This window comes from Streptomyces sp. NPDC028308 (assembly GCF_055565855.1).
In genome coordinates, this window is the sequence record NZ_JBVHTO010000010.1 from 112,824 (window position 1) to 226,931 (window position 114,108).

Sequence of the window (114,108 nt, forward strand, 5' to 3'; positions counted from 1 at the left end):
AGCCGCGCGGCGGCCCGGTCGATCGACTCGACCCGGTTGTGGATGTAGAAGACCTGTCCCTCGCGCAGCAGTTCGCGGCGGACGGCCGCACCGATCTGCTTCTCCTCGTACGGCCCGACGAAGGTCAGCACCGGGTGGCGCTCCTCCGGCGGGGTGGTGATCGTCGACATCTCGCGGATGCCCGTGACGGCCATTTCGAGCGTACGGGGAATGGGGGTGGCCGACATCGTCAGGACGTCGACGTTGGCGCGGAGCTTCTTCAGCTGCTCCTTGTGCTCCACGCCGAAGCGCTGCTCCTCGTCCACGATGACCAGGCCCAGGTCCTTGAACTTGGTCTCGGAGGAGAACAGCCGGTGGGTGCCGATCACGATGTCCACCGAACCGTCGCGCAGACCCTCCAGGACGGCCTTCGCCTCGCTGTCCGTCTGGAAGCGGGACAGGGCGCGCACGTTCACCGGGAACTGCGCGTACCGCTCCGAGAACGTCCCGAAGTGCTGCTGGACGAGGAGTGTCGTCGGGACGAGCACGGCGACCTGCTTGCCGTCCTGCACCGCCTTGAACGCGGCCCGCACGGCGATCTCCGTCTTGCCGTACCCCACGTCGCCGCAGATCAGGCGGTCCATCGGGACCGTCTTCTCCATGTCCTCCTTGACCTCGGCGATGGTGGTCAGCTGGTCCGGGGTCTCCGCGTACGGGAAGGCGTCCTCCAGCTCGCGCTGCCAGGGGGTGTCCGGGCCGAACGCGTGCCCGGGGGCGGCCATGCGGGCCGAGTACAGCTTGATCAGGTCGGCCGCGATCTCCTTGACCGCCTTCTTGGCGCGCGCCTTGGTCTTCGTCCAGTCGGCGCCGCCCAGCCGGTGCAGCGTGGGCGCCTCCCCGCCGACGTACTTGGTGATCTGCTCCAGCTGGTCGGTGGGGATGTAGAGCCGGTCGCCGGGCTGGCCGCGCTTGGCGGGCGCGTACTCCACGACCAGGTACTCGCGGGTCGCGCCCTGGACGGTGCGCTGCACCATCTCGATGTACCGGCCCACGCCGTGCTGCTCGTGGACGATGTAGTCGCCCGCCTCCAGGGTGAGCGGGTCGATCGTCTTGCGGCGGCGGGCCGGCATGCGCGCGCCGTCCTTGGTCGCTGTCCGCTGCCCGGACAGGTCCGTCTCCGTCAGGACGGCGAGCTTGAGCCGCGGGTCCACGAAGCCCTGGTCGATCGAGCCGCAGGAGACGTGGACGAGGGAGGGGCTGATGTCGGTGAGGTCGCTGTCGAGGCGGGCCGCGATGCCCTCGCCGCCGAGGACCTCGACGGTGCGGGCGGCCGGGCCGTGGCCCTCGGTGAGGAAGACCGTGCGCCAGCCGTCCGAGATCCAGCCCTTGGTGTCGGCGAGGGCGCGCGCGGTGTCGCCGCGGTAGCTCTCGGGGGCGTGCATGCCGAGCTTGAGGGTGGCCGCGTCGAGCTCCTCGTCGGCGGCGAAGGGGCTCACCGACCACCACATCATGCCCAGCTCGCGGGCGCGCTCGCGGACGTCCGCGATGGACCACAGCGAGGCGGCGTCGACGTCGATGGGTGCCTCGCCGCCGCCTGCGGTCGCCGCCCAGGACGCCTGGAGGAACTCCTGCGACGTCGCCACTAGGTCCGAGGCCCGCGTCCGCACCCGCTCCGGGTCGCACACGACGGCCATCGAGCCCTGCGGCAGCACGTCGAGCAGCAGCTCCATGTCGTCCACCAGGACCGGCGCCAGGGACTCCATGCCCTCGACGGCGATGCCCTCGGCGATCTTGCCGAGCAGTTCGTCCAGCTCGGGGTGCTCCTGGGCGAGGGCGGCGGCGCGCTGACGTACGTCGTCGGTGAGCAGCAGCTCGCGGCAGGGCGGGGCCCACAGGCCGTGGTCGGCGACCTCCAGGGACCGCTGGTCGGCGACCTTGAAGTAGCGGATCTCCTCGATGTCGTCGCCCCAGAACTCCACGCGCAGCGGGTGTTCCTCGGTGGGCGGGAAGACGTCCAGGATGCCGCCGCGGACCGCGAACTCGCCGCGCTTCTCGACGAGCTCGACCCGGGAGTACGCGGCCGCGGCGAGCGCCTCGACGACGCGGCCGAGGTCGGCGCTCTCGCCGGTGCGCAGGGCGACGGGCTCCAGGTCGCCGAGGCCCTTGACCTGCGGCTGGAGCACCGAGCGGATGGGGGCGACGACGACGGAGACCGGGCCGGTCTCGGGGTCGTCCTGCCTCGGGTGCGAGAGACGGCGCAGGACGGCCAGGCGGCGGCCGACGGTGTCGCTGCGGGGGGACAGCCGCTCGTGCGGCAGCGTCTCCCAGGAGGGGTACTCCACGACGCCGTCGGGCGGCAGCAGGGAGCGCAGCGCGGCGGCCAGGTCCTCCGCCTCGCGGCCGGTCGCCGTCACCGCGAGCACGGGGCGGCCTGTCTCGCGGGCCAGGGCGGCCACCGCGAAGGGGCGGGCCGCGGAGGGTCCGACCAGGTCGACGTGCATGCGGTTTCCGTCGGCGGCGGCCTTCACCGCTTCCGCGAGGGCGGCGTCCTTGACGACGGCGTCGAGCAGACCGTGCAGGCTCATGAAGGGCAATCCCGTCCGGGGGTGGGCAACGCGAAGCGCCCGGCGCGAGGTCTGGCCGGGGGCCTCCAGCGTACGTCGGTGCGGCCGGCGGTGCCGTGCCTGTGGATGACGGCCCCGGCCCTGGCGTCCCGGGCCGGGGCCCCTCTTGGGGGTGTCCGTCCCGCCGGGGGTCCCCGTCCCGTGGTGGGTCTCCGGCCCGCGAGAGTCCCCGTGCCGCCGGGGGCTCCGTCCCGTGGTGGGTTGTCCGTCCCACGGTGGGGGCTGATGTCCCTGGGGGCTGCGCCCCCAGACCCCCCGTCGCGCTGCGCGCTCGTCCTCAAACGCCGGACGGGCTGAAATTCTCCCCCGTGCTCGACGGCGGACCGGCTGGAATGGCCTCGTGCTCGATGCCGGACCGGCTGGAATGTCCCCTCTGGCACCCGCTCGCCCGTCCTCAGACGCCGGACCGGCTGAAATTCTCCCCCTCGACAACGAAAGCGGCCCGGCCCGGTCCCGGGGAGCCGTGGCTCTCCGGGACCGGGCCGGGCCTGTCCCCCGTGACCCCCGTCCGCGGGGGCTACTCGGTGGCGATGGCGTTGAGGACGTTCATGCGGCCCGCGCGGAACGCCGGGACGAGGGCGGCGAAGAGGCCCACGAAGGCGGATCCGACGAAGACGCCGATGATCGTCGGCCAGGGGATGTCGAGGACGTTGAGGCCCTCCAGGGCGAGGAGCTTCTGTGCCGTGGCGCCCCAGCCCATGCCGAGGCCGAGGCCGAGGAGGGCTCCGAAGAGGGCGATGACGACGGACTCCAGGCGGATCATGCGGCGCAGCTGGCGGCGGGAGAGGCCGATGGCGCGCATCAGGCCGATCTCCCTGGTCCGCTCGACCACCGACAGGGCCAGCGTGTTCACGACGCCGAGGACCGCCACGATGATCGCCAGGGCGAGCAGGCCGTAGACCATGTTGAGGAGCTGGCCGATCTGGTCCTTCAGTTCCTGCTTGTAGTCGGTCTGGTCGCGGACCTGGTACTGCGGGTAGTCGTGCAGCGCCTTCTTCAGCGCCGCGTACGCCTGCGTCTCCTGGCCCTTCTCGGCCTCGGCGAACATGATCGAGTTGGGCGGGACCTGGTCGGCCGGGAGGTACTTCTCCATCGTGTCGATGCTGATGTAGCGCACGCCCTTGTCGAGGACGCCTTCGTCGTCCGTGATGGCCGCGACCTGGAGCTTCGCGGTCCGGCCGCCCTTGAAGGCGACGGTGAAGGTGTCGCCGACGTGCACGCCGTGCTTCTTCGCGTAGTCGGAGCCGACCGACATGGCGTCCTTGCCGTAGGCGGCGGATAGTTCGCCGGCCGTCACGGGGCGGCGCAGGTCCTGGGCGTACGTCGGGTCGGCCGCCGTCACCTGCGAGGTGTCGGTGGTGCCGTCGGGAGCGGTGAGGGTGGCGTTCACCTCCTTGTAGCGGGTGACGTGGGCCAGGCCGGGGCTGTTCCGCATGGCCTTCTCGGCCTGCGGGACGATCCGCTGGTTGCCCTGGACGATGAAGTCCGCGCCGACCGACTTGTCCAGCTCGCTGGTGGCGGAGGCGACCATCGAGGAGCCGACGACCGAGAGGCAGGCGACCAGGGCGAGGCCGATCATCAGGGCCGCGCCGGTGGCGCCGGTGCGGCGCGGGTTGCGCAGGGCGTTGCGTTCGGCGAGCCGGCCCACCGAGCCGAAGGGCCGCAGCAGCACGGCGCTGAGCACCCGTACGACGCCGCCGGTGAGCAGCGGGCCGATGATGACGAAGCCGATCAGGGACAGCACCACGCCGGCGCCCAGCATGAGCGAGCCGTCCTTCGCCTTGTCGGCGCCCGCCGCGGCGAACAGGGCGAAGACGCCCGCGCCCGTCAGGAGGAGCCCGATCAGGCCGCGCACCAGGCCGGCCCTGCCGTCGGCCGGCGTGCCGGCGTCGCGCAGCGCGGCCATCGGGGAGATCTTGCCGGCGCGGCGGGCCGGCAGGTAGGCGGCGAGGACGGTGACGACCACGCCCAGGACGACTCCGGCGATGGGGGTGGCCGCCTTGACAGTCAGGTCGTCGGTGGAGAGGTTCATGCCGGCCGCCGACATGAGCTTCATCAGGCCGATCGCGATGCCGACGCCCGCTCCGACGCCGAGGACCGAGCCGACCACGCCGAGCAGCAGCGCCTCGACCAGTACGGAGCGGTTGACCTGCTTGCGGGAGGAGCCGATGGCCCGCATCAGGCCGATCTCGCGGGTGCGCTGGGCGACCAGCATGGAGAAGGTGTTGATGATCAGGAAGATGCCCACCAGGAACGCGATCCCGGCGAAGCCGAGCATGGCGTACTTGATGACGTTCATGAACTCGCCGACGTCCTTGCGGTTCTCGTCGGCGTTCTCCTTGGCGGTCTGCAGCTTGTAGGTGCCGTCCAGGGTCTTGGCGACGTTCGCCTTGAGCCGCGTGTCGCTGACGCCGGGGGCGGCGGTGACCAGGACGTGGGTGAACCGGCCGGTGGCGCCGAGGAGTTCGCGCTGGGCGGTGGCGGTGTCGAAGTAGACGACCGTGGCGCCGGGGTTGGTCACCTTGAAGGCGGCGATGCCGCTGATCCTGGCCCGGAAGTCACCGGCGACGGAGATCGTGCGCAGTTCGTCGCCGAGCTTCAGGTGGTGCTTGTCGGCGGTGTCGGCGTCGACCATCACCTCGGTGGGGCCGCGGGGCGCGTGTCCGGAGGCGATCTCCATGGACCTGAGGTCGTTCTTCGTCCAGTTGCCGGCGATCGTCGGGGCGCCGCTGTCGGAGCCCATGTTCTCGTTGTCCTTGTCGACGACGGTCACGTTCATCGAACTGACCGCGCCCTCGGCCGACTTGGCTCCGTCGGCGCCGGCCGCCTGCCGTACGGCGGACGCGGGCAGCGACTCGGGCTTGCCGTTCTGCGGGGTGTCGTCGCTCTTGGCCTCCTTCGGTGAGACCGTGACGTCGGACGCGGTGGTCGCGAAGAGCTTGTCGAACGTCGTGTTCATGGTGTCGGTGAACACGAGCGTGCCGCAGACGAACGCCACGGACAGCAGGACGGCGACGGCCGACAGGGCCATGCGTCCCTTGTGCGCGAGGAAGTTGCGCATCGAGGTCTTGACGACGGTCATGACGTCCGTCCCCGGGCGTCGAAGTCCTTCATGCGGTCCAGCACGGCTTCGGCGGTGGGCCGGTGCATCTCGTCGACGATGCGCCCGTCGGCCAGGTACAGCACGCGGTCCGCGTACGAGGCCGCCACCGGGTCGTGCGTGACCATCACGATGGTCTGGCCGAGCTCGTCGACGGAGCGGCGCAGGAAGCCGAGGACCTCGGCGCCCGCACGGGAGTCGAGGTTTCCGGTGGGCTCGTCACCGAAGATGATCTCGGGCCGGGCGGCAAGGGCACGGGCCACCGCGACGCGCTGCTGCTGGCCGCCGGAGAGCTGGGTGGGCCGGTGCTTGAGGCGGTCGCCGAGGCCGACGGTCTCGACGACCTGGCTCAGCCACGCCTGGTCGGGCTTGCGGCCCGCGATGTCCATCGGCAGCGTGATGTTCTCTATGGCGTTCAGCGTCGGCAGCAGGTTGAACGCCTGGAAGATGAAGCCGATCCGGTCCCGGCGCAGCTGGGTGAGCTTCTTGTCCTTGAGGCCGGTGATCTCGGTCTCGTCCAGGAAGATCTGCCCGGAGGTGACGGTGTCGAGTCCGGCGAGGCAGTGCATCAGCGTCGACTTGCCGGACCCCGAGGGGCCCATGATCGCGGTGAAACGGCCCCGCGCGATGTCGACGTCGATGTGGTCGAGAGCGACGACGCGGGTCTCCCCGGAGCCGTACGCCTTGACGACCTGCCGCGCCCGGGCGGCAACGGCCGTACGCCCTCCAGTGCCCCCGTGCCTGGGAATGGTCACAGCCGTTGTCACGGTAAGTCTCCTATGTCGGTCGGCGGTTGAGCATGGCGGTGCCGCGCGTCGTCGGCGGTACTGCCGGGCGGGTCCCGGTGCTGCCCGGGTTCCGGTCGCTCGGTACGTCGTTCAGTCTGGTGGCCGCAGGGGGTCCGGCGCGCTGGTGCCCAGCGCACTCTTCACCTGGGGAAAACCCCACCCCCGCAGGTGCGGTCCGCAGGACCCGGGCGGGCAGCGGACCGCTCCGCAGCGGCGTAAAGCCAGGTTAAGGACCGCCGGGTGCCCCTCTCGTCCTCCGGCGGTACGAACCCTCCCCGAGCCGTAGTACGGAGGTCCCCCTAGGGGCTCTCCACCCTCCGGTGGAGTCCTTCTCGGGGTCGTCTCCACCTCCGGGCCCTACCGGCGTCCACCCTCCCGCCGCGGGGCGGCCGGATGAGAAGGTGTCGGGGGCCGATAGATGCAGGGGGAAGGAATCCAGTGGGCCAGGGGGAGACGGACACACCGGCCGCGCGGGTCGGCGCACCGGCGGACGGACCGGCGGAGGCCCGCCGGCGGCGGGCGGTGGTCGCCGCTCTCATGCTCGCCATGGCGCTCGCGGCGCTCGACTCCACCATCGTCTCGACCGCCGTGCCCCAGATCGTCGGCGACCTCGGCGGCTTCTCCGTCTTCTCGTGGCTGTTCTCGGGCTACCTGCTGGCGGTCACCGTCACCCTGCCGGTGTACGGCAAGCTCTCCGACACCTTCGGCCGCAAGCCGGTGCTGGTCGCGGGCGCCGTCCTGTTCATCACCGGCTCCCTGCTCTGCGCCGCCGCGTGGAACATGGCCGCGCTCATCGCGTTCCGCGTCGTGCAGGGGCTCGGCGGCGGCGCGCTCCAGGGCACCGTCCAGACGCTCGCCGCCGACCTGTACCCGCTGAAGGAGCGCCCGAAGATCCAGGCCAGGCTGTCCACGGTGTGGGCGACGTCGGCGGTCGCGGGCCCCGCGCTGGGCGGGCTCCTCGCGGCGTACGCGGACTGGCGCTGGATCTTCCTGATCAACCTGCCGATCGGCGCGCTCGCCCTGTGGCTGATCGTCCGTCACCTCCACGAGCCCGAGCGCGTCGCCCGCCGGGAGCGGCCGCGGATCGACTGGGCGGGCGCGCTCGCCGTCTTCGCCTGCGGCGGCGTCCTGCTGACGGCGCTGGTGCAGGGCGGGGTCGCGTGGGCGTGGCTGTCGGCGCCGTCCCTTGCCCTGTTCGGCACGGGACTGGCCCTCGTCGCGGTCGTGGTCCTGGTGGAGCGGCGGGCGGCCGAGCCGATCATCCCGGGCTGGGTGTGGCGGCGGCGGACCATCGCCGCGGTCAACCTGGCGCTCGGCGCGCTCGGGCTGCTCATGGTCGCGCCGACCGTGTTCCTGCCGACGTACGCGCAGGCGGTGCTCGGTCTGGCGCCGGTCGCCGCCGGTTTCGTGCTGTCGGTGTGGACGTTGAGCTGGCCGGTGTCGGCGGCGCTCAGCCAGCACGTGTACCGGCGGATCGGCTTCCGCGACACGGCGATGCTCGGGATCGGCGTCGCCGCGCTCCTGCTGCTCGCGTTCCCCTTCCTCCCCTACCCGGGCGAACCGTGGCAGCCGGCTCTGCTGATGCTGCTCCTCGGCGGCGCGCTCGGCCTCTTCCAGCTCCCGCTGATCATCGGGGTCCAGTCCACCGTCGGCTGGGAGGAGCGCGGCACGGCCACCGCCTCCGTGCTGTTCTGCCGCCAGAGCGGGCAGACGGTCGGCGCGGCCCTGTTCGGCGCGGTCGCCAATGGGGTCCTCGCGGCCCGCCTCGGCGGGGCGGGCGACCTCGACTCGGTGACCCGCGCGCTGGACTCCGGTCACGCCGACGGCCACCTGAGCAGGGCGGTCGCCGCCGCCGTGCACGCCGTCTACCTGGGCGCGGCCGGTGCGGCGGCCCTCGCCTTCGTGGTCCTGCTCGTGCTGGCGCCGCGCCGGTTCCCCGTACTGGAGAACCAGGGGAGCTGACCGCGGGACGGTCCGCGGGCGGACGCCGGACGGTGGGGTTAACGCGGGTAACACCGCAGGTCACCGAAGTAAGCGCGTACCGACCACTCAGTTTGCGGAAAGTGCCGCGCGCGCCGGATACCTGCGAGTAGCGTGCCTCGCTCACCCCCCGCTCCCTGCGGTCCGCGAGGACCCGAGCCACGCAAGGAGAAACGGGATGCCAGACGCGTTCTCGTCCCCCGAGTACCAACCGAACCAGCAGTTCCCGTACAACTCCTCACCCTCGTACGCCACCTACCCCTGGGAGCCGCCGCCCGCCCCGCCCGCGCGGACACGCCGGCCGCGCCACCACGCGCTGGGGCAGCACAGCGACATCCGCCTGCTGCGCAGCGCCTACCGCTGGCAGCGCCGCGTGGCCACCCTCACCGCGCTCGGCTACTTCGTGCTGTTCCTCCTGCTCTCCGCGTTCGTCCCCTCCCTCATGACACGGAGCGTCTCCGGCGGCCTGTCCGTCGGTCTGCTGCTGGGAGTGCTGCAAGTCCCGGTCACCTGCCTGGCGATCGCGGTGTACGAGTACACGGCCCGGCGGCGCGTCGACCCGATCGCCGACCGGATCCGCAGACAGTCCGCGCTGGACGTCAGACGGGAGGAGTCGCGGTGACCGGGTTCAGCAGTTCCGCGCAGGCCATGTCCCTGGTGGCCTTCACCGCCGTCGCCACCATCACGCTGCTGCTGTGCGTGATGACGGGCCCCGACCGCGACGACATCGACGAGTTCTACACCGGCTACGGGTCGCTCTCCCCCATGCGCAACGGCCTCGCCATCGCCGGGGACTACATCTCCGCGGCGACCGTCCTCGGCACCGGCGGCGTCATCGCGCTCGCCGGGTACGACGGTGTCGTCCTCGCCCTGAGCACCGCCCTGTCCCTGATGCTGCTGATGTTCCTGCTGGCCGAACCGCTGCGCAACGCGGGCCGGTTCACCATGGGCGACGCCTTCGCGCGGCGCATGCCCGGACGCGCGGTCCGCATCACCGCGTGCGTCGCGACCATCGCCGCGCTGCTCCCGCTGATGCTGGTCCAACTGGCGGGCACCGGAGACCTGCTGGCGTTCCTCCTCGGGTTCTCCAGCGACTCCCTGAAGACCGGCTGCGTGATCGGGCTCGGGGTGCTGATGATCAGCTACGCGGCGATCGGCGGCATGAAGGGCACCGCCCTCATCCAGATCATGAAGATCGTGATGCTGCTGGGCTCCGGAATCGTGGTCGCCGTCCTCATCATGGGCCGCTTCGACTGGAGTCCGGGCGCCCTGCTGGACGCCGCCGCCCAGGGCAGCGGCGCGGGACCGGCCTTCCTGCGGTCGGGACTGCAGTTCGCGGGCGGACCCAGCCCCCGCCTGGACATGATCAGCGCGGAGCTGACCGTCGTCCTCGGCGGTGCCTGCCTGCCCCACATCACCATGCGCATGTACACCGCCAACAGCGCCCGCCAGGTGCGCCGTTCACTGTCCTGGGCGGTGCCGTCGGTGGCCCTGTTCGTGCTCGTCATCTCGGTCGTCGGGTTCGGCGCGACGGCGCTGATCGGACGCGAGGTGATCGCGGGCGCCGACCCGCAGGGCAACACGGCCTATCTGCTGGGCGCCCGGGCCGCGTTCGGGGCGAGCGTCTCGACTGCGGAGACCCTGCTGTTCACGACGGTCACCACCGCGCTGTTCCTGACGGTGCTCGCCTCCGTCGCCGGGATGATCCTGGCCTGCGCCAACTCCCTCGCGCACGACGTGTTCGCGGCGCGCGTGCAGGAGATGAGCCCGCGCCGCGAGATGACCGTCGCCCGGCTCTCCGCGCTCGCGGTCGGCGCCCCCGCGATCCTGCTCGCCACCCTCGTCCAGCACCACAGCCTGCAGCCGCTGGTCACCCTGTCGTTCTGCCTGGGTGCGTCCGCCATAGCGCCCGCGCTGGTCTACAGCCTCTTCTGGCGCCGCTACACCCGCGCGGGCCTGATGTGCACCCTCATCGGCGGCACGCTCACCGTCCTCGTGCTGATGACCGGCACCAACCTGGTCTCCGGCTCGCCCGCCTCCGCCTTCCCCGAGGCCGACTTCAACTGGTTCCCGTTCACCACGACCGGCATCCTCTCCATCCCGCTGGGCTTCGCCTACGGCTGGCTGGGGACGGTGGTCTCCGGACGCCGCAAGGCGGAACAGCAGCGCCGGCAGTACGAGGCGGTGGAGGGCTGGATCCTGGCGGGAGCCGTCCGCCGCACCGACTGAAGCGGGCGGACCGCGGCACCACGGGCGCCGGCCGGGGGATCACTCGACCGGCGCCCGCCCCGTCAGCGCCATCAGCTTGCCGCGCACGTGGTCCATGTGGGCGCGCACCTCGTCCCAGCGCTCGCCGTGCTCCCGCAGCACCCGCTCGGTCTCCCGCGCGACGCCGTCCGCCCGCAGCCGGGCGTCCGCGAGCACCTCCGACGCCCGCTTCCCGGCCGCCTCCTCGGTGAGCCGCACCGACGCCTCGGCCTGCGCCAATTCCCGCCCGGCCGCCGCCAGTGCGGCCTCGGCCCGGGCCGTCAGCTCCTCGTGGTGCGCGTCGAGTTCCGCCGCCCGCTCCGCGGCCGCCCGCTCGGCCTCCTCCCAGCGCGCCGCCTGCTCCTTCTCCTGGTCGGCGAGCAGCGCCTCGGTGCGCCGCCGCACCTCACGCAGCACCGCCAGCACCTCACCGCGGCCCTCCTTGACCGCCCGCCGCGCCGCGATCCGCACGCCGTCCGCCTCGGCACGGGCCGCCGTCAGCCGCTCGCCCACCCGCTCGTCGGTCTCGGCACGCACCGCCTCCGCGTACGCCTCGGCGTCCTCGCGCAGCCGCCGGCCCGCCTCCCGCGCCTCCTCCAGGGCCAGCCGCGCCCGCCGGCGGGCGTCCTCGCGCACCGCGTCGGCCTCCTCCACGGCCAGCGCGAACAGCCGCCGGGCGCTCTCGCCGAGACTCTCGTACGTCTGCGGGGCGAGGCCCGCGACCACCTCGCGCAGGTCCTCGGCGTCCTCTTCCATGTCATTGGCCAGCACGGTCAGCCGGGCGGCCCGCTCCCAGGCGGCGTCGCGGTCCCGCGAGAGCGCCTCGGTGAACGCGTCGACCTGCTCGGGACGGTAACCACGCCGTACGGCCACGAAGCCGTGCGGCGACACCGGAGCGCTGCTCATCCTGTAACCCCTCTCCGCCGTACACACACGAAATACGGAATGATTTCGCGCATATCTTGATGGATCGCGCGGAAGTGTTCATAACGCGACACTCCGCCCAGTCCATCCGGTCACGGCGCACAACAAAAGGGGCGAACCCGGTCATACGACCGAATCCGCCCCTCGGGTACGGAACCCCGCGCTCAGCGGCTCACAGCAGCCCGTCCCACATCTGCTCCAGCAGCACCGACCACCAGCTCTCCGGCGACCCCAGCGCCGCCGGGTCCAGAGCGGCCAGCTGCGCCTGGAAGTCCACCGTCCAGCGGCCCGCCTGCTCCTGGTTGAGACCGAACCGCAGCCGCCACATCCGGCCCAGCAGCGCCAGACAGCGCGCGAACTCCGGCAGCCCCGTGTTCACGAACTGCGGCGGCACCGACCCGCCACCGGGAGCCGCCTCCACCGGCACGGCCACGATGTTCGCCGTCCCGTACTGGACACAGACCGCCCGGCCGAAGTCACTGCCCATCACCAGATACGAACCCGCGTCCGGAGACGGCTGCACACCCCGCTCCTGCGCCAGCTCGGCGAGCGTCGGCACCGGACGGCCCGGCTGCGCCTGCGCCCAGAAGAACGGCCCCATGTCGACCGGCAGCCCGGCCACCACCAGGGTGTGCGCCACGATCGGCGGCACGCCCTGCCGGGAGACCGCCGCCTGGTCGAAGCGGAAGACACCCGGTCCGAACGCCGCCGCCAGCTCGTGCGCGATGCCCTCCGGCGGGAGCGGCGGCGCCGGATGCACCGGCGGGATCGGCGCCCGCACCGGCGCCGGCCGCGCCGGACCGTCCGCCACCTGATGCAACTCGCCCTGGTGCGCGAGCAGTTGATGCATCCCCTGCTGTCGGCTCGCGTGGTCCGTGCCGTACGGGGCGATGCTGGTGATCCGCGCCTGCGGCCAGGTCTCCCGGATCATCCGCGCGCAGTACGCGCCCGGCAGCTCGCAGGACTCCAGCTCCGTGTGCAGCTCCAGCACCTGCTGCGGCGGCACGTTCATCGCGCGCAGCTCGTGCAGGATCTGCCACTCCGGGTGCGGGGTGCCCGGCGCGGACCGCCGGATCAGCTGCTGCTCGGACCCGTCCTGGGCCCGGTAGCGCAGCACCGCCTGGTAGCCGGGGCCCACGGTCGGCAGTCCGCCCTGCGGATACCCGTACGCCGGGGGCTGCTGGCCGGGCACCGGCTGACCCGGCATCGGCTGCGGAGCGCCCGGAGGCATGCCGGGGGCCTGCGGCGGCGGAGGCGCACCCGGGCCGCCGACCGCCGGACCCGCCAGCACGGTCTGCGCGTGATGGACCGCGCCCGGAGCACCGGGCGCGGCCGGAGCACCCGGAACGCCGGGCGGCTGCGGGGCACCGGGCTGGTGCGGGCCGCCGACCGCGGGGCCGGCCAGCATCGTCGCCGCGTGATGGGCGTCGCCCGCAGGCGTACCGCCCGGCTGGTTCGGCGCCCCCGGAGGCTGCGGGGCGCCGGGACCGGACGGTGCGCCCGGAGGCTGCGGAGCGCCCGGGCCGCCGACCGCGGGGCCCGCCAGCATCGTCGCCGCGTGATCGGGACCGCCCGCGGGCGTACCGCCCGGCTGGTTCGGCGCCCCCGGAGCACCCGGGGCGCCCGGCCCGTCCGGGCCCAGCTGCGAGACGAGCTGCGTCGGCACGTAACCGCCCGCCGGAGCGCCCGGAGCACCGGGAGCCGGCGGAGGCGTCGGCCGCGCACCCGGCACACCCGGCGCACCCGGCGGCGGAGGCGTGGCCGCGCCACCGCCCCGGCCGGCCCGCGCCGGAGGCTGCGCCTTGCTGGTCGCCGCGTCCGCGATGTCACCCGCGTTCGGCGGCAGCGGACGCCCGGCGGACGCCGGACCCGCCGGCGGCTGCGGCGCGTGCGGCATCCCGGGAACCCCCGGGACGGGCGCCCCGTGCGGCGGCGTACCGGGAACAGCCGTCCCCGGAGCCGGCGTACCCGGACCACCGGAGGCCGCTCCTTGAGGCGGCGTGCCCGGAACACCCGGGCCCTGCGGGGCGCCCGGAACCGGGCCGGGCCCCTGCGGATAGCCGTACGACGGCGCACCCGGCGGCGGCGTGTCCTGCGGACCCGCCGCGGGCCGCGCACCCGGACCCTGCGGCCCAGAACCCGCGGGATCGTCCAGCGCCGGCGCCACCGTCGTCCGCGGAAGCATGCTGCCGCCAGACATCAGAGCCGTCTTGGCGTCCGGCGTCACACCCGGCGGCGGCGTCGCCGCGTCGTCGAAATCACTCAGCGGCGGCGCGAACACCGTCACCGGCAACGGCACCGAACGGTCCTCGCCCGCATCGCCGTTGGTGTCCGTCCCCGCCCACGGCGTCGCCCCCGCGGGCGCACCCGGCACCCGGTCCCGCGGCGGCGCGTCCTCGGCGTCGTCGGCCTCCGCCGCCGCCGGCCACGGCGTCGCACCCCCCGGAACACCCGGAACACCCGCACCCGCGGACCCCGCGTCACTGGCAGGCCCGTTCCCCGACGGACCCCCCGACGACGCGTCCGCGACCACCGGACGCGACCCCGCCCCGTCCGACGCACCCGCCCGACGGTCCGGAATCCCCATCCTGTCCGCCGCCTCCTGGAGCCACTCCGGAGGGCTCAACAAGAACGACGTCTGATTCAGATCGACCCGCTGCGCCGGCGCCGCGACCGGCTGCTCCGCCGCGTCCGCGACCCCGTACTCCTCCTCGTACCGGCGGATGACCTCACCCACCGGCAGACCCGGCCACAACGTCGCCTCACCGCTGTCCCGCGCGATGACCAGCCGCTGCGCACCACCGTCCGAACGCGGACCGTCCACACGGTCCTCCGCCCACACCACGAACCCGAGATCGAACTCCCGCACCCGCACCTCCCGGTGCTGGTACGCGGCCACGTCCCCGTTGATCCACTCCTCAGCGCGCTCCTGCGCCTGCGCGAAGGTCACCATCGGACGCTCACTCCCCCACCGAAGACACGGGCACGGCGTACGCGAAGCCACCGTCCACCATCAGGTTCGCCACCGTCTCCAGCTCCGGCGGATTGCCCGCGAGCCGCGACAGGAACTCGTCGAAGTCGTCACCGCACGGCAGCAGCAGCCGCTCCACCCGCTCGGCCGGCGGCCACGCGTCCTGATCCCGCGCGTCGTCGTACGCGCAGAACCAGACCGACCCGATCCGGTCGCCCTTCACCTTCACCGCCAGCAGACCGCCCTGCACGAAACCGACGCACAGATAGTCCTTGGTCAGATGGTCACGCAGACACTTGTTGATGTACACCAGGTCATTGACCGCCGCCTCGTCCCGCACCGTGAACAACGGCTGGTCCACCAGCAGCCCCAACTCCGCGTCCAGCGCGGCACCCACCGGCGCACACCCGCCCGCCGCCTTCAGGAACGACCGATAGGCACCCGGCAGCCGGTACCCCAGATCCTCCTCGACGCCCAGCACCTGCTGCTCCGTCACCGCCACCGACGCCTTCGGCAACCCGAAATGCGCAGGCCGCGTCTCCTGAAGCGGACGCGTCCCCCGCTTCTCCTGGTCCACCGCCGCCGTCGCCAGCCCACCGTGATGCCGCAACAACGCCTTCACCTCGACCGGAACCAGCTCAAGCCGCCGCGTCCCCGGCACGTGATGCCACGTCCAGCCGTGCGGCGTCGCCACCGACGGAATCGTGTCCCACAGGTCGTGCCCCGTCGCGGCCAGCGCGGCGTTCGCCGACACGTAGTCCGTCAACCGCAACTCGTCCACCCCGAAACCCTCCGGAGGCTCCGCGATCTCCGCGGCGGCACGCGCGTACGGCGAGAAATCCGGATAGCCGTGCTCGTCCACCCGTACCCCCTTGGGGTGACGCGCGGCCCGGACCGGATCCGGGAAATGCACGACCTGTCCGGCGTACGCCGCGTTCGGCGGCGCGGCTTGGCCCCCGGCCTGGCGGCCGGGAGGTGCCCCCAGCCCGAGCCGACCTGTCGTCATGACGATTGCCCCCTGCGGCGTTCTACGTACGGCTGTATGGATCCCGGATGTCGACAGCCTATGCGGTACGACGACACCGGTCACCGGGCCTCCGGATCCGTGACCAGCCGTCACAACGCAGTGACCGTGCGCCGAAGCCCGGGCGTGTCGCACCGCCCCAGCTTCCCCACCAGCCACGGCGTTTGGCAGTCTGTGTCCGCACCGGGCGGCGGTCACAACAGCGGCCGCCACCGCGGGACGGGAGGGGACGGCAACCATGAACGCGACGCAGACGGGCACGTCCGGCGACCCACGAGTCGGCTGGAGCAGCACCGACACACCCCACACCCCCACACTCCTCCACCGCCGCGACGGCATACTCCCCACCGTCGCCGCCGCCCTCTCCGTCCGCGGCGCCACCCTCACCGGCACCGCCGCCCGCGGCGACCAGCCACCCGCCCTGCACCACCTCGTCCAGGACTTCCTCGACACCCTCACCAGCGGCCAGCGCGACCGCTTCACCGGACGCTGCGCCGAGGCCATCCTCATCTCCCGGCACATCGCGACCGCCGACGCCGCCCGCAGCAAACGCGCCGCACGCCGGCCCATGACCAACGGCGAGGCCCGAAAAGCCCTCAAGCACGCCAAACTCACCGCCCGCCGCATCCGCGAGGACGGCGACCCCCTGCACGGCAGCTTCGCCGCCCCGTGCCGCTCCTGCACCGCGCTCAGCGACCACTTCGGCGTCCGCATCATCGACCCGACCGCGCAGGACGACTGACCCCCACCCCCCGCACCACGGCGACCACGCCGGTCCACGACACTCGACGAACGAAGGGCAGATGCACGCCGACCGCACCTCCACCACACGCTTCTCCGTACCCGTCGACGCCGCGCTGCGGGACGCGGGCTGGCAGCCGGGACGCTGGGACATAAAGCAGGCCGAATACTGGGCCGACACCCTGCGCGGACACGCCTCACCCGCCGGACACCGGCACACCGTCTTCCCCGCCGCCGTCGAAGCCTGGGCCGAATTCGGCGCCCTGCACATCACCCCGCAGGGACCCGGACGACGCGTCGCCCCCGCCGCCCTCCACCTCGACCCCCTGCACGGCCTCCACATGGCCCGCACCCTCGGCGACCTCGGCCGCGCCCTCGACACCGAGGTCTGCCCCCTCGGCGAGGAGACCGACACCGGCGCCGCCCTCGCCATCGACAGCGAAGGCCGCGTCTACACCCTCGACCACACCGGCGACTGGTACCTGGGCCACGACATCGACCAGGCCCTCACCACACTCCTCACCGGCCTCGAACCGGTACGCCTCACCGCCGCCTGAACCGGCCCCGGGCGCCCGACCCCGGGCGCCCCCAGGACACCTTCAGGCCGCCGGCAACACCGCCGACACCCGGTAACCCCCCGCGTCCGTCGGCCCCGACACGAACACACCCCCCAGCGCCGTCACCCGCTCCTTCATCCCCACCAGACCGTTCCCGCCACTCGGCAACCGCGCCGCCGCCGCCGAACCCGGCTCCGGCGGCGGCTCGTTCTCCACCTGCATCGCGATCTCCGACGAACGATGCGCCAGACGCACATACGTCTTCGCCCCCGCCGCGTGCTTGTGCACGTTCGTCAACGCCTCCTGCACCACCCGGTACGCCGTCTGCTCCACCTCCGGCGCATACGACCGCACCTCCCCCTCCACCGACAGATCCACGACCATCCCCGCCGCCGCCGACTGACCCACCAACTCGTCCAGCTCCGCCAGACACGGCCCGTCCGCCGCCTCGTCCACCGCCCGCGACGCCGCCTCCGCCGCCGCAACCCCCACCGCCACCAACGGCACCACCGGACGCTGCCCCACCCGGGAATCCGACTCCCCCGACCGCAGCACCCCCAACATCTCCCGCAACTCCGTCAACGCCTGCCGGCCCATGTCCCCCACCAGCGCGGCATTGCGCACCGCCTTCTCCGGATCCTTGCGCGCCACCGCCTGCAACGCCGCCGCGTGCACCACCATCAACGACACCCGGTGCGCCACCACGTCATGCATCTCACGCGCGATCCGCGTCCGCTCCTCGCCCCGCGCCCACTCCGCACGCTCCTCCGCGCGCTCCGCCAGCAACTGCAGCTCCCGCTCCAGCGAATCCGCCCGCTCCCGCAGACTCTCCATCAGCCGGCGCCGCGCCCCCACATACAGGCCCAGCAACAGCGGAGGCGCCGTCAGCCCCAGCGACGTCGTGATCGACAGGAACGGCACGAACCAGTCCCCCGTCGTCAGATCACCCCGCACCACGTCCTGGCTCGCCCGCACGAACGTCACGATCAACGTCCCCACCAACGACATCCCCGCCAGCGCCCCGATGATCCGCCTCGGCAGCTCCGACGCCGCGAGCGTGTACAGCCCCACGACCCCCATCAGGAAACCCATCTGCGCCGGCGTGATCGCGATCGCGACCAGCACCACCGCGATCGGCCACCTCCGCCGCAGCACCAGCGCCGAACCGGCCACAAGACCGAACACGACACCCACCGCGACCGGCAGCCCCGCGTCCCGCGCGAAGGGCACACCCTCCGCCGCGCACTCGATCGCCGACGCCAGCGCCAGACCCACGTCCAGCACCGCACTGCGCCACTTCGCCCACCACCACGGCCCTCTCCCGGCCGCGGTGTGGTCTTCCCCCGTCGTGGTCATGCCTCCAGCCTACGGGCGCACCCCGCCCGTTTTCCGGTGAGTTTCCGCGACCGACCCCCACCACACGCCGCAATCGAACAGAAGCGAAACCTGCCGGTATCCCTCGAACTACTGAATCGCACATTGTTCGCCCCCGGACCCTCACATTCCGCCCGAAGCCTGTGCCCATGGCATACGCACACGGCAAATACACCGACTTCGAAGCACTACGGGAACGAGCGGTGACGCTGCGCCGGGAGGGACTCAGCCGCCGGCAGATCCGCGACCGGCTCCTCGTGGACAACAACGACATCCTCAACCGGCTCCTGGACGGCGAGCCCGCGCCCGAGTGGACGAAGCGCCCCAACGCCAAGGACGACCTCCGCGCCCGGGCCCGAGAGCTGCGCCTCCGGGGCTGGACCTACGACCGCATCCAGCTGGAGCTCGGCTGCTCCAAGAGCTCGATCTCGCTCTGGGTGCGCGATCTGCCGAAGCCGGAGCGCCGGGACCCGGCCGAACAGGCGAGGCTCGCCGCCCGCAAGCGGTGGGAGCACGAACTGGCGGTACGGGACGAGGAGCGCCAGCGGGTGAAGGCGGCCGCCGCCGCGGAGGTCGGCAGCCTGTCGGACCGCGAGCTGTTCCTGCTGGGCGTGGGCCTGTACTGGGCGGAGGGGGCGAAGGACAAGTCGTACGACCGCCGCGAGAAGGTCGTCTTCGTCAACAGCGACCCGGGGATGATCGAGGTCTTCCTCCGCTGGCTGGACCTGCTGGGAGTGGACCGGGACCGCCTCCGCTTCTCCGTCATGATCCACGAGAGAGCGGACGTCGCCGGCGCCGAACGCCACTGGGCGGACCTGGTCGGGGCCGAGGACTCCGCCTTCTACAAGACGACACTCAAGAAGCACAACCCCAAGACGGTCCGCAAGAACGTCGGTGAGGCGTACCACGGTTGCCTGGCGATTTCCGTACGCCGGAGCGCGGACCTCTACCGTCGCATCGAAGGGGCTTGGTACGGCATAGTGTTGTCCGCGCGCAACGCCGGTCAGCCGAATCGGACATAACGCGCAGACCATCCCGGGTCGTCTAATGGCAGGACAAATGGTTTTGGTCCATTGAATGAGGGTTCGATTCCTTCCCCGGGAGCCGAGCACGAGCGGGCCCTGACAGGCATGTCGGGGCCCGCTCCCATGTCGTCCCCGAAACGCCCCGGTATCCTGCGGATGTCCACCCCGCCATCCGTAGCCGAAGGGCATCCCCGTGAGCGCCAACCGCCCGGCAGCCGTCGTCGTCCTTGCAGCGGGTGAGGGCACCCGTATGAAGTCGGCCACACCGAAGGTCCTGCACGAACTCTGTGGCCGTTCGCTGGTGGGCCATGTGCTCGCCGCAGCGCGTGAGTTGGACCCCGAGAACCTGGTCGTCGTGGTGGGTCACGCCCGCGAGCAGGTCACCGCGCACCTCTCCGAGACCGATCCGGGCGTGCGGACGGCGGTGCAGGCCGAGCAGAACGGGACCGGGCACGCGGTCCGGATGGCGCTGGAGGAGCTGGGCGGCCCGGTCGACGGGACCGTGGTGGTGGTCTGCGGGGACACGCCGCTGCTGACGGGCGCGACCCTGGAGCGGCTGGCGGCGACGCACGCCGAGGACGGCAACGCGGTGACGGTGCTGACGGCCGAGGTCCCGGACGCGACGGGCTACGGCCGCATCGTGCGGGACGGCGCGAGCGGCGCGGTGACGGCGATCGTGGAGCACAAGGACGCGACGGAGTCGCAGCGCGCGGTCCGGGAGATCAATTCCGGGGTGTTCGCGTTCGACGGGCAGTTGCTGGCGGACGCGCTGGGGAAGGTGCGTACGGACAACAGCCAGGGCGAGGAGTACCTGACGGATGTGCTCGGGATCCTGCGGGAGGCGGGTCACCGGGTGGGGGCGTCGGTGGCTGCGGACCACCGGGAGATCGCCGGCATCAACAACCGGGTGCAGCTGGCGCAGGCGCGTCGGACGCTGAACGACCGTCTGCTGGAGCGGGCGATGCTGGCGGGTGTGACGGTGGTGGATCCGGCGTCGACGTGGGTGGACGTGTCGGTGACGTTCGAGCGGGACGCGGTGGTGCTGCCGGGGACGCTGCTGCTGGGGGCGACGCATCTGGGTGAGGGTGCCGAGGTGGGTCCGAACACGCGGCTGAAGGACACGGTGGTGGGCGCCGGGGCCCGGGTGGACAACACGGTGGCGGACGGCGCGGAGGTGGGTCCGCAGGCGAGTGTGGGTCCGTTCGCGTATCTGCGTCCGGGTACGCGTCTGGGGCTGAAGTCCAAGGTGGGTACGTACGTGGAGACGAAGAACGCGACGATCGGTGAGGGGACGAAGGTGCCGCATCTGTCGTATGTGGGTGATGCGACGATCGGTGAGTACTCCAACATCGGTGCGGCCAGCGTGTTCGTGAACTACGACGGGCAGGCGAAGCATCACACGACGGTGGGCTCGCACTGCCGGACGGGTTCGGACAACATGTTTGTGGCTCCTGTCACGATCGGGGACGGCGCGTACACCGCGGCGGGCTCGGTGATCACGAAGGATGTGCCGCCCGGTTCGCTGGCCGTGGCCCGTGGCCAGCAGCGGAATATCGAGGGTTGGGTGGCTCGTAAGCGTCCGGGGAGCGCGGCCGCGAAGGCGGCGGAGGTGGCTTCCCGGGAGCCGGACGGCGAGGGCTGACCGGAAACCGGCACGTCGGACACGGCGTACCGTGATAAGTGCTCTACCCGCACCCCCCAGCTGAGATCACTTCTCAACGCCCAGCTGAGACACCTCTGAGGAGACAGTGCTGTGACCGGGATCAAGACGACCGGCGAGAAGAAGATGATGTTCTTCTCCGGCCGCGCCCACCCCGAGCTTGCCGAGGAGGTCGCCCACAAGCTGGGTGTCGGGGTCGTCCCGACGAAGGCCTTCGACTTCGCGAACGGTGAGATCTACATCCGTTATCAGGAGTCGGCTCGTGGTGCCGACTGCTTCCTGATGCAGAGCCACACGGCTCCGATCAACAAGTGGATCATGGAGCAGTTGATCATGATCGACGCTCTGAAGCGGGCCTCCGCGCGGAGCATCACGGTGATCGTGCCGTTCTACGGTTACGCGCGGCAGGACAAGAAGCACCGTGGGCGTGAACCGATCTCGGCGCGCCTGATCGCGGATCTGATGAAGACGGCGGGTGCGCACCGGATTCTGACGGTGGACCTGCACACGGACCAGATCCAGGGCTTCTTCGACGGTCCGGTGGACCATCTGTTCGCGCTGCCGATCCTGGCGGACTACGTGGGTGCGAAGGTCGACCGCAGCAAGCTGACGGTCGTCTCCCCGGACGCGGGCCGGGTGCGGGTCGCGGACCGCTGGTGCGACCGGCTGGACGCGCCGCTGGCGATCGTGCACAAGCGCCGTGACAAGGACGTCGCCAATCAGGTCACCGTGCACGAGGTGGTGGGTGACGTGAAGGGCCGAGTGTGTGTCCTGGTCGACGACATGATCGACACGGGCGGCACGATCTGTGCGGCGGCGGACGCGTTGTTCGCGCACGGTGCGGAGGACGTCATCGTGACGGCGACGCACGGTGTGCTGTCGGGTCCGGCGGCGGACCGGCTGAAGAACTCGAAGGTGAGCGAGTTCGTGTTCACGGACACGCTGCCGACGCCGGGTGAGCTGGAGCTGGACAAGATCACGGTGCTGTCGATCGCGCCGACGATCGCGAACGCGGTGCGTGAGGTGTTCGAGGACGGTTCGGTGACGAGCCTGTTCGAGGAGCAGTGAGCCGTCCGCGGGCTTGCTGAAGATCGATTTCTGGTACGGCCTTCCCGCCGAGTAAGCTGTCACAGTTGCTCGGCGAGGGAGGCCGTACCGCTTTGTGCGTACGGCTGTCCGTTATCGACGCGCTCTTCGTAGCAGGCCGTTCGTGGCCGGGTGACCACTTTCCCCACGTTCTACGAGGAGTGACATGTCCGAGGTCAAGATCGCCGCTGAGTCGCGCACGGAGTTCGGCAAGGGTGCCGCGCGCCGTATCCGTCGTGACAGCAAGGTTCCCGGTGTCGTCTACGGCCACGGTGCCGAGCCGGTCCACGTGACGCTGCCGGGTCACGAGCTGCTGCTCGCCCTGCGGACCCCGAACGTCCTGCTCTCGCTGGAGCTCGACGGCAAGTCGCAGCTGGCGATCCCGAAGGCCGTGCAGCGTGACGCGATCAAGGGCTTCCTGGAGCACGTCGACCTGCTGCTCGTCCGCAGTGGCGAGAAGGTCACGGTCGAGGTCTACGTGCACACCGAGGGCGAGCTGGCCCCGGGCGCGTACCTGCTCGAGCACGTGCTGAGCACGCTGACGGTCGAGGCCGAGGCGACGCACATCCCCGAGTCGGTCACCGTGTCCATCGAGGGTCTGGAGGCCGGTGCCGCCATCCTCGCGAAGGACATCCCGCTGCCGTCGGGCACGAAGCTCGCCATCGACGAGGACGCGGTCGTCCTCCAGGTGCTGGCCGCGCAGGCGGAGGAGGCTTCCGCCGAGTCCGAGGGTGGCGACGAGGCCGCCGAGGCCTGATCCCCTCGATCTGCTCGAATGTCAGCCGCCGCTCCGTTCCGGGGCGGCGGCTGGTGTGTATCTAGGACACATGGGAGACACGGACGTGACGACCGACGCCAATGCGCCCTGGCTGATCGTGGGGCTCGGCAATCCGGGGCCCGAGTACGCGATGAACCGGCACAACGTGGGCTTCATGGTGGCCGATCTGCTGGCGGAGCGGGTGGGCGGGAAGTTCAAGCGGGCGGGCAAGGCGCAGGCGCAGGTGATCGAGGGGCGGATCGGTCCGCCGGGGCCGGCGAACCGCCGGGTGATCCTGGCGAAGCCGATGTCGTACATGAACCTGTCCGGTGGTCCGGTGAACGCGCTGCGGGACTTCTACAAGGTGCCGGTGGGTCATGTGGTGGCGGTGCATGACGAGTTGGACATCGATTTCGGTGTGCTGCGGTTGAAGCTGGGGGGCGGCGACAACGGGCACAACGGGCTGAAGTCGATGACGAAGGTGATGGGTCCGGACTATCACCGGGTGCGGTTCGGGATCGGGCGTCCGCCGGGGCGGATGCAGGTGGCGGATTTCGTGCTGAAGGACTTCTCGTCGGCGGAGCGCAAGGAGCTGGGGTACTTCGTGGACCGTGCGGCGGACGCGGCGGAGGCTCTGGTGATCGAGGGGCTGGAGCGGGCGCAGAGCACGTACAACTCGTGAGCGGATGGGCGGGCCGGTCGATGTAGGGGGACAAGGGGCGACTTGTCGCCCGGGGCGGTTGACCGGGTGCAGTGCCATGGCCAAGGATCGCCGCCATGCGTTCCAAGGCCTCTTCCAGTCGATGCGCGTACGCGGCGCTGCGGTTCGGGCGGCTCGCGGTGATGGGCGCGGTCGCGGCGCTGATCCTGGTCGCGGGGGTGTGGGGTTCCTGGGGTACGGCGCAGCACGTGATGCTGACCAAGGGGCGTGAGCAGGGGACGATGCGGGTGACGTCCTGTGCGGACGACGCCTGTTGGGGGCCGTACCGGCCGGAGTCGGTGGGCTCGCGGGCGCGGTCGCGGGTGGTGATCGAGCAGCCGGTGGCGGTGGAGAAGGGGCGGACGTACTCGGTCGCGGTGAAGCCGGGCAGTGGTCATGTGGTGCGTACGGGTCCCGCGGGGCTGTTGTACGCGTGGGTGCCGTTGGCGGGTGCGCTGTTGCTGGCGTCGGTGGTGGTGGCGGGGGGTCTGCGGCTGACCCGGGCGGCGTGGCTGATGGCGGGCGCGGGGGTCACGTTCCTGACGGCGACGTTCCTGGTGCTCTGAAGTCTTCTGCCGGGGGCGGATGTTCTCCGTGTTCCCCGATCGTTATCCGTGCCTTCGTGGGCGATCGGGGGCGCATGGGGCACGGGGGACGTTGCGTCTCTTGACGGGCGGCCGTGGCGGCTGGATGCTGAGCCGCCCCCTCCACATCTTCTGTCGCTCCTCCCGAAGATGGACTGCCCATGCGTACCCTCATCCGTGCCGGCGCTGTCGTCGCCGGTTTCTCCGCCGCGCTACTGAGCGCGCCCGCCGCCCACGCCACTCCGCACACCGCTCCCGGTGACAACGGCACCGTCAAGATCCATGACGCCGTCACCGGTGAGGAGCTCCGCAGGAACGAGCCGCACGTGTGCGCGTTCTACCTGGACGCCTTCGGTTTCGACGGGGTGCAGGAGGTGGACTGGCACATCGAGGCCTGGGCGCCGACCGCCGGCGTCAAGGGCGAGACGGTGAAGTCCGGTGAGCTGACCCTGGACGCCGAGGGTCACGGCCGCAGTGACGACGTGAAGCTGCCCGACGGGCACTACAAGCTGTTCTGGACCTTCGAGGGGGAGAAGGGCGCCGCGAAGCACAAGGTGTTCTGGTCGGACTGCGAGGACGAGGCGGGTGGCGGCGGCACTCCGTCCGCGTCCACGTCGCCGTCCGCCTCCGCTTCGGCGTCGCCGTCGGGGTCGACGAGCGCGTCTCCGTCGGCGCCCGCGTCGCAGACGTCGTCGGCTCCGGCGGAGGGTGCTTCGCCGTCCTCGTCGCCGTCCGCGCAGGGTGGCGGTGACCTCGCGGAGACGGGCAGCGGTGCGCCGGTGGGCGCGCTGTCGGCGGCGGCCGCGGCGCTGGTCGCGGCGGGCGGCTACCTGGTGTTCCGTCGTCGGGCGAACCGCGGCTGAGCCTGCGGCGCCGTGACATGGGGGTGGCCCCCGTCCTCGTGGGTGCGAGGGCGGGGGCCACGTCCGTGCGGGGGTGCGGTCAGCCGGTGTTGCGCAGGCCGGCCGCGACGCCGTTGACGGTGAGGAGCAGTGCCCGGGAGAGCAGCGGGTCGGGTTCGGCGCCCGCTGCCGCCTCGTCGCGCTGGCGCTTGAGGAGGGCGACCTGGAGGTAGGAGATCGGGTCGAGGTAGGCGTCGCGGATGGCGAAGGTCTGCTGGAGCACCGGGTGGGTGTCGAGCAGCTGTTCGCCGCCGGTGATGCGCAGCACCTCGCGGACGGTGAGTTCGTGTTCGGCCTTGATGGTGTCGAAGACGTGCTTGAGCTCGTCGGGGACGAGGGTGTCGACGTAGTGGCCGGCGATCCGCAGGTCCGTCTTGGCCAGCGTCATCTCGACGTTGGAGAGGAAGTTGCGGAAGAAGTGCCACTGTTCGTGCATCTCGTCGAGGACGCTGTCGAGGCCGGTCTCGCGCAGGGCCTTGAGGCCGGAGCCGACGCCGAACCAGCCGGGGACGATCTGCCGGGACTGGGTCCAGCCGAACACCCACGGGATGGCGCGCAGGCCGTCGAGGGAGACGCCCGAGCCGGGGCGCCGCGAGGGCCGCGAGCCGAGGTGCAGGTCGGCGAGCTGGTCCACGGGGGTCGAGGCGAGGAAGTACGTCGGCAGGTCGGGGTCCTCGACGAGCTCGCGGTAAGCGGCGTGGGCGGCGTCGGAGACGACGTCCATGGCGGCGTCCCAGCGGGCGAGGGCCTCGTCGGACTGGCGGGGGGCGGTGTGCAGGGCGGACGCCTGGAGGGTGGCGGCGACGGTCAGTTCGAGGTTCTCGCGGGCCAGTGACGGCACGAGGTACTTGTCGGAGATGACCTCGCCCTGTTCGGTGACCTTGATCTCGCCTTCGAGGGTGCCCCAGGGCTGGGCGAGGATCGCGTCGTGCGAGGGGCCGCCGCCGCGGCCGACGGTGCCGCCGCGGCCGTGGAAGAGGCGCAGGCGTACGCCGTAGCGGTGGGCGACGTCGCGCAGGCGGCGCTGGGCGCGGTGGATCTCCCACTGGGAGGTGGTGATGCCGCCGAACTTGGAGGAGTCGGAGTAGCCGAGCATGACCTCCTGGACGTCTCCGCGCAGCGCCACGAGGCGGCGGTAGGAGGGGTCGGAGAGCATGTCCTCGAGGATGGTGTCCGCGGCCTTGAGCTCGTCGGTTGTCTCCAGGAGCGGGACGATGCCGATCTTGGCCCAGCCGGCGTGCAGGTCGAGGAGTCCGGCCTCGCGGGCGAGGACGGCGGCGGCGAAGACGTCGTCGGCGCCCTGGCACATGGAGATGATGTAGGACTCGATGACCTCGGGTCCGAAGACCTCCAGGGCCCGCTTGACGGTCTGGAAGACGCCGAGGGTCTTCTCGCCGGCGGCGTCGACGGGGGCGGGGCTGGGGGCGAGGGGGCGGCGGGAGCGCAGTTCCTTGGCGAGGAGCTTGCCGCGGTAGTCGCGGGGCATGTCGGCGTAGCGCCAGGACTCCTCGCCGAGCCGGTCGAAGAGCTGGCCGAGGGCGTGGTGGTGGGCGTCGGCGTGTTCGCGGACGTCCATGGTGGCGAGCTGGAGGCCGAAGGCGGCGAGGGTGCGGATGGTGCGGTTCATCCGGCCGTCGGCGAAGAGGGCGCCGCGGTGTTCGCGCAGGGAGGTCTGGATGAGGGTGAGGTCGGCGAGCAGTTCGCCGGTGCCGAGGTAGTCGCGGCCTTCCTCGTGGGGGGTGCCCTTGGCGAGCCGGGTCTTGGTGTTCTCCAGCTTCTGGCGGATGCAGGTGGCCTTGAGCCGGTAGGGCTCCTCGGCGTTGAGCCGCTTGTAGCGGGGGCTGATCTCGGGCAGCCGCTCCAGGTCGGTGCGCAGGGAGGTGAGCAGTTCCTCGGTGGCGCCCGTGTATCTGATGGAGTTGGACAGGAAGCCGCGGAGCTCGTCGATGGTCTCCAGGGCGTCGTTGATGCCGTGTTCGTGCTGGAGGATCAGGACGTCCCAGGTGACCTGGGGGGTGACGTTGGGGTTGCCGTCGCGGTCGCCGCCGATCCAGGTGCCGAAGGTGAGGGGGCGGGTGTCGTCGGGCAGGACGACGCCGACGCGCTCCAGTTCGGCGGTGAGGTCCTCGAGGACGTCGCCGACGGCGCCGGCGTGCAGTTCGTCGAGGTAGTAGATGGCGTTGCGGGCCTCGTCGGCGGGCTCGGGGCGGACGACGCGCAGTTCGTCGGTCTGCCACACGAGGTCGATGTTCTCGGCGAGCCGGGTGTCGTGGCGGCGCCGGTCGGACTCGATGACGGGGGTCTCCAGCAGGGCCGCGATGCGGCGCAGCTTGTTCAGTACGGAGCGGCGGGCGGCCTCGGTGGGGTGCGCGGTGAAGACCGGTCGGACGTTGAGGTTCCGAACGGTGTCGCGCAGGTGTTCGGGGTCGGCGTCCTTGAGGCGGTCCGCGGTGCGGGCGAGGAGGCCGCCCTCGGCGGCGCGCCGGGCGCGCAGCTCGCGGCCGCGGTGCACCTGCTCGGTGACGTTCGCCAGGTGGAAGTACGTGGAGAAGGCGCGGACCAGCTTGGCGGCGGTCTCCAGTTCCGTGCCGCGGAGCAGCTCGGCGGCGGCCTCGCCGTCCTCGCGGGTCAGGCGGCGGACCTTCTCGACCAGTTCCAGCAGCTCGGGGCCCTCCTGCCGGACGAGGGTCTCGCCCAGCAGGTCGCCCAGTCGGCGGATGTCGGCGCGCAGCTCGGTGCTGGTCGTCATGGTCTGATCGTCGGCACTGCTCACAGGTGCGGCTCCTTGCAGTGTTGAAGCTCGTCTGAAGCTCGTCTGGAGGGGAACCCGGGTGACGACCGCGCGGCGGGGTGCCGCTTAGGGACGTGGCATCCGGGAAGAAATCAGAACGGACCGCGCTGTCCGACCGACTCCAAGGATAGGTGTCCATGCGGACGCGCAGACTCTCGGGCTCGTGCCGTCTGCCTTCGCGCTGCCATACTTACGATGCCGTAGGTTACGGAACCGTAGGGACGCCCGTCGCCTCCAGGGATGTCTTCCGGATCCCTACCCGCGGCATCTCTCTCAACCCCAAACCCTCGACCCCACAAGGGGACGCCCATGACCGCAAGCTCCGATGTGATCGAAGACGCTCCGCAGGCGGACGACGACGGCACGCTCCCTCCGGCCACGCTGGGGGGTGAACAGAAGCGTTCGGTGGAACAGCTGGCGCTGCTGCTGTTCATCGTCTTCCCCTTCATCGCCCTGCTGGCGGCCGTGCCGCTGGCCTGGGGCTGGGGGGTGAGCTGGCTGGACCTCGGCCTGCTGGTGTTCTTCTACTACCTGGGGTGCCACGGCATCACGATCGGTTTCCACCGGTACTTCACGCACGGTTCCTTCAAGGCCAAGCGGCCGCTGCGGATCGCGCTGGCGATCGCCGGCTCGATGGCGGTCGAGGGGCCCGTGGTGCGCTGGGTGGCCGACCACCGCAAGCACCACAAGTTCTCGGACGCGGAGGGCGACCCGCATTCGCCGTGGCGTTTCGGTGAGACCCTGCCCGCGCTGATGAAGGGCCTGTGGTGGGCGCACATCGGCTGGATGTTCGACGAGGAGCGCACCTCCCAGGAGAAGTACGCCCCGGACCTGATCAAGGACCCGGCCATCCGGGCGATCTCGCGCCAGTTCATCGCGTGGACGGCGCTGTCGCTGGCGCTGCCGGCGCTGATCGGCGGTCTGGCGACGATGTCCTGGTGGGGCGCGTTCACGGGCTTCTTCTGGGGTTCACTCGTGCGGGTGGCGCTGCTGCACCACGTGACGTGGTCGATCAACTCGATCTGCCACGCGGTGGGCAAGCGGCCCTTCAAGTCGCGTGACCGTTCGGGCAACGTGTGGTGGCTGGCCGTGCTGTCGTGCGGCGAGTCCTGGCACAACCTGCACCACGCCGACCCGACGTCGGCGCGGCACGGGGTGGAGCGCGGCCAGCTGGACTCCTCGGCCCGGATCATCCGCTGGTTCGAGCAGCTGGGCTGGGCCTACGACGTGCGCTGGCCGTCACGCTCGCGTATCGATTCCCGCCGGAACACGGACGGGACGGGCTCCCGCCGCAAGCCGGAGACCGCCGACGCGGCATGATGGACGGCGTGGCGACCGACTCCAGCACATCCGGCAACGACAAGCAGCGGCGTCCTCGCCGGACCCGTATGACCGGTGCTGAAAGACGCCAGCAGCTTCTCGAGATCGGTCGCACGCTGTTCGCCGCCAAGGGTTTCGAGGCCACGTCGGTGGAGGAGATCGCGGCCAAGGCCGGGGTCTCCAAGCCGGTGGTGTACGAGCACTTCGGCGGCAAGGAGGGCCTGTACGCGGTGGTGGTGGACCGGGAGATGCGCCGGCTGCTGGACATGGTGACCAGTTCGCTGACGGCCGGGCATCCCCGTGAGCTGTGCGAGCAGGCCGCGTTCGCGCTCCTGGACTACATCGAGGAGTACACGGACGGTTTCCGGATCCTGGTCCGCGACTCCCCCATCCCGCAGTCGACGGGTTCCTTCGCGTCCCTCATCTCGGACATCGCCACGCAGGTGGAGGACATCCTGGGCCGCGAGTTCAAGAGCCGCGGCTTCGATCCGAAGCTGGCGCCGCTGTACGCGCAGGCCCTCGTCGGCATGGTCGCGCTGACCGGTCAGTGGTGGCTGGACGTGCGGCGGCCGAAGAAGGCCGAGGTCGCCGCCCACCTGGTGAACCTGGCCTGGCACGGGCTGGACGGCCTGGAGGCCAAGCCGCGCCTCATCGGCCACCGCAAGGCGTAGGCCGCGTCCGCGAAGCCCCTCCGGACACGGCCTGGGCCGGCGGTGCGGGTTCCAGGAACTCCAGCCGGTTGCCGGCCGGGTCCTCGGAGTAGAAGCGGTGGTGGCCCGGGAGCCCGTCGTCCCAGGTGACGGGCGCGCCGTGCGCCGCGAGGCGGTCCGCGTACGTCTGGATGCCGCGCACCCCGAGCCCCGGGTGCGCCTTCCTCGCCGCCCGGAAGTCCTCCTCGATCCCCAGGTGCAGCCGCACCGCGCCCGCCGCGAACCAGCAGCCCCCTCGGTCGGCGAGCGCGGGCGGCTTGGGGACCTCGGTCATGCCGAGGACGCCCACGTAGTACGCGCGCAGGGCGTCCTCGGAGCCGGCCGGGGCGGCGAGCTGGACGTGGTCGACGTGAGTCAGCACCGGATCAGCCCGCCTTCCGGGCGACGGCGAAGACACGGCGGAACGGGAACACCGTGCCGTGCTCGCCCGCCGGGTACGCCGTGCGCAGGGCCGCCCGGTACTCCTCCACGAACGCGTCCGCGTCCGGCCCGAGCTCGGTGAGCACGGGCCGCAGACCGGTCCCCTTCACCCAGTCCAGCACCGGGTCCTCGCCCCGGAGGAGGTGCAGGTACGTCGTCTCCCAGACGTCGGCGTCGCAGCCGAGGGCGGTGAGGCGGTCGAGGTAGCCGGCCGGGGTGAGGATCGCGCCGTCGTGGCGCAGTGTCCCGCCCAGGCGTTCGCGCCAGCGCGGGGAGGTGGCGATCTCGCGCATCAGCCGGTGGCTGGGCGAGTCGAAGTTGCCGGGGACCTGGAAGGCGAGGGTGCCGCCGGGGGCGAGCGCGTCCACCCAGGCCGGGAAGGACGCCGGGTGCCCGGGGACCCACTGCAGCGTGGCGTTGCTGATGATCAGGTCGTACGGCTCGGCGGGCGTCCAGGTCCGGGCGTCGGCGGCGGCGAAGTCGAGGTGGCCGCCGCCCGGGGTGGGGCCCTCGTGGTCGGCGCGGGCGCGCTCCAGCATCTGCGGCGAGTTGTCGTAGCCGGTGATGTGGGCGGTGGGCCAGCGGGCGGCGAGCAGGGTGGTGACGTTGCCGGGGCCGCAGCCGAGGTCGGCGATGCGGGCGGGCCGGCCGGGGAGGTCCGGGACGCGGGCGAGGAGGTCGGCGAAGGGGCGGGCGCGGTGGTCCGCGTGGCGCAGGTACTGGCTGGGGTCCCAGAGGGGGGCGGCGGCGGGCATGACGGGGGCCTCCTTGAGGTGTCGTCCGGCCGGTCGGATCCCGTGCGGGTCCGGTGCGGTGGCGTCCTGGACGGGCGGTCGGGACGATGGGTCCGGGGCGGTCGCGTGGGCGGCGGTGTCGGGCAGCGGGGCGTGTCCCGGACGGTCCGGCCTTGCGTGAAGGCGCGGCTCCGGGCGGTCTCCACCCTCACACCGGAAGTATCTTGACGTCAAGAGACTTCACGTCGACACAACCACTACACTGATCGTCATGGAGGACGAGGTCGATCGGCTGGTCGCAGCGTGGCGCCGGGAGCGCCCTGACCTCGACGTGGAACCGCTCGAGGTGCTCAGCCGGGTGAGCAGACTGGCCCGGCACCTGGACCGCGCGCGCCGCCTGGCGTTCTCCGAGCACAGCCTGGAGCCCTGGGAGTTCGACGTCCTGACGTCGCTGCGCCGCGCGGGCGCCCCCTATCAGCTCTCCCCCGGCCAGCTGCTGACGCAGACCCTGGTGACCTCGGGCACGATGACGAACCGTATCGACCGGCTCGCCAAGAAGGGCCTGGTGGAGCGGCTGCCCGACCCCAGCGACCGCCGGGGCGTGCTGGTGCGGCTCACCGAGGAGGGCCAGGACCGCGCCGACCAGGCGCTCGCCGGACTCCTCGCCCAGGAGCGGGCGATCCTGGCGGAGCTCAGCCGGGCCCAGCGCGGTGAACTGGCCGCGCTGCTACGCCAGTTGACCGCCCCGTTCGACAACATCCCCGGCTAGGTCGACCGGGCCCACCCCGGCCCGCCGGGCGAGCGCGACCGCCGCGAGCGTGGAGTGCACCCCGAGCTTGCCCAGGACGTTCTGCATGTGCGTGCGCACGGTGTGCGGCGACAGGAACAGCCGCTCGGCGACGGCCTTGCGCCCCAGTCCGGCGACCATGCACCGCAGCACCTCGCGCTCCCTCGGCGTGAGGGACTCCACCAGGCGCTCGCTCTCGGTGCGGTGCTTACGGGCGGCCGTCAGCTCCCGCAGCACGCCCGTGAGCAGGGCGGGCGGCAGATGCGTCTCGTCGCGCAGGACACCCCGTATGACGGTCAGCAGCCGGGACAGCGAACAGTCCTTGGCGACCCAGCCCGAGGCGCCGGCCTGCAGGGCGAGGGCCGCGCGGCGCGGGTCGTCCTTCTCGGCGAGCACCACCGTACGGACGTGGGGCTGGCCGGAGCGGACCCCGGCGACGAGCGAGATGCCGTCGACCAGCCCGTCCTCGTTGCTCTCCTGCACGGGAACAGCCGGGCGCATGCCCGGGACGTTGCCGCCCAGGTCCGCGTCGACGAGCAGGACGTCGAATCTGCGCCCTTCCGCGGCCCCCCGCTCCAGGCAGCGCAGCGCGGCGGGGCCACTGCCCGCCGCGGACACGTCGACGTCGGGCTCGGCGGCCAGGGCCGCGGCGAGAGACTCGGCGAAGATGCGGTGGTCGTCGACGACCAGGACTCGGATGCGAACCACTGAAACCCCCACTGTCGGAGGACGACCTGCGCAGGTACGACGCCCGGGAACGACCCCGGACCCCCGGGGCCCGGGGTGGGGCGCCGCAGCCGCACGGCCGCCGCCGTGCTGGAACTGCTACCCCCACTCCGGGCGTCGTACCCGGCTGTCTCGCCCCCTGATAGCACCGGCCCCCACCGGTGCTGTTCATCAGGGTAGGGCTGGGAGCGGGGAGGGGAAGGCAATTTGCAGAACTGGTTGGCCAGCGCGTTTATGGTGAGCCGTATGTTTCGTCTTGAGACAGAAGTGGACAGGGAACGGCGGGATCTGCTGCGCCGGCGGCTGCGGGAGGCCAACACGCAGGCCTCGCCGGTGCTGCGCTCCCTGCGGGGGACCCCCGGTGAGCGGGAGGTTCCGCTCCACGTCTGGGCTCTGGACGACGCCGGAGCGCTCGCGGGCGGACTCGTCGGGCACGCCTGGGCGACCTGGCTGCACGTCACGTATCTGTGGGTCGACGGCCGGCACCGGGGGGCGGGGCTCGGGAGCCGGCTGCTCGCGCGGGCCGAGCGGGCCGCGCGCGACGACCACGGCTGCCGCAGCGCCCGGCTGGAGACCTGGGACTTCCAGGCCCCCGACTTCTACCGCAAGCAGGGCTACGAGGTGGTGTGCGTGATCCCCGGCTATCCACCGGGGATCACGGAGTACACGCTCACCAAGCGGCTGACCCGCTGAGGGTCCCGCCGCCTCCGCGCCCCCCCTTGCCGAGGGGCTCAGCTCACCCGGTGGGCGCCCGCCGCCGGGACCGCCGGGAACACCCGGGGGGCGGTGTGACCGGCCGCGGCGAACGCCTCCGTCACCGCCTTGGTGACGGTGTCGACGTCGGCGGACTCCACCAGGACGACCGCCGAGCCGCCGAAGCCGCCGCCCGTCATCCGCGCCCCGAGCGCCCCCGCCGCGTTGGCGGAGGACACCACGAGATCCAGCTCCGGGCAGGAGATGCGCAGGTCGTCGCGGAGGGAGACGTGCCCCTCGGTGAGGACGGGCCCGATGGCGCGCACGTCACCCGCGTCCAGCAGCCCGATGACCCGCTCGACCCGGTGGTCGTCGGAGACGACGTGCCGGACGTAGCGGCGCACCCGCTCGTCGGACAGCCGCTCCAGCGCCGCGTCCAGGTCCTCGTACGCGACGTCGCGCAGGTGGGAGACGCCGAGCTGCCGCGCGCCCTCCTCGCATCCCTCGCGCCGCTCCGCGTAGGCGCCGTCGCCGAGGGCGTGCTTGACGCGGCTGTCGACGACGAGCAGTTCGAGTCCCTGGGCCGCGAGGTCGAAGGGGACCTGACGGATCGACAGATCACGGCAGTCGAGGTGCAGGGCGTGCCCCTCGGTGCAGCACGCCGACGCCGTCTGGTCCATGATCCCGCAGGGCACGCCGACGAAGTCGTTCTCCGCGCGCTGCGCCAGCCGGGCCAGTTCGGGCCGGGTGAGGCCGAGTTCGTACAGGTCGTTCAGGGCCAGGGCCGTCACGACCTCCAGGGCCGCGGAGGAGGACAGGCCCGCGCCGGTCGGCACGGTGGAGGCGAGATGCAGGTCGGCGCCGGTCACCGCGTGGCCGGCGGCGCGCAGCGCCCACACCACGCCGGCCGGGTACGCGGCCCAGCCGGTGTCGGTGAGCGGCTCCAGCGTGTCGACGTGCAGTTCGACGACGGGTCCCCGGACGTCGGCCGAGTGCAGCCGCAGGACGCCGTCCTCGCGACGGGAGACCGCCGCCACCGCGGTGTGCGGCAGGGCGAGCGGCATCACGAACCCCTCGTTGAAGTCCGTGTACTCGCCGATCAGGTTGACCCGGCCGGGGGCCGCCCAGACGCCCTCCGGCGCGGCCCCGTACAGCTCCTGGAATCCTTCGCGAACCCCCACCTGCTACTCCTCAGTCCCTGTTCTGTGCGAACGCCCACGCGTCCGCGACGATCCCCGCGAGATCCGCGCGGGACGGGTTCCAGCCGAGCCGCTCGCGCGCGGTGGCGGCCGAGGCGACCAGGACGGCCGGGTCGCCGGCGCGGCGCGGGGCCACCACCTCGGGGATCGGGTGGCCGGTGACCTGCCGGACGGTCTCGATGACCTCGCGGACGGAGAAGCCGTTGCCGTTGCCGAGGTTGCAGATGAGGTGCTCGCCGGGGCGGGCCGCGGCCAGCGCGAGCAGGTGCGCCTCGGCGAGGTCGGCGACGTGGATGTAGTCGCGGACGCAGGTGCCGTCCGGGGTCGGGTAGTCGTCGCCGTAGACCGAGATGGCGTCGCGGCGGCCCTGGGCGACCTGGAGCACCAGCGGGATGAGGTGCGACTCGGGGTCGTGCCTCTCGCCGCAGTCGCCGTAGGCGCCCGCCACGTTGAAGTAGCGCAGGGAGACCGCGCCGAGTCCGTGGGCCGCCGCCTCGCCGCTGATCATGTGGTCGACGGCGAGCTTGGAGGCGCCGTAGGGGTTGGTCGGGGCGGTCGGCGCGCTCTCGACGATCGGGGTGACCTCGGGCTCGCCGTAGGTGGCGGCGGTGGAGGAGAAGACGAGCTTGCGCACGCCCGCGGAGCGCATCGCGGCGAGCAGCGCCATGGTGCCGCCGACGTTGTTGTCCCAGTACTTCTCGGGCTTGACGACGGACTCGCCGACCTGGGAGAAGGCGGCGAAGTGCAGGACGGCGTCGTAGGAGGAGTCCAGCCATTTGGTGGCGTCGCGGATGTCGCCCTCGATGAAGGCGGCGCCGGCGGGGACGCCCTCGCGGAAGCCGGTGGAGAGGTTGTCGAGGACGGTGACCTCGTGGCCCGCCTCCAGCAGATGCCGGGCGACCACGCTGCCGACATAGCCCGCGCCGCCGGTGACCAGGTACTTCCCACTCATGAACTCGCTACCTCTCGCAGTCGCTGAGCCGCGGTCTCCGGCGGCACGTCGTTGATGAACACGCTCATGCCGGACTCGGAACCCGCGAGAAACTTCAGCTTGCCGGAAGTGCGGCGAATGGTGAAAAGCTCGAGGTGGAGGGCGAAGTCGTCGCGGCTGACGCCCTCGAACTCCTCCAGTGTGCCGAACGGCGCCTGGTGCCAGGCGGCGATGTACGGCGTCGGAGGCTCGCCCTCGCCCTCCTTCTTCCCGTCCCGCGCGTCGAAGATCCGGTCGAAGCGCCTCAAGAGTTCCAGATAGACCTGGGGGAACTCTGTGCGTGCGCCGTCCTCCAGGCCGAGCAGGTCGGGCACCCGCCGCTTGGGGTAGAGGTGCACCTCGTAGGGCCAGTGCGCGGCGTACGGCACGAAGGCGATCCAGTGCTCGGTCTCCAGGACGATCCGGGTGCCGTCGGCGCGTTCCCGGGCGACGACCTCGTCGAAGAGGTTGGCGCCGTCGGTGGCCTGCTTGTGGGCGGCCAGCGAGCGCAGCATCAGCGCGGTGCGCGGGGTGGTGAAGGGGTAGGCGTAGATCTGGCCGTGGGGGTGGCCGAGGGTCACGCCGATCTCGGCGCCGCGGTTCTCGAAGCAGAAGACCTGTTCCACGGAGGGGAGATGGGACAGCTCGGCGGTGCGGTCGGTCCACGCCTCCAGGACCAGGCCGGCCTGCTCCTCGGTGAGGTCGGCGAAGGACGCGTCGTGGTCGGAGGTGAAGCAGACGACCTCGCAGCGGCCGGAGTCGCCGGCCAGCGACGGGAAGCGGTTCTCGAAGACCACGACGTCGTAGGAGGAGTCGGGGATCTCGCTGAGCCGGTCGCCCTGGGAGGGGCACAGGGGGCATTCGTCGGCCGGGGGGTGGTAGGTGCGGCCCTGGCGGTGCGAGGCGATCGCGACGGCGTCGCCGAGCAGCGGGTCGCGGCGGATCTCCGAGGTGGTGACGGTGGGGTCGAGCGGGCGCCGGTCGACGGCGTCGCGCACCGAGTCGTCCCGCGAGTCGTAGTAGACGAGCTCCCGGCCGTCCGCCAGCCGGGTCGAGGTCTTCTTCACTGCCGGACTCCCCTGTCCCACCCATCAAACAGAACCGAACACAACAAACCACAAGTCCCCACGGACGTCAACATCACAATCAAACAAAGAACATCAACCGAAGTGTTCAAATTCTGAACGCGGAGGCGTAGGTTCCGGTCGGATACGTTCACGCAACGAAGCGAGTTCCCCTATGCAGTCCCCCACATATCTGCCCGGAAGCACCTATCTCGCAGAAGGGCTCCGGCTCCCCACGAACGGGCTCGACTACGCGATCCTGGCGATCTACTTCGTCGTGGTGCTGGGCATCGGCTTCGCCGCGCGCCGCTCGGTGAAGACGAGCCTCGACTTCTTCCTGTCCGGGCGTTCGCTGCCGGCCTGGGTCACGGGCCTCGCGTTCGTCGCGGCCAACCTGGGCGCCACCGAGATCCTCGGCATGGCGGCGACCGGCGCACAGTACGGCGTGGCCGTCGTCCACTGGTACTGGATCGGTGCCATCCCGGCCATGGTCTTCCTGGGCCTGGTGATGATGCCGTTCTACTACGGCTCCAAGGTCCGCTCCGTACCGGAGTTCCTGCTCCAGCGTTTCGACAGGTCCGCACATCTGCTCAGCTCGGTCCTGTTCGCCTTCGCCGCGGTGCTCATCGCGGGCGTCAACCTGTACGCGCTGGCGATCGTCGTCGAGGCGCTGCTGGGCTGGCCGCAGTGGGTCGCGATCGTCGTCGCCGGCTTCTTCGTCCTCGCGTACATCACCTTCGGCGGCCTGTCCTCGGCGATCTACAACGAGGTCCTGCAGTTCTTCGTGATCCTCGCCGCGCTCATCCCGCTGTCCGTCCTCGGCCTGAAGAAGGTCGGCGGCTGGGACGGCCTGAGCGACTCGCTCACCAAGAGCCACGGTGACAACTTCCTCTCCGCCTGGGGCGGTACGGGCATCGGCGACGCCAACCCGCTCGGCGCGAACTGGCTGACGATCGTCCTCGGCCTCGGCTTCGTGCTGTCCTTCGGCTACTGGACGACCAACTTCGCCGAGGTCCAGCGCGCGCTGTCCGCCAAGAATCTCTCCGCCGCCCAGCGCACCCCGCTGATCGCCGCGTTCCCGAAGATCTTCATCGTCTTCCTGGTGATGATCCCGGGCCTGGTCGCCGCCGTCCTCGTCCCGAAGATCGGCACCGGCGGCTCGGACCTCCAGTACAACGACGCGATCCCGTACCTGATGCAGGAGCTGCTGCCCAACGGCGTGCTCGGCATCGCGGTGACCGGTCTGCTCGCCGCGTTCATGGCGGGCATGGCGGCGAACGTCTCGTCCTTCAACACCGTGTTCACCACCGACATCTGGCAGCGGTACGTGGTCAAGGACCGCGAGGACGGCTACTACGTGAAGTTCGGCCGGCTGATCACCGCGATCGGTGTGCTGGCCTCGGTCGGCACGGCGTTCATCGCCTCCAGCTTCTCCAACATCATGAGCTACCTCCAGACGCTCTTCTCCTTCTTCAACGTGCCGATGTTCGTGGTCTTCATCATCGGCATGTTCTGGAAGCGCGCCTCGGTGAAGTCCGGTGTCTGGGGCCTGGTCGCGGGCACCACGGCCGCGATGGTCAACTACTTCTGGATCTACAAGCAGGGCATCATCTCCATCCCCAGCGACCAGGGCGCCAACTTCGTGTCGGCCATCGTCGGCTTCGTCGCGGGCGCGGTCGTCATGGTCGTCGTCACCCTGTTCACCGCCCCGAAGCCGGAGGCCGAACTGGCCGGACTGGTCTACGGGACGACCTCCCCGGGTCTCGCCGAGCCGCCCGCCAAGGGCGACGACGCCTGGTACCGCAGGCCGGCCCTGCTCGGCTGGGGCGCGATCGCACTCGCCGCGCTGTGCTACGTCCCGTACTCCTTCTGACCCGATCGGAGGCACTGACCATGTCCGACCTGCAACGCGAAGTCTCCGAGCTGGAGAGCAAGTCCGCGACCGCCGCCCGTCTCTTCGACATCCGGCGCATCATCGGCGGCCTGTTCGTCGTCTACGGCGTGATCGTCACGATCGCCGGCATCAACCCGTCCGACGCCGACCTGGAGAAGGCCCAGGACGTCAACATCAACCTGTGGACGGGCCTCGCGATGCTCGCCCTCGGGCTGTTCTTCCTGGTGTGGCTGAAGCTGCGCCCCATCGCCCCGCCCACCCCGGACGAGACCGGGGCGCAGGACGAGAGCGCCTGACGCCACGCACGGGGTCGCGCCCGATCCGCCCTCGCGGGGCCGGAGTTCACTCCGGCCCCGCACCCGTCTCCGTCGGGGGGTGCGGCACCGGGCCGGCCCGGTCGAGCAGCCCGGTGCGCGCGGCGAGCGCCGCCGCCTCCAGCCGCGAGCCCACCCCCAGCTTCATCAGCACCCGCTGGACATGGGTGCGCGCGGTGCTCGGCGCGATCCCCATGCCGGCCGCGATCAGCCGCGTGTCCTCGCCGTCGGCCACCCGCACCAGCACCTCCACCTCGCGCGGGGTGAGCATCTGCAGCAGCCGCTGGCCCTCGTCGTCGGGCTGCGCCGCCGGGTTGAGCAGCTCACCGAAGGCGCCCTGGAGCAACTGCGGGGCCACGGCGGCCTCTCCGGCCCGGGCCTTCATGATGGCGCGCTCGACGCCCTCTATCCGCTCGTCGTGCCGGACGTACCCGGAGGCACCGGCCGCGAACGCGGCGGCGATCCCGCGCGGGTTGGGCACCGGCCCGAGGACCAGCACCGCCACCTGCGGACGCTCGCGCTTGATCTTCACCACCGGGTCGAAGATCCCCGGCTCCGCCGGCGCCGCCGTGCCGATCAGGCACACCTCGGGCGCCCGCGCGATCACCAGCTCCGCGGCTCCCGCGGCCGGTGCGGCGGCGGCGAGCACCCGGTGCCCGCGCAGTTTCAGCGCCGAGGCCAGCGCCTCGGCGAGCAGCCGGTGGTCGTCGACCACCATGAGCCGAACTCCCATCGAGCAACCCCCCAGTCCCCCTGAGCATCCCCACTGGTTCCCCGTGGTAGGAGCCCCCCGGCTCTCCATCCCCCGGAAGCTACACGCTTGTTCGACGTTGCGCTTCCCCTACCGGAGAGAAGTGACCCGGAATACCGAAATCCCTCCCCTTCGCGAATGATGCGCGGTAATGCGCACGGCCCCGCCCCTGAGCAGGGGCGGGGCCGTCGGCCGGGCCGCGGTGCCGCGTGCGGCACCGGATACCGGCCGGTACTACTCGGCGCCGAACCCGAGGGCCGTGTACTCCTTCTCGTCCTTCGAGTACGGCTTGCTGACCAGGTCCTTGCCCATGAACAGCCGGCCGCCGGAGTAGAGCAGCTCGCAGGAGTCCGGAACCATACCGCTGATCGCGTCCAGGACGGTCTCGGAGGCCGGCGTCTCCAGAAGCTTCGTCTGCTTCAGCGACTTGCCGTCCACGGAGACGACCTGGGCGCCCTTGTTGTACGGCCCGTCCTTGTACGCGATGACGTTGGCGCCGTCCATCCGGATCGGGAAGATCGTGTAGCCGTCGCCCGCGTCGATCCGGTCACCGGTGGTCTTACCGGTGGCCAACGAGAACGAGATGATCTCGTTGGTCCGGCTGTACTCGCCGGTGCCCTCGTGCTCCTTGGTCGGCACGTACAGCTTGTCGTTGCCGACCGCGATGCTCTTGCAGTCGTTCACCTTGCCGACGTCGCAGTCGTGCTCGTACTTGCCGTCCGCCAGCGTGATCTTGGTGCGCAGCTTGCCGTTCTCGTCGAGCGAGAAGGCGTCCGTGACACCGGAGGCGGTGATGTCGCCGGAGTCCACGCCGAAGACCACCGGCTTGGTGGAGATCACCTTCGCGTTGTCGATGCCGGCCGGGAGCTTGTAGCTCCACTTGACGCTGCCGCTCTTCGGGTCGAGCAGCTGCACCTGGTACTTCTCGTTGCCGTAGTCACCGCACTTGCGGACCGCGACGAGCTGCTCGCCGCCCGCGTAGCCGACGTCCTCGCAGGTGCCGACCTTCGGCTGCCACAGGACCTTGCCGCTCTTGGCGTCGAAAGCGGCACCGCCGGAGAATCCACCGCCCACGGCGACGGTGTCGCCGCTGATGGTGATCTCACGGAAGGCGACCTTGGTGCCGCTGATGGCGACCGTGCCGGTCCACAGCTTCTTGCCGCTGTCCACGTCGAAGGCGACGACCTGCGTGCACGGTCGGCGGTCGTTCTTGTTCTTGCGCGGGGCCTCCTCGGTCACCACGGCGGCGACACCGGCCTCGGACATCTCGCGGGAGCCCGCGCAGGTCTGCCCGGGCAGGTCGAGGGTCCACTTCTCGGAGCCGCTGTCGGGCTCGTAACCGACGATCTTGTTGACGCCGGACTTGGCGTACACCGCGTCCGTCAGCCAGGAGCCGGCCACGCTGTCGATCTGGCTGTCCTCCTTGACCTCCGGCGCGGGCACCTGGAAGAGGACCTTCGCGGCCGGGTCGGACGGCGCCTTCTCCTTGGCGCCGCCGCCACCGGTGGTGCCGGAGCCGCCCTTGTCGTCCTTGCCGCCGGAGCCGCCGCCGGTTCCCGCGGAGGTGTCCTTGCTGTTGTCGTCCTTGCCGGAGGAGGACGAGTACCAGACGCCGCCGCCGATGATGAGGCCGATGACGACGACCGCCGCGACGATGATCAGCAACTGCGGGCTGACCTTGCGGCCGCCGCCGCCCTGCGGCACCTGCGGCTGCATCGGGTGGGTCTGCGGCTGCGGATAGCCGTACGGCGAGGGGGGCTGCTGCCCCGGGTAGCCGTAGCCGGGCTGGGCCGGCGGGGTCTGCGGATAGCCGTAACCCGGACCCTGCGGGGGCGGCGGAGGCGTGCCCTGCGGCGGGGCTGGCGGGGGCGTCTGCGGCGGCTGGGGGGTCTGCGGGTAGCCGTAGCCCGGACCCTGCGGCTGCTGGGGCGCGCCGAAGCCGCCGGGCGGCGGGCTCTGCGGGGCACCGAAGCCGCCGGGCGGCGGGTCCTGCGGTGCGCCGAAACCTCCCCCGGGCGGGGGCTGGTTGGGCGGTGGCGGTGGCGGCGGCTGGCTCATGACGTCTCTACCTCGGGGTGTTCGGGATGCGAAGGGCGCGCGGGGCGCACGGGGGCGGCGGGGAGGATCGTTCTGCGCGGGCCGACGGTCACTTGCCGTAGGCCAGCATCAGCTTCTCCTTCGACTCGTCGTTGCCCGTCAGCCGGGTCGTGGAGAGGTAGAAGCGCCCGTCCACGTAGTCGAGTGCCTTCGAGTAGAAGCCGTTCTCGACGTCCGCGGCGCCCTGCGGGTTCTGGAGCAGCACGGTCGTCTTGTGGGAGCTGCCGCCGGTCGGGACGGACACGATGCGCCCTCCCGCGTCGTACGACGGCTCGACGTACGCGACGAGGTCGCCGCCGTCGAGCTTCAGCGGCAGCATCGTCTGGTCCGTGGGCGACTTGACGCGCCACTTCTCCTTGCCGCTCTCCAGGCTGATCGCGACGATCTCGTTCGGGCCGCTCTTCACCTCGGTGGGCAGGTAGAGGGTGTTGGCGTCGGCCGCGACACCGGTGCAGCCCTGGAGGTCACGGTTGAGGATGGCCCAGCCGCACTCCGGCGCGAACGACTCGTCGACGTCGACCTGCGAGCGGATCGTCCCGTTGTTCTTCAGCGTGGAGATGTTCCACTGCTTCTTGTCCTTGTTGGTCAGGTAGAGGACGACGGGCTCGACGGAGTACGTCCGGGCGACCTGCCATCCCTTGGTGACCTTCTGCGTCCACCTGACCTTGCCCGTGGCCGGGTCCAGCTCCTGCACCTCGTCGTGCTGGTTGGAGGTACTGGCGCCGCAGGAGGAGACCGAGATCAGCTTGCTGCCGCCGGCGAACGCGGTCGGGAAGCAGGCCGTGCCGTACTTCTCCTTGTCCCACAGCTTCTTGCCGGAGGACACGTCGTAGGCGGTGCCGGACTGCGAGCGGCCGACCATCAACGTGTCGCCGGACAGGGTCAGTTCGACCGACAGGGCGCTGTCGAAGAGACCGCCGTCGGCGACCTTCCCGGTCCAGCCCTTCTTGCCGGTGGTGAGGTCGACCTGCTGGAGCTGGTTGCACTTGGCGCTGTCGCTCGCGCCGCTCTTGTACGCGACGACGATCTTGTCGTCCGACGTCTTCTGCGGGGTGGCCGCGCAGATCTTCTGCGGGAACGTGATCTCCCAGGCGGGCTTGCCGTCGCCGACGCCGTACGCGAAGAGCTGCTTGTAGGCCGCCTTCACCGCCGACTTGTCGGTGATCCACATGCCGGGGGCGTCCGCGCCGGAACCGGGGGCGTCGGGCGCCTCCTTGTACCAGAGGACCTTCGAATCGCCGTCCTGGCGGCCCTCGTTGAGGTTGTCCGGGTCCTCGCCGCCGTCGCCGCTGCCGTCGCCCTCGTTGACCGGGGCGGACTGGGTGGGCTTGTCGTCCTGGCTCTTCTTCGCGACGGGCTTCTTGTCGTCGCCGTCGTCGCCGGAGACGGCCAGCACGGTGCCGCCCACGACGAGGAGCGCGGCGACCGCGGCACCGATGATCACCGCGGGCCTGCCCTTGAAGGGGTTCCGCGAGCCGCCGCCGGGCGGCGGGGGCACCGGGCCGCCGGGGAACTGCGCCTGCGGGTAGCCGTGACCGGGCTGCGGCGGCTGCCCGTAGGGACCCGGCTGCGCGTACGGTCCTGGCTGCTGCGGCTGCCCGTACGGGCCCGGCTGCTGGGGCTGTCCGTAGGGACCGGTCTGCGGCGGCTGGCCGTAGGGGCCGGGCTGCTGCGGCGGGGTGTACGGGCCCGGCTGGGCGTACGGGCCGGGCTGCTGCGGGTAGCCGTAGCCGGGCTGCGGTGCCTGCGGAGGTCCGCCGGCCGGCGGGGCGGGCGGGGCCTGGGGCGGCTGCGCCGGCGGCGGGGGTGTCGCTCCCTGCCGCGGGTCCTGCGGCGCCCCGAAGGCGATCTGGGTCGGCTGGTCGTGCGGTGCTCCCGAGCCGCCCTTGGGCGGCTCGTTGGGCGGCTGAGTCATCAGCGCTCCCCCTCTTCACTGATTTTTAGCCACCCGCGGTCGCGCACTGGAGTGGTTCTCAGACTGTCTTCAGACGGCCCTTTCTATCACTGCGCAGCCCTCGAACAAGGGGCCGGTCCATCCCCTGTTCCCAAGGGAGGACCGGCCCGTGATGCCCTCGTTACGCGCCTTCACGCGCTCTTCACCCCGCCCGGCGGAGTGCTACGCGTCCTCGGCGAGCTCCAGCCAGCGCAGTTCGAGTTCCTCGCGCTCACCGGCCAACTCCCGCAGCTCCGCGTCCAGTCCGGCGACCTTCGAGAAGTCCGTGGCGTTCTCGGCGATCCGGGCGTGCAGCTTGGTCTCCTTGTCGGAGATCTTGTCCAACTGCCGCTCGATCTTCTGCAGTTCCTTCTTCGCGGCGCGGGCGTCCGCGGACGAGGCGGACCTGGCCGGGGCCGGGGCGGCGGCGAGGACGGCGGCCGCGGCGGCCTCCTCCATGGCGTGGCGCCGCTCCAGGTACTCGTCGATGCCGCGCGGCAGCATCCGCAGCGTGGCGTCGCCCAGCAGCGCGTACACCTTGTCGGTGGTCCGCTCGATGAAGAACCGGTCGTGGGAGATCACGACCATCGACCCGGGCCAGCCGTCGAGGACGTCCTCCAGCTGCGTGAGCGTCTCGATGTCCAGGTCGTTGGTGGGCTCGTCGAGAAACAGGACGTTGGGCTCGTCCATCAGCAGCCGCAGCAGCTGGAGCCGGCGCCGCTCACCGCCGGACAGGTCGCCGACGGGCGTCCACTGCTTCTCCTTGCTGAAGCCGAACGTCTCGCAGAGCTGCCCCGCCGTCATCTCCCGGCCCTTGCCGAGGTCGACCCGGTCGCGCACCGCCTGCACGGCCTGCAGCACCCGCCAGGTGGGGTCGAGTTCTGCGACCTCCTGCGACAGGTAGGCGAGCTTGACGGTCTTGCCCGTGGCGATCCGGCCGGCCGCGGGCTGCTTCTCGCCGTCGCTGCGGGCGGCCTCGGCCATGGCCCGCAGGAGGGAGGTCTTGCCCGCGCCGTTCACCCCGACCAGGCCGATCCGGTCACCCGGACCGAGCTGCCAGGTCAGGTGCTTGAGCAGCAGCTTGGGCCCCGCCTGGACGGTCACGTCCTTCAGGTCGAAGACGGTCTTGCCGAGCCGCGAGGAGGCGAACTTCATCAGCTCGCTGGTGTCCCGCGGCGGCGGCACGTCCGCGATCAGCTCGTTCGCGGCCTCGACCCGGAAGCGCGGCTTGGACGTACGGGCCGGGGCGCCCCGGCGCAGCCACGCCAGCTCCTTGCGCACCAGGTTCTGGCGCTTGGTCTCCTCGGTGGCGGCGATGCGCTCGCGCTCGGCCCGCGCGAAGACGTAGTCGGAGTAGCCGCCCTCGTACTCGTAGACGGCGCCCTTCTGCACGTCCCACATGCGGGTGGCGACCTGGTCGAGGAACCACCGGTCGTGGGTGACGCACACCAGCGCCGAGCGACGCTCGCGCAGGTGCTTCGCCAGCCAGGCGATGCCCTCCACGTCGAGGTGGTTGGTGGGCTCGTCCAGGATGATCAGGTCCTGCTCCTCGATGAGCAGCTTGGCCAGCGCGATGCGCCGCCGCTCGCCGCCGGAGAGCGGGCCGATCACGGTGTCGAGGCCCTGCGGGAAGCCGGGCAGGTCCAGGCCGCCGAAGAGGCCGGTGAGCACGTCGCGGATCTTGGCGTTGCCCGCCCACTCGTGGTCGGCCATGTCCCGGATGACCTCGTGCCGGACGGTCGCCGCGGGGTCGAGGGAGTCGTGCTGGGTGAGCACCCCGAGGTGCAGGCCGCCGGAGTGCGTGACCCGGCCGGTGTCCGCCTCCTCCAGCTTGGCGAGCAGCCGGATCAGGGTGGTCTTGCCGTCGCCGTTGCGGCCGACCACGCCGATCCTGTCCCCTTCGGACACGCCGAGGGAGACTCCGTCGAGCAGGGCACGGGTTCCGTACACCTTGCTGACGGACTCGACATTGACCAGATTGACGGCCATTTCTCTCCTGACAAGGGGGACGATCGACCCTCAAGGGTAGTCCGGGCCCGTCGTCGCCCGGGCCGCGGTCTCAGAGCAGGGTGGCGCCGGGTGCGGGGCCCTCGGTGACGCGCGCGGTCCGGCAGGTGCCCGAGGCGAGCAGCGCGTCCGCGATCTCCCGGGCGGATGCGGCGTCCCGGGCGAGGAAGGCGGTCGTCGGCCCCGACCCGGAGACCAGCGCGGCGAGGGAGCCCGCGGTGCGTCCGGCGTCCAGGGTGTCCGCGAGCGCCGGGAACAGGGAGAGCGCGGCCGGCTGGAGGTCGTTGGAGACGGCTGCCGCGAGGGCCGCCGGGTCGCCCTTGGCCAGGGCGTCGAGGAGGTCCTGGGAGGCGGCGGGCCCGGGAACCGTGACGTGCGCGGTGAGCCGGTCGAACTCCCGGTACACGGCGGGCGTGGAGAGCCCGCCCTCGGCGACGGCGAAGACCCAGTGGAAGGTCCCGCCGACGTCCAGTGTCCGCAGCCGCTCGCCCCGGCCGGTGCCGAGGGCCGCCCCGCCCACCAGGCTGAACGGCACGTCGCTGCCCAACTCGGCGCAGATGTCGAGCAGTTCCTCGCGCGGGGCGCCGGTGCCCCACAGCGCGTCGCAGGCCAGGAGCGCGCCGGCGGCGTCCGCGCTGCCGCCCGCCATGCCGCCCGCGACGGGGATGTCCTTGGCGATGTGGAGGTGGACGCCGGCCGTGCGCCCGTACCGTCCGGCGAGCGCGAGGGCCGCGCGGGCCGCCAGGTTGGTGGCGTCCAGGGGCACCTGCGCGGCGTCCGGGCCGGAGCAGGTGACGCGCAGCTCGTCGGCGGGGGTGGCCGTCACCTCGTCGTACAGCCCGACCGCCAGGAAGACGTTGGCCAGGTCGTGGAAGCCGTCGGGGCGGGCGGGGCCCACCGCGAGCTGGACGTTGACCTTGGCCGGGACGCGTACCGTCACCGTCACGATGCCCTGGGCTCCTTCTTCTCGGTGTGCTCGCCGTGCCCGGCGTCCGCCGGCTGTGTGCCGTCCGCGGCGGCGCGGTGCTCCGCGATGCGGACGAACTCCTCGACCGTCAGCGCCTCCCCGCGGGCCTGCGGGGAGACACCCGCGGCGACGAGCGCGGCCTCGGCGGCCGGGGCGGACCCCGCCCACCCGGCGAGCGCCGCCCGCAGGGTCTTGCGGCGCTGCGCGAACGCGGCGTCGACGACGGCGAACACCTCGCGCCGGGAGGCCGTGGTCTTCAGGGGCTCGGTCCGCCGCACCAGCGACACCAGCCCGCTGTCGACGTTCGGCGCCGGCCAGAAGACGTTGCGCCCGATGGCCCCGGCGCGCTTGACCTCGGCGTACCAGTTGGCCTTCACGGACGGTACGCCGTACACCTTCGAGCCGGGCGGCGCCGCGAGCCGGTCGGCGACCTCCGCCTGCACCATCACGAGCGTGCGCTCGATGGTCGGGAAGGCCTCCAGCATGTGCAGCAGCACGGGCACGGCGACGTTGTACGGCAGGTTCGCGACGAGGGCGGTGGGCGCGGGGCCCGGCAGCTCGGTCACGTGCATGGCGTCGGAGTGCACGAGCGAGAACCGCTCGGCCCGCTCCGGCATGCGCGCCTCGACGGTCGCGGGCAGCGCGCTCGCGAGCACGTCGTCGATCTCGACGGCGACGACCCGGTCGGCGGCCTCCAGCAGACCCAGGGTCAGCGACCCGAGCCCGGGCCCGACCTCGACGACCACGTCGTCGGGGCGCACACCGGCGGTCCGCACGATCCGCCGCACGGTGTTCGCGTCGATCACAAAGTTCTGGCCGCGCTGCTTGGTGGGCCGCACGCCGAGGACGGCCGCGAGTTCGCGGATGTCGGCGGGGCCCAGGAGGGCGTCGGGGGTGGGGCTGCTCACGCACCAAGGGTACGGGTGACCGACCCCCACCCCGCCCACCCCGTCCGAGCCTGGGCCGGAGGAAAATCTGAGCCCGTCCGGCGATCGAGGACAAGCGCGGCGACGCACACCGAGGCTTCGCCGGACAGCCGGGAAAATCTGAGCCCGTCCGGCGATTGACGACAAGCGCAGCGACTCACACCGAGGCTTCGCCGGACAGCCGGGAAAATCTGAGCCCGTCCGGCGATTGAGGACAAGCGCAGCGACTCACACCGAGGGTTCGCCCGACAGCCAGGGCCCGGAGAAAAATTCGAGCCCGTCCGGCGATTGAGGACAGGCGCGTCAGCGCGCACCGAGGGTACGAGCCGGCCCCGGCCGCGAAGGCGGTCAAGGGCGGGAACGGCAACCGGACAGCCGAGGCCCGGAAGATGATGGAGCCCGTCCGGCGATTGAGGACACCGCACCCCGGGCTTCGGGGCACAGCCCCGGAGACCGACCGGCCTCAGCCGTGCAGGCGCGCGCCGCAGTGGGGCCACGGACTGGCCCCACGCCGCACGTACAGCTTCTTCGCCCGGAACGTCTGCTCCGCCGCGGGAGCGTCCTGAGGCCGCCCGGCCCCGCCGAGGCTCTGCCACGTGCGGGTGTCGAACTGGTAGAGCCCGCCGTACGTCCCGGACGCGTCGACCGCCCCCGGCCGGCCCCCCGACTCGCACGCCGCGAGCCCGGACCAGTCGAGGTGGTCGGCCCCGGCGACCGACATCGGCGGCGCCTTCGTCCCCACCTTCACCACCTGCGTCAGCGGCTCCCGCACCACCTCGGTCCGCAGCCGCCGCGGCTTCTGCCGGACGCCGTTCACCGTGCGCAGGGCGTACGTGACCCGGCGGGTCCCCGTCCGCCCGGCCCGCTCGACCACCTCCGTGCCCCGGAACAGGGACGGGTCCTGCGTCCGCTCCACCGCGAAGGGGATCGGCTCCTCGCGGACCTCCTTGGTCCCGGTGATCCGCATGACGGTGACGGTCTGCCCGTCCCGCGGGAAGCTGCCCGGCGCCACGGAGGTGGTGTCCTGGCCGTGCAGGGTGATGCCGGCCTCCGCTACGGCCTCCCGGACGCTCGCGGCGTTCGTGCGGATCGTCCGGGCCCGCCCGTCCGCCATGATCGTGACGGTCCGCTCGGTGCGGACGTCCAGGGCCAGTCCGTCCCGGCCGATCCGCCGGGAGAGCGAGGCCGACAGGTACGCGCCCTCCGCGCGGACCCCGAGTTGGCGGAGCGCGCCGTCCACGGTGCGCGCGGTCGTCCACACCGTGTGCCGCTGCCCGTCGAGGGTGAGGTGCACGGGCCGCCCGTAGCGGACGGTGACCTCGTCGCCGCTGGCCAGCTCGGTGCCGGGGGCGGGCGCCACGATGTCGTGGGCGCCGACGTCGACCCCCTGGTCCGCGAGCAGTTCGCTCACGTCGTCCGCGAAGGTGTGCAGCGTGCGCGGCTTGCCGTCGACGCTGAGCTCGATCGCCTTGTCCTCGGCGACGAAGGCGCTGGTGCCGCCCGCCAGGAACGCCACGACCAGGGCCTGCGGAAGCAGCCGGCGCAGCGGGTCGGGCCTGGCGGCGGTGCGTCTGCGGCGGCCGGCGCGGCGCGCCTGGGCCCGTCCGCCGGGCGGCGGTACGACGGGGGCGGGGACGGTCGGGTACTCCGCGAACCCGCCCTCCGGGTACGCCTGCCGGGGCAGCGTCGGCTCCTCGTAGGCGGGCCGGTAGGTGTCCGCCCGGCTCCCGGCCGGGCCGCCGACGGCGTCGAGCAGGGTCCGGCCGCCGGGCCCGGCGTGCACGTCGTAGGGCAGCGTCGGGGCACCGTACGGGTCATGGACGTCGTACGGCACCGGCGGGTCATAGGTGACCGGGCCGGGACCGGCCGGGCCGTACGTCTCGTACTGCGAGTTGCTCACGACGACGCTCCAGGGGGATCGGGCGACCAGAACCTAGCGGAGTGGCCGTCACTCTCCAAAGCAACGCGGCTACGCAGTGTCGCGACACTCCCCCAAGGCGGGACCCCGGGAAAGCCCCTGGAAGCGTTATGGGTCAGTAATCGAACGCGCGGGCCGTGTTCGCGGCCAGTGCCGTCGCCAGCGCGTCCTCGTCGATGCCCCGGACGGCGGCCATCGCACGGACGGTCACCGGAACGAGATACGGGGCGTTGGGCCGTCCGCGGTACGGCGCCGGGGTCAGGAACGGCGCGTCGGTCTCCACCAGGAGCAGCTCCAGCGGGGCCACGGCGAGCGCGTCGCGCAGCGGCTGGGCGTTCTTGAAGGTCATGTTGCCGGCGAAGGACATGAAGTACCCGGCCCGGCCGCAGACCTCGGCCATCTCCGCGTCGCCGGAGTAGCAGTGGAACACGGTCCGCTCGGGGGCGCCCTCCTCGTCGAGGACGCGCAGCACGTCGGCGTGGGCGTCGCGGTCGTGGATGACCAGGGCCTTGCCGTGCCGCTTGGCGATCTCGATGTGCGCACGGAAGGACCGCTCCTGGGCGTCCTTGCCCTCGGGTCCGGTGCGGAAGTAGTCGAGTCCGGTCTCGCCGACGCCCTTGACGTGGGGCAGGGCGGCCAGCCGGTCGATCTCGGCGAGCGCCTCGTCCAGCGCGGCGTCGCCGCCGGGGGCCCTTGCCCCCTGCCGGGACCACCCGTCGGGGTCCCCGTGCACGATGCGGGGCGCCTCGTTGGGGTGCAGGGCCACGGTCGCGTGCACCGCGTCGTACTTCTGCGCGGTCTCGGCCGCCCAGCGGGAGCCCTTCAGGTCGCAGCCGACCTGGACGACCGTCGTCACCCCGACCGACGCGGCCTTGGCGAGGCCTTCCTCGACCGTGCCGGACTGCATGTCGAGGTGGGTGTGCGAGTCGGCGACCGCGACGCGCAGCGGCTCCGGCAGGGGTGGGGCTTCGGCGTTGGAAGGCATGCCCCGATCCTACGAAGGGGGCATGCCCGCCCTCTCGTCACGGTCGGCGGATCAGCTCGCCCTGCGGTGCTGGAACGGGTGCAGCAGGTCCGAGAGGTGCCAGTGGTGGTCCTTGTGCTCCGGGCCGTGCTCCGGGCCCCGCTCGGGTCCGGCGGGCTCCTGCCCGGCCTGCTGGGGCAGCGCGGGCGGCTGCGCGCGCCGCATGGAGGCCAGTACGGAGGACACCTGTCCAGCGCGCATGATGCGCACCACGTGGGCGTCGCAGTTCACGCAGGTGGGCCGGCTCAGCGGCGAGGGCACCACCAGGCCGTCGGCGACGTACGTCACGAACGCGGCGCCGTCGGCGTCGCGGTGGTGCTCGATCTCGTAGGACTGCTCCCAGCCGTGCCCGCAGCGCATGCAGGCGAAGGCGTACGACTCGTGGACGACGTCGGCCCCCGGGGTGCGGTGGCCGCCGGTCCGCCCGGCGATCTCACTCATTCCAGCTCCTCTTGTCCGCTGGACAAGCGCCTCCGTCACGGGAAGGGAGCGCGGCTCCCCTGCGTCCCACCGGAGGCGAGGGACGGGTGCGTCCCTTCGACCAGTGGACGCTTCTCCCGGCGCGAAAGCATCAGACCTGTCGAGTGTTGGAGGCGTCTTGGCCGTTCCTTGCCGGAACGCCCCCGGAACCCGTCCGAGCTTTGCCTTTCACGATAGTCCTTTGCCCTCCTATGGGGCGCTCTGCGCCGCGTTCTTTGCCGCCACCACGGCATCGAAGACCTCGCGTTTGGGAATCCCGGCATCGGCGGCCACGGCGGCGATCGCCTCCTTGCGGCGCTCCCCCGCCTCCTCGCGCACCCGCACCCTGCGCACCAGCTCGGCGGCGTCCAGGTCACCGGCGCCCTTCTCCGGCGCCCCCTCCACGACCACGGTGATCTCGCCGCGCACGCCCTCGGCGGCCCAGGCGGCCAGCTCCGCCAGCGGGCCGCGCCTGACCTCCTCGTACGTCTTCGTCAGCTCCCGGCAGACGGCGGCGCGGCGGCCCTCGCCGAACACCTCGGCCATCGCGGCTAGGGTGTCGTCGAGGCGATGCGGTGCCTCGAAGTAGACGAGGGTGCGGCGCTCCTCGGCGACGTCCTTGAGCCGCGACAGGCGTTCGCCCGCCTTGCGCGGCAGGAAGCCCTCGAAGCAGAACCGGTCGACGGGCAGCCCGGACAGCGCGAGCGCGGTGAGCACCGCGGAGGGGCCCGGCACGGCGGTGACCTTGATGTCCTTCTCGACGGCGGCGGCGACCAGCCGGTAGCCGGGGTCGGACACGGACGGCATCCCCGCGTCGGTCACCAGCAGCACCCGGGCACCGCCGACCAGCGCCTCGACCAGCTCCGGGGTGCGGGCCGCCTCGTTCCCCTCGAAGTACGAGACGACGCGCCCGGTCGGCAGCGCGTCCAGCGCCTGTGCGAGCCTGCGCAGCCGCCGGGTGTCCTCGGCGGCCACGACGTCCGCGGTCGCCAGCTCGTGCGCGAGCCGCGGCGGGGCGTCGCTCACGTCGCCGATGGGGGTGCCTGCCAGTACAAGGGTTCCTGTCACGTTTCCATCCTCGCAGGGCCCAGGGACGGGACTCCCACAGAGACGTTCCCTACGATGGCGCGGTGACCAGTACCGCGTCCTCCACGGACACCCGGCAGGGCCGGGCCACCGAAGAGCAGCGGCCGTCGTGGCAGCACCGGCTGCGGCGCTTCGGCTACTCGGCCGGGCCCCGAAGCGATGTCCGCGACCGCCTCGTGCCGCCCTACGCGGAACCCGGCGCCCGGTTCTGGCCCGCGATCGGGGTGCGCCGGGAGACCGGCGACCGCCTCGCGCGCTGGTCGGGGTGGGGCGGTCCGCTGCTCGTGACCCTGCTGGCCGGGGTGCTGCGGTTCTGGAACCTCGGCAGCCCCAAGGCGGTGATATTCGACGAGACGTACTACGCGAAGGACGCCTGGGCGCTGGTCCACCGCGGGTACGAGGTCAACTGGGCCAAGGACGCCAACGACCTGATCCTCCAGGGCAACGGCCACGTGTCGATCCCCACCGACGCCGCGTACGTCGTGCACCCGCCGGTCGGCAAGTACGTCATCGGGCTCGGCGAGATGCTGTTCGGCTTCGACCCGTTCGGCTGGCGCTTCATGACGGCGCTGCTCGGCACGCTGTCCGTGCTGATGCTGTGCCGGATCGGCCGGCGGCTCTTCCGCTCGACGTTCCTCGGGTGCCTGGCGGGCGCGCTGATGGCGGTGGACGGGCTGCACTTCGTGATGAGCCGCACCTCGCTGCTCGACGGCGTGCTGATGTTCTTCGTGCTGGGCGCCTTCGGCTGCCTGGTCGTCGACCGCGACAAGGCCCGCATGCGGCTCGCGGCGGCGCTGCCGCTCGACGCGGACGGCGTGGCGCGGCCCGACGCGCACGTCGCCGAGACCACCCGGCTGGGCCTGCGGCCCTGGCGCTGGGGTGCGGGTGTGATGCTGGGCCTGGCCATCGGCACGAAGTGGAACGGCCTGTACGTCCTGGCCGCGTTCTGCGTGATGGCGGTCCTGTGGGACGTCGCCTCGCGCCGGGTGGCGGGCGCCCGCCACCCGTACTCGGCGGCCCTGCTGCGCGACACCGGTCTCACCTTCCTGGCCACGGTGCCGGTCGCCGTCGCCGTCTACCTGGCGTCCTGGACCGGCTGGATCCTCTCCCCGGCCGACGGCAGCGGCGGCTACTTCCGCAACTGGGCCGCGACCGACGGCAAGGGCGGCAACTGGACCGTGCTGCCCGACTGGCTGCGCAGCCTGTGGCACTACGAGCACGAGGTCTACGACTTCCACGTCGGCCTGTCGTCCCCGCACACCTACCAGTCGAACCCGTGGAGCTGGCTCGTCACCGGCCGCCCCGTCTCGTACTTCTACGAGTCCCCGGCGCCCGGCAAGGACGGCTGCCCGGCCGACGCCGGCGGGAAGTGCGCCCGCGAGGTGCTGGCGCTCGGCACCCCGCTGCTGTGGTGGGCGGCGTGCTTCGCGCTGCTGTACGTGCTGTGGCGCTGGGCGTTCCGCCGCGACTGGCGGGCGGGCGCGATCGCCTGCGCCGTCGCCGCCGGGTACCTGCCCTGGTTCCTGTACCAGGAGCGGACGATCTTCTTCTTCTACGCCGTCGTCTTCGTCCCGTTCCTCTGCCTGGCCGTCGCCATGCTCGTCGGCGCGATCCTCGGCCCCCCGGGCTCAGGCGAACGCCGCCGCGTGGCGGGCGCCGCCGCCGCGGGCGTCCTGGTCCTCCTGATCGCCTGGAACTTCATCTACTTCTGGCCGATCTACACGGGCACGGCGATCCCGATCGACGACTGGCGGTCACGTATGTGGCTGGATACCTGGGTCTAACAATCGGGGAAACACCCTCCCCTCCCGTCACTCCCCCGGCTTAGAGTGCAACCGCTTACGGGGAGGGAGCGCGCCATGCGCAAGGGGGTCAAGGCCGCCGTCGTCGGCGGGGTGTTCGCGGTGATGGTGGGCGGTGCCGGGTACGGCGCCTACAACGTGGTGACCGCCATCAGCGGGGACGGCACGGCGGGCGGTCCCGCGCCCGTGCGGACCGGGACGCCCGACGGCGACGAGGTCGAGGAGACCACGGAGAAGTTCTTCGCCGCCTGGGAGAAGGGCGACGCGGCCGAGGCGGCGGCGTACACGAACGACTCCGGTTCCGCCGAGCCGCTGCTCGCCGCCTACCGCGACGACGCCCATCTGACCGGCGTGCGGATCAATGCGGGCACGCCGTCCGGGACGACCGTGCCGTACTCGGTCCGGGCGACGGTGCGGTACCGGGGGAAGAGCAAGCCGCTGTCGTACGACTCCGAGCTGACCGTCGTGCGCGGGGTCACCACCGGCAAGGCGCTGGTCGGCTGGAAGCCCTCCGTCGTCCACCCCGACCTCGTCGAGGGGGACACGCTGGTGACCGGCGAGGCGGCGAGCGCGCCGATCCAGGCCGTGGACCGGAACAACGTTGTCCTGACCGAGGGCAAGTACCCCTCGCTCGGCCCGATCCTGGACGCCCTGCGCGGCCGGTACGGCGACAAGGCGGGCGGCACACCGGGCATCGAGCTCGCCATCCGGCACGCGGACGAGAACGCGGGCGACAAGACGCTGGTGACCCTCGCCAAGGGCCGGCCGGGCAGGTTGCGCACCACCATCAGCGCGAGCGCGCAGGCGGCCGCCGAGCGGGCCGTCGAGGGGTACGCCGAGTCGTCCGTGGTGGCGGTCAAGCCCAGCACGGGTGAGGTGCTGGCGGTCGCCAACCACCGCAAGGACGCGTTCAACGCGGCCTTCGAGGGCCGGCTCGCCCCCGGCTCCACCATGAAGATCATCACCGCGGCGATGCTCATCGACAACGGCGTGACCTCGATGAACGGCCCGGCGCCCTGCACGGACACCGCCGTGTGGCAGAGCCAGACCTTCCACAACCTCAAGGGCATGGCGCCCAACGGGAAGGCCACGCTCGCGAACAGCTTCATGCGTTCGTGCAACACCGCCTTCGTGAAGCTCGTCGACGAGAAGCCGCTCACCGACGCGTCGCTGACCACGGAGGCGCGGGAGCGGTTCGGACTCGGCCGGGACGACTGGAAGACGGGGATCATCTCCTTCGACGGCCGGATCCCCGAGTCCGGCGGCCCGGACCGCGCGGCCAACGCGATCGGCCAGGGTCAGGTCCAGATGAGCCCGCTGAACATGGCGTCCGTCACCGCGACCGTCGTCACGGGCTCGTTCCACCAGCCCTACCTCGTCTCACCGAAGCTCGACGGCCGCGAACTCGCCACGGCACGCGGCCTGTCGAGCGGGACCGGGGCGCAGCTGAAGCAGATGATGCGGCTGACCGCGACGCAGGGCACCGGTGCGCGGGCGATGGCGGGGCTCGGCGGCGACATCGGCGCCAAGACCGGCTCCGCCGAGGTCGACGGCCAGGCGCGGTCCAACAGCTGGTTCACCGGGTTCCGGGGCGACATGGCGGTCGCCGCGATGACCGAGGAGGGCGGCCACGGAGGGGACGCGGCCGGGCCCATCGTCGCGGATGTGCTAAGAACGAGCGGCTGAAGTCACACCGGCCGCACCGGGACCCCGGGACGGTGCCCCTCGTTGAGCACGCGAGGGCAGCGGGGCATCAGGGGAACCAGCAAAGGATCTGTAGCTGTGGGCAAGAGAGGGCGCGCCGCCGAGCGCAGCAGGACGAGACCGGCCGTGGTCGGCGGGCTGATCGCCGTCGTCGTCGCGGGCGGGGGGTTCGGCGCCTACAGCCTGTACGGACCGGCGGGCGACGACGGGTCCACGAGCGCCGACCAGAAGCCGGTGAAGACCGGCCCGCTGTCGGCGGCCGAGGTCCGCACGGCCGCGACGACGTTCCTCACCTCCTGGCAGCGGGGCCGCGTGGCGAAGGCGGCCGCCGTCACCGACGACGCGGCCGCCGCCGAGGCCGCCCTCACCGGCTACCGCGAGGACGCGCACATCACCGGCGTGACGCTGACCCCGGGCCGACGGGCGGGCACCGCGGTCCCGTTCTCGGTGAAGGCGACGGTGACGTACAAGGGCAAGAGCAAGCCCCTTGCGTACGACACGAAGCTGACCGTCGTGCGGCGGGCCGAGGACGGTGTCCCGCTCGTCGACTGGCGGCCCTCCGTCGTGCACCCCGACCTGCGGGAAGGCGACCGGCTCGTCACCGGCGAGTCCGGCACGCCCCCGGTCAAGGCACTCGACGCGGCCGGCGGCGTGCTGACCGAGGCCGCGTACCCGTCGCTGGGCACGGTGCTGGACGGGCTGCGCGAGAAGTACGGCAAGAAGGCGGGCGGCAAGGCCGGCATCGAACTCCGGGTGGTCCGCAAGGCCGCCGCGAAGGGCGCCGACAAGACGCCCGACAAGACGCTGGTGGCACTGAGCGAGGGCACTCCGGGGACGGTGCGCACGACGCTCAGCCCGGCCCTTCAGGACGCGGCCGAGCGGCAGGTGGCGAAGAAGTCCCGGGCGTCGGTGGTGGTGATGCGCCCCTCGACGGGCGAGATCCTGGCCGTCGCGAACTCGGGCCACGGTTTCAACACGGCGTTCCAGGGCTCGCTCGCGCCCGGCTCCACGATGAAGATCATCACGTCGTCGCTGCTGATCGACAAGGGCCTCGCGTCGGCCGAGAAGCGGCACCCCTGCCCCAAGTACGTGACGTACGGCGGCTGGAAGTTCCAGAACGACGACAAGTTCCAGATCAAGGACGGCACGTTCAAGGCGAGCTTCGCCGCGTCCTGCAACACCGCCTTCATCTCCCAGGCGAAGAAGCTGGACAACGGCGACCTGACCGCGCAGGCCCAGCAGGTCTTCGGCCTCGGCATGGACAACTGGTCGATCGGCGTGCCCTCCTTCGACGGCGCGGTGCCGGTGCAGAGCGCCGCGTCGATGGCGGCCTCCCTGATCGGCCAGGGCGGCGTGCGCATGAACCCGCTGAACATGGCGTCGGTGGTCTCCACCGCCAAGACGGGCACCTTCCACCAGCCGTACCTGGTGTCCCCCTCGGTGGACCACCGCGGCCTCGCCAAGTCGTCCCGCCCGCTGTCCCCCGCGACGCGCGCGCAGCTGCGGGAACTGCTGCGGTACACGGCCGCCGCCGGCACCGCCGCCAAGGCCATGTCGGGGCTCGGTCCGGACTTCGGTGCCAAGACCGGGTCCGCGGAGGTCGACGGCCAGGAGGAGCCGAACGGCTGGTTCACGGCGTGGAAGGGCGACCTGGCGGCCGCGGGCGTGGTGCAGGCGGGCGGGCACGGCGGCGACTCCGCGGGCCCGATCGTGGCCGCGCTGCTGCGTACGGGGAGCTGACGTCCACGACCACGCCGCCGCCTGCGGGAAGCTGACGTCCACTTCGCGGAAACGGTTCGCGTGCCCCGTACACCCACCACTACGGTGCCGTGCATGACCGCCGCCGAAGAGCACGCCGCCCATCCCCGATTCGCCGAGGCCCTGCGTGAGGCGGGCCTCGGGGACCTGCTGCCGCGGGTCCGCCGCTTCCCGGAGGCGACGCGCACCGCCGCCGAGGCCGCCGCCGCGATCGGCTGCGAGCTGAGCCAGATCTGCAAGTCCCTGATCTTCGCGGCGGACGGGGTGCCGGTCCTGGTGCTGATGGACGGCGCGTCCCGGGTGGACCTGGAGCTCGTCCGGCGCGCGCTGGGCGCCGGGAAGGTCACCCGCGCGCGGGCGGACCTGGTCCGCGAGACGACGGGGTACGCGATCGGCGGCGTCCCGCCCTTCGGCCACCGCACCAGGACCCGGGTGCTGGCGGACCGCTCCCTGCTCGGCCACGCCACGGTGTGGGCCGCGGCGGGCACCCCCTACGCCGTCTTCCCGATGACGCCCGAGGAGCTCGTCGCCCACGCGGGCGCCACCCTGGCCGACGTCCGCGAACAGGACGTGCCCGCACCGGAGTCGGGCGGCGGGGCCGCCGGGGCGGACGTGCGCGAGCCGACTCCGTGACGCCGCTGGTCACCGCGGCCGTGCTGCTCGCGGCCGTGACCCACGCCGGGTGGAACGCGCTCGCCCACCGCATCACCGACAAGCTCGTCGGCTTCACGCTGATCGCGGGCGGCGGGACGCTCCTCGGGCTGGCCGCGATCCCGTTCGTGCCGTTCCCGGCGGGCGGGGCGTGGCCGTACCTGATCGCGTCGGCCCTCATCCACGTCGTGTACTACGCGCTGCTCATGCGCTCGTTCCGGCTCGGCGACTTCGGGCAGGCGTACCCGATCGCACGCGGGACGGCGCCGCTCGTGGTGACCGTGCTGGCGGCCCTCTTCGCGCACGAGGTCCCCGACCGGTGGGCGGCGGCGGGGATCGCGCTGTCCTGCGCGGGCCTGACGGGGGTCGCGCTGTGGGGTCTGCGCGGACGGCGGCCCCACTGGGCGGCGATCGGCGCCGCGCTGGCCACCGGCCTGTCGATCGCCGCGTACACCGTCGTCGACGGGCTCGGCGTCCGCGCCTCCGGCTCCTCCCTCGGGTACACCGCCTGGCTCATGGCCGCGGAGGGCTGGGTGATCCCGGCGTACGCGCTCCACAAGTGGCGGGGCTCCGCCGTCGCGCGCCTGCGTCCCTTCGCCGCCGTCGGGCTGCTCGGGGCGGTCCTGTCCGTCTCGGCGTACGGCCTGGTCCTGTGGGCCCAGACCCGCGCCGAACTGGCGCCGATCGCGGCACTGCGGGAGTCCTCGATCATCGTCGGCGCGGCCATCGGCGCGGTCTTCTTCAAGGAGCGCTTCGGAGCGCCCCGGGTCGCCGCGGCGGGGCTGCTGGTGGCGGGCATCGGGCTGATGCTGCACGCCGGTTGAGACGGCGGCGCGGGGACGGTCCGGTCCCGGCCGGGCGCCCGCGCGCCCTGCGCCCCCCGCTCAGCCGGCGAGCGCCGCCCGCACCCCGCGTACCAGCGCCTGCGCCCGCGGGTCCGCCGTCACCGTCTTGCGGAAGCCGTTGGTGACGTAGCCGAAGGCGATGCCGGACTCGGGGTCGGCGAAGCCGAGGGGGCCGCCGCGGCCGGGGTGGCCGAAGGAGCCGGGGCCGAGCAGCGGGGACGCCGTGCCGTGCAGCATCCAGCCGAGGCCGAAGCGGGTGCCGACCACCAGGACGCGGTCCGCTCCCGAGGACTCCTCCGCGCGGGCCAGTTCGACGGTCGCCGGGGTGAACAGGCGGGCGCGGCCGTCCACGTCACCGATGAGGGAGGCGTAGAAGCGGGCCAGCGCCTCGGCCGTCGCGATCCCGTTGGAGGCGGGCAGCGCCGCCGCCCGGTACGCCGGGTCGTTGTCGTCGGGGTGCGGGGTGATCGCGGCGAAGGCGCGGCTGGTCAGCGAGGCCGGATCGGCGTAGGCCTCGGCGACGGACCGCTTCGGGCGCATCCGCAGGCTGCTCTCCGTCTCCGGCGGCGCGACCCGGCCCGAGCGCCCCACCCGGTCCCGGCGCGCGTCCGGCAGCCCGACCCACAGGTCGGCGCCGAGCGGTCCGGCGATCTCGTCCGCGATCCAGTCGCCGACGCCCCGGCCGGTGATCCGGCGGACCAGTTCACCGACGAGCCAGCCGTAGGTGTGCGCGTGGTAGCCGTGGTCCGTGCCGGGCTGCCACACGGGCGCCTGCCCGGCGACGGCCTCCGCGGTACGGGCGGGGTCCGCGGCCTCGGCGGGCGTCAGCGGGCGGTCCACCACCGGTACGCCGGCGCGGTGCGACAGCACGTGGCGGACCAGCACCGCCTCCTTGCCCCGGGCCTTGAACTCGGGCCAGTACACGCCGACCGGGGCGTCGAGGTCCACCTGCCCGCGCTGGTGCAGCAGCAGGAGTACGGCGGCGGCGACGCCCTTGGTCGCGGAGTGCACGACGTGCGCGGTCCCCTGCTCCCAGGGCTCGGTGCCGTCCACGTCCCGCGTGCCGCCCCACAGGTCGACGACCTTGCGTCCGTGGCGGTAGACGGCCACCGCGGCGCCCCGCTCGCCGAGCGCGTCGAAGTTGCGTACGAACGCCTCCCGGACCGGCTCGAAGCCCTCGGCCACTGTGCCGTTCACGTCCACGCCCGCCACTCCGTCCACCCGGCCGCCGGTACTCGTACCCGCGTCTGACCTCATACGCGCCGAAGCCGGCGCCAGCGGGTGCAACAGCGGCGCGTCCCGCCCGATTCCTGCGCCCGCGTCATCCGAGCAGGATCGTGACGTCGATGTTGCCGCGGGTGGCGTTGGAGTACGGGCAGACCTGGTGGGCCTCGTCCACGAGGCGGGCGGCGAGTTCCTGGTCGACGACGGGCAGGGAGACGTTCAGGGCGACCGCCAGACCGTAACCGTGCCGGGCGTTGGGGCCGATGCCGACCTTCGCGGCGACCGCGGAACCGGACAGGTCGTATCCCGCGCGGCGGCCCACGAGCACGAGCGCGTTGTGGAAGCAGGCGCTGTACCCGGCCGCGAACAGCTGCTCCGGGTTCGTGCCGTCGCCGTCGCCGCCGAGCGCGGGCGGCATCGCGACCCGCAGCTCCAGCCGGCCGTCCTGGCTGGTCACGTAGCCGTCCCGGCCCCCGTGCGCGGTGGCCTCGGCCACGTACATGATCTTCGTGGGACGCGTGTCGACAGCGGTGCCGTCACTCATGGCCGGCCCTCCCCTGGAAAGGTGTGCGCAACTACATTGCCCACAACGTACCTAGTGGTACGGACTCCTCGTTACCCGGGGGTAGCGACCGCCGGTAACCCACGCGCGCACCGGAGTTCGCGGCCCGCCCCGGGACGGCGGCCCCCGGTGTCAGCGACCCGCGGCGCTCTCCGCACGGCGGGCGAGCTCCCACAGCTCCCCGCGCAGCCGGGCCACCTCGTCCCCGCTCACGCCGGTCGCCGCCGACAGGGCCCGCGGCACGTGCTCCGCGCGCTCCCGCAGCGCCTCGCCCCGCCCGGTCGGCGCCACGAGCACGGACCGCTCGTCGCGGGCCGACCGCTCCCGGCGCAGCAGCCCGGCCGACTCCAGGCGCTTGAGGAGCGGCGACACCGTGCCGTAGTCGAGCCGCAGGGCGCCCGCCAGGTCCTTCACCGTGGTCTCGCCGCGCTCCCAGAGCACCAGCATGACCAGGTACTGCGGGTAGGTGAGCCCGAGATCCTCAAGGAGAGGGCGGTACGCGGCGGTCAGCGCGCGCTGGGCCGCGTACAGCGCGAAGCACAGCTGGTCGTCGAGCAGCAGCGAGCCCGCCGGGGCCTCCGGCGCCGCGGGACCGCCCGGGCCCGTCTCTTCGTTCGTCACGCGCCCATTGTCACGGAGCGCGGGTCGAAGCCGAACGGAAGCTCCAGCCGGTGGCCGCGCATCAGGGCGTCGTCGGAGAGCAGCTCGCCGGTCTTCCCGTCGGCCGCGATGACGCCCTCGCTGAGGATCAGGGCGCGGGGGCACAGTTCGAGGGCGTACGGCAGGTCGTGGGTGACCATCAGCACGGTCACGTCCAACGAGCGCAGGATGTCGGCGAGTTCGCGCCGCGAGGCGGGGTCCAGGTTGGAGGAGGGCTCGTCCAGGACGAGGATCTCCGGCTCCATCGCGAGCACCGTGGCGACGGCCACCCGGCGGCGCTGGCCGAAGGAGAGGTGGTGCGGCGGACGGTCGGCGAAGGACTCCATGCCGACCCGCTCCAGCGCCGTACGCACCCGCGCCTCCAGCTCCTCCCCGCGCAGGCCCGCCGCGGCGGGCCCGAAGGCCACGTCCTCGCGCACGGTCGGCATGAAGAGCTGGTCGTCGGGGTCCTGGAAGACGATGCCGACCTTGCGGCGGATCTGAGCCATGTGCTTCTTGCCGACGGGGAGTCCGGCGACCGTCACGGTCCCGGCGCCCCCGGTCAGGATGCCGTTGAGGTGCAGCACGAGGGTGGTCTTGCCGGCGCCGTTCGGCCCGAGCAGCGCGACGCGTTCGCCGCGCCCGATGGTGAAGTCGACGCCGAACAGGGCCTGGTGGCCGTCGGGGTAGGCGAAGGCCAGCCCGGCCACGTCCAGGGAGGGCGGCGTCACGGCGGTGGGGGTCACGGGGTCCATCCAGACGGGGTCACAGGGTCCATCCCAGCAGACAGACGACGAGGGCGGCGAGGGGGAGGGTGAGGGCGTACGTCCACTGCGCCCGGGACGCGGTCACCTCGTCGATCACCGGCATCGAACCGGCGTATCCGCGGCTCACCATGGCGAGGTGCACGCGCTCCCCGCGTTCGTAGGAGCGGATGAAGAGCGCGCCGGCCGACTTGGCGAGGACGCCCCACTGCCGGACGCCGCGGGCCTCGAACCCGCGCGATTCGCGGGCGATGCGCATGCGCCGCATCTCGTCCGTGATGACGTCGCCGTAGCGGATCATGAAGGACGCGATCTGCACGAGCAGCGGCGGCAGCTTCAGGCGCTGGAGTCCGAGGAGCAGTTCGCGCAGCTCGGTCGTGGAGGCGAGGAGTACGGAGGCGGCGACGCCGAGGGTGCCCTTGGCGAGGACGTTCCAGGCGCCCCAGAGGCCGTTGACGCTCAGGGACAGGCCGAGCACGTCCACGCGCTCGCCCTCCGCGACGAACGGCATGAGCACCGCGAAGGCGACGAACGGCACCTCGATCAGCAGCCGCTTCAGGAGGAAGGGCGCGGGGACGCGGGCCTGGTGGGCGACTCCGGCGAGGAGCAGCGCGTAGAGCGCGAACGCCCACATCGCCTCGCGCGGGGTCGAGACCACGACGACCACGAAGCCGAAGGCCGCGGCGAGCTTGGTGTGCGGCGGCAGGGCGTGCACGGCCGAGTGCCCGTGCCGGTAGAGCTTGTGGGCGTGGCCCGCGCCCATCTCAGACGCCCTCGGGGAGGGACACGGGCGTGGCGTCGGCCGTACGCCGCCTGCGGACCGCCCAGAAGACGCCGCTGCCCGCGACCACGGTGGCGCCGACGCCGATCACGCCCGCGAGGCCGCCGGAGATCCGGGCGTCGGAGACGTCCTTGACGCCGTAGTCGGCCAGCGGCGAGCCGGAGGCGGCGTGCTCCTCCGCCTTCTTGTCGATGCCCTGGTCGTGGGCGACCTTCTCCAGTCCGTCGGGGCTGGCGGAGGCGTAGAAGCTGACGAACCCGGCGAGCACGAGGGAGGCGGCCAGGCCGGCGGCCCACACCCCGCGCCGGGAGGTCCGGGCGGCCACCGGGACGGCGACGGTGCCGGGGGCGTCGACCAGCTCCCCGTTCACGCGCAGCTTCAGCCGCTGCCGCAGGCCCCGCGCTCCGTACACGAGGTCCGGCCGTACGGCGATCACGGCGCCGACGGTGAGCGCGGTGATCGCGGCCTCGCCGAGGCCGATGAGGACGTGGACGCCGATCATGGCGGTGGCGACCTTGGTGATCGAGACGTCCGTGGTGCCGCCGACGGCGTAGATGAGGGTGAAGGCGACGGCGGCGCCCGGGACGGAGAGCAGCGCGGCGACGAAGGCGGCGGCGGTGAGGGAGCGGCGTCCGCGCGGGAGCACCTTCACCAGTCCCCGGAAGACGGCGTAGGACAGCACCGTCGTGACGATCGCCATGTCGGTGATGTTCACGCCGAGCGCGGTCAGGCCGCCGTCCGCGAAGAGGATGCCCTGCATCAGCAGCACGACGGACACGCACAGGACCCCGGTGAAGGGGCCGACGAGTATCGCCGCCAGGGCGCCGCCGAGCAGATGGCCGCTGGTCCCGGCGGCGACCGGGAAGTTCAGCATCTGCACGGCGAAGATGAAGGCGGCGACGAGTCCGGCGAGCGGCGCGGTCTTCTCGTCCAGTTCGCGGCGGGCCCCCTTGAGGCTCACGGCGATGGCACCGGCGGCGACCACGCCGGTGACCGCGGAGACCGGGGCGTTGATGAATCCGTCAGGCACATGCACCGTACGAGGATAGCGCCTTGTTGCGAACAGTTTGCAAGAGCGGTGCCTCATGAATAGTCCCGGTGACCGGGCGCCGACCGGGGCCACTTTTCGGGAAATATGGGACATTGGAGAAGAAGCGGACGCACAGCCTCCGCTCAGGTCACGCAGCGTGAGGAGCCGTCCGATGTCCGTCGTCGAACAGTACGCGCGAGTCCACATAGTCACGGGGTCCCAGGAGGGCGAGAACGCCGTCCCGGTCGTCCTGCGCTACGACCCCGAGGCCGACCCCCGCGTCGTCCGGATCGGCCTGCCCGGCCCCCACGAGTGGAAGTTCTCCCGCGACCTGCTGGAACGAGGCCTGCGCGCCCCCGTCCGCAGCGGCGACGTGGAGATCTGGCCCTGCGGCCGAGTCCAGGCGATCATGGAATTCCACTCCCCCAAGGGAACGGCGGTCGTCCAGTTCGACGCGAAGACCCTGATCCGCTTCCTCCGCCGGACGTACCTGGCGGCGGAGGTCACGCCGGTGGCGCACTGACGCGGGGCGCGGACACCCGCCGGAGCTGCTGCCGGGCTCTGCCCTCGTCCGCCGCCGCGAAGGCGTAGTGCAGTGCGGGCCGGGACGCGGGGCCCAGACGGAGCGGGCGCGGGTCCGCCACTCCTTCCGCGGCGGCTCGGCCGGCGGCCTGCACGGCGTCGGGCCCCAGGGTGAACGCCACAGGCGTCGCGGGCGCTTCACGGCGGGGCCGGATGGTGAGGTCGGCGGGGGCCGCGCGCCTGTGGACGTGCATCGAGGTGAGGCCGTGCCTGGTCGCGAGGATCTCGGCGAGGCCGGTGACCGCGTCCACCGGCAGAGCCCGGCCTGACGAGTAGCCGACGGCGAGACCGACGTGTTCCTCGATCCCCGCGGGCGTATGTGCGACGCGAAGAGTTGCGATCGCCGGCCGGGCGGGGTCGCCCACTGCGACGAGCCAGGTGGCAGCCGACCTACGGGCCCTGGCGCGGGCCAGTTCGGTCAACTGCCGTGTCGACCACGGCAGGTTGACGGGCTCGGCCGTGGACCAGCCGAGCGGCGCGACTCCGGTGAGCGCCACGCAAGCGGCCTCCAGCGCGCCGCCCAGCAGAAGGTGCTCGTCCGCGGGGTGGGTGGTGCGGACGGACAGCACGAGCTGCTTCTCGCCGTCGTCCCCGGCGGTATGCGGTCCGTCGAAGGCCGACGCGGTCGAGCCGGACTCCTCCGCCACCGCGACCGGCGTGAACCGCCCCTCGTGCCAGTGCAGTACGGCGCCGGTGAGCCCGTCGTAGTAGCCGTCTCCGGGGTCCCGGACGACCCAGCGGGAGGGAAGCCGGGTCAGCAGGCCGCGGGTGGGCATGGTGAGCCGGGCGCCGGGCGGGGTGACGATCTGCAGCTCGCGCCCCGTAGCGGTGGCGGTGCGCAGAGCGTCGATGAGCCAGGTCGTGGCGGCGATGACGGGACGGTCCTGGAGGACGACGGCCGCACGGTCGGTGACGATGTCGGGACCGTCCGGGGATGCCTGGTCCTCCGGAATGCCGGCCGGTGGCACGGTCACGACTCCCGTGTGCGCGACGTCCCGCGGCCACGTGGCACCGCCCAGCACCGCGGTCAGCCGCCCCGCGACGGACCCGGCCAACCGTCCGGCCTCCTCGACGGACGTGACCGCCCGCGCCTCCGTCCACCAGAACGGGGCGTCGCAGGCCATGTCCGGTCCCAGCAACCGGGCAGCCTCGCCCGGCACCTGTACGAGGCAGGGGGCCTCGACGGCCACGAGCGCCCGCCCGTCCGCCGCACACAGCCGGACAGCGGCCCCGCCCGCCACCCTCTCCACCTGCAACTCCGGCCCACCGGCGTGCAACCCGGCCAGCAGGGTCAGCGGATCCGGCATGAGCGGCGTGAGGGCTATGACGTCGTGGGTCACGGGATCACCGGTCCTGGAGGTGGGAGGGGCTCGTGGCTCCTACGTCCTGTTGCCGGTCACTCACGGCCGGAGAGGTCCTGAAGCTCCTCCAGCGAGGAGAAGACGCGACGGGACGCCGCGACGACAGCGCCGGCACGGGAGTCACCAGTCCACTTCGACAACTCCCTCAAGGCCCGCGACGGCGGCAACCCTCGCTGCTTCGCCTCACCCAGGCGTGTGAGCCAGGAGGCCGCGACGTCGAGCGCCACGTCACCGGCCGGGGTGTACGGCTCGTAGCCCGCGGCCGCGTCGCCATCAGCCGCCCACAGGTAGCCGACGACCCGACCGCCGAGAGCAACCTCGACAGACTCGACGGGCGAGTCGGTCTCGGCCGCGAACAGTGCCGTGCCTGGAGGCAGCTCCGCCTGAATCCGCGCGGTACGACGCGGAACCTCGAACATGTACCAGGAATCCAGAAGATCCGGGTCCTCGTCCGGCAGGTCCTCGAAACCGGCTTCAGTCGGAATGCCATAGGCAGTGGGGTCGGCCGGAATGACGTCCGCTTCGGTCAGCCGGCTGAGAGCGACGAGCGCGGACCTCAGACGCGGCGCGTTCTCCTGCCGGACCTCGGGCTGCTTGTGGCCGCGCAGGTCATGGGAGAGCCAGGCGTCCGAGAAGGTGTGGAGTGTCAGCGTGCCCGCGCCGCTCGCCCACGCGTCGACGGAGAGCATGAACAACTTCTCGACTCGGCGGGGGCCGCCGCCGACAAAGCTCGTCCCGGGTGTGGACACGTCGACCGTGACCACTCGGATGCTGCTCCGGTCGATCGCGGTGAGGCCGTCGAACAGCCCCTCGCCGGCACGGACAGCCTCGAACTGCGCCCGCCGTCCCTTCACACGGGCCGGAACGGCTTCCCCGTCCTTGGCACCGACCGTGAGTTCAGCACGCGCTTCACCTTCGGCGAGTCCGAGCGCTCTCAGGGTGGACCAGCCGTCGAGAACCTGCCGGGTGGCCCGAGCCAGGAGGTCGTCCCCAGACGCCTGCGTCTTGGTCTCCCACGACCAGCTGCCGACGGGAATCGTCGTAATCACAGAACACCTCGCGGATCGACCTTGGAGCCCGGCGGAATGACGATCGTCCCGTCGTCGAGCCGCAGCACGAACAGGATGCCACGCCCCTTTTCGCTCTTGAACGGATGTTCGCCACGGTGCACTTGCAGGAGTTCTTCCGGGATCCCGCGGGCTTCCCACTCGGCGATTGTCCCCTGACCGTCGATGAGCATGACCTTGCTGTCGGCCGCCGACTTGGTCAGCTGGCCCAGGTTGTCAGGCTTGGTGATCGAGTCGAACGGGTTCTTGGGGTTGTTCAACCGCTTCATCTGATAGCCGTAGCGCCTGCCCGCGTCGTCGGTCACCCTCACATCGATATCCGCCTTGATCGCCGGATTCTTGACCTCGAACTCGATCTGGCGCAGACCGCTTCGGTAGAACTGGTCCCCGAGCCGCAACTGGTCCACCGCACGCGGGAACTGGTCGGCGCGGCCGGAGCCCAGCATGGAGACGGTGTCCTTGTACCCGGGCGCCTGTGACAGGTGGCCGGAGCTGATGATGTCGGCGACTTCCCGCCCGGAAGGCGACGCACCAAGCCTCTCCACGATCTTCTCGACGACCTTGGGCTTCATGGTGTTCTTGGGGATGCCGCGAATTCCTTCGCGCAGCCGGTGCTCGGCCTCGCCGCCCAGCTCCAGAGGCTCTGGGGAAGCGGAATCGGGCACATCACCATCGGTAGGACCGCCATGGGTATTCCCGGGAACTCCCGCGTGATCGGCCGCCGGTGCGGGCTCCGGCTCGGCAGGCAAGCCGTGGCCGGTATCGGAACCACCGCTGCCGTGCCCGCCCCCCGAGTGCGTCCCCGACCCGGCTTGCTGGGGCCCGTGCCCGCCACCCGAGTCCACGTGCCCGGCGTGGGCACTGTCGTGAGGACTCATTCGGTCCGCGGCGTCGTGCGAGGCCTGGGAAGGAAGGTCGTCGCCCGTGCGGGCCGTGGCCTCCGGGGCGCGGGCTCCCGCGCCGACCAGGTCCCGGGGGCGCGCGGTCTCGACCTTCGGAGCCCGGGCCGCGGCCGACGGCTCGTGCGGGGCCGGGCTCGTGTCGGCGACGCCCCCGCGGCCGGGGATGAACTCACCGTCCGAGACGCGCAACTGCGACCCGTCGGAGAGACGGATGACGCTGTGCGCGGCCTCCGAGGCACCGGCCACGTCCGTGGCCGCTCGGATGCCGGAAGTCAGCTCGGAGACCTTAGGGAGAATCCGCGCCGCCGCTCCCACCGTCCTAGTCGCCGCGCCGATCGGGTCGAGGACCTCTCCGATCTTGGCCAGGCCGCCCGCGACCCGCGCGCCCGCACCCGCCTTACCCGCCGCGCCACCCGCTCTGGACGCCGCACCCAGGGGGCCCGCTCCGAGCGTGAGGCCGTTGAAGACGACGGTGCCGGCGGCCTTCGCCGGGTTCGTCCCCCAGTCGTCCCACCCGACCAAGGACTTGGCGAACTCCTTCGCGTACGGCCTGTTCTCGTCCAGCAACCGGTCGAACCCCGGACTGAGGTCGTCCCGTTCGTTCAACGGATCCAGCGCGTAGCCGCCGATGCCGATGAACACCCTTCCCAGGCCGTCCCTCGTCGCGTCCCCCTCCTCACCCGGGCTGAAGAGATTCACCAGACCCTCCACCGCGCCCGCGGCGTTGTCGTAGACGCTGACGCCGAACTCCCTTAGGTGGTAGTCCATTCCGAAGGGCAGCGAGGTGTGGTGTGCCGGGCTGCCCCAGGGAAGCTCGTCGGCCTGCCCCAGCTGGTCTGCACTGAAGCCATAGGCGTTCTTCTGCTTCGGACTCCCGTCGTCGATGTGCCACCGCGTCCCCTGAACCGTCGCGGTGATCCTGTCGGCGCAGGCCACCTCGGCCGCCTGGAAGGCCGCGACAGCCGCGTTCACTCCGTTCCAGATCGCCTGGTGCTCGTCGACTTTGTCCTGATCACTCGTCCAGTCCCGGAAGGCGCCCTGATCACCCTGAACGGATTCCACGAACACCGCTGCCTGTCCGCGCAGCGACTCCAGTCGCTTGACGATCTCGGCGACTTCGACCACGTAGTCGGACAGCGCGCCCGCAACCGTCTCCAGGTCGTCCGCGAAAGAACTCGCCGTTTCCTCCACGGCCTGAGTGGTCGCGAACAGCTGTCCCGCTTCGGGGGCGCTATAGGAAGCGTCGAGATGCTGGAAGCGCGCGTTCACATCAGCACCGTGCTCGCGTATCGCCTGCGCCGCCTGGCGCATCAAACCGATCTCGCGCTGGAGTTCGACCAGATCTCCGGTGAAGGTCGGTATCTTCTCCGGACTGATCACTCGCCGCCGCCCGCCTTCTTATGAGCGGCCGCCAGCAATGACGTCACATCCGGCGCCAACATCGCCTGGCGCTGGGCGTTCCAAGCCTGCTCCAGGTTCCCCGCGACATAGGCGTTGGTCGCCTCCACCGCCCCGTTTGCCGAGTTGCTCGCACGTAACGGCAAAAAGGCCACGTCCGTCTCGGTCCCCTGGACGAACTGGCCCAGCGCCACGGCGACGAGGCCTGCCGCCTGGCCGGCGGCACCCGCCTCACCGCCGAACGTCAGGGTCCCGGCCGACTCCATGGCACCCTGCACGGACTGGCCGTACAGCGTGATTCCCGCGTTCATTCCGTCGGCGGAGTCCCGCACCTTGGAGATCACCGACTGCACTCCTGCGGGCGCGATGTCCCAGCCTGTCACGCCAACCCCCGTGATTCACGCGTGTGTTCAGGAGATCCATGTGTATCAGGGGGTCATTGCAGTCGCAATGCATATCCGGCCAACGCGGGGGGCACGTCCTCCTACTCGGCGGACACGTACCCCACGAACTCCACCCACGCGACCGGGGCCACCGTGACGCGAGGGCCCCGGGTGTTCTTGGAATCTCGGATGTGGATCGTCGACGGGGTGGTGGCTATCTCGACACACTCGCTGCTGTTACTGCTGTCGCTGTAGCTGCTTCTGATCCACGTCAGCCCGGCGACGGTCTCGACAGAGGTCCCAAGTGTCATGTCTCTCCCAGCACTTGCTCGATGAAGGCCGTCGACTCCCGGGGCGTGAGAGCCTGAGCCCGGATCATGCCATGGCGTAACTCCAGGATCCGAAGCTGCCTCGGTTCGCACACCGCACGGCCGCTGAACGCCCCCTCGGAGCGCCCCACTGCCGAGCCGTCCTCGAACTTCAGGACCTGGGTCTCGCCCTGCATACCCGCGTGCTCCTCGCGGTCCGTAGGCATCACCTGAACGGTGACGTTCCTCAACTGCGCAACTTCCAGCAGGCGTTCGAGCTGGCGGCGCATCACCATTCTCCCCCCGAGGGGCCGCCGTAGCGTCACCTCTTCCTGGACGAAGACGAGAGCGGGAGCGGGGTCGCGGTCGTAGATGGACTGCCGTGCCATGCGTGCCGCCACCGCCCGCTCGACCTCGTCACGTGAATACGCGGGCTGGCGCATCTCGAAGAGGGCGCGAGCGTACTGCTCCGTCTGCAAGAGACCATGCAGGTTGTGGTCGCCGTAGGCGACAATCTCCACCGCCCGCTCCTCCAGCAGCTTCAGCTCCCGTACCTTTCTCGGGTACCGGGCCTTCTCCATGTCCTCGCGGAACGCGCGGATGCGGCCCCCCGCGTTCAGGACCTCGTCCGCCCTGTCCAGGAACTCGGGGCGGGGGATGCGCGCCCCGCGCTCCACCTTGCGGACCAGGTCCTCGCCGTAGCCGACGGCATCCCCGAAGTCGGCGGCCCGCAGGCCCGCGGCCTCGCGCCAGAGCCGGATCTGGCGCCCCGTCGCCTCCACCACCGGAGCGATCTCGTCCTCCGGGCTGACATCCCACCCGGGCTCGTCCACACCCTCGTCACCGCTCACGCCCACCCCCTTCCAACCCCCAGCCCTACCCGCACGGCACTCCGGACAGCCCGGACAGAGCGGGACAGCGAGCGGACAGTCCCCGTACGTACCGTGGTGATGGCCGCTCCGAGCGAGCGGGGTCGGCCACGCTGAGTGACGTGAATCAAGAGACCCATGGGCCGCGGCCGCAACTCGCCCATCCCCCGCGCAACTTCAGCGTCCTGCTGTCCCCCACCCCACGCGGCGCCCGCCTGGCGCGGCTGCTCGCGGTGGAGCAACTGCGCTGCTGGGAGCTGCCGTCGGCCAGGACGGCCCACATCGTGGCGGAGCTGGCCGCCAACGCCGTGACGCACGGCCGGGTGCCGGGGCGGGACTTCCGGCTGACGCTCTACGTGGTCGGCGACACGCTCCGCGTCGAGGTGACGGACACGCGCGGTGACCGGCTGCCCGCCCTCCCGCGGGAGGTGTCCCCGGAGTCCGCGTCGGGCCGGGGACTGCTGCTCGTGGACGCCCTCGCCGACCGCTGGGGCGTGTCCTCGGGGCCGCCCCCGCGCAAGACGGTCTGGGCGGAGGTGCGGATCACCGGCCCCGGGAGCGCCGGGGAGGGTCCACCTGACCCCGGCGTACCTGACCCCGGCGTACGGGATGGCGGCGTACGTGATGGCGGCGTACCCCGGAACGGCGGCGGCCGCCGGTGAGGGCACCCCGTGCGGGGGGCCTCACCGGCGGCCGGCGAGAGGGCGGGAGTCCGGGTCAGACCCGTACGAGCTCCCGGTCCCCGTCGTCGTCCTTCGGGCCGTCGGAGTCGTGGGCCCGCAGCCCCTCGCCCTCGACGTCGACGTTCGGGATCGCCCGGTCCAGCCACTTCGGCAGCCACCAGGCCCGCTTGCCCAGCAGGGCGAGCACCGCGGGGACGATCGCCATGCGGACCACGAAGGCGTCGAAGAAGACGGCGATGGCCAGACCGAAGCCGATCATCTTGATCATGGACTCGCTGGAGCCGATGAAGCCGGAGAAGACGGCGATCATGATGACGGCGGCGGCGGTGACCACGCGGGCGCCGTGCCGGAAGCCGGTCACGATGGCCTGGCCGGGCCGCTCCCCGTGGACGTACGCCTCGCGCATCCGGGTCACGAGGAACACCTCGTAGTCCATCGCGAGGCCGAAGACCACGCCGACCATGAAGATCGGCATCATCGACATGATCGGGCCGGTCTCCTCGACGCCGATCAGTCCGGCCAGCCAGCCCCACTGGAAGACCGCGACGACGGCGCCGAGCGCGGCCATCACCGAGAGCAGGAAGCCGAGGGCCGCCTTCAGCGGGACCAGGATCGAGCGGAACACCACGATCAGCAGGAGGAAGGCGAGGCCGACCACGAGCGCCAGGTACGGGACCAGGGCGTCGTTGAGCTTCTGCGAGAAGTCGATGTTCATGGCCGTGGAGCCGGTGACCAGGACCGTCGCGCCGGAGTCGGCCTTGATGTCGCCGCCCGCGTCGCGGATCTCGTGGACCAGGTCCTCGGTGCGCACCGAGGACGGCTTGGAGTCCGGGACGACACTGATCATGGCCGTGTCGCCGGCCTTGTTGAAGGTCGCCGGGGAGACCGAGACGACGTCGTCGAGCTTCTTGACGGTGCCGGACACCGCCGCGACGGCGTCCTTCGGGTCGTCGGCGGCCTTGGCGTCGACGACGACCATCAGCGGGCCGTTGAAGCCGGGCCCGAAGCCCTCGGACAGCAGGTCGTAGGCGCGGCGCTGGGTGGTGGACGTCGGCTGCGAGCCGTCGTCCGGCAGGCCCAGTTCCAGCGAGGCCGCGGGGACGGCGGCGGCACCGAGGCCGATGACGCCGAGGAGCAGGACGGCCAGGGGACGGCGTACGACGAAGCGGGCCCAGCGGGTGCCCATGTTGGGCCGTTCCCCGGAGGCGGCCTCCCGTGCCTTCTTCCGGCCGCCGCCCAGCAGCCGGCTCTTCTGGCCGGCGGGCTGCACCTTGCGGCCCGCGTAGCCGAGCAGCGCGGGGATCATGGTGAGGGCGATGAGGACGGCGATGGCGACCGTGCCGGCCGCGGCGACGCCCATCTTGGTCAGCATCGGGATGTTGACGACGGCGAGGCCCACGAGGGCGATGACGACGGTGAGGCCGGCGAAGACGACCGCGGAGCCCGCCGTGCCGACGGCCCGTCCGGCCGCCTCCTCGCGCTCGCGCCCCTCGGCCAGCTCGGCCCGGTAGCGGGAGACGATGAACAGGGCGTAGTCGATGCCGACGGCGAGGCCGATCATCATCGCGAGCGTGGAGGTGGTGGAGCCGAGGTCGAGCGCCTTCGCGAGGGCGGTGATCGTGGAGACGCCGATGCCGACGCCGATCAGCGCGGTCAGCAGCGGCAGCCCGGCCGCGATCAGCGAACCGAAGGTGATCACGAGGACGACGGCGGCGATCGCGATGCCGATGATCTCGGTGGACCCGGTCTCGGGCACGGCCTGGAGGGCGTCACCGCCGATCTCGACGGTGAGCCCGGAGGCCCGCGCGTCCTGCGCGGCCTCCTTCAGGGCGTCCTTGGAGACCTCTTTCAGCTCCATGCCGGAGACCTCGTACGACACCTGCGCGTACGCGACGGTGCCGTCCTTGCTGATGGTCTTGGCCTTGAAGGGGTCGGTGACCGAGGTGACCTCGGAGCCGTCGCCGAGCTCCTCGACGGTCTTCTTCACGGCGGCCTTGTTGGGCGCGTCCGCCATCTTCCCGCCGTCGGGCGCCTTGAAGACGACGCGTGCGGTCGCCCCGTCGGCACTCATACCGGGGAAACGATCCTCCAGCAGGTCGAAGGCCTTCTGCGCCTCGGTGCCCGGGATCGAGAAGGAACTGGAGCCCGCGGTGGGCGCCGAGGCGGCGCCGACGCCGGCGAGCGTGAGCAGGGCCACCCAGATCAGGGCGACGAAGTGGCGTCGCCGGAAGGCGAGTCGGCCGAGTTTGTAGAGGAACGTGGCCACGAAGGCGTACTCCCGGTCAGGTCGTGGACGGCAGGGGGCTGGTGCGCTCACCCGATGGGGCACGGGGAACGGCAGGGGTGATCAGCCCGACGACGTGAGCGGTCGCGTCAGGTGGGACAGGGACACAACGGGGATTGGGGGGGAGGGTCAGGCGCCGAGAGCGGGGAGGACCACGGCGTCGATGTACGAGGTGAGGAAGGCCTGCGTGGGCGGCAGTTCGTCGATCATGGTGCGGGCCGCGAAGGCGCCGATCATCATGTGCATCACGTACTCCGCGGCGGGGTTGTCCGCACGGATCTCGCCGCGTTCCACGGCGCGCCGCAGCACGCTGCGCATCTCTTCCCTCTCGGGCTCGACGAGGTACTCACGGAAGGCCTTGAGGAGATCGGGGTTTCCGTGCGCCGCCATCGCCAGACCCCGCATCAGCGCGGAGTCCTGCTCCATCTGGCAGTCGTCGTGCCGGGAGGCGAGTGCGTGGAAGTCGCCCCGCAGGGACCCCGTGTCCAGGTCGGCGAGTCTGAGCGGCTTGTGGTGCCGCATCGCCCGCACGACCAGCTCGGCCTTGCCGCCCCACTGACGGTAGAGGGTGGCCTTGCTGGACCGGGTCCTGGCGGCGACGGCGTCCATCGTCAGGGCGTCGTAACCGACCTCGCGGAGCAGATCGAGCACGGCCCCGTACAGCTCGGCCTCGCGCTCGGGCGTGATGCGACTGCGACGCACCGTTGCGGCCTCAGTCATCCCACTCACCTCTCCACCTCGAACGACACCGTTCCGTACGCTCCACCGCGTCCGTACGCCACCGAAGATACCCCTCCCGGCAGCGAAACGAAACCGTTTCGTACGTGTCCTCGGTCACGACCGTACCCGGAGGCACCCGACTTGCCGCTACCCCGTCGTCGGCAAAGCATGGGGAGGTGAGCGACGAGCACGAGAAGGCGACCACCGACGAGACCGCCCCCGGCTATCTGCGTCTCCCGCACCTGAGCGGTGACCTGCTGTGCTTCGCCGCCGAGGACGACCTGTGGGTCGCCCCCCTCGACGGGGCGGGACGCGCCTGGCGCCTCACCGTCGACCGCACCAAGGTCGGACACCCCCGCTTCTCCCCCGACGGCCGCCACATCGCGTACACGAGCTGGCGCAGTCTCGTGCCGGAGATCCACCTCGCGCCCGTCGACGGCGGCCCCGGCCGGCGGCTCACCTACTGGGGCAGCGCGGACACCCAGGTCTGCGGCTGGGCACCGCCCGACAAGGACGGGATCTGCCACGTCCTCGCCGTCGCCTCGCACGGCCAGCCCTTCTCCTACTTCACCTGGGCCTACAGCGTCCCCACCGACGGCGACCCCGGCCGCCGGCTGCCCTGGGGCCCGGTCTCCGACATCCAGGTCGCCGACATCGACGGTGAGCGCAGGACCCTCCTGCTCACCGGCACCCCGCCGCACGAGCCCGCCGCGTGGAAGCGCTACCGGGGCGGGGCGACGGGACGGCTGTGGCTGCACGGACGGCAGCTCCTCGCCGGTCTCCAGGGGCACCTGCACTCGCCGATGTTCGTCGGCGGACGCGTCGCCTTCCTCTCCGACCACGAGGGCATCGGCAACCTCTACTCCTGCGCGTACGACGGTTCCGACCTGCGCCGGCACACCGACCACGACGCCTTCTACGCCCGGCACGCGTCGAGCGACGGCACCCGGGTCGTCTACCAGTGCGCCGGCGACCTGTGGATCGTCGACGACCTCGCCGCCGACTCGGTGCCGCGCAGGATCGACGTCCGCCTCGGCGGTCCGCGCGCCGGGCGGCGCCGCTACCAGGTGCCCGCGGCCCAGCACGTCGACGGCATCTCCGTGGACGAGACGGGCCGCGCCAGCGCCGTCGTCGTCCGCGGCTCCCTGTACTGGCTCACCCACCGCGACGGCCCCGCGCGCACCATCACCGACACCCCGGGCGTACGCGTCCGGCTCCCGGAGATGCTCGGCTCGGGCGGCCAGGTCGCCTACGTCACCGACGCGGACGGCGAGGACGCCGTCGAGATCGCCCATCTGCCGCGCGCCACCGGCGACCGCGCCCCGCGCCGGCCCGCCGCGGGCGACCTGGGCCGCGTCCTGGAGCTGGTGTCGGACCCGCGGGGCGAGCGCCTCGCCGTCGCCTCGCACGACGGACGGGTCCTGCTGATCGACGTGACGGAGGAGCCCGAGGAGGAGGCGGCGCCGGAGGGAGACGGCGAGGCCGCGCCGGAGGGGACCGGGGAGCCGGCCGACGCGGGCCGGGTGGTGGAGCTGGTCCGGTCCGCCAACGGGCCGGTGCGGGACCTGGCGTTCTCGCCGGACGGGAGCTGGCTGACGTGGTCGCACCCGGGGATCGGGCGGTCGCTGCGGCAGATCAAGATGGCCCGGATCAAGGACGGCCTGGTCGTCGACGTCACCAACGGCCGCTTCGAGGACGAGAACCCGGTGTTCACCCGGGACGGCCGCTATCTGGCGTTCCTCTCCTGGCGCGGCTTCGACCCGGTCTACGACGTGCACACCGGCGACCTGTCCTTCCCGCTGGGCTGCCGCCCCTACCTCGTGCCCCTCTCGTCGGCGACCCCCTCCCCCTTCGCGCTGAACCCGGACGGGCGGCCGGTCGCGGGCGGCCTCGACCCGGTCGAGGACGGACCGGACGGCGGCGGCACGACGACCGTCGAGACCGAGGGCCTGGAGAGCCGGGTGACGCCCTTCCCGGTGACCGCCTCCAAGTACTCGGCGCTGTACCCGGTGGCGGGCGGCGGGCTGGTCTGGCTGCGCTGGCCGATCTCCGGAGCGCTCGGCGAAACCTTCGCCAACCCCGACGACACGACCGGCCGCCCCACCCTGGAGTACTTCAGCATCGCCAAGGCGAAGAAGTCCGAACTCGTCGACCACCTGGACTTCTTCGCGGTCAGCGGCGACGGCAGCCGGCTCGTGGTCGCCGACGAGGGAGACCTGCGGGCCGTGCCCTCCACCGAGTCCGGCGACGGCGACTCGACCGTCTGGATCGACCTGCGCCGCATCCTGCACGAGGTCGACCCGCCCGCCGAGTGGCGCCAGGCGTACGCGGAGGCCGGCCGCCTCATCCGCGCCTACTTCTGGGACCCCGACATGTGCGGGATCGACTGGGACGCGGTCCTCGCGCAGTACCGTCCGCTGGTCGAACGGGTCACCTCCCCCGACGAGTTCGCCGACCTGCTGCGCGAGGTGCTGGGCGAGCTCGCCACCTCGCACGCCTACGTCTCGGCCGCCCGCCGCAACGAGGGCCCGCCCCACTACCAGCGCCGGCAGGGCCTGCTCGGCGCCAACTTCGTCTGCCGCGACGGCCGGTGGACCCTGAAGCGGATCCTGCCCGGCGACTCCTCCGACTCCAAGGCCCGCTCACCGCTGGCCGGTTCGGGCATCCGCGAGGGCGCGGTCCTCACCCACGTGGACGGCCGCCCGGTGGACCCGGTCGCGGGCCCCTACCCGCTGCTCGCGGGTGCGGGCGGTACGACGGTGGAGCTGACGTTCACCCCGGCGGAGGGCGGGGGCCGCTCCCGCCGGGTGGCCGTGGTGCCGCTGGTCGACGAACGGCCGCTGCGCTACCAGGACTGGGTGGCCAAGCGCCGCGAGGTGGTGCGCGAGCTGAGCGGCGGCCGCTGCGGCTACCTGCACATCCCCGACATGGGCGGCTCGGGCTGGGCCCAGTTCAACCGCGACCTGCGCATGGAGGTGTCGCGCCCCGCGCTCATCGTCGACGTGCGCGGCAACGCGGGCGGCCACATCAGCGAACTGGTGGTGGAGACGCTGACCCGCCGGATCCTGGGCTGGGACCTGACCCGCGACGCCCAGCCGGTCTCGTACGCCTCCAACGCGCCGCGCGGTCCGGTGGTCGCCCTCGCGGACGAGGCCACCTCCTCCGACGGCGACATGATCACGGCGGCGTTCAAGCTGCTGAAGCTGGGGCCGGTGGTCGGCCAGCGCACCTGGGGCGGAGTCGTCGGCATGACCGGCCGGCACCAGCTCGGCGACGGCACGGTCATCACGGTCCCGATGAACGCGGCCTGGTTCGACGCCTACGGCTGGTCGGTCGAGAACCACGGCGTCTCCCCCGACTTGGAGATCCTGCGGACCCCGCTGGACTGGGCCGAGGGCCGCCACGCCCAGCTCGACGACGCCGTCCAGCTGGCCCTGGAGCTGCTGTCCACCCACCCCGCCGCCGCCCCGCCCGACCTCTCGGACGTCCCCGACCGCGCCCGGCCACCGCTGCCACCGCGCACGACGGGCTGAGCCGCCGCCCCCGCGCACGACGGGCCGAGCGGCGCACGGTGGCTGCGGCGCGTGGCACGCCGAAAGGGTGCCCCCCTCGCGGAGGGCACCCTGTTCCGGCCAAGGCCGGGCGCAACGGTCAGGCGTCGTAGTCCTGGTCGAGGCGGTCACGCGCGTCCTGCTGAGCGTGCTCCGCACCCTGCCGGGCACGGTCGCGCTCCTGCGACGAGCGCTCGCCCGCCTCGTCGCGCCGCTCGCCGAACTTCTTCTTCGCCTGCTGCTGCAGCTGCTCGGACTTGTCCTGGAACTGGTCCTTCATGCCCATGGAAATTCACTCCCGTAGTGGGTGAGGGGATCGGGGCTCGACCAGAGTTGCACGGGCGGACACACCGCGCATTTCGACCGATCACGCACCGTGAACAGGGGCCTGGCGAGGGGCCCGTGGGCTCACGGGGACGGGGTCCGGCGCTCCGTCTCGTCCGCCGCGCCGCCCGCGCCCACGAGCCCCTTGGAGACTCCGGTCAGCCGCGGCTCGAAGCGCCGCATCTCCCGCTGCCCCACGGCCCCGATGAGCGCCGGCAGGTACCCGCGGACGCCCTGCATGCCCCGCAGCCACCATTGCGCGTACACATGGCTCGACCGCCGCTCGATCCCGGCGACGATCCGGTCGACCGCAGGACCCAGCGGATACGTCTTGTTCGCGGGCCACGGCAGCCGCTGGCGCAGCTCGCGCATCACGTCGTCCTGGTCGGCGCCCCGCACCATGTCCGTGTCGGTCCACGAGAGGTAACCCACGCCGACGCGGACGCCCTTGTGCCCGACCTCGGCGCGCAGGCTGTGCGCGTACGCCTCCACACCCGACTTGGACGCGCAGTACGCGGACATCATGGGGGCCGGGGTGATCGCGGCCAGGGAGGCGATCTGGAGCAGATAGCCGCGGCTCTCCGTCAGCACCGGCAGGAAGGCGCGGGCGGTCACGGCCGAGCCGATCAGGTTGACCTCGATGACGCGCCGCCAGGCGACCGGGTCGGAGTCCACGAAGGGACCGCCGCTCGCGACACCGGCGTTGGCGACGACGATGTCCACCTTGCCGAAGCGCTGCTTGACCTCCTGGGCGACCCGCACCATCGCCTCGTGGTCGGTGACGTCCGCGTACCAGTGGTCGCTCTCGCTGTGCAGTCGCTCGGAGACCTGCTTGAGCTCGTCCGCCTCCAGGCCGACCAGGGCGACCTTGGCGCCGCGCGCGGAGAGCTTGCGGGCGAGGAGTTCGCCGACGCCCCGCGCGGCTCCCGTGACCACCGCGACCTGTCCTTCCAGGCTCACCCTGCTCATGCGCCCGCCTCCTTCAACTCGTCGTGTCCGAGCGGCTGTTCCTGCCGCAGGGGCTGTACGTAGGTGGTGACGAGCCCGCGGATCCGGGCGGTCACCAGCTCGGGCGCCTCGATGGGCGTCATATGGCCGAGGCCCGGCAGTTCGGTGGCGCCGACGCACTCGGGCAGCGCCGCGACCAGCGCGCGGGCGTGCACGGCGGGCGTCAGCCGGTCCGCCGTACCGACCAGCACCTCCGTCGGCACCCGCAACTCCCTTACGCCGTGGTCGAGATCGAGCAGGTCGAGCACCTGCGACCAGGAGTACCGCACCCGGCGCGGACACGCGTGCACGATCCGCGCGCACGCCTCCACCATTGCCGGGGACGAACCGGGGCCCATGGTCCCGTACTTGAGGATGCGCCTCGCGATCGGCGACACCGGCCCGAGGGGCGCCCGGGAGCCGAGCACCGACTTGGTGAGCCGGGTGCGCAGCCGTCCGGCGCGCAGCGGGATCACCAGGGACTCGGCGACCAGGCGTGAACTGCCGGTGCTGCACAGCAGGACCGCCGCCGCGTGCTCCCGGAAGGCGGCCCGCCCGGAGGACGCCATCAGCGTCATGCCGCCCATGGAGTGACCGGCGAACACGGCCTTCTCGCCGGGGGCGAGCGTCGCCCGGATCACCGCCTCCAGGTCGTCGGCGAGTCCGTCGGTGCTGCACGCGGGGCTCGCCGGACTGCGTCCGTGCCCGCGCTGGTCGTACGCGACGACTTTGTGGTCGACCGCGAGGTCGCGTATCTGCGCCGCCCAGAAGGCGGTCGAGCAGGTCCAGCCGTGCGCGAGGACGACGGTGGGAGCGCCCTCGGGTCCGTGCACCTCGACGTGCAGCCGGGCGCCGTCGGCGGAGTCCACCGTCAGCACCCGCGCGGGCACGGGAGGGGCGTAGGGACCACTGGACACGTGGGTGATCCGGCTCATGCCTGGGCCTCCGCCTTCTCCTGCGCCGGGGAAGCGGCGACGGGCGCCCGCAGCACCTCGTACTCGGCGAGGTCCACGCGCCGGGTGGCGCCGCGGAACTCGGTCGTGGTGCCGGGCCAGATGGTGGTGTTGCGGCCGTTGGCGTCGAGGTACCAGCTGTTGCAGCCGCCGGTGTTCCAGACGGTGCGCCGCATCCGCTCCTGGACCCGGTCGTTCCAGGCGTCGACCGCGGCGGGGCGGGCGTCGAGCGCCACCCGGCCGCCGAGCACGTCCAACTGCCGTACGAAGTCGGCCAGGTAGTTCAGCTGCGACTCGATCATCAGGATCATGCTGGAGTTCCCGAGGCCGGTGTTGGGGCCGATGATCGTCATCCAGTTGGGGAAGCCGGCGGCGGTGGCGCCGCGCAGCGACCGCATGCCGTCCTTCCAGGTCTCGGCGAGAGTGCGGCCGTCCGCGCCGACGACCCGCTCGGCGATCGGCATGTCCGTGACGTGGAACCCGGTGCCGAAGACGATCGCGTCGGCCTCGGTGGTGGTGCCGTCGGCGGCCACCAGGGTGGAGCCGTCGATCCTGGCGAGGCCGGAGGCGACGACGTCGACATTGGGCCGGGCGAGCGCCGGGTAGTAGGTGTTGGAGAGCAGGATGCGCTTGCAGCCGATGCGGTAGTCCGGGGTCAGCTTGGCGCGCAGCTCCGGGTCCTTGATGGCGCGGGCGATGTTCCGCTTGGCCAGCTTCTCCACCAGGCCCAGTTCCTCGGGCCGCTTGGTGAACGCCTGGACCTGCAGCTCCCGGATGCCCCAGAGCAGTCCGCGCCGGGCCTTGGTGGTGAACGGCAGCCGCCGGTGCAGCCAGCGCTCGGCTCCGCTGATGGCGCGGTCCATGCGCGGCATCACCCACGGCGGGGTGCGCTGGAAGAGGGTCAGCCGCTCCACCTCGGGCTGGATCGAGGGCACGATCTGGATGGCCGAGGCGCCCGTGCCGATCATGGCGACGCGCTTGCCGCGCAGATCGTAGTCGTGGTCCCAGCGGGCCGAGTGGAAGACCTTGCCGGGGAAGGTGTCGATGCCGGGCACGTCCGGGATCTTCGGGTCGGAGAGCGGCCCGGTGGCGGAGACCACGAGGTCGGCGGTGAGGGTGCCGCTCGCGGTCTCGATCTCCCAGTGCAGCTTCTCGTCGTCCCAGCGCATCACCTTCACCTCGGAGTCGAAGCGCAGGTGCGGGCGCAGCCCGAAGAGGTCGGTGACGTGTTCCAGGTAGGCGCGGATGTGCTCCTGGCCGGAGAAGGTGCGCGGCCACTCGGGGTTGGGGGCGAAGGAGAACGAGTAGAGGTGGGAGGGCACGTCGCAGGCGCAGCCGGGGTAGCTGTTGTCCCGCCAGGTGCCGCCGACGCCGCTCGCCCGCTCCAGGACGACGAAGTCGGTCACGCCCTCGCGACGCAGCCGCACGGCGGCTCCGAGACCTCCGAACCCGGAGCCGACCACCGCCACCCGTACATGCTCGTGCTCGGTCATCCCGACGCCTCCCTGCTCCGCACGACTCTGCCAGTGAACACTGGCGCAATGGGGAGACTAGAGGAGCTTCGTACTCATGGGTAGGGGTCTGCGGCGGGAAAGTTACCCCGGGTACGACGTAGGGTGCCGACGTGGCCGACGGATCAGGAGAACGGAGCCCAGGGGTGCGGACGCAGGCGCAGGCGGGCGCGTCCGAGCCGGGCAGGCGCGAGTACCGCATGGAGGAACTGGCCGCGGCGGCCGGCATCACCGTGCGCACCCTGCGCTTCTACCGCGAGCGCAAGCTGATCCCGCCGCCCCGCCGGGAGGGCCGTATCGCCTGGTACGACGAGAGCCACCTGGCCCGGCTGCGCACGATCTCGGCGCTGCTGGAGCGCGGCCACACCCTGAACGGCATCGCGGAGCTGGCCGAGGCCTTCGACCACGGCCGGGACGTCGGCGAACTGCTGGGCCTCGGCGAACCCAGCGAGGAGACCCCGGTCCGTCTCTCCCCCGAGGAACTGGCCGACGTCTTCGCGGGCCAGGCCACCCCGGAGAACCTGGCCGCCGCGCTCGACCTCGGCTACCTGGGCACCGACGGCACGGAGATCGTGCACATCAGCCGGCGGCTGCTGGACGTGTCGGCGGCCCTGGTCCGCGAGGGCATCCCGCTCGCGGACGTGCTGGCCGCCGCCGGGCGCGTACGCGAGCACACCGAGGCCCTCGCCGCGCTCTTCACCGACCTCGTCCTCACCGAGGACCGCACGCCCGAGGATCTCGACCGCCTGCGCCCGCTGGCCAAGAGCGTGGTCGAGGCGGAGCTGTCGATGGCCCTGGACCGCCGGCTGCGGCAGTCGGGCACCACGCCCTGACCGCCGGCCGGGGCGCCCGCCGGACCGGTGGCGCCTACAGGTCGTAGACCACGGTCACGGGGGCGTGGTCCGACCACCGCTCCTCATGGGTCGCCGCCCGCTCCACCAGCCCCTTGACGGCCTTGCCGGCCAGCCCGGGCGTGGCGACCTGGAGGTCGATCCGCCATCCCGTGTCGTTGTCGAAGGCCCGCCCCCGGTAGGACCACCACGTGTACGGCCCCTCGACACCGGGGTGCAGCGCGCGCATCACGTCGACGTACCCGGCGCCCTCCCCGAGGACCCGCCCGAGCCACTCCCGCTCCTCCGGCAGGAAGCCGGAGCTCTTGCGGTTGCCGCGCCAGTTCTTCAGATCGGCCTCCTGGTGGGCGATGTTCCAGTCGCCGCAGACGACGACCTCGCGCCCGTCGGCCGCGGCCCGCTCGCGCAGGCCCTTCAGATAACCGAGGAACTCCTCCATGAACCGGATCTTCTCGTCCTGCCGCTCGGTCCCGACCTCGCCGGAGGGCAGGTAGAGGCTGGCCACGGTGACACCGGGCAGATCGGCCTCGACGTAGCGGCCGCTCGCGTCGAACTCGGCGGACCCGAACCCGATGCGGACGCGGTCGGGCTCGCGCCGGGTGTAGAGGGACACCCCGGCGCGCCCCTTGGCGGCGGCGGGCGCGTGCAGCACGTGCCACCCCTCGGGCTCCCGTACGGCGTCCGGGAGCTGCGCCGGTTCGGCCCGCACCTCCTGGAGGCACAGGACGTCGGAGGAGGTCCCGGCGAGCCACTCCACGAAGCCCTTCCTGGCAGCGGCCCGGAGCCCGTTCACATTGGCGGTGGTAACAGTCAGCACCCGCGAACGATACTTAATCCGGAGCTCCGTCCCGACGCATAGATGTACGATGCATCGCATGGATATCCGCCCGGTCCCCTACGACCACCCCGACGCCGTCAAGCTCGACGACCAGGTGCAGCTCGAATACGCCGTCCGCTACGGAGACGGGGGCGACGCCACCCCGCTCGACCCGTCGATGTTCCGGCCGCCGCTCGGGCTGTACCTCGTCGCGTACGACGAGCGCGAGCGTCCGGTGGCCACCGGCGGCTGGCGGACCCAGGACGAGAACGACGAGGGCTACTCGGACGGGGACGCCGAGCTCAAGCGGATGTACGTGGTGCCGGAGGCGCGCGGCCTCGGTCTCGCCCGGCGCATCCTGTCGGCCCTGGAGGACGACGCCCGCGCGGCCGGCCGCACCCGCATGGTCCTGGAGACCGGCACGAAGCAGCCGGAGGCCATCGCCCTGTACGCCTCCAGCGGCTACGAGCCCTGCGCCAAGTTCGGCCTCTACCGCCACGAGCCGCTGAGCCGCTGCTTCGCGAAGCCGCTGTGACCCGTTGAAGACGCCGAACACGCAAGAACCCCGCCGGACGAATCCGACGGGGTTCTGAATTGCAGTGGACCTGAGGGGATTTGAACCCCTGGCCCCCTCGATGCGAACGAGGTGCGCTACCGGACTGCGCCACAGGCCCTTGCAACGAGTGAAACTCTAGCATCCCCGTCCGGGTGCTTGGAAATCCGTTCCCGGGCTGGTCACCAGGGCCACGGACGGCCGTCCCTCGTCACTCGTTGGCCGCGCGCGGCCGGTCCCCGTCCTCGTACTGGTCGAAGAGCGGGGTGCGCCCACGCTCACGGGCCCGGCGGGCGGACGCGGCCCGGCGGGCGTCGCAGCGGCCGTCGTCGGCGGCGGCCTCCGGCCGCTCCTCGGCGGCGGGCTCGGCCTCCGGCGCACTCGGCTCCGCGGCGCTGGACCGCGCCGAGCTCCACGCGTCGGGCGCACCGAGGTCGACGCTGGGCGTGGCCCGCGGGGCGACCGGAGCGGTCACGTAGGTGGGCAGCGGGACCGGCACCGGGTCCCAGCTGTCGCCGTGGCCGGGGCGGCGCTGGCGCTCGCGCTGCTGGTCGACCCACTCCGCGTGGTCGGTCTGTTCGACCAGGGCGCGGCGGTCGGCGGCGAGCGCGGACAGGCCGGGGTCGGCCTCCGGTTCGGGCGACTCGTCGGGCTCGTCCGCGCCCGGGTCCAGGGGCGGCCGCCGCCGGGGCTGGCGCTCACGCAGCCGCTGCGCCGCGACCTCGGCTCGCTGCCGGTCCATCACGTACGTGAAGCGGCGCCGCTCCTGGGCGCGCAGATAGGCGATGTACCCGCTCAGGAGCACGGCGGGAACGCCGGGCGCCCACAGGAAGGCCAGCCCGCCGACCGCCGCGACGATCGCGCCGAGGGTGAAGGCGAGGAAGAGCATGACGGTCGTACGCCGGCGGCGCGCGAGCACCTTCAGGCGCCGGGCGCGCGCTGCGGCCTCCGCCGAGGAGGCCCGGCGCGCGGCCGGCACGGAGTGCGCGACCGTCTCCGCGGGTTCGGGCGCGTCGGAGGCGGAGGTCTCGGGCCGGGCCGGGTGTCCGGACCGGGCCGACTGCCGCGGCAGGGGTCTGTCGACGTCGCGGGACGCGGGCCGGCCGGCCGCGCGCGCCGCGGATCTGTCGGCGGACGGCGTCTCGTGCCGCTCGGGGCTTTCGACCGGTACCTGGGCCTGTACCTGGGGGCGCTGCTGCGCCTGCGCCTGCGTCCGGGGCCGCGGCGGCGCGACCGGCACCTGCGGCTCGGTCGGGGGCACGGCGAAGGCCCGGACGTCCACCGAGTCGGTGGCACCCTCCGGTTCGGCGCTGGGCTCCCCCTCGTCGGCGGAGCGCGCCTGCAGGTCCTTGGCGTACCGGCGCTCCATCGCCGCCCGTCCGGACAGCAGCCGGATGGCGGTGCTGAAGCGTTCCGTCGGACGGGCCTCGTTCAGCTCGTCCTGCCTACGGAGCCACATCGGCACCAAGTAGGCGGCCCAGGCCCCGACAATGACTGCGTAGATGAGGCCGCTGCTGCTCACGCCTCACACGGTAGAGGGGTTTGCGTGAGGCCATCTGCCAATTGCGCCGGTGTGTCGCACGATCTGGCTGATATTTCGAGCTTTTTTTGTGACCGATGCGATCAGCAGCCCGCCGACACCGCCAAATTAACGCCCCCAGGTGATCGCGCGCCGATCAATTTCGAACACCTATTTCATTTATCGCCGCGATCGGGCTGTGAACCGGCCAACTCCGCATTCACAGCGTCACACGCCGTCGCGCGGGGCGTACGTCACTGGTCCCCGGGGGTGCTCTGCCGAGGTCCGTGCGCACGTCGGCGCTGCCAGCGGGCGAGCAGGCCCTCCGGCGCCTCCTCGGCGGTGAGCGCGAAGACGAGATGGTCGCGCCACGCCCCGTCGATGTGGAGATAACGCGGCCGGAGTCCTTCCTCGCGGAATCCGAGTTTCTCCACGACTCTGCGGCTCGGCCCGTTCTCCGGGCGAATGCAGACTTCCAGGCGGTGCAGTCCGACCGTGCGGAAGCAGTGGTCGGTGGCGAGAGCCACGGCCGTCGGCATCACGCCCCGCCCGGCCACCGCCTCGTCCACCCAGTAGCCCACGTGCCCCGAGCACATCGAGCCCCAGGTGATCCCCGCGACCGTCAACTGCCCGACGAGACGCCCCTGGTACTCGATGACGAAGGGCAGCATCCGGCCCGCGTTGGCCTCGGCGCGCAGATGCCGCACCATCTGCCGGTACGTCGGCCGGTGCGCCATCGGACCGCTCGGCGTGGGCGGCGGGATCGTCGCCTCCCAGGGCCGCAGCCAGTCGCGGTTGCGCCGGTTGACCTCGCGCCAGGCCCGCTGGTCGCGCAGCTTTATCGGCCGCAGGACGACATCGCCCTCCCGCAGCTCGACGGGCCAGGATGGGCTGTTCAGCTCGCACCCCCACTGCCGCTCGGTCTCGGGTGGTCGCCGCCGCGGATCTGGTCGACGGCGTGGATCAGCAGGGGCTCCAGCACGGCCAGGCCGTCCCGGACCCCGCCGGTGGAACCCGGCAGGTTGACGATCAGCGTCCGTCCCGCGACGCCCGCGAGCCCCCGGGACAGCGCCGCAGTCGGCACCTTGTCCCGGCCGAACGCCCGGACGGCCTCCGCGATGCCCGGCACCTCGCGGTCGATGACCCGGCGGGTCGCCTCGGGCGTGCGGTCGGTCGGCGAGATGCCCGTGCCGCCGGTGGTGACGACGACGTCGTACCCGGCCTCGGCGGCGGCGCGCAGGGCGGCCTCGACGGGATCCCCGTCCGGCACCACCCGCGGGCCGTCCACCTGGAAGCCGTACGAGGTCAGCGCCTCGGCGATGAGGGGGCCGCCCCGGTCCTCGTAGACCCCCGCGGCGGCGCGGTTGGAGGCGGTGACGACGAGCGCGCGGTAGGGCTGAGCGGTCATGCCCGGCTCCAGTCGCCCGACGCGCCGCCCGTCTTCGTCTCGACCCGTACGTCCGTGATGACCGCTCCCTTGTCGACCGCCTTGACCATGTCGATCACGGTGAGCGCCGCCACGCTGACCGCGGTGAGGGCCTCCATCTCGACCCCCGTGCGGTCCGTGGTCTTCACGGTGGCGATGATCTCCACGGCGTCGTCCGCGACCGACAGGTCCAGCTTGACACCCGACACCGACAAAGGGTGGCAGAGCGGGATCAGGTCGGGGGTGCGCTTGGCGCCCATGATGCCGGCGATGCGCGCGGTCGCGAGGGCGTCGCCCTTGGGGACCCCCTCGCCGCGCAGCAGCTCGACCACCCGGGGCGAGACCAGGACGCGGCCGCTGGCGCGGGCGGTGCGCGCGGTCACGTCCTTCCCGGATACGTCGACCATGCGGGCGGCGCCCGCCTCGTCGATGTGCGTCAGTCGGTCCTGCGTACTCATCTGCTGTGGCGCTCCCGGTAAGGGCCCCTCGCGGTGCGGCGCGTGGCCTGTCGTGCGCGACACGGTACCGCCAACTCGGGGCGGGGAGCGGAACGGGACCCTCCCGGGCCCGGCCCGCCGGGCGGGGACGACCCGCCCGGCCCCGCGGCTCAGCCCAGCAGGACGACCTCGACGTCGGCCCCCGGCTCGACCGAGGTCGCGTCCTCGGGGACGACGATCAGCGCGTCCGCCTGCGCCAGTGCGGCCACCAGGTGGGACCCGGCGCCGCCGACGGGCTTCACCTTCCCGTCCGCGTACGTCCCGCGCAGGAACTGGCGGCGGCCCGCCGGGGAGGTCAGCGCCTTGTCCGTGTCGAGGGCGGCCCGGGTGGTCGGCCGGTGCAGGTCGTCCAGGCCCATCAGGGCGCGGATCGCCGGGCGGGCGAACAGCTCGAAGGAGACGTACGACGACACCGGGTTGCCGGGCAGCGCGAGCAGGGGCGTGTGGTCGGGGCCGATGGAGCCGAAGCCCTGCGGCTTGCCGGGCTGCATGGCGAGCTTGCGGAAGTCGATGCCGGCGCCCTCCTCGTCCTCGTCCCCGACGGAGGACAGCGCCTCCTTGACGACGTCGTAGGCGCCGACGCTGACACCGCCCGTGGTCACCACGAGGTCCGCCCGGATGAGCTGGTCCTCGATGGTGGAGCGGAGCGTCTCGGCGTCGTCGGCGACCGCGCCCACCCGGTAGGCGATCGCTCCGGCGTCCCGGGCCGCGGCGCACAGGGCGAAGCTGTTGGAGTCGTAGATCTGGCCGCTGCCGAGCTGCTCGTCGGGCTGGACCAGTTCGCTGCCGGTGGACATGACGACGACGCGGGGGCGCGGGCGCACGCGCACCGTGCCGCGGCCGATCGCGGCCAGCAGGGCGATCTGCGGCGGGCCCAGGATCGTGCCGGCCTCCAGGACACGGTCGCCGGCCTTCACGTCGCTGCCCTTGGCCCGCACGTGCGCGCGTGCCTGCGCCGGGCGGTGGACGCGGACCTGGCCGCCGGCGCCCTCGGGCGCCGAGCTGTGGGCGCGCATCCCCTGGACGGCGCCCTCGCCCAGTCCGCCGTCGGTCCACTCCACCGGGACGACCGCTTCCGCGCCGGGCGGCAGCGGGGCGCCCGTCATGATGCGGGCGGCCTCGCCGGGTCCCACGTAGGGCAGTTCGGCGAGGCCCGCGGCCACGTCTCCGACGACCGTGAGGGCGGCCGGGAACTCCTCGCTCGCGCCCGCGACATCGGCGACCCGGACCGCGTACCCGTCCATCGAGCTGTTGTCGAAGGGCGGCAGCGAGACCGGCACCGTGACGTCCTCGACCAGGACGCAGCCCTGGGCGTCGAGGAGTTGCAGCTCGATGGGTTCCAGGGGGCGGACGGTCGCGAGGATGTCCTCCAGGTGCTCGGACACCGACCAGAGGCGGTCCTGGCCGGTGGCGCGGGTCGCGGCGCTGCTCACGTTGCTACATCTCCTCGGCTACGTAACTGCGAAGCCAGGCCCGGAAGTCCGGTCCCAGGTCTTCACGTTCGCACGCGAGTCTGACAATGGCACGCAGATAGTCGCCGCGGTCGCCGGTGTCATAGCGGCGGCCCTTGAAGACCACGCCGTGCACCGGTCCGCCGACCTTCTCGTCCGTGGCCAGCTGCTGGAGGGCGTCGGTGAGCTGGATCTCGCCGCCGCGGCCCGGCTCGGTCGTGCGCAGTATGCCGAAGATGCCCGGGTCGAGGACGTAGCGGCCGATGACGGCGTAGTTGCTGGGGGCGTCCGCGGCGTCGGGCTTCTCGACCAGGCCCGTCACCTTGACGAGGTCGCCCTCGCCGGTGGGCTCGACGGCGGCGCAGCCGTAGAGGTGGATCTGCTCGGGCGCGACCTCCATCAGCGCGATGACGCTGCCGCCGTGCTGTTCCTGGACCTCGACCATGCGCGCGAGGAGCGGATCGCGCGGGTCGATCAGGTCGTCGCCGAGCAGGACGGCGAAGGGTTCGTTGCCCACGTGCGGGGCGGCGCACAGGACGGCGTGGCCGAGTCCCTTGGGGTCGCCCTGGCGCACGTAGTGCATCGTCGCGAGGTCGCTGGACTCCTGGACCTTGGCGAGGCGCCCCGCGTCGCCCTTCTTCTGGAGGGCCGACTCCAGCTCGTAGTTGCGGTCGAAGTGGTCCTCCAGGGGACGCTTGTTGCGGCCCGTGATCATGAGGACGTCGTGCAGCCCCGCCGACACGGCCTCTTCGACCACGTACTGGATCGCGGGCTTGTCGACGACCGGCAGCATCTCTTTGGGAGTGGCCTTGGTGGCCGGCAGGAACCGGGTGCCGAGGCCCGCTGCGGGGATGACAGCCTTGGTGATCCTGGAGTGCGACTCAGTCATGCCCGCAACCATATCCGGTGGCTATGTGCGGATTCTGTGGCTCCGGTTAATTCGTTCTCATATGAGCACATTACGAAGGGTACGGGAGCAACCTGTGAGCCGTCCGGGACACGAAGCCGAGCCTGCCAAACGAATGTTGCGGCGAGAGCTCCTCTCGGTGAGGAGCCGGTTGACGGCGGATGACGTGCGGGAAACCGGGCGCGCCCTCGCGGCACGCGCCCTGGAGCTGCCCGAACTGGCGCACGCGGGCACGGTGGCGGCGTACGTGTCCATGGGGAGTGAGCCGGGCACCCTCGCGCTCCTCGACGCGCTCCGCGCGCGCCGGGTGCGGGTGCTCCTGCCGGTCCTGCTGCCCGACAACGACCTCGACTGGGGCGAGTACGCGGGAGAGTCGTCGCTCCGGCGCGTGCAACACGGCGGGCGGATGGCCCTGTTGGAACCGGCGGGCGAGCGGCTCGGGCCGCCGGCCGTCACGGAGGCGGACGCGGTCCTGCTGCCCGGCCTGGCGGTCGACGGACGCGGGATGCGCCTGGGCCGCGGCGGCGGCTCCTACGACCGCGTGCTGGCCCGGCTGGAGCGCGCGGGGGCGGATCCGGCGCTGGTGGTGCTGCTGTACGACACCGAGGTCGTCGAGCGGGTCCCCGAGGAGCCCCACGACCGGCCGGTGCACGCGGCGGTCACCCCGTCGGCCGTACGGCGCTTCCGCTGACCTGCTCCCCGGGGGATCACCCGGGGACACGGGAACGGCCCTCCACGCACGCGTGGAGGGCCGTTCCCGTGTGTCCGCCGGAGGGCGTCAGGGCTTCAGCAGCAGCGTGTCGCTCGTGCTCTTGCCTACCGCCTTGTCCGAGAAGGACCAGGACAGCAGCTCGCCCTTGGCCCACTTGTCCGTCTGGTCGGTGTAGTGGGCGCTGTAGGCGTGCCCCGAGGCGCCGGACAGGTTGATCCACTTGGACTTGTCGAGGTCCCCGAGGTTGACCACCATGCGCATCGACGGGACCCAGACGACTCCGTAGCCGCCCGCCGCGTTCCAGCCGGTCGCGTTGACCGTCGCCTCGCCGCCGCTGAGCTTCCACGGGCCGCGGTTGAGCAGGTACTGCACGACGCGCGGGCCCTCGGTGCCGAGGGTCTGGTTCTTCAGGAACAGGCGGTGCAGCCGTCCCCAGCTCCAGGTGTCGATGTCCTTGCCGAGCTTGGCGGTCAGCTCCCAGCGGGCGTCCTTCATGGCGCGGGCGAACAGCGCGTCACGGGTGCCGGTCGCCTTGTCCAGACGCGTCTTGGGCGAGGCCCACCAGAAGTTGTCCTCGTCGTCGACGATCGAGCGGACCACCTCGAACCAGCGGTCGCCGCCGTCCGGCTGCGCCTGGTCCGCGTCGCGCTGGCCGCACTCGCGCACCGTCTCGTCCTCGTCCGCCGGCCCGGTCGTGTCGACCCGGTCGACGTACAGGCACTGGCCCTTGACTCGCAGCTCCTTGGGCAGCTTGTTGCCGAAGGCGAGCTTGAGGATGTTGCGCCAGGTGGCGTTGAAGTACGCGGCCGCCGCCGAATCGGCGTCCTGGGTGTAGTCCCAGCCCTCCAGGAGCTTCTGGGCCTGGCGCACGTCCTTGTCGGCGATGTCGATCTTGAGCAGCTTGGGCACCAGCAGCTTGGCGATCTCACTGCTGTTGTCGAGCTGCATCTGCCGCATGTCGTCGGTCGAGATCTTGCCGCCGCCCTTGATCTTCGACTCGATCAGGTCGGTGATGCGCTGGCTGCGCGAGCCGTAGCCCCAGTCCGTGGTGAGCGTGTAGGGGTACTTGTCCTCGTTCACGACGGCTTGGTTCGCCGTCACGATGTATCCGCGCTCGGGGTTGTACTCGAACGGCAGCTCGGACTGGTCGATGTAGCCCGTCCACCGGTACTTGGCCTCCCAGCCCGGCGAGGGCAGCGAACCGTCGCCCGAGCCCCTCGTGGGGATTCTGCCGGGCAGCTGGTAGCCGATGTTGCCCTCGGTGTCGGCGTAGACCAGGTTCTGCGAGGGCACGTCGAAGGACCGAGACGCCTTGCGGAAGTCGTTCCAGTCGGCGGCCCTGTCCATCTCGAAGACGGCGTCCATGGAGTTGCCCGGCTCCAGCGCGGTCCAGCGCAGCGCGATGCCGTAGCCGTCGCCCCGGTCGGGCGCCGCGCTGTCGACGGTGGCCCTCTTGCCGACCTTGACGAGCTCGTCGTCCCGGTCGGACAGCAGCGGGCCGTTGTTGGTCTCCCGGACCACGATCGTCTTGGCCCGGCCGCCCGCGACCTGGATCTTCTCCCTGCGCGTCTCGAAGGGCAGCACCTTGTCGCCGTACTGGTAGCCGTCCCCGGTGAGCTTCTCCAGGTAGAGGTCGGTGACGTCCACCCCCGAGTTCGTCATGCCCCAGGCGATGTCCTGGTTGTGGCCGATCACGACGCCGGGCATCCCCGCGAAGGTGTAGCCGGCGACGTCGTAGCGGCACTTGTCGCCGACGCTGCGGCAGTGCAGGCCCATCTGGTACCAGACCGAGGGCAACGACGCCGACAGGTGCGGGTCGTTGGCGAGCAGCGGCTTGCCGGTGATGGTGTGGTCCCCGGCGACGACCCACGAGTTGGAGCCGATGCCGTTGCCGTTCACGCCGACGGCCGCGGGGACGTCCTCCAGCTCGTCGTAGAGCCCCGACAGCTGGCTCTGCAGGCCCTCGGGGGCCGCGGTGTTCCCGGCCAGCCCGGTGCCGGCGGCGGAGCCCGCCGTGCCGGTACCGGTACCCGTGCCCGCGGCCGTGCTCCCCTGGACGTAGGTCTTGGTGACCTCGTCGTACTGCCCCTCCTGCACGATCGCCTTGTTCCGGCTGTACGGGTAGTCGGGGTACAGGTCGGCGATCTGCTTCGGCCCGAGGCGGCTGGTCATCAGGGAGCGGTCGATCTCGTCCTGCATGTTGCCGCGCAGGTCCCAGGCCATCGCCTTGAGCCAGGCCACCGAGTCGACCGGGGTCCACTCCTGCGGCTTGTAGTCGTTGGCGAAGCCGAGGGCGGCGTACTCCAGCGACAGGTCCGCGCCGTCCTTGCCCTTCAGGTACGCGTTGACCCCCTTGGCGTAGGCCTGGAGGTACTTCTTCGTGGAGGGCGACAGCTTGGTGTCGTACTCCTTCTTCGCCACCCGGTCCCAGCCGAGGGTGCGCAGGAACTCGTCGTTCTCGACCTGTCCCTTGCCGAACATCTCGGACAGGCGCCCCGAGGTCATGTGCCGGCGCACGTCCATCTCGTAGAACCGGTCCTGCGCCTGGACGTAGCCCTGCGCCATGAACAGGTCCTCGTCCGAGGAGGCGTAGACCTGCGGGATGCCGTAGCCGTCCCGCTTCACGTCCACGGGGCCTGACAGCCCGTCGAGTTCGATCGAACCCTTGGTCTGCGGGAAGGAGGCCCGGACGGTGCTGATGCTCCAGTACGCGCCGTAGGCGACGCCTCCGACGATGGCCAGAACCAGAACGATCACGAGCAGACGGGCTCTGCGCCCCTTCTTCCTGCCGGACTTGCCGGGCTTTTGGCCGGAAGAGGCGGTGGTGTTGGGGGGCATCGCTGTCCTTGCTGTCCTAACGCGAGCGGCAGGGCGGGCTGTGCTTTTGACTGAGCGCAGGAGCAACCATAGGCGCAGGGCCCACCGCGCCTTGACGCGGAGTCGGGAACCCGAGAGCACGGGCGTTCGATCTTGCCCCAGGAGTGTCAAGAAAAAGTCAAGACTTAGGTAAGGTAATGAAGTACTTGGGTCCGTAGTACGTGTGCCCGCGCCGACCCGCGCGGGCCAGAGAAGGGAACGGCCGCTGACTGTCCACCACCTCAACCAGCTCCTGCTCGTCTGCTCGCTCGTTCTGCTCATCGCGGTGGCAGCGGTCCGCATCTCGTCGCGCAGCGGGCTCCCCAGCCTGCTCGTCTACCTCGGCATCGGCGTCGCCATGGGCCAGGACGGCATCGGCGACATCCACTTCAACAACGCCGAGATGACCCAGGTCATCGGGTACGCGGCCCTCGTCGTGATCCTGGCCGAGGGCGGCCTCGGCACGAAGTGGAAGGAGATCAAACCGGTCCTCCCGGCCGCCTCCGCCCTGGCTCTCGGCGGCGTCGCGGTGAGCGTGGGAGTGACGGCCTCGGCCGCCCACTACCTGATCGGGCTGGAGTGGCGGCAGGCGCTCATCATCGGGGCGGTGGTGTCCTCGACGGACGCGGCGGCGGTCTTCTCGGTCCTGCGGAAAATACCCCTCCCCGCGCGCGTGACGGGCGTCCTGGAGGCCGAGTCCGGGTTCAACGACGCTCCGGTGGTCATCCTGGTCGTCGCGTTCTCCACGGCCGGCCCGGTGGAGCACTGGTACGCGCTCCTCGGCGAGATAGCGCTCGAACTGGCCATCGGCGCCGCCGTCGGCCTCGCGGTCGGCTGGCTCGGCGCCTGGGGGCTGCGGCACGTGGCCCTGCCCGCCTCCGGCCTCTACCCGATCGCCGTCATGGCGATCGCGGTCACGGCGTACGCGGCCGGCGCGCTCGCGCACGGCAGCGGGTTCCTCGCCGTCTACCTCGCGTCGATGCTGCTCGGCAACGCCAAGCTGCCGCACTGGCCCGCCACGCGCGGCTTCGCCGAGGGGCTCGGCTGGCTCGCCCAGATCGGCATGTTCGTGCTGCTCGGACTGCTGGTCACCCCGCACGAGATGGGCGACGACATCTGGCCCGCGCTCGTCATAGGGCTGGTGCTCACGGCGGTGGCCCGCCCGCTGAGCGTCTTCGCCAGCCTCCTGCCGTTCCGCATGCCGTGGCAGGAGCAGACGCTGATCGCCTGGGCCGGCCTGCGGGGCGCCGTGCCCATCATCCTGGCGACCATCCCGATGGTGAGCGGCATCCCGGAGAGCCGCCGGATCTTCAACATCGTCTTCGTACTGGTCGTCGTCTACACCCTCATCCAGGGACCCACCCTGCCCTGGCTGGCCCGGAAGCTGAACCTGGGAGCGCCCACCGAGGCCGCCGACCTCGGGATCGAGTCGGCGCCCCTGGAGCGCCTGCGCGGGCACCTGCTGTCCGTGGCCATCCCGCCGCGGTCCCGGATGCACGGCGTGGAGATCAACGAGCTCAGGCTGCCCCCGGGCGCCGCCGTCACCCTGGTGGTGCGCGAGGGCACCTCCTTCGTGCCGCTGCCCACGACGACGCTGCGGTACGGCGACGAGCTGCTCGTGGTGGCCACCGACCCGGTCCGCGACGCGGCCGAGAAGCGGCTGCGCGCGGTCGCGCAGGGCGGCAAGCTGGCCGGCTGGCTCGGCACCCGGGCCGAGGGGACGGAACACCGGGCCGGTCACTAGGCACCCGCGCGCGTGACGACCGCACCGGTACTTACCGGGACATAAGCCTCATCGCGCATTCACAGGCCGCAGTCTCCATGGTGCTCGCTTTCACAGGCGCCACAGGCCCGCCCCCCTGTACGATGAAGGCACAGCTTTGATCGAACCAACTCTGCCTGACGCAGAGCTGGCGCGACCGTATGGCGGCCGTGACGTCCCCCTCCGGGGCTCCGGTATCTACCGCAGTTCCGCGCAAGAGGACAGCTCTCGGCGCCGTCGCCCACCAGGGGGGCCGCGCTACCAGGCGGCAGAAAGGCACGGGCCGTGGCATCCACGGTCACCTCCCGCCCGGGATACGGACAGCTGCTGCGCACCCGCGGCGCCTGGACGTTCCTGCTCCCCGGCTTCGCCGCGCGACAGCCGTTCGCCATGCTCACGATCTCCATCGTGCTCCTCGTCCAGCACACCACCGGCTCCTACGGGGCGGCGGGCGCCGTGGCGGCGGCCACCGGCGTCTCCATGGCGCTCTTCGCCCCCTACAGCGGGCGGCTCGCCGACCGCCACGGCCAGCGCGCGGTGCTGCTGCCCGGCGTCCTCGTGCACACCCTGGCGGGCCTGTCCCTCACGCTGCTGGCGCTGACCGGCGCCCCGCTGTGGGCGCTCTTCCTGGCGGCCGTCCCGACCGGCGCCTCGGTGCCCCAGGTCGGCCCCATGGTGCGGGCCCGCTGGGGCGTGAAGCTCCAGGACTCCCCCCTGATGACGACCGCGGCGGCCTTCGAGTCCGTCACGGACGAGCTGACCTTCGTACTGGGCCCGCTGCTCGCCACCGCCCTGTGCACCGCCGTGGACCCGGCGGCGGGCCTGCTGACCGAGGCCGCGCTGACCCTGGTCGGCGGACTGCTGTTCGCGGCACAGAAGAGCACCCAGCCCGCCGTGGCCGCGGTCGAGCCGGGGCACACGCGCGTGAAGCCCGCCTCCGCGCTCGGCATCCCCGGTGTACGCGTCCTGATCGTCGCCTTCCTCGGCATCGGATCGGTCTTCGGCGGTATGCAGGTCGCCCTCGCCGCGTTCAGCGAGTCGATCGGCGAGCCCGGCCTGAACGGCGTCCTGTACGGCGTCTTCGCCGCGGGCAACATGCTCTCCGGCGTCGTCTGCGGCGCCGTCGCCTGGAAGGTGGCCCCCCAGCGCCGCCTGGTCGTCGGCTACGCGGCGCTCGCGTTCACCGCGTCGGGCCTGTGGGCCGCCGAGTCCGTGGTCGTCCTCGCCGGGCTCGGCCTGCTGGTCGGCATGTGCATCGCGCCCGCCCTGATCACCGGCTACACGCTGGTCGAGGGACTGGTGCCGGCCGGCGCCCGCACCGAGGCGTTCACCTGGCTGACCGGCGCGGTGGCCCTCGGCCAGGCGGCGGCCGTCACGGTCGCCGGGCAGCTGGAGGACCGCCTCTGGGACGGCGCCGGTTTCCTGGTGCCGATGGCCGGAACCGTACTGGCCCTGGTGACCCTGGTGGCCCTGCGTTCACGCCTGTCCCGGAGCCCCCGGAGCCGCACCGTCGCACGTGGCGTCGGTCACCGCACGCCTGTGGCGGTGGACTGATCCCGAGGAATACGTCACTATGGACCGTCGTTAGCACTCACTGAGTGAGAGTGCCAGGAGGAAGACAAGTGCCGACCTACCAGTACCAGTGCACCGAGTGCGGCGAGGGCCTCGAGGCGGTGCAGAAGTTCACGGACGACGCCCTGACCGTGTGCCCCAACTGCGATGGCCGCCTGAAGAAGGTGTTCTCCGCGGTCGGCATTGTCTTCAAGGGCTCCGGGTTCTACCGCAATGACAGCCGCGGTTCCTCGTCGAGCAGCAGCCCGGCCTCGTCCTCGAAGTCGTCGAGCTCGTCGTCGGACGCGAAGTCGACGTCCTCGTCGGACTCGAAGCCGTCGTCCGGCTCGTCGTCGAGCAGCTCTTCGTCGAGCGGCTCCTCGTCGGCCGGCAGCACCGCCGCGTAAGCCTTTCTTACGAGACCCTGTCGTCCTGGACGGCGGGGTCTTCGGCGTGTCCGGCCCCGGTTAGGGTGCCGTCATGGCGAACACGGAGAACGCACAGGACCCGGCGGGCGCGGGGCGCCCCGCACAGGCACAGCCGCCGGTCACGGCCGAGATCGGCGTCATCGGCGGCTCGGGCTTCTACTCGTTCCTCGACGACGTGACCGAGATACGGGTCGACACCCCGTACGGGCCGCCCAGCGACTCCCTCTTCCTCGGCGAGATCGCCGGCCGCCGGGTCGCCTTCCTGCCCCGCCACGGCCGCGGCCACCATCTGCCGCCGCACCGCATCAACTACCGGGCCAACCTGTGGGCCCTGCGCTCCGTGGGCGTGCGCCAGGTGCTCGGCCCCTGCGCGGTCGGCGGGCTGCGCCCCGAGTACGGCCCGGGGACCCTGCTCGTGCCGGACCAGATGGTCGACCGCACGAAGGCCCGGACGCAGACGTACTTCGACGGGCTGCCGCTGCCCGGCGGCGAGGTGCCGAACGTCGTGCACGTGTCGCTGGCCGACCCGTACTGCCCCGTCGGACGCCGCGCCGCGCTGGCCGCCGCCCGCGGGCGCGACTGGGAACCGGTCGACGGGGGCACCCTCGTGGTCGTCGAGGGGCCGCGGTTCTCCACCCGGGCCGAGTCCCTGTGGCACCAGGCGCAGGGCTGGTCGGTGGTCGGCATGACCGGGCACCCCGAGGCCGCGCTGGCCCGCGAACTGGAGCTCTGCTACACCTCGATGACCCTGGTCACCGATCTGGACGCGGGCGCCGAGACCGGCGAGGGCGTCTCGCACGAGGACGTGCTGAAGGTGTTCGCGGCGAACGTGGACCGGCTGCGGGGCGTGCTCTTCGACGCGGTCGCGGGACTCCCGTCGAACGAGACACGGGACTGCCTGTGCACGACGGCCCTGGGCGGGATGGACCCGGGGTTCGAGCTTCCCTGAGGGGGATGGGGCCTGGGCTTCAGCTTGCCTGAGGGGGGATGGGGCCGGGATTCCAGCTGGTCTGCGCCCGGTGGCGGCGCCTGACGGTGCGAGCTGGGCGGCGGAACTGCTCGTTCGGGTGAGGGAGTTGTCCACAATCCGCCGGCCGTCCACGGGCTCCGGCGGGCCGGGCGGCGAGGCCTCATCGTGGGATCGCAAGCCGATCTCTCGTCGCAGGTGGTGGCAGTCATGGCACAGCTCTCCCCGCTCGTCTCCCCCGTCACGGGCCCCGTGGGCACGGACGCCCCTCCTCCGTGCGAGGTGCCGCACTTCGCCCCCGTGCGGGTGCGGGGCGCCCGCTGCCGGCTCCAGCGCCTGCTGCGGTACCGGAGGCGGGCGATGGCCACGGGCCTCGCGGTCACGGCGGCCGCGCTCGTGGCGGCCGGACCCCGGGACGCCGAGCGGGCCCGGGACCGTCCGACGGCGGCTCCCCCACGGGCTCCGGCCTCCGCTCCCGCACGCGAGCGCCCCGCGCCCGAGAGCGTCACGGCGCCCGTGCGCATCGCCGACGGAGCCACGGTCGGGCTGCTGCGCCCGGGCGACCGCGTGGACGTCGTCGCGGCGGACGGCTCCGGCCGGGCCCGCGTGGTGGCGGCCGGCGCGCGTGTCACCGAGGTGCCGGACATCGGCGCCACCGAGGCGGGGGCACTGGTCGTGCTGTCGGTCCCGCGGGCCACGGCGACCCGGCTGGCCGGCGCCGGCACCACGGCCCGCCTGGCGGTGACGCTGTGCTGACCGGGGCCGGCGTCCTGGCCGACGTCGCCGTCCCGTCCGGCGGGGAGACGAGCACGGTCGCGGAGCCAGTGAGCGGGAGGGAGGAGTTGCCCGGGAGCGGGTCACCGTCCGGGAAGCCGTTGCCACCCAGAAGGCAGTCGCCGCCCGGGAAGCAGTCGTCGCCCGGGAGGCAGTCGCCGGCCGGCGAAATGGTGTCAAGTCGCACGATCGAGCGGCCCAATTGGACAGTCCCGGGACACCCTGACGTAGGTTGCGGAACTGTTTGTTCCACAACTTGTGCAGAGGGGCCTCTCGGTGAGCGAGAAGAAGAAGCCGGGCGTTCTGGAGGGCTTCAAGGCCTTTCTGATGCGTGGGAACGTCATCGACCTGGCCGTCGCCGTGGTCATCGGCGCCGCCTTCACCAACGTCGTCAACTCCGTGGTGAAGGGCATCATCAACCCGCTGGTGGGAGCCTTCGGCACCAAGGACCTCGACAAGTACCACTCCTGCCTGAAGTCGCCCTGCGCGATGGCGAAGGACGGCACGGTCACGGGCATCCCCATCATGTGGGGCACGGTGCTCAGCGCGACGCTCAGCTTCGTGATCACCGGAGCCGTCGTCTACTTCCTGATGGTCCTCCCGATGTCCAAGTACCTGGCCCGCCAGGAAGCCCGCCGGAAGGCGAGGGAGGACACGCACGAGATCATCGAGGTGACGGAGCTGGAGGTGCTCAAGGACATCCGCGACGCCTTGGTGGCCCAGCGCGGCTCCGGCCACGACCGGGACTGACACCGGACGCGGAATCGGCACCGGCACCGGCACCGGGACCGGCGAAGGCAGCGGCACGGGCACCGGCACCGGCACCGGACGCGAGCACAGACGCAGTCCGGCGGGCGGCGGCTCAGATGTGGTGCGGCGGCTTCTCGTCGAGGAAGCGCCGCAGGTCCGCCGCGCTGTCACCGTCACCGCCGGGCCGCTCGCCCCACCCGCGGTCGGTGTCGTCCGAGGACTGCTCGCTCAGCGGGTCGTCGAAGACCAGCGCGGCCTTGGGGTCGCGCGGCTCGGGTGCGGGGGCGGTACTCATGCCTCCAGGGTACGTGCCGGGGCCGAGGGGGCATGCGGGCCGCAGCTCGCCGGAGCCGACGGAGCGTGGTCACGGCCTGCCGCGACCGGAGGAGCGTGCCCGGCGCCGCCCTGGGCCCGGAAGCAGGCAGTCACACGGTGGCGGACGGCCTTCATGTGAACGTCTTCACAAGACTTTCCGCCGTATCTCTGCTGTGCTTGGCCCCATGACCACCAGTTCCGCCGGTTCCCCCGGTTCCGCCTCCGCCCCCGACGACCGGGCGGCGCGACCGGCCGACCGAAGCCCGCTGCGCAGGATGACCGCCCGGGGCCGTGACGAGGCGCACCGGGTCGCGACGCCCCTGGAGCTCTTCTTCGACCTCTGTTTCGTCGTGGCCGTCGCGCAGGCCGGCGCGCAGTTGGTGCACGCGGTCGCCGAGGGGCACGCGGGCGAGGGCATCCTGAACTACGCGATGATCTTCTTCGCGATCTGGTGGGCCTGGATGAACTTCTCCTGGTTCGCCTCGGCCTACGACAACGACGACGTCCTCTACCGGGTCGTCACGCTGATCCAGATCGCCGGCGCCCTGGTGCTCGCGGCGGGGGTGTCGCAGGCGTTCACCGACCACGACTTCCTGCTCGTCTGGCTCGGCTACGCGATCATCCGGTGCGCGATGATCACCCAGTGGCTGCGGGCGGCGCGGGGCTGCGAGGGCCATGAGAGAACCACCGCGCTGCGGTACGCCGGCGGCGTGCTGCTCTGCCAGATCGGCTGGCTCGGGCTGCTGTCGCTGCCGGAGCCCGCCCGGCCCTGGCTGTTCCTGGTGATGGCGATCGCCGAGATGGCCGTCCCCCTGTACGCGGAGAAGGACACCGCCACGCCCTGGCACCCGCGTCACATCTCCGAGCGGTACGGCCTGTTCACCATCATCGTGCTGGGCGAGACGATCGCCGCGGCCACGGTCGCCGTGAAGTCCGCCGTAGACGAGCACGAGGCGCTGGGCGAGCTGCTGCCCATCGCGGTGGGCGGGCTGCTGGTGGTGTTCGCCGCCTGGTGGATCTACTTCGCGGTGCCGATCCACGGCCATCTGCGGACGAGCGTGCAGGCGTTCGTGTGGGGGTACGGCCACTACCTGATCCTCGCCTCCGCGGCCGCGATCGGCGCGGGGGTCGAGGTGGCCGTCGAGCAGGCGGTCGGCCAGGCGCACATCTCGACGCTGGCCGCGTCCGCCGCCGTGACGCTGCCGACGGCGCTGTTCTTCCTGACCGTGTGGGCGCTGCACGCCCGGTACTTCAAGGTGGGCGTGGCCCAGCAGCTCGTCCTGCCGACGTCCGCGCTCCTCATCATCCTGAGCACCTTCCTCGGCGACTGGGCGGTACTCGCGGCGGGGATCGTGGGCGCGGCGACGGTGGCGGCCGGGGTGGCGCTGACGGCACGGACGGCGAGACGGGAAGAGGCGGGACGCAAGGAGGAGGCGGCCGCGCCGCGGTAGCGGGGACCCGGTGCCGGAGGAGCGGCGAAGGAACACTGGGGGTATGACACTTGACGCTCTGACGGATGTGGCGGGACTGCGGGTGGGCCATGCGACGCTCACCGGCGAGGGCCGGCTCACCGGTACCACCGTGGTGCTGGCTCCCCCGGGCGGCGCGGTCGCGGCCGTGGACGTCCGCGGCGGTGGTCCCGGTACCAAGGAGACCGACGCGCTGGACCCCCGGAACCTGGTCCAGAAGGTCGAGGCGATCGTGCTGACCGGCGGCAGCGCCTACGGGCTGGACTCCGCGTCGGGGGTGATGGCCTGGCTGGAGGAACGCGGTCGCGGGGTGCGGGTCGGTCCCGACGCTGCTCACGTGGTGCCGGTCGTGCCGGCCGCCTGCGTCTTCGACCTCGGCCGCGGGGGCGACTTCCGGGCCCGGCCCGACGCGGCCACCGGACGCGCCGCGGTCGAGGCCGCCGAGGCGAGCGGCCCGGGTGCCCCGGTGCGGCAGGGCTGCGTCGGCGCCGGTACGGGGGCGGCCGTCGGTCCGCTCAAGGGCGGGGTGGGGACGGCGAGCGTGCTGCTCGACTCGGGGATCACCGTGGCCGCGCTGGTGGTGGCGAACGCGGCCGGTTCCGCGGTGGAGCCGGGGTCGGGGGCGCTGTACGGGGAGTTGCTGACGGGCACCGCGTCGTACCCGCCCGCCGAGGTGCACGAGGCGGCGGGGCGGCGGCTCGCCGAGGCCGCCGCGCGGAACGCCCCTCCCCCGCTGAACACGACGCTGGCCGTCGTCGCCACCGACGCCGACCTCACCCGGGCGCAGGCGCAGAAGCTGGCGGGTACGGCGCACGACGGCATCGCGCGGGCGGTCAGGCCGGTCCATCTGCTCAACGACGGGGACACGGTCTTCGCGCTCGCCACGGGTGACCGGCCGCTCGCCGCGGACCAGCCCCTCGCGCTCAACGAGGTGCTCGCGGCCGGCGCGGACGTGGTGACGCGGGCGATCGTCCGGGCGGTGCGGGCGGCCGGGCCGGTGGAGGGGCCGGGCGGGACGTGGCCGTCGTACGAGGAGCTGTACGGGGCCCGGTAGCGGGCGGGTGCCGGGGACGTAAGGGCGTCGGGTGGGGCGGGGATTGTCGCGGTTCTGTCACGCGATGGCGTCCGTCGGCTACGGAAGGAACCCTTCCAGGCGCGTGGCGCTCTTTCTCCACGCAACGGAGCGGATCACCCACACCACACGAACCTGGAGCAGCCCGTGACAACGCCGGACATATCAATGCGGCGCACAGTGGGGGCCTGTGCCGCCCTGATGGTCGGCGCCCTCACCCTCACCGCCTGCGGCGGCGACGCCAGCGCGGACAACAAGGACGGGAAGAACGGAGGTTCGTCCAGGACGTCGGCGGCGAGGATCGTCATCTCCGCCGAGGACGGCTCGAAGAACGCGTCCATCAACGCGACCGGCGTCAAGGTCAGCGGGGGCAGGCTGACCGACGTGAAGATGACGGTCTCGGGGACCGGGGCCGCCGTGCCCGGTGCGCTCTCCGGCGACGGGAAGGCGTGGAAGCCCAAGGAACAGTTGGAGCGCGGGACGAAGTACCGGATCTCGGCGAAGGCCGAGGACGGCGACGGGCGCAAGGTCGCCGCCGACTCCGCCTTCAGCACGGTCTCCACGGCCAACAGCTTCATCGGCACGTACACACCCGACGGCGGCGCCACGGTCGGGGCGGGCATGCCGGTCTCCTTCACCTTCGACAAGGCGATCAGCGCGAAGAAGAAGGTGCAGTCGCACATCACCGTGCGCTCCAGCAGCGGGCAGAAGGTCGTGGGTCACTGGTTCGGGGCGCAGCGGCTGGACTTCAGGCCCGAGCAGTACTGGAAGGCCGGCTCCAAGGTCACCGTGAGGATCGGCCTGGACGGCGTGGAGGGCGCGAACGGCCTCTACGGCGTGCAGGACAAGACCGTCACCTTCACCGTGGGCCGCTCGCAGGTGTCCACGGTGGACGTGGCGACGCAGACGATGACGGTGGTACGGGACGGGAAGACCGTCAAGACCATCCCGATCTCGTCGGGCAGCGCCGAGAACACCACGTACAACGGCCAGATGGTCATCTCCGAGAAGTTCCGGCAGACCCGGATGAACGGCGCGACGGTCGGCCACGGCGGCGAGTACGACATCGCGGACGTGCCGAACGCGATGCGGCTGACGACGTCGGGGACCTTCATCCACGGCAACTACTGGTACAACCGCGGGAATCCGCCGTTCGGCCGGGAGGGCACCAGCCACGGGTGCGTGGGTCTCGCCGACGAGCGGGGCGCGCAGAGCGCCACGGCCGCCAAGTGGTTCTTCGACAACTCGCTCGTCGGGGACGTCGTGACGGTCAAGAACTCCCCCGACAAGCCGGTCGCACCGGACAACGGGCTCAACGGCTGGAACATGCCGTGGAGCGAGTGGACCGCCGGAAGTGCCGTCTGACAAGGGCTTTTCGAGGGTCGCAGGGGCCGCGCGGGAACACTCCGCGCGGCCCGCGCGTTTTCCCTCCGCACGTTTTCTCGGTTCGCGGACATGATGTCCGACCGAGGGGCTACGGTATGCACCCACAAGGTGACATGCAGCAACGCCGGGAGAAGCCTTGAGCGTTCCGTACGAGACAGCAGCGTACGAGCCACCCGAGTCGCCCGAGTCTCCTGAGGAGCATCTCGCGCGACTTCTCGGCCGTGCCCTGAACTCCTTCGAGCTGCCGGACGAGACCATACGGCTGCTCGACTGCGCGCTGGCGCACGACAGTTCGCTGCACTCCGCGCACCACAGCGCGGGGCTGCACCGTGAGACGTACCGGCACACCTGGCTTCTCGCCGACGGCTCGGCGGTCACGCTGTGGGAGCTCGTCCACAACACCGCGCGGGGCGCCGAGGCGCAGCACGAGGTGTACGTGGACGAGGAGGAACTGCGGGCGGCGACGGGCCGCTTACCCCTGCCCTCGGACACACCGGACTTCGAGCTGCCCGTGACGGTGCAGCTGTCCCCCATCCCCGAGCCCCGGCACACGTACGTCCCGGACGACTCGGCGGACCACGCCCGCCGGCTGCTGCGCCGCGCGGAGAACGCGGACCGGCCCGACGCCGGCCTGACCGCCCTGCTGCTGCGCGAGGCGTGTGCCCACCAGATCACCCAGGCCTTCGGCCGTCCCGGCCGCGCGGGCCAGACGTCCCGCCTCAGCTTCTCGCTCTACGAGCACGCCTTCCTGCTGCGCGACGGACGCGAGATCTCCCTGTGGGAGGTCGAGCACACCGCGACCCCGGACCGCCGGCACATGTGCGAGGTGTACGCGACGGAGAGCGCGGCCCGCGAGGCGATGGAGCGCCGGGCCGCACGCCTCGGCTGATCCGGCACCCTCTCGCACCACGCCGACCGGGACACCTCCGCGCCCGCACTCCCACCCACGCCCGCAAGGGCACACCGGCGATCCCCGGACTCGCCGCGGCCGTGGCCCTCCCGTCAGGGCCGCTTCAGGAGCGGTTGTCGCTGAACTGCCGTACCAGGCCCGCGAACGCCGCGCGTTCCTGCGGGGTCAGCTCCACGCACTCCGCGCCCGGGCCGGTCCGCCGCTGGCCGGGCACGGCCCGCAATGTGCCGACGGGGCGCCGCGCGGCCGTGGACCGGCTCCGGCGCAGCAGCCGTACCAGGCCGACGACCCAGACGGCGGTCGCCAGGGCGAGGACGCTCGCGCCCGCCAGCTGAAGGTTCGACACATGCTCAGGCATGCGTTCCAGTAGACACCACGGTCCGGGACTTTGGCCCCGGACCGTGACGCATCTCGCAGATGCGGTGAACGACTCAACGCCGCCCTAAAGGGGCATGTGCGCGGCCCCTGTTCGGCTGCTCAGGCCGCGACCGGCTCCTTGGTGCCGCCGCCGGCCGGTGCCGGAACGTCGGGCACCGTCCCCGTGCCCTCCGGTGCCGGCCTGCGCATGCCCTTGAGGACGATCACCACGGCGGCGGTGACGCAGACGCCCGCTGCGATGGCCAGGAGGTACAGGAACGGGCTGCCGATCAGCGGGACCACGAAGATGCCGCCGTGCGGGGCGCGCAGGGTGGCGCCGAAGGTCATCGACAGGGCGCCGGTGACCGCGCCGCCCGCCATCGACGCCGGGATGACCCGCAGCGGGTCACCCGCGGCGAAGGGGATCGCGCCCTCCGAGATGAAGGAGGCGCCGAGCACCCAGGCGGCCTTGCCGTTCTCGCGCTCGGTCGGCGTGAACAGCCTGCCGCGCACGGTCGTCGCCAGGGCCATCGCGAGCGGCGGGACCATGCCGGCCGCCATCACCGCGGCCATGATCTTCATCGCGGAGTCGCTGGGGCTCGCGACCGCGATGCCGGCGGTGGCGAAGGTGTAGGCGACCTTGTTGACCGGGCCGCCCAGGTCGAAGCACATCATCAGGCCGAGGAGGGCGCCGAGCAGGACGGCGTTGGTGCCGGTGAGGCCGTTCAGCCAGTCGGTCATGCCCTTCTGCGCGGAGGCGATGGGCTTGCCGATCACCACGAACATCAGGAACCCGACGATCGCCGCGGAGATGAGCGGGATCACCACCACCGGCATGATGCCGCGCAGCGCCGCCGGGATCGGCACCCGCTGGATGCCGAGCACCACGCCACCGGCGATGAGACCGGCGGCCAGGCCACCGAGGAAGCCCGCGTTGATCGTCAGGGAGATCGCGCCGCCGACGAAGCCCGGGACGAGCCCTGGCCGGTCCGCCATGCCGTACGCGATGTAGCCGGCCAGGACCGGGACGAGGAAGCCGAAGGCCACGGCGCCGATCTGGAAGAACAGCGCGCCCCAGCTGTCCGCCTGCATCCACATGAAGTGGTCCATGACGGAGGGCGCCTTGTTGACCTGGTAGCCGCCGATCGCGAAGCCGAGGGCGATCAGCAGGCCGCCCGCGGCGACGAACGGCACCATGTAACTCACGCCGCTCATCAGCCACTTGCGCAGCTTGGTGCCGTAGCCCTCACCGGACTCACCGGTGCGCTCCACCGGACTGCCGGGCGCGGAGCCGGCGGTGACCTCGCCGCGTTCGGCCTTGCCGCGGACCTCGGAGATCAGCTCGGCGGCCCGGCTGATGCCTGCCTTCACGCCGACGTCGACGGTCGGCTTCCCGGCGAAGCGGTCCTTGTCGCGTACGGGCACGTCGTGGGCGAAGATCACGCCGTCCGCCGCCGCGACGACCGCCGGGTCGAGCCAGGTGAAGCCGGCCGAGCCCTGGGTCTCGACGACGATCTCGACGTCGCCGGCCGCGCGGCCCGCGTTCTCCAGCGACTCGGCCGCCATGTAGGTGTGCGCGATGCCGGTGGGGCAGGAGGTGACGGCCACGATCCGGAACGGCCGCGCGCCCCCGGCCGCGGCGGTGTCCGCGCCGCCCGTGTCGCCGGGTGCCGGGGTCGTGTCCGCGCCGCCCGTTTCGCCTGGTGCCGGGGGCGTGTCCACGCCACCGGTCTCCCCCGGTGCCGGAGTCCCGTCCTGGCCGGTCCGGTCCGGGGCGGGGGCAGAGGGGACCGCGGCGGCGTCGGCGGAGGCCGCCGCGTTCGACGCCGCCGCGGAGTCGTCGGGTGCGCTCGCGCCGGAGCCGGCCGGGGCCGCGGCGGGCGCCGGGGGCCGGTCGCCACGGACGAGCGCGGCGGCGGTCGCCGCGTCGTCCGCGGCCCGCAGCGCGGAGGTGAACTCGGCGTTCATCAACTGCCGGGCGAGCGAGGACAGGATCGTGAGGTGGGCGTCGTCCGCGCCGGCCGGGGCGGCGATCAGGAAGATCAGGTCGGCGGGACCGTCCGGCGCGCCGAAGTCGATGCCGGTGCCGCTGCGCCCGAAGGCCAGCGTCGGCTCGGTGACATGGGCGCTGCGGCAGTGCGGGATGCCGATGCCGCCGTCGAGGCCGGTCGGCATCTGCGCCTCGCGGGCCGCCACGTCGGCGAGGAAACCGTCGAGGTCGGTGACCCGGCCCAGGGCTGCCATCCGCTCGGCGAGGGCGCGTGCCGCCGCTTCTTTGGTGTCGGCGGACAGGTCGAGGTCGACCAGGTCCGCGGTGATCATCTCGCTCATCGCGGGCTCCTTCGCACGCGTATGGCCCGCGGGGACCGCCGGGCGGGGGTGGGGGCGGGGGTGCCGCTCGCACGGAGGGCGGGCCGCGCCGGGGTGGCCGCGGCGGGGAAGGGGAGGCCCCGCCACGTCGGTGCCTGTCCTGAGGGGGTGGCCGCGGGCGTCATGACACCGGCTCCGTGAGGGCGCGGTCCACGGGGACCTCCGTCGTGACGGTCACGGCGGCGGGGTCGAGGTCGGCGGGGGCCGGCATCACGCTGCCGGGCAGCCGGACGGCGGCGGCGCCGTGGGCGACGGCGGAGGCGAGGGCCTCGGGACCGGCGCCGCCGGCGATCAGGAAGCCGGCCAGCGAGGAGTCGCCGGCGCCCACGTTGCTGCGTACGGCGTCGACGCGGGCGCTGCCGAACCAGGCGCCCGACACGTCCACCAGCAGTTGTCCGTCGGCGCCGAGGCTGGCCAGTACGGTGCGGGCGCCCAGTCCGCGCAGCTCCTCGGCGGCCTTGACCGCGTCGCCGACGGTGGCGAGGGGGCGTCCGACGGCCTCCGCGAGTTCCGCGGCGTTCGGCTTCACGACGTCGGGGCGTTCACGCAGGGCCGCGAGCAGCGCCGGTCCCGAGGTGTCCAGGGCGATCCGGGCGCCGGCCGCGTGCGCGCGGGCGACGAGGTCGGCGTACCAGGACGGGGAGAGTCCGCGTGGCAGGCTGCCGCAGCAGGCGATCCAGTCCGTCTCGCCGGGGCGGTACTGCCGCCGTACGGTCTCCAGCAGCGACTCGGCCTCGGCGGGCGTGAGTTCGGGTCCCGGTGCGTTGATCTTCGTCAGGGTGCCGTCCGGTTCGGCGACCGAGATGTTGGAGCGGGTCGCGCCGGCCACGGGGACGGGGGCGGCCTCGATGCCCTGGGCGTCGAGGAGTCCGGCGACGAGGGCGCCGGGCGCTCCGCCCAGCGGCAGGACGGCGACGGTGCGCCGCCCGGCCGCGGCGACCGCCCGCGACACGTTGACCCCCTTGCCGCCCGGGTCCACCCGCTCGCCGGTGGCCCGGACGACCTCGCCGCGACCGAGCGAGGGGACCTCGTACGTGCGGTCGAGGGAGGGGTTGGGGGTGACGGTGAGGATCATGCGGACTCTTTCTAGACGCACTGCACTTCGGTGCCGCCGCGCTCGATGGCGACGACGTCCTCCGGGCCCAGCCCGCTGTCGGTGATCAGCAGGTCCACGTCGGCGAGGTCGCCGAAACGGGCGAAGTGCTCCTGACCGTGCTTGGAGGAGTCGGCGAGCAGCACCACGCGGCGGGCGGCGCGGACGGCGGCGCGCTTCACGGCCGCCTCGGCGAGGTCCGGAGTGGTGAGCCCGTGCTCGACGGAGAAGCCGTTGGCCGCGATGAAGACGACGTCCGCGCGGATCTCGCCGTAGGCCCGCAGCGCCCAGGCGTCGACGGCGGCCCGCGTACGGTGCCGGACGCGGCCTCCGACGAGGTGGAGCTGGATGCCGGGGTGGTCCGCGAGCCGCGCCGCGATCGGCAGGCTGTGGGTGACGGCGGTGAGCGTCGACTCCAGCGGCAGGCTGCCCGCGAGCCGGGCCACCGTGCTGCCCGCGTCGAGGATCATCGTGCCCTCGGCGGGCAGTTCGGCCAGGGCGGTGCGGGCGATGCGGTCCTTCTCGTCGGCCGCCGTGGACTCGCGTTCGGCGAGGTCGGGCTCGAAGTCGAGCCGGCCCGCCGGGATCGCCCCGCCGTGCACCCGGCGCAGGAGTCCCGCGCGGTCGAGGGCCTTCAGGTCCCGGCGGATGGTCTCCGCGGTGACCTGGAACTCGTCGGCCAGCGACAGGACGTCGACCCGGCCGCCGTCACGCGCGAGCCGGAGGATCTCCTGCTGCCGTTCCGGTGCGTACATGTCCGTTCGCCTCCGCCTGATGCCCGAACTTGTTGTTCTCTTGGGAGGCTACGACTCGATTACCCGAAAGTAAACAGGTTCGGGCTCGATTCGGGCATGAACGGACTTGGTCGGTGGGCGACGGGCGCGAGGCTCCAAGGAACCGGACCCGGCACATTCGGGCGCGGCGCCGGGCCACTCGAAGGGGGCGGCACGCTCGTAACGGCGCGGGGCCACGCGAAGGGGCCCGGCACCTGAGGTGCCGGGCCCCGCCTTCCGTTCAGCCCTTGATCAGCCGCCGCTCACGGGACGAGCACGGGCGCCTTCTCCGTGCCCGGTGTGCCGGCCGTGCCGGCGGTCCCGATCTCGTCGGCCGCCCCCTCCACATGCTGCGCGGGCCGCTTCGGCAGCGCGAACATCAGCAGGAAGATGACGCCCATCACCACGGCCACCCAGCCCAGCGCGTGCTGGAAGCCGTTCACGTAGGCCGGCCCGTTTCCGGCGACAGCCAGCCGGTCGCTCATGGTGCCGAAGAAGACCACGGACACCAGACCCAGACCGAGCGCGTTGCCCATCTGCTGCACGGTGTTGATCAGACCCGACGCCGAACCGGAGTGCTCACGCGGGACCTCCGACAGCACCGCGTCGGTCAGCGGCGCCACGATGAACCCCATCCCGGCGCCCATCACCACCAGCGGAAGCGCCATCTGCCAGGAGGCGATGGAGGCGCCGTAGCGGTCGGACTCCCAGATGTAGAGCAGCACGCCGAGCGCCATGATCAGCGCGCCCGCCTGGAGCACCTTGCGCCCGAAGCGCGGCACCAGGAGCTGCACCGACATCCCGGCCGCGGCCGACACCGCGATGGAGAACGGCACCCCGGTCAAACCCGCCCGCAGCGCGCTCCAGCCCAGCCCGACCTGCATGTAGAGCGTCCACACCAGGAAGAAGATGCCGAGGCCGACCCCGAAGACCGTCTGCACGGCGATGCCCGCCGCGAAGCTCTTCACCCGGAACAGCGACAGCTCGACCAGCGGCGAACCGTCCCGCTGCCCCTTGCGCCTCTCGTACGCCACCAGCGCCGCGAAGACGACGACCGAACCCGCCATCGAGGCGTACCCCCACAGCGGCCAGCCCAGCTCACGGCCGCGGGTCAGCGGGTAGAGGAGCATCAGCAGACCAAGCGTCACCAGCGCGACGCCCACCAGGTCGAGCTTGAGCGCCCGCGGCGCCTTGGACTCCGTGATGAACTTGCGGCCCAGGATCAGTCCGGCCACGCCCACCGGCAGGTTGATGAGGAAGATCGGCCGCCACTCCAGCCCGAACAGGTTCCACTCGGTGAGCAGGGCGCCGAGCAGCGGACCGGACACCGCGCCGAGGCCCACGATCGCGCCGAACAGTCCGAACACCTTGCCTCGCTCGTGCGCCGGGAAGGTCGCGTGCACGATCGACAGCACCTGCGGCACCATCAGCGCGGCCATCGCCCCTTGCAGGATCCGCGAGGCGACCAGCATCTCCGGGTTGGCGGCGAAGCCGCACAGCGCCGACGCCAGCGTGAAACCGCCGATGCCGATCAGGAAGAGGCGCTTGCGGCCGTGGATGTCGCCGAGCCGCCCGCCGGTGATCAGTCCCGCGGCGAACGCCAGCGCGTAGCCCGCGGTGATCCACTGGATCTGACTGAACGTCGCGCCCGCGTCCCGCTGTATGGAGGGGATCGCGATGTTCACGATCGTGACGTCGACCAGGTCCATGAAGGCGGCGGTCATCACGATGGCGAGCGCGAACCAGCGCCGCCGGTCGGCCGCGGGAGCCGTACTGCTGGGAGGGGTCTTGGTGGAGGTCATAGGGACAAGCTAGGGGCCCATTAGGTCAGATCGTGTCCTAGATCTGCGGCAGTCTGGAGACCCACCGGCCAGGACCGAGGAGACACCATGACGACCGACACCCCGGCGCGCCTGCTCCAGCTCCTCTCACTCCTGCAGACCCCGCGTGAATGGCCCGGCGGCGAGCTGTCCGACCGGCTCGGGGTGTCCCGCCGTACCGTCCGCCGGGACATCGACCGGCTGCGCGAGCTCGGCTATCCGGTGCAGGCGACCAAGGGCGCGGAGGGCGGGTACCGGCTGGTCGCGGGCAAGGCGATGCCGCCGCTCGTGCTCGACGACGAGGAGGCCGTGGCCATCGCGGTGGGCCTGCGGGCCGGGGCCGGGCACGCCGTCGAGGGCCTGGACGAGGCCTCCGTACGCGCGCTCGCCAAGCTGGAGCAGGTGCTGCCGTCGCGGCTGCGGCACCGCGTGTCCACGCTCCAAGCGGCCACCACGCCGCTGACCAGCGGGGACGGCGCCAGTATCGCGCCGGAGACGCTGACCGTGATGGCCTCGACGGTGGCCGGCCGCGAGCGGCTGAGGTTCGCCTACCGTTCCGGGGACGGGACGCCCTCACGGCGCCTGACCGAGCCGTACCGGCTGGTGTCGACCGGCCGCCGCTGGTACCTCGTCGCCTACGACCTCGACCGCGAGGACTGGCGCACCTTCCGCGTCGACCGGGTCGCCGAACCGTTCGCCACGGGGACGCGGTTCACTCCGCGGGAACTGCCGACGGGCAGTGCGGCGGAGTATCTGCGGCAGTCCATGTTCCGGCGGCAGGAGACGTACGCCTTCGACGTCACCTTCGCGGCGCCGGCCGAGTTCGTCGCGGCCCGTCTCCCGGCCTGGCTGGGCGCGCCCGAGCCGCTCGACGACCGCAGCTGCCGACTGCGTGCCTCGGCGGGCGACTCGGTGGAGTGGCTGGCGGTGCGGCTCGCGATGGTCGACTGCGAGTTCACCGTGCGGGAACCGGCGGAACTGATCGGCTACCTGCGGGATCTGGGCGCCCGCCTGACCCGGGCGGCGGGAGGCCCTCAGGACGAGGGCCTCATCTCCCCCTGACGAGGTGCGGGCGCTCAGACCCGTACGGCGCTCCAGGGGAAGTCGTCCAGGGTCGCGAGGTTGCGCAGGGCGAGCGCGGGCGGTCCCGTCGGTCCGTCCGGGGGCTCCTCCCCGGCGGCCCACGCCTCGACGGCCACCCGCACGGCGGCACTGGCGACGGCGGCGGCGAGCCGCAGGTCGGCGGGCATTCCGTGGGCGGCCCCCGGAGGCGGAGGGCCACCGGTGACGGCGGGTTCTCCGGCACCAGGCGTCGCGGGGGACGCGGTGACGTCGGGCACTGCGGCGCCGGGCGTCGCGGGAGACGCGGTCACGCCGGATTCTTCGGCGCCGGGCGCCACGGGGGCGCCGGTGAGGGCGGCTTCCTCGGTGCTCGGAGCGGCGGCCGACCCACTGGCGGCGGACTCCCCGGCGTCGGCGGGCGCCGATGTCCCAGGCGGCGCGAGGCGTGCCGCCAGTACGTCCGCGAGGGTGCGTTCCGCGGTCTGGCAGGCCTCGCCCCAGACCCTGCGCAGGGCGGGGCTGCCGTCGGCCAGCCGCAGCAGCGTGCGCACCCACTCCAGCGACTCGGCCCTGACCCCGACGCCGGGAGTCAGGGTGCCGGCGACCGCGTGGCGCAGCGCCTCGGGGACGTCCAGCTCGGCAGGGGCGTCCCGGACTGCCTCCGCCCACTTCTGCGCGCCCGCGGCGAAGAGCGGGCCGAGGGCCTCCTCCTTGGTCGCGAAGTACCGGTAGAACGTGCGCGGCGCGACCCCCGCCGCGCGGGCGATGTCCTCGGCCCGGGTGGCCCGCAGACCGTGTGTCACGAAGAGCCCGGCCGCCGCCCGCGCGATGTCCATCCGGGTAGCCGCTTTCCGCCGCTCGGTGAGCGAGGGCCCCGCCCCGGCGGTGATCTGCGCAGCGCGCTGCCCGGGGTCCCGCGGGGTGCGCCCGGCGGCGGCGCGGGAGCCCCCGTCGGCGGGGATGGGGAGGGCGCCGAGGCGAGAGGTACCGGTCACGGCAGGCAGGTTATGCCTCTGTGGCACAATCTGCCATTCCGGGTCACCCCGGGGTTCAGGTTCGGGGTGACCCGGACACGCGCCCGTCCGGGCGGGCCAGGCGCAGGTCGTGGGCACATGCCGGCCGGCGCCGCCCGCAGGGCGCGCACAAAAGAGCCGAGCCCCGGCGCCAGGGGGGGAGGCGCCGGGGCTCGGCCCGGGTGAGTCCCGGCGCCGGGGGGAGTGCGTCGGGACTCGGCTTGTGGGTGGCGGACGAGCCGCACCGCGGCTCGGGCCCGGGGGACCAGGGCCGCACGACCCGGGCCCGATGTCCGGGCCCTGAGGTCTTGTGCCCCGAGTCCGCCCTTTTGAAGCGGCCTTACCTGGCCATGTACGCCGGACGGACGCGCTTCGTCACGCGGCCGCGTCGAAACCGGTGTCGCGAGCCAGCTTCTTCAGCTCCATCAGAGCGTGCTTCTCGATCTGCCGGATCCGCTCCCGGGTCAGTCCGTGCTCCTTGCCGACCTCTGTCAGCGTGCGCTCCCGGCCGTCCTCGATGCCGTAGCGCATCTTGATGATGGAGGCCGTGCGCTGGTCGAGACGACCTATCAGGTCGTCCAGCTCCTCGCTGCGCAGCAGGGTGAGGACCGACTGCTCCGGCGAGACCGCCGAGGTGTCCTCCAGCAGGTCGCCGAACTGGGTCTCGCCCGCGTCGTCCACCGCCATGTTCAGCGAGACCGGGTCGCGTGCCCAGTCCAGCACGTCGATGACGCGCTCCGGGTTCGAGCCGAGCTCGGCGGCGATCTCTGTGGGCTCCGGGTCGCGGCCGTGCTCGCGGTTGAACTCGCGCTGCACGCGGCGGATGCGGCCCAGCTCCTCGACCAGGTGGACGGGGAGGCGGATCGTGCGCGACTGGTCCGCGATGGAGCGCGTGATCGCCTGGCGGATCCACCAGGTGGCGTACGTCGAGAACTTGAAGCCCTTGCGGTAGTCGAACTTCTCGACGGCGCGGACCAGGCCCGCGTTGCCCTCCTGGATCAGGTCGAGCAGGGGGAGGCCACTGCGCGGATAGCGGCGGGCCACGGCGACGACCAGCCGGAGATTCGAGCGGATGAAGATGTCCTTGGCCCGCTCGGCGGCGGCGACGAGCGCCTCCAGCTCCTCACGGGTCGCGTCCGCCTTGGCGTCGTCGACCTCTCCCTCGAGGATCTGGTGCGCGAACACGCCCGC

Annotated in this window: 98 protein-coding genes and 2 tRNA genes (2 of these 100 running past the window's edge); 41 read left to right on the forward strand and 59 right to left on the reverse strand. The window is 72.1% G+C overall.

The window, feature by feature from the left end; genetic code table 11:
• From mfd to ACZ4VA_RS23595, 3 genes are all read right to left on the reverse strand, one after another.
• Window positions 1–2,564, reverse strand: the 5' portion of a protein-coding gene (gene mfd / locus ACZ4VA_RS23585) for a transcription-repair coupling factor (protein ID WP_355779145.1). 967 nt of this gene lie to the left of the window's left edge; the window shows 2,564 of its 3,531 coding nt (coding positions 1–2,564); the start codon lies at window positions 2,562–2,564; the stop codon falls past the left edge of the window.
• 556 nt (window positions 2,565–3,120) lie between these two features.
• A complete protein-coding gene (locus ACZ4VA_RS23590; RefSeq protein WP_356239537.1) occupies window positions 3,121–5,685 on the reverse strand; it encodes an ABC transporter permease in 2,565 nt (854 codons plus the stop codon).
• Window positions 5,682–6,470, reverse strand: a complete 789-nt coding sequence (locus tag ACZ4VA_RS23595; protein ID WP_356164021.1) for an ABC transporter ATP-binding protein — start codon at window positions 6,468–6,470, stop codon at window positions 5,682–5,684. The genes ACZ4VA_RS23590 and ACZ4VA_RS23595 overlap by 4 nt, the downstream gene beginning before the upstream one ends.
• 414 nt (window positions 6,471–6,884) lie before the next feature.
• Between ACZ4VA_RS23595 and ACZ4VA_RS23600 the strand changes: the two genes are divergently transcribed.
• The 3 genes from ACZ4VA_RS23600 (at window position 6,885) to ACZ4VA_RS23610 (ending at window position 10,700) form a co-directional block, all read left to right on the forward strand.
• Window positions 6,885–8,453 (forward strand): MFS transporter, encoded by a 1,569-nt coding sequence (locus ACZ4VA_RS23600; protein WP_468082465.1) that lies wholly within the window; start codon window positions 6,885–6,887, stop codon window positions 8,451–8,453.
• Between the two features lie 196 nt (window positions 8,454–8,649).
• On the forward strand, window positions 8,650–9,093 hold the full coding sequence (locus ACZ4VA_RS23605) for a DUF485 domain-containing protein (RefSeq protein ID WP_468082466.1): 444 nt from the start codon (window positions 8,650–8,652) through the stop codon (window positions 9,091–9,093).
• Between the two features lie 26 nt (window positions 9,094–9,119).
• A complete protein-coding gene (locus tag ACZ4VA_RS23610; RefSeq protein ID WP_355793278.1) occupies window positions 9,120–10,700 on the forward strand; it encodes a sodium/solute symporter in 1,581 nt (526 codons plus the stop codon).
• A gap of 39 nt (window positions 10,701–10,739) precedes the next feature.
• Here ACZ4VA_RS23610 and ACZ4VA_RS23615 read toward each other — a convergent pair whose 3' ends face one another.
• The 3 genes from ACZ4VA_RS23615 to ACZ4VA_RS23625 form a co-directional block, all read right to left on the reverse strand.
• Window positions 10,740–11,624: a DivIVA domain-containing protein gene (locus ACZ4VA_RS23615; protein ID WP_356239532.1), complete on the reverse strand. Its 885-nt coding sequence runs from the start codon at window positions 11,622–11,624 to the stop codon at window positions 10,740–10,742.
• A gap of 190 nt (window positions 11,625–11,814) precedes the next feature.
• Window positions 11,815–14,595: an SUKH-4 family immunity protein gene (locus ACZ4VA_RS23620; protein ID WP_468082467.1), complete on the reverse strand. Its 2,781-nt coding sequence runs from the start codon at window positions 14,593–14,595 to the stop codon at window positions 11,815–11,817.
• 7 nt (window positions 14,596–14,602) lie between these two features.
• A complete protein-coding gene (locus ACZ4VA_RS23625; RefSeq protein WP_355779539.1) occupies window positions 14,603–15,619 on the reverse strand; it encodes an SMI1/KNR4 family protein in 1,017 nt (338 codons plus the stop codon).
• Window positions 15,620–15,875: 256 nt separating this feature from the next.
• On the opposite strand from ACZ4VA_RS23625, the gene ACZ4VA_RS23630 reads away from it, so the two are divergent.
• Window positions 15,876–16,379 carry a YwqJ-related putative deaminase gene (locus ACZ4VA_RS23630; protein ID WP_355779496.1) on the forward strand — a complete coding sequence of 168 codons (504 nt, stop codon included), beginning with the start codon at window positions 15,876–15,878 and terminating at the stop codon, window positions 16,377–16,379.
• Between the two features lie 61 nt (window positions 16,380–16,440).
• Window positions 16,441–16,935, forward strand: coding sequence for an SUKH-3 domain-containing protein (locus tag ACZ4VA_RS23635; protein WP_355779499.1), 495 nt, complete (start codon window positions 16,441–16,443; stop codon window positions 16,933–16,935).
• A 42-nt stretch (window positions 16,936–16,977) separates the two neighbouring features.
• Here ACZ4VA_RS23635 and ACZ4VA_RS23640 read toward each other — a convergent pair whose 3' ends face one another.
• Complete coding sequence (locus ACZ4VA_RS23640; protein WP_355779502.1) at window positions 16,978–18,291, reverse strand: sensor histidine kinase; 1,314 nt, start codon at window positions 18,289–18,291, stop codon at window positions 16,978–16,980.
• A 167-nt stretch (window positions 18,292–18,458) separates the two neighbouring features.
• Here ACZ4VA_RS23640 and ACZ4VA_RS23645 point away from each other — a divergent pair, with 167 nt between their 5' ends.
• The 8 genes from ACZ4VA_RS23645 (at window position 18,459) to ACZ4VA_RS23680 (ending at window position 24,984) form a co-directional block, all read left to right on the forward strand.
• The gene (locus ACZ4VA_RS23645) at window positions 18,459–19,331 is read left to right on the forward strand and encodes a hypothetical protein (protein WP_468082468.1); all 873 of its coding nucleotides are present in this window, start codon (window positions 18,459–18,461) and stop codon (window positions 19,329–19,331) included.
• Between the two features lie 11 nt (window positions 19,332–19,342).
• Window positions 19,343–19,413, forward strand: a tRNA-Gln gene (locus ACZ4VA_RS23650).
• Between the two features lie 114 nt (window positions 19,414–19,527).
• The gene (glmU, locus tag ACZ4VA_RS23655; RefSeq protein ID WP_355779508.1) at window positions 19,528–20,976 is read left to right on the forward strand and encodes a bifunctional UDP-N-acetylglucosamine diphosphorylase/glucosamine-1-phosphate N-acetyltransferase GlmU; all 1,449 of its coding nucleotides are present in this window, start codon (window positions 19,528–19,530) and stop codon (window positions 20,974–20,976) included.
• A gap of 111 nt (window positions 20,977–21,087) precedes the next feature.
• Entirely contained in the window at window positions 21,088–22,062 is a 975-nt protein-coding gene (locus ACZ4VA_RS23660; RefSeq protein WP_121402468.1) for a ribose-phosphate diphosphokinase, read from the forward strand.
• A 184-nt stretch (window positions 22,063–22,246) separates the two neighbouring features.
• Window positions 22,247–22,837 (forward strand): 50S ribosomal protein L25/general stress protein Ctc, encoded by a 591-nt coding sequence (locus ACZ4VA_RS23665; RefSeq protein WP_355779512.1) that lies wholly within the window; start codon window positions 22,247–22,249, stop codon window positions 22,835–22,837.
• A gap of 70 nt (window positions 22,838–22,907) precedes the next feature.
• Complete coding sequence (gene pth, locus ACZ4VA_RS23670; protein ID WP_355779515.1) at window positions 22,908–23,519, forward strand: aminoacyl-tRNA hydrolase; 612 nt, start codon at window positions 22,908–22,910, stop codon at window positions 23,517–23,519.
• Between the two features lie 95 nt (window positions 23,520–23,614).
• Window positions 23,615–24,103 carry a hypothetical protein gene (locus ACZ4VA_RS23675; protein WP_356164003.1) on the forward strand — a complete coding sequence of 163 codons (489 nt, stop codon included), beginning with the start codon at window positions 23,615–23,617 and terminating at the stop codon, window positions 24,101–24,103.
• Window positions 24,104–24,282: 179 nt separating this feature from the next.
• A complete protein-coding gene (locus ACZ4VA_RS23680; protein ID WP_468082469.1) occupies window positions 24,283–24,984 on the forward strand; it encodes an LPXTG cell wall anchor domain-containing protein in 702 nt (233 codons plus the stop codon).
• Window positions 24,985–25,063: 79 nt separating this feature from the next.
• On the opposite strand, the gene ppc is transcribed toward ACZ4VA_RS23680, so the two are convergent.
• Complete coding sequence (ppc, locus tag ACZ4VA_RS23685; RefSeq protein WP_356163999.1) at window positions 25,064–27,796, reverse strand: phosphoenolpyruvate carboxylase; 2,733 nt, start codon at window positions 27,794–27,796, stop codon at window positions 25,064–25,066.
• A gap of 327 nt (window positions 27,797–28,123) precedes the next feature.
• On the opposite strand from ppc, the gene ACZ4VA_RS23690 reads away from it, so the two are divergent.
• Both ACZ4VA_RS23690 and ACZ4VA_RS23695 read left to right on the forward strand, forming a co-directional pair.
• Entirely contained in the window at window positions 28,124–29,134 is a 1,011-nt protein-coding gene (locus ACZ4VA_RS23690) for an acyl-CoA desaturase (RefSeq protein ID WP_468082470.1), read from the forward strand.
• Window positions 29,131–29,805, forward strand: coding sequence for a TetR/AcrR family transcriptional regulator (locus ACZ4VA_RS23695; protein ID WP_355790251.1), 675 nt, complete (start codon window positions 29,131–29,133; stop codon window positions 29,803–29,805). The genes ACZ4VA_RS23690 and ACZ4VA_RS23695 overlap by 4 nt, the downstream gene beginning before the upstream one ends.
• Here the strand turns inward: ACZ4VA_RS23695 and ACZ4VA_RS23700 are convergent.
• Together ACZ4VA_RS23700 and ACZ4VA_RS23705 are read right to left on the reverse strand one after the other, a co-directional pair.
• Window positions 29,783–30,205 (reverse strand): VOC family protein, encoded by a 423-nt coding sequence (locus ACZ4VA_RS23700; RefSeq protein WP_468082471.1) that lies wholly within the window; start codon window positions 30,203–30,205, stop codon window positions 29,783–29,785. The genes ACZ4VA_RS23695 and ACZ4VA_RS23700 overlap by 23 nt on opposite strands.
• Window positions 30,206–30,209: 4 nt before the next feature.
• Entirely contained in the window at window positions 30,210–31,019 is an 810-nt protein-coding gene (locus tag ACZ4VA_RS23705) for a trans-aconitate 2-methyltransferase (protein ID WP_355790245.1), read from the reverse strand.
• 250 nt (window positions 31,020–31,269) lie between these two features.
• Between ACZ4VA_RS23705 and tamR the strand changes: the two genes are divergently transcribed.
• Complete coding sequence (gene tamR / locus ACZ4VA_RS23710) at window positions 31,270–31,767, forward strand: MarR family transcriptional regulator TamR (protein WP_355790238.1); 498 nt, start codon at window positions 31,270–31,272, stop codon at window positions 31,765–31,767.
• Here tamR and ACZ4VA_RS23715 read toward each other — a convergent pair.
• Window positions 31,726–32,493 (reverse strand): response regulator transcription factor, encoded by a 768-nt coding sequence (locus ACZ4VA_RS23715; protein WP_356163993.1) that lies wholly within the window; start codon window positions 32,491–32,493, stop codon window positions 31,726–31,728. The two genes, tamR and ACZ4VA_RS23715, sit on opposite strands and share 42 nt — an antisense overlap.
• 252 nt (window positions 32,494–32,745) lie before the next feature.
• On the opposite strand from ACZ4VA_RS23715, the gene ACZ4VA_RS23720 reads away from it, so the two are divergent.
• The gene (locus ACZ4VA_RS23720) at window positions 32,746–33,204 is read left to right on the forward strand and encodes a GNAT family N-acetyltransferase (RefSeq protein ID WP_355781027.1); all 459 of its coding nucleotides are present in this window, start codon (window positions 32,746–32,748) and stop codon (window positions 33,202–33,204) included.
• 38 nt (window positions 33,205–33,242) lie between these two features.
• Here ACZ4VA_RS23720 and galK read toward each other — a convergent pair whose 3' ends face one another.
• Genes galK through galT form a run of 3 tightly spaced genes read right to left on the reverse strand, consistent with a single transcriptional unit; the run spans window position 33,243 to window position 36,440 of the window.
• Window positions 33,243–34,385, reverse strand: coding sequence for a galactokinase (gene galK, locus ACZ4VA_RS23725; protein WP_356163991.1), 1,143 nt, complete (start codon window positions 34,383–34,385; stop codon window positions 33,243–33,245).
• 10 nt (window positions 34,386–34,395) lie between these two features.
• The gene (galE, locus tag ACZ4VA_RS23730) at window positions 34,396–35,355 is read right to left on the reverse strand and encodes a UDP-glucose 4-epimerase GalE (RefSeq protein ID WP_355781030.1); all 960 of its coding nucleotides are present in this window, start codon (window positions 35,353–35,355) and stop codon (window positions 34,396–34,398) included.
• Entirely contained in the window at window positions 35,352–36,440 is a 1,089-nt protein-coding gene (galT, locus tag ACZ4VA_RS23735; protein ID WP_356163989.1) for a galactose-1-phosphate uridylyltransferase, read from the reverse strand. The genes galE and galT overlap by 4 nt, the downstream gene beginning before the upstream one ends.
• A gap of 172 nt (window positions 36,441–36,612) precedes the next feature.
• On the opposite strand from galT, the gene ACZ4VA_RS23740 reads away from it, so the two are divergent.
• Both ACZ4VA_RS23740 and ACZ4VA_RS23745 read left to right on the forward strand, forming a co-directional pair.
• The gene (locus ACZ4VA_RS23740; protein ID WP_356163987.1) at window positions 36,613–38,310 is read left to right on the forward strand and encodes a sodium:solute symporter family protein; all 1,698 of its coding nucleotides are present in this window, start codon (window positions 36,613–36,615) and stop codon (window positions 38,308–38,310) included.
• Window positions 38,311–38,330: 20 nt separating this feature from the next.
• A complete protein-coding gene (locus ACZ4VA_RS23745) occupies window positions 38,331–38,627 on the forward strand; it encodes a hypothetical protein (RefSeq protein WP_355781038.1) in 297 nt (98 codons plus the stop codon).
• 46 nt (window positions 38,628–38,673) lie between these two features.
• Here ACZ4VA_RS23745 and ACZ4VA_RS23750 read toward each other — a convergent pair whose 3' ends face one another.
• The 10 genes from ACZ4VA_RS23750 to rsmI form a co-directional block, all read right to left on the reverse strand.
• Window positions 38,674–39,378 (reverse strand): helix-turn-helix transcriptional regulator, encoded by a 705-nt coding sequence (locus ACZ4VA_RS23750; protein WP_355781041.1) that lies wholly within the window; start codon window positions 39,376–39,378, stop codon window positions 38,674–38,676.
• Between the two features lie 252 nt (window positions 39,379–39,630).
• The gene (locus tag ACZ4VA_RS23755) at window positions 39,631–41,454 is read right to left on the reverse strand and encodes an outer membrane protein assembly factor BamB family protein (protein ID WP_356163984.1); all 1,824 of its coding nucleotides are present in this window, start codon (window positions 41,452–41,454) and stop codon (window positions 39,631–39,633) included.
• Between the two features lie 88 nt (window positions 41,455–41,542).
• The gene (locus tag ACZ4VA_RS23760; RefSeq protein WP_468082472.1) at window positions 41,543–43,408 is read right to left on the reverse strand and encodes an outer membrane protein assembly factor BamB family protein; all 1,866 of its coding nucleotides are present in this window, start codon (window positions 43,406–43,408) and stop codon (window positions 41,543–41,545) included.
• A gap of 201 nt (window positions 43,409–43,609) precedes the next feature.
• The gene (locus tag ACZ4VA_RS23765; RefSeq protein ID WP_355786226.1) at window positions 43,610–45,415 is read right to left on the reverse strand and encodes an ABC-F family ATP-binding cassette domain-containing protein; all 1,806 of its coding nucleotides are present in this window, start codon (window positions 45,413–45,415) and stop codon (window positions 43,610–43,612) included.
• Window positions 45,416–45,485: 70 nt separating this feature from the next.
• Entirely contained in the window at window positions 45,486–46,379 is an 894-nt protein-coding gene (locus ACZ4VA_RS23770) for a 4-(cytidine 5'-diphospho)-2-C-methyl-D-erythritol kinase (protein WP_468082473.1), read from the reverse strand.
• A complete protein-coding gene (gene rsmA / locus ACZ4VA_RS23775; RefSeq protein WP_356163980.1) occupies window positions 46,376–47,308 on the reverse strand; it encodes a 16S rRNA (adenine(1518)-N(6)/adenine(1519)-N(6))-dimethyltransferase RsmA in 933 nt (310 codons plus the stop codon). The genes ACZ4VA_RS23770 and rsmA overlap by 4 nt, the downstream gene beginning before the upstream one ends.
• 481 nt (window positions 47,309–47,789) lie before the next feature.
• The gene (locus tag ACZ4VA_RS23780) at window positions 47,790–49,226 is read right to left on the reverse strand and encodes a ubiquitin-like domain-containing protein (RefSeq protein WP_468082474.1); all 1,437 of its coding nucleotides are present in this window, start codon (window positions 49,224–49,226) and stop codon (window positions 47,790–47,792) included.
• Between the two features lie 133 nt (window positions 49,227–49,359).
• Window positions 49,360–50,229 (reverse strand): TatD family hydrolase, encoded by an 870-nt coding sequence (locus tag ACZ4VA_RS23785; RefSeq protein ID WP_355793442.1) that lies wholly within the window; start codon window positions 50,227–50,229, stop codon window positions 49,360–49,362.
• Window positions 50,230–50,280: 51 nt separating this feature from the next.
• On the reverse strand, window positions 50,281–50,709 hold the full coding sequence (locus ACZ4VA_RS23790; protein WP_355793440.1) for a hypothetical protein: 429 nt from the start codon (window positions 50,707–50,709) through the stop codon (window positions 50,281–50,283).
• A gap of 228 nt (window positions 50,710–50,937) precedes the next feature.
• The gene (gene rsmI / locus ACZ4VA_RS23795; protein ID WP_355793438.1) at window positions 50,938–51,795 is read right to left on the reverse strand and encodes a 16S rRNA (cytidine(1402)-2'-O)-methyltransferase; all 858 of its coding nucleotides are present in this window, start codon (window positions 51,793–51,795) and stop codon (window positions 50,938–50,940) included.
• A 62-nt stretch (window positions 51,796–51,857) separates the two neighbouring features.
• Here rsmI and ACZ4VA_RS23800 point away from each other — a divergent pair, with 62 nt between their 5' ends.
• The 5 genes from ACZ4VA_RS23800 (at window position 51,858) to ACZ4VA_RS23820 (ending at window position 58,552) form a co-directional block, all read left to right on the forward strand.
• The gene (locus ACZ4VA_RS23800; RefSeq protein ID WP_452920789.1) at window positions 51,858–53,597 is read left to right on the forward strand and encodes a dolichyl-phosphate-mannose--protein mannosyltransferase; all 1,740 of its coding nucleotides are present in this window, start codon (window positions 51,858–51,860) and stop codon (window positions 53,595–53,597) included.
• A 75-nt stretch (window positions 53,598–53,672) separates the two neighbouring features.
• Window positions 53,673–55,301 (forward strand): penicillin-binding transpeptidase domain-containing protein, encoded by a 1,629-nt coding sequence (locus tag ACZ4VA_RS23805; RefSeq protein ID WP_468082475.1) that lies wholly within the window; start codon window positions 53,673–53,675, stop codon window positions 55,299–55,301.
• A gap of 96 nt (window positions 55,302–55,397) precedes the next feature.
• A complete protein-coding gene (locus tag ACZ4VA_RS23810) occupies window positions 55,398–57,059 on the forward strand; it encodes a penicillin-binding transpeptidase domain-containing protein (protein WP_355790327.1) in 1,662 nt (553 codons plus the stop codon).
• Window positions 57,060–57,152: 93 nt separating this feature from the next.
• Window positions 57,153–57,710 carry a YbaK/EbsC family protein gene (locus ACZ4VA_RS23815; protein WP_355793104.1) on the forward strand — a complete coding sequence of 186 codons (558 nt, stop codon included), beginning with the start codon at window positions 57,153–57,155 and terminating at the stop codon, window positions 57,708–57,710.
• Window positions 57,707–58,552: an EamA family transporter gene (locus ACZ4VA_RS23820; RefSeq protein WP_355793098.1), complete on the forward strand. Its 846-nt coding sequence runs from the start codon at window positions 57,707–57,709 to the stop codon at window positions 58,550–58,552. Before ACZ4VA_RS23815 ends, ACZ4VA_RS23820 begins: the two co-directional genes overlap by 4 nt.
• A gap of 60 nt (window positions 58,553–58,612) precedes the next feature.
• On the opposite strand, the gene ACZ4VA_RS23825 is transcribed toward ACZ4VA_RS23820, so the two are convergent.
• From ACZ4VA_RS23825 to ACZ4VA_RS23850, 6 genes are all read right to left on the reverse strand, one after another.
• Entirely contained in the window at window positions 58,613–59,776 is a 1,164-nt protein-coding gene (locus tag ACZ4VA_RS23825) for a serine hydrolase domain-containing protein (RefSeq protein ID WP_356239496.1), read from the reverse strand.
• A 118-nt stretch (window positions 59,777–59,894) separates the two neighbouring features.
• Entirely contained in the window at window positions 59,895–60,341 is a 447-nt protein-coding gene (locus ACZ4VA_RS23830) for an organic hydroperoxide resistance protein (protein ID WP_355793102.1), read from the reverse strand.
• Between the two features lie 150 nt (window positions 60,342–60,491).
• Window positions 60,492–60,980 carry a MarR family winged helix-turn-helix transcriptional regulator gene (locus tag ACZ4VA_RS23835; RefSeq protein ID WP_356239493.1) on the reverse strand — a complete coding sequence of 163 codons (489 nt, stop codon included), beginning with the start codon at window positions 60,978–60,980 and terminating at the stop codon, window positions 60,492–60,494.
• Complete coding sequence (locus ACZ4VA_RS23840) at window positions 60,977–61,753, reverse strand: energy-coupling factor ABC transporter ATP-binding protein (RefSeq protein WP_355793074.1); 777 nt, start codon at window positions 61,751–61,753, stop codon at window positions 60,977–60,979. The genes ACZ4VA_RS23835 and ACZ4VA_RS23840 overlap by 4 nt, the downstream gene beginning before the upstream one ends.
• Window positions 61,754–61,763: 10 nt before the next feature.
• The gene (gene cbiQ, locus ACZ4VA_RS23845; protein ID WP_356163965.1) at window positions 61,764–62,525 is read right to left on the reverse strand and encodes a cobalt ECF transporter T component CbiQ; all 762 of its coding nucleotides are present in this window, start codon (window positions 62,523–62,525) and stop codon (window positions 61,764–61,766) included.
• 1 nt (window position 62,526) lies between these two features.
• Window positions 62,527–63,579: an energy-coupling factor ABC transporter permease gene (locus ACZ4VA_RS23850; protein WP_356163963.1), complete on the reverse strand. Its 1,053-nt coding sequence runs from the start codon at window positions 63,577–63,579 to the stop codon at window positions 62,527–62,529.
• Between the two features lie 166 nt (window positions 63,580–63,745).
• On the opposite strand from ACZ4VA_RS23850, the gene ACZ4VA_RS23855 reads away from it, so the two are divergent.
• Entirely contained in the window at window positions 63,746–64,096 is a 351-nt protein-coding gene (locus tag ACZ4VA_RS23855) for an SsgA family sporulation/cell division regulator (protein WP_356163961.1), read from the forward strand.
• On the opposite strand, the gene ACZ4VA_RS23860 is transcribed toward ACZ4VA_RS23855, so the two are convergent.
• From ACZ4VA_RS23860 to ACZ4VA_RS23885, 6 genes are all read right to left on the reverse strand, one after another.
• On the reverse strand, window positions 64,077–65,495 hold the full coding sequence (locus ACZ4VA_RS23860; protein ID WP_468082476.1) for a DUF6177 family protein: 1,419 nt from the start codon (window positions 65,493–65,495) through the stop codon (window positions 64,077–64,079). The genes ACZ4VA_RS23855 and ACZ4VA_RS23860 overlap by 20 nt on opposite strands.
• Before the next feature lie 56 nt (window positions 65,496–65,551).
• Window positions 65,552–66,565 carry a hypothetical protein gene (locus tag ACZ4VA_RS23865; RefSeq protein ID WP_356163959.1) on the reverse strand — a complete coding sequence of 338 codons (1,014 nt, stop codon included), beginning with the start codon at window positions 66,563–66,565 and terminating at the stop codon, window positions 65,552–65,554.
• The gene (locus ACZ4VA_RS23870; RefSeq protein ID WP_388905001.1) at window positions 66,562–68,865 is read right to left on the reverse strand and encodes a hypothetical protein; all 2,304 of its coding nucleotides are present in this window, start codon (window positions 68,863–68,865) and stop codon (window positions 66,562–66,564) included. Before ACZ4VA_RS23870 ends, ACZ4VA_RS23865 begins: the two co-directional genes overlap by 4 nt.
• A complete protein-coding gene (locus ACZ4VA_RS23875; RefSeq protein WP_355793815.1) occupies window positions 68,862–69,266 on the reverse strand; it encodes a DUF6507 family protein in 405 nt (134 codons plus the stop codon). The genes ACZ4VA_RS23870 and ACZ4VA_RS23875 overlap by 4 nt, the downstream gene beginning before the upstream one ends.
• Before the next feature lie 101 nt (window positions 69,267–69,367).
• Window positions 69,368–69,577, reverse strand: a complete 210-nt coding sequence (locus ACZ4VA_RS23880; RefSeq protein WP_355793817.1) for a DUF397 domain-containing protein — start codon at window positions 69,575–69,577, stop codon at window positions 69,368–69,370.
• Window positions 69,574–70,425 (reverse strand): helix-turn-helix domain-containing protein, encoded by an 852-nt coding sequence (locus ACZ4VA_RS23885; protein ID WP_468082477.1) that lies wholly within the window; start codon window positions 70,423–70,425, stop codon window positions 69,574–69,576. Before ACZ4VA_RS23885 ends, ACZ4VA_RS23880 begins: the two co-directional genes overlap by 4 nt.
• A gap of 140 nt (window positions 70,426–70,565) precedes the next feature.
• On the opposite strand from ACZ4VA_RS23885, the gene ACZ4VA_RS23890 reads away from it, so the two are divergent.
• Complete coding sequence (locus tag ACZ4VA_RS23890; protein ID WP_468082478.1) at window positions 70,566–71,105, forward strand: ATP-binding protein; 540 nt, start codon at window positions 70,566–70,568, stop codon at window positions 71,103–71,105.
• A 55-nt stretch (window positions 71,106–71,160) separates the two neighbouring features.
• On the opposite strand, the gene ACZ4VA_RS23895 is transcribed toward ACZ4VA_RS23890, so the two are convergent.
• Both ACZ4VA_RS23895 and ACZ4VA_RS23900 read right to left on the reverse strand, forming a co-directional pair.
• Window positions 71,161–73,392 carry an MMPL family transporter gene (locus ACZ4VA_RS23895; RefSeq protein ID WP_355785285.1) on the reverse strand — a complete coding sequence of 744 codons (2,232 nt, stop codon included), beginning with the start codon at window positions 73,390–73,392 and terminating at the stop codon, window positions 71,161–71,163.
• Between the two features lie 147 nt (window positions 73,393–73,539).
• Window positions 73,540–74,130 (reverse strand): TetR/AcrR family transcriptional regulator, encoded by a 591-nt coding sequence (locus ACZ4VA_RS23900; protein ID WP_355785283.1) that lies wholly within the window; start codon window positions 74,128–74,130, stop codon window positions 73,540–73,542.
• Between the two features lie 176 nt (window positions 74,131–74,306).
• On the opposite strand from ACZ4VA_RS23900, the gene ACZ4VA_RS23905 reads away from it, so the two are divergent.
• On the forward strand, window positions 74,307–77,663 hold the full coding sequence (locus tag ACZ4VA_RS23905) for a S41 family peptidase (protein WP_468082479.1): 3,357 nt from the start codon (window positions 74,307–74,309) through the stop codon (window positions 77,661–77,663).
• A gap of 118 nt (window positions 77,664–77,781) precedes the next feature.
• On the opposite strand, the gene ACZ4VA_RS23910 is transcribed toward ACZ4VA_RS23905, so the two are convergent.
• The 4 genes from ACZ4VA_RS23910 to ACZ4VA_RS23925 form a co-directional block, all read right to left on the reverse strand.
• Window positions 77,782–77,967: a hypothetical protein gene (locus ACZ4VA_RS23910; RefSeq protein ID WP_355785278.1), complete on the reverse strand. Its 186-nt coding sequence runs from the start codon at window positions 77,965–77,967 to the stop codon at window positions 77,782–77,784.
• Between the two features lie 122 nt (window positions 77,968–78,089).
• The gene (locus tag ACZ4VA_RS23915) at window positions 78,090–78,974 is read right to left on the reverse strand and encodes an SDR family oxidoreductase (RefSeq protein ID WP_402385307.1); all 885 of its coding nucleotides are present in this window, start codon (window positions 78,972–78,974) and stop codon (window positions 78,090–78,092) included.
• A complete protein-coding gene (locus tag ACZ4VA_RS23920) occupies window positions 78,971–79,927 on the reverse strand; it encodes an alpha/beta fold hydrolase (RefSeq protein WP_468082480.1) in 957 nt (318 codons plus the stop codon). Before ACZ4VA_RS23920 ends, ACZ4VA_RS23915 begins: the two co-directional genes overlap by 4 nt.
• Entirely contained in the window at window positions 79,924–81,438 is a 1,515-nt protein-coding gene (locus tag ACZ4VA_RS23925) for a flavin-containing monooxygenase (RefSeq protein WP_355792046.1), read from the reverse strand. Before ACZ4VA_RS23925 ends, ACZ4VA_RS23920 begins: the two co-directional genes overlap by 4 nt.
• A 218-nt stretch (window positions 81,439–81,656) precedes the next feature.
• Here ACZ4VA_RS23925 and ACZ4VA_RS23930 point away from each other — a divergent pair, with 218 nt between their 5' ends.
• Window positions 81,657–82,289: a MerR family transcriptional regulator gene (locus ACZ4VA_RS23930; RefSeq protein WP_402385840.1), complete on the forward strand. Its 633-nt coding sequence runs from the start codon at window positions 81,657–81,659 to the stop codon at window positions 82,287–82,289.
• A gap of 34 nt (window positions 82,290–82,323) precedes the next feature.
• On the opposite strand, the gene ACZ4VA_RS23935 is transcribed toward ACZ4VA_RS23930, so the two are convergent.
• A complete protein-coding gene (locus tag ACZ4VA_RS23935; RefSeq protein ID WP_468082481.1) occupies window positions 82,324–83,184 on the reverse strand; it encodes an exodeoxyribonuclease III in 861 nt (286 codons plus the stop codon).
• Between ACZ4VA_RS23935 and ACZ4VA_RS23940 the strand changes: the two genes are divergently transcribed.
• Window positions 83,183–83,659 carry a GNAT family N-acetyltransferase gene (locus ACZ4VA_RS23940; protein ID WP_355794752.1) on the forward strand — a complete coding sequence of 159 codons (477 nt, stop codon included), beginning with the start codon at window positions 83,183–83,185 and terminating at the stop codon, window positions 83,657–83,659. The two genes, ACZ4VA_RS23935 and ACZ4VA_RS23940, sit on opposite strands and share 2 nt — an antisense overlap.
• Before the next feature lie 65 nt (window positions 83,660–83,724).
• Here the strand turns inward: ACZ4VA_RS23940 and ACZ4VA_RS23945 are convergent.
• The 7 genes from ACZ4VA_RS23945 to galU all read right to left on the reverse strand — a co-directional run bounded on the left by ACZ4VA_RS23945 (window position 83,725) and on the right by galU (window position 89,459).
• Window positions 83,725–83,798 (reverse strand) — tRNA-Ala (locus ACZ4VA_RS23945).
• 90 nt (window positions 83,799–83,888) lie between these two features.
• Window positions 83,889–85,199 (reverse strand): divisome protein SepX/GlpR, encoded by a 1,311-nt coding sequence (gene sepX / locus ACZ4VA_RS23950; RefSeq protein ID WP_468082482.1) that lies wholly within the window; start codon window positions 85,197–85,199, stop codon window positions 83,889–83,891.
• 251 nt (window positions 85,200–85,450) lie between these two features.
• Window positions 85,451–86,095, reverse strand: coding sequence for a GNAT family N-acetyltransferase (locus ACZ4VA_RS23955; protein ID WP_355791909.1), 645 nt, complete (start codon window positions 86,093–86,095; stop codon window positions 85,451–85,453).
• A complete protein-coding gene (locus ACZ4VA_RS23960; RefSeq protein ID WP_355791903.1) occupies window positions 86,092–86,604 on the reverse strand; it encodes a MogA/MoaB family molybdenum cofactor biosynthesis protein in 513 nt (170 codons plus the stop codon). The genes ACZ4VA_RS23955 and ACZ4VA_RS23960 overlap by 4 nt, the downstream gene beginning before the upstream one ends.
• Window positions 86,601–87,080 carry a cyclic pyranopterin monophosphate synthase MoaC gene (moaC, locus tag ACZ4VA_RS23965; RefSeq protein ID WP_355791906.1) on the reverse strand — a complete coding sequence of 160 codons (480 nt, stop codon included), beginning with the start codon at window positions 87,078–87,080 and terminating at the stop codon, window positions 86,601–86,603. Before moaC ends, ACZ4VA_RS23960 begins: the two co-directional genes overlap by 4 nt.
• A gap of 149 nt (window positions 87,081–87,229) precedes the next feature.
• A complete protein-coding gene (gene glp / locus ACZ4VA_RS23970; protein ID WP_468082483.1) occupies window positions 87,230–88,552 on the reverse strand; it encodes a molybdotransferase-like divisome protein Glp in 1,323 nt (440 codons plus the stop codon).
• 4 nt (window positions 88,553–88,556) lie between these two features.
• On the reverse strand, window positions 88,557–89,459 hold the full coding sequence (galU, locus tag ACZ4VA_RS23975) for a UTP--glucose-1-phosphate uridylyltransferase GalU (protein WP_355782465.1): 903 nt from the start codon (window positions 89,457–89,459) through the stop codon (window positions 88,557–88,559).
• 133 nt (window positions 89,460–89,592) lie between these two features.
• Here galU and ACZ4VA_RS23980 point away from each other — a divergent pair, with 133 nt between their 5' ends.
• Window positions 89,593–90,168: a 5-formyltetrahydrofolate cyclo-ligase gene (locus ACZ4VA_RS23980; protein WP_355782468.1), complete on the forward strand. Its 576-nt coding sequence runs from the start codon at window positions 89,593–89,595 to the stop codon at window positions 90,166–90,168.
• An 87-nt stretch (window positions 90,169–90,255) separates the two neighbouring features.
• Here ACZ4VA_RS23980 and ACZ4VA_RS23985 read toward each other — a convergent pair whose 3' ends face one another.
• Window positions 90,256–93,027, reverse strand: a complete 2,772-nt coding sequence (locus tag ACZ4VA_RS23985; RefSeq protein WP_468082484.1) for a penicillin acylase family protein — start codon at window positions 93,025–93,027, stop codon at window positions 90,256–90,258.
• 202 nt (window positions 93,028–93,229) lie between these two features.
• On the opposite strand from ACZ4VA_RS23985, the gene ACZ4VA_RS23990 reads away from it, so the two are divergent.
• The 6 genes from ACZ4VA_RS23990 to ACZ4VA_RS24015 all read left to right on the forward strand — a co-directional run bounded on the left by ACZ4VA_RS23990 (window position 93,230) and on the right by ACZ4VA_RS24015 (window position 99,277).
• Window positions 93,230–94,789, forward strand: coding sequence for a potassium/proton antiporter (locus tag ACZ4VA_RS23990; protein WP_355782472.1), 1,560 nt, complete (start codon window positions 93,230–93,232; stop codon window positions 94,787–94,789).
• A gap of 303 nt (window positions 94,790–95,092) precedes the next feature.
• A complete protein-coding gene (locus tag ACZ4VA_RS23995; protein ID WP_389390801.1) occupies window positions 95,093–96,361 on the forward strand; it encodes an MFS transporter in 1,269 nt (422 codons plus the stop codon).
• 68 nt (window positions 96,362–96,429) lie between these two features.
• The gene (locus ACZ4VA_RS24000; protein ID WP_356163931.1) at window positions 96,430–96,765 is read left to right on the forward strand and encodes an FmdB family zinc ribbon protein; all 336 of its coding nucleotides are present in this window, start codon (window positions 96,430–96,432) and stop codon (window positions 96,763–96,765) included.
• A gap of 73 nt (window positions 96,766–96,838) precedes the next feature.
• Window positions 96,839–97,735 carry an S-methyl-5'-thioadenosine phosphorylase gene (locus ACZ4VA_RS24005; RefSeq protein WP_356163930.1) on the forward strand — a complete coding sequence of 299 codons (897 nt, stop codon included), beginning with the start codon at window positions 96,839–96,841 and terminating at the stop codon, window positions 97,733–97,735.
• Between the two features lie 228 nt (window positions 97,736–97,963).
• On the forward strand, window positions 97,964–98,509 hold the full coding sequence (locus ACZ4VA_RS24010) for a hypothetical protein (protein WP_388905003.1): 546 nt from the start codon (window positions 97,964–97,966) through the stop codon (window positions 98,507–98,509).
• Between the two features lie 294 nt (window positions 98,510–98,803).
• Window positions 98,804–99,277, forward strand: a complete 474-nt coding sequence (locus ACZ4VA_RS24015; protein WP_356163928.1) for a large conductance mechanosensitive channel protein MscL — start codon at window positions 98,804–98,806, stop codon at window positions 99,275–99,277.
• Window positions 99,278–99,389: 112 nt separating this feature from the next.
• Here the strand turns inward: ACZ4VA_RS24015 and ACZ4VA_RS24020 are convergent, their stop codons facing one another.
• Entirely contained in the window at window positions 99,390–99,572 is a 183-nt protein-coding gene (locus tag ACZ4VA_RS24020) for a hypothetical protein (protein WP_355785104.1), read from the reverse strand.
• Window positions 99,573–99,777: 205 nt separating this feature from the next.
• Between ACZ4VA_RS24020 and ACZ4VA_RS24025 the strand changes: the two genes are divergently transcribed.
• The 4 genes from ACZ4VA_RS24025 to ACZ4VA_RS24040 all read left to right on the forward strand — a co-directional run bounded on the left by ACZ4VA_RS24025 (window position 99,778) and on the right by ACZ4VA_RS24040 (window position 104,408).
• Window positions 99,778–101,043, forward strand: a complete 1,266-nt coding sequence (locus tag ACZ4VA_RS24025) for a low temperature requirement protein A (RefSeq protein WP_468082485.1) — start codon at window positions 99,778–99,780, stop codon at window positions 101,041–101,043.
• Window positions 101,044–101,086: 43 nt separating this feature from the next.
• Window positions 101,087–102,115 (forward strand): P1 family peptidase, encoded by a 1,029-nt coding sequence (locus tag ACZ4VA_RS24030; protein WP_356163926.1) that lies wholly within the window; start codon window positions 101,087–101,089, stop codon window positions 102,113–102,115.
• A gap of 165 nt (window positions 102,116–102,280) precedes the next feature.
• Window positions 102,281–103,498: a L,D-transpeptidase gene (locus tag ACZ4VA_RS24035; RefSeq protein WP_468082486.1), complete on the forward strand. Its 1,218-nt coding sequence runs from the start codon at window positions 102,281–102,283 to the stop codon at window positions 103,496–103,498.
• Between the two features lie 157 nt (window positions 103,499–103,655).
• The gene (locus ACZ4VA_RS24040; protein ID WP_356163924.1) at window positions 103,656–104,408 is read left to right on the forward strand and encodes a DUF6227 family protein; all 753 of its coding nucleotides are present in this window, start codon (window positions 103,656–103,658) and stop codon (window positions 104,406–104,408) included.
• 124 nt (window positions 104,409–104,532) lie between these two features.
• Here the strand turns inward: ACZ4VA_RS24040 and ACZ4VA_RS24045 are convergent, their stop codons facing one another.
• The 5 genes from ACZ4VA_RS24045 to ACZ4VA_RS24065 all read right to left on the reverse strand — a co-directional run bounded on the left by ACZ4VA_RS24045 (window position 104,533) and on the right by ACZ4VA_RS24065 (window position 110,824).
• Entirely contained in the window at window positions 104,533–104,787 is a 255-nt protein-coding gene (locus ACZ4VA_RS24045) for a hypothetical protein (RefSeq protein WP_355789403.1), read from the reverse strand.
• A 119-nt stretch (window positions 104,788–104,906) separates the two neighbouring features.
• Entirely contained in the window at window positions 104,907–107,117 is a 2,211-nt protein-coding gene (locus ACZ4VA_RS24050) for a PTS fructose transporter subunit IIABC (RefSeq protein ID WP_468082487.1), read from the reverse strand.
• 160 nt (window positions 107,118–107,277) lie between these two features.
• Window positions 107,278–108,231, reverse strand: coding sequence for a 1-phosphofructokinase (gene pfkB / locus ACZ4VA_RS24055; protein ID WP_356163922.1), 954 nt, complete (start codon window positions 108,229–108,231; stop codon window positions 107,278–107,280).
• A gap of 11 nt (window positions 108,232–108,242) precedes the next feature.
• Window positions 108,243–109,004, reverse strand: a complete 762-nt coding sequence (locus ACZ4VA_RS24060; RefSeq protein ID WP_356163921.1) for a DeoR/GlpR family DNA-binding transcription regulator — start codon at window positions 109,002–109,004, stop codon at window positions 108,243–108,245.
• Between the two features lie 281 nt (window positions 109,005–109,285).
• Complete coding sequence (locus tag ACZ4VA_RS24065; RefSeq protein WP_355790708.1) at window positions 109,286–110,824, reverse strand: MFS transporter; 1,539 nt, start codon at window positions 110,822–110,824, stop codon at window positions 109,286–109,288.
• Between the two features lie 87 nt (window positions 110,825–110,911).
• Between ACZ4VA_RS24065 and ACZ4VA_RS24070 the strand changes: the two genes are divergently transcribed.
• Window positions 110,912–111,904 carry a helix-turn-helix transcriptional regulator gene (locus tag ACZ4VA_RS24070; protein ID WP_468082488.1) on the forward strand — a complete coding sequence of 331 codons (993 nt, stop codon included), beginning with the start codon at window positions 110,912–110,914 and terminating at the stop codon, window positions 111,902–111,904.
• Window positions 111,905–111,918: 14 nt separating this feature from the next.
• On the opposite strand, the gene ACZ4VA_RS24075 is transcribed toward ACZ4VA_RS24070, so the two are convergent.
• Together ACZ4VA_RS24075 and ACZ4VA_RS24080 are read right to left on the reverse strand one after the other, a co-directional pair.
• Complete coding sequence (locus ACZ4VA_RS24075) at window positions 111,919–112,899, reverse strand: TetR/AcrR family transcriptional regulator (protein WP_468082489.1); 981 nt, start codon at window positions 112,897–112,899, stop codon at window positions 111,919–111,921.
• Between the two features lie 393 nt (window positions 112,900–113,292).
• Window positions 113,293–114,108, reverse strand: the 3' portion of a protein-coding gene (locus tag ACZ4VA_RS24080; protein ID WP_355794124.1) for a sigma-70 family RNA polymerase sigma factor. The gene runs 183 nt beyond the window's last position; only the last 816 of its 999 coding nucleotides appear in the window; the start codon falls outside the window, past its right edge; its stop codon occupies window positions 113,293–113,295.

Excerpts from the sequence above, each read along its gene's own strand:
- ACZ4VA_RS23640 (WP_355779502.1), bottom strand. The coding sequence starts at position 18,291 with ATGACCACGACGGGGGAAGACCACACCGCGGCCGGGAGAGGGCCGTGG.
- cbiQ (WP_356163965.1), bottom strand. The coding sequence starts at position 62,525 with ATGGGCGCGGGCCACGCCCACAAGCTCTACCGGCACGGGCACTCGGCC.
- ACZ4VA_RS23880 (WP_355793817.1), bottom strand. The coding sequence starts at position 69,577 with ATGACACTTGGGACCTCTGTCGAGACCGTCGCCGGGCTGACGTGGATC.
- ACZ4VA_RS23900 (WP_355785283.1), bottom strand. The coding sequence starts at position 74,130 with ATGACTGAGGCCGCAACGGTGCGTCGCAGTCGCATCACGCCCGAGCGC.
- ACZ4VA_RS23935 (WP_468082481.1), bottom strand. The coding sequence starts at position 83,184 with ATGCGATGCATCGTACATCTATGCGTCGGGACGGAGCTCCGGATTAAG.
- ACZ4VA_RS23705 (WP_355790245.1), bottom strand. The coding sequence starts at position 31,019 with ATGCCCGCCGCCGCCCCCCTCTGGGACCCCAGCCAGTACCTGCGCCAC.
- ACZ4VA_RS23930 (WP_402385840.1), top strand. The coding sequence starts at position 81,657 with ATGGAGGAACTGGCCGCGGCGGCCGGCATCACCGTGCGCACCCTGCGC.
- ACZ4VA_RS24010 (WP_388905003.1), top strand. The coding sequence starts at position 97,964 with ATGGCACAGCTCTCCCCGCTCGTCTCCCCCGTCACGGGCCCCGTGGGC.
- ACZ4VA_RS24030 (WP_356163926.1), top strand. The coding sequence starts at position 101,087 with ATGACACTTGACGCTCTGACGGATGTGGCGGGACTGCGGGTGGGCCAT.
- ACZ4VA_RS23620 (WP_468082467.1), bottom strand. The coding sequence starts at position 14,595 with ATGGTGACCTTCGCGCAGGCGCAGGAGCGCGCTGAGGAGTGGATCAAC.
- ACZ4VA_RS23980 (WP_355782468.1), top strand. The coding sequence starts at position 89,593 with ATGTTGCGGCGAGAGCTCCTCTCGGTGAGGAGCCGGTTGACGGCGGAT.
- galU (WP_355782465.1), bottom strand. The coding sequence starts at position 89,459 with ATGACTGAGTCGCACTCCAGGATCACCAAGGCTGTCATCCCCGCAGCG.
- ACZ4VA_RS23910 (WP_355785278.1), bottom strand. The coding sequence starts at position 77,967 with ATGGGCATGAAGGACCAGTTCCAGGACAAGTCCGAGCAGCTGCAGCAG.
- ACZ4VA_RS23755 (WP_356163984.1), bottom strand. The coding sequence starts at position 41,454 with ATGAGCCAGCCGCCGCCACCGCCACCGCCCAACCAGCCCCCGCCCGGG.
- ACZ4VA_RS23765 (WP_355786226.1), bottom strand. The coding sequence starts at position 45,415 with ATGGCCGTCAATCTGGTCAATGTCGAGTCCGTCAGCAAGGTGTACGGA.
- ACZ4VA_RS23840 (WP_355793074.1), bottom strand. The coding sequence starts at position 61,753 with ATGGACCCCGTGACCCCCACCGCCGTGACGCCGCCCTCCCTGGACGTG.
- ACZ4VA_RS23720 (WP_355781027.1), top strand. The coding sequence starts at position 32,746 with ATGGTGAGCCGTATGTTTCGTCTTGAGACAGAAGTGGACAGGGAACGG.
- ACZ4VA_RS24005 (WP_356163930.1), top strand. The coding sequence starts at position 96,839 with ATGGCGAACACGGAGAACGCACAGGACCCGGCGGGCGCGGGGCGCCCC.
- ACZ4VA_RS23920 (WP_468082480.1), bottom strand. The coding sequence starts at position 79,927 with ATGAGCCGGATCACCCACGTGTCCAGTGGTCCCTACGCCCCTCCCGTG.
- ACZ4VA_RS23805 (WP_468082475.1), top strand. The coding sequence starts at position 53,673 with ATGCGCAAGGGGGTCAAGGCCGCCGTCGTCGGCGGGGTGTTCGCGGTG.
- ACZ4VA_RS23615 (WP_356239532.1), bottom strand. The coding sequence starts at position 11,624 with ATGAGCAGCGCTCCGGTGTCGCCGCACGGCTTCGTGGCCGTACGGCGT.
- ACZ4VA_RS23625 (WP_355779539.1), bottom strand. The coding sequence starts at position 15,619 with ATGACGACAGGTCGGCTCGGGCTGGGGGCACCTCCCGGCCGCCAGGCC.
- ACZ4VA_RS23830 (WP_355793102.1), bottom strand. The coding sequence starts at position 60,341 with ATGAGTGACGGCACCGCTGTCGACACGCGTCCCACGAAGATCATGTAC.
- ACZ4VA_RS23960 (WP_355791903.1), bottom strand. The coding sequence starts at position 86,604 with ATGACCGCTCAGCCCTACCGCGCGCTCGTCGTCACCGCCTCCAACCGC.
- ACZ4VA_RS23815 (WP_355793104.1), top strand. The coding sequence starts at position 57,153 with ATGACCGCCGCCGAAGAGCACGCCGCCCATCCCCGATTCGCCGAGGCC.
- galE (WP_355781030.1), bottom strand. The coding sequence starts at position 35,355 with ATGAGTGGGAAGTACCTGGTCACCGGCGGCGCGGGCTATGTCGGCAGC.
- ACZ4VA_RS23590 (WP_356239537.1), bottom strand. The coding sequence starts at position 5,685 with ATGACCGTCGTCAAGACCTCGATGCGCAACTTCCTCGCGCACAAGGGA.
- ACZ4VA_RS23750 (WP_355781041.1), bottom strand. The coding sequence starts at position 39,378 with ATGGGAGTTCGGCTCATGGTGGTCGACGACCACCGGCTGCTCGCCGAG.
- ACZ4VA_RS24070 (WP_468082488.1), top strand. The coding sequence starts at position 110,912 with ATGACGACCGACACCCCGGCGCGCCTGCTCCAGCTCCTCTCACTCCTG.
- ACZ4VA_RS23680 (WP_468082469.1), top strand. The coding sequence starts at position 24,283 with ATGCGTACCCTCATCCGTGCCGGCGCTGTCGTCGCCGGTTTCTCCGCC.
- ACZ4VA_RS23785 (WP_355793442.1), bottom strand. The coding sequence starts at position 50,229 with ATGCCTTCCAACGCCGAAGCCCCACCCCTGCCGGAGCCGCTGCGCGTC.
- ACZ4VA_RS23630 (WP_355779496.1), top strand. The coding sequence starts at position 15,876 with ATGAACGCGACGCAGACGGGCACGTCCGGCGACCCACGAGTCGGCTGG.
- ACZ4VA_RS23690 (WP_468082470.1), top strand. The coding sequence starts at position 28,124 with ATGACCGCAAGCTCCGATGTGATCGAAGACGCTCCGCAGGCGGACGAC.
- ACZ4VA_RS23605 (WP_468082466.1), top strand. The coding sequence starts at position 8,650 with ATGCCAGACGCGTTCTCGTCCCCCGAGTACCAACCGAACCAGCAGTTC.
- ACZ4VA_RS24050 (WP_468082487.1), bottom strand. The coding sequence starts at position 107,117 with ATGAGCGAGATGATCACCGCGGACCTGGTCGACCTCGACCTGTCCGCC.
- ACZ4VA_RS24065 (WP_355790708.1), bottom strand. The coding sequence starts at position 110,824 with ATGACCTCCACCAAGACCCCTCCCAGCAGTACGGCTCCCGCGGCCGAC.
- pth (WP_355779515.1), top strand. The coding sequence starts at position 22,908 with ATGGGAGACACGGACGTGACGACCGACGCCAATGCGCCCTGGCTGATC.
- ACZ4VA_RS23665 (WP_355779512.1), top strand. The coding sequence starts at position 22,247 with ATGTCCGAGGTCAAGATCGCCGCTGAGTCGCGCACGGAGTTCGGCAAG.
- ACZ4VA_RS23790 (WP_355793440.1), bottom strand. The coding sequence starts at position 50,709 with ATGAGTGAGATCGCCGGGCGGACCGGCGGCCACCGCACCCCGGGGGCC.
- ACZ4VA_RS23635 (WP_355779499.1), top strand. The coding sequence starts at position 16,441 with ATGCACGCCGACCGCACCTCCACCACACGCTTCTCCGTACCCGTCGAC.
- ACZ4VA_RS23645 (WP_468082468.1), top strand. The coding sequence starts at position 18,459 with ATGGCATACGCACACGGCAAATACACCGACTTCGAAGCACTACGGGAA.
- pfkB (WP_356163922.1), bottom strand. The coding sequence starts at position 108,231 with ATGATCCTCACCGTCACCCCCAACCCCTCCCTCGACCGCACGTACGAG.
- ACZ4VA_RS24020 (WP_355785104.1), bottom strand. The coding sequence starts at position 99,572 with ATGAGTACCGCCCCCGCACCCGAGCCGCGCGACCCCAAGGCCGCGCTG.
- ACZ4VA_RS23915 (WP_402385307.1), bottom strand. The coding sequence starts at position 78,974 with ATGAGCAGGGTGAGCCTGGAAGGACAGGTCGCGGTGGTCACGGGAGCC.
- tamR (WP_355790238.1), top strand. The coding sequence starts at position 31,270 with ATGGAGGACGAGGTCGATCGGCTGGTCGCAGCGTGGCGCCGGGAGCGC.
- moaC (WP_355791906.1), bottom strand. The coding sequence starts at position 87,080 with ATGAGTACGCAGGACCGACTGACGCACATCGACGAGGCGGGCGCCGCC.
- ACZ4VA_RS23675 (WP_356164003.1), top strand. The coding sequence starts at position 23,615 with ATGCGTTCCAAGGCCTCTTCCAGTCGATGCGCGTACGCGGCGCTGCGG.
- ACZ4VA_RS24060 (WP_356163921.1), bottom strand. The coding sequence starts at position 109,004 with ATGTACGCACCGGAACGGCAGCAGGAGATCCTCCGGCTCGCGCGTGAC.
- ACZ4VA_RS23985 (WP_468082484.1), bottom strand. The coding sequence starts at position 93,027 with ATGCCCCCCAACACCACCGCCTCTTCCGGCCAAAAGCCCGGCAAGTCC.
- ACZ4VA_RS23940 (WP_355794752.1), top strand. The coding sequence starts at position 83,183 with ATGGATATCCGCCCGGTCCCCTACGACCACCCCGACGCCGTCAAGCTC.
- ACZ4VA_RS23695 (WP_355790251.1), top strand. The coding sequence starts at position 29,131 with ATGATGGACGGCGTGGCGACCGACTCCAGCACATCCGGCAACGACAAG.
- ACZ4VA_RS23610 (WP_355793278.1), top strand. The coding sequence starts at position 9,120 with ATGTCCCTGGTGGCCTTCACCGCCGTCGCCACCATCACGCTGCTGCTG.
- ACZ4VA_RS23745 (WP_355781038.1), top strand. The coding sequence starts at position 38,331 with ATGTCCGACCTGCAACGCGAAGTCTCCGAGCTGGAGAGCAAGTCCGCG.
- ACZ4VA_RS24045 (WP_355789403.1), bottom strand. The coding sequence starts at position 104,787 with ATGCCTGAGCATGTGTCGAACCTTCAGCTGGCGGGCGCGAGCGTCCTC.
- ACZ4VA_RS23760 (WP_468082472.1), bottom strand. The coding sequence starts at position 43,408 with ATGACTCAGCCGCCCAACGAGCCGCCCAAGGGCGGCTCGGGAGCACCG.
- ACZ4VA_RS24025 (WP_468082485.1), top strand. The coding sequence starts at position 99,778 with ATGACCACCAGTTCCGCCGGTTCCCCCGGTTCCGCCTCCGCCCCCGAC.
- ACZ4VA_RS23855 (WP_356163961.1), top strand. The coding sequence starts at position 63,746 with ATGTCCGTCGTCGAACAGTACGCGCGAGTCCACATAGTCACGGGGTCC.
- ACZ4VA_RS23925 (WP_355792046.1), bottom strand. The coding sequence starts at position 81,438 with ATGACCGAGCACGAGCATGTACGGGTGGCGGTGGTCGGCTCCGGGTTC.
- ACZ4VA_RS23600 (WP_468082465.1), top strand. The coding sequence starts at position 6,885 with ATGAGAAGGTGTCGGGGGCCGATAGATGCAGGGGGAAGGAATCCAGTG.
- ACZ4VA_RS23740 (WP_356163987.1), top strand. The coding sequence starts at position 36,613 with ATGCAGTCCCCCACATATCTGCCCGGAAGCACCTATCTCGCAGAAGGG.